Source organism: Collinsella aerofaciens (assembly GCF_040926185.1).
Taxonomy (GTDB): Bacteria; Actinomycetota; Coriobacteriia; order Coriobacteriales; family Coriobacteriaceae; genus Collinsella; species Collinsella aerofaciens_BC.
The window spans coordinates 1-115343 of record NZ_JBCOIQ010000004.1; the positions used below are offsets into that span (position 1 = coordinate 1).

General features: G+C 62.0%; 102 protein-coding genes and 2 tRNA genes (1 of these 104 running past the window's edge). 87 read left to right on the forward strand and 17 right to left on the reverse strand.

Translation table 11 applies throughout. The features are described 5' to 3' along the window. Positions 1–121 precede the first annotated feature (121 nt). A complete protein-coding gene (locus AB5750_RS02745) occupies positions 122–787 on the forward strand; it encodes a DUF4956 domain-containing protein (protein WP_368145370.1) in 666 nt (221 codons plus the stop codon). A gap of 208 nt (positions 788–995) precedes the next feature. After that, the gene (locus tag AB5750_RS02750) at positions 996–2000 is read left to right on the forward strand and encodes a PLP-dependent transferase (protein WP_368145369.1); all 1005 of its coding nucleotides are present in this window, start codon (positions 996–998) and stop codon (positions 1998–2000) included. Here the strand turns inward: AB5750_RS02750 and AB5750_RS02755 are convergent. Then, positions 1990–2334: a winged helix-turn-helix domain-containing protein gene (locus AB5750_RS02755; RefSeq protein WP_368145368.1), complete on the reverse strand. Its 345-nt coding sequence runs from the start codon at positions 2332–2334 to the stop codon at positions 1990–1992. The genes AB5750_RS02750 and AB5750_RS02755 overlap by 11 nt on opposite strands. A 193-nt stretch (positions 2335–2527) precedes the next feature. Between AB5750_RS02755 and AB5750_RS02760 the strand changes: the two genes are divergently transcribed. From AB5750_RS02760 to ffh, 26 genes are all read left to right on the forward strand, one after another. Then, complete coding sequence (locus tag AB5750_RS02760) at positions 2528–4039, forward strand: IMP dehydrogenase (RefSeq protein WP_368145367.1); 1512 nt, start codon at positions 2528–2530, stop codon at positions 4037–4039. 258 nt (positions 4040–4297) lie between these two features. Then, the gene (gene leuS, locus AB5750_RS02765; RefSeq protein WP_368145366.1) at positions 4298–6874 is read left to right on the forward strand and encodes a leucine--tRNA ligase; all 2577 of its coding nucleotides are present in this window, start codon (positions 4298–4300) and stop codon (positions 6872–6874) included. 259 nt (positions 6875–7133) lie between these two features. Further along, positions 7134–7628: a ribosome maturation factor RimP gene (gene rimP, locus AB5750_RS02770; RefSeq protein ID WP_368145365.1), complete on the forward strand. Its 495-nt coding sequence runs from the start codon at positions 7134–7136 to the stop codon at positions 7626–7628. A 1-nt stretch (position 7629) separates the two neighbouring features. After that, on the forward strand, positions 7630–8877 hold the full coding sequence (gene nusA / locus AB5750_RS02775) for a transcription termination factor NusA (protein WP_368145364.1): 1248 nt from the start codon (positions 7630–7632) through the stop codon (positions 8875–8877). A 91-nt stretch (positions 8878–8968) separates the two neighbouring features. Continuing rightward, positions 8969–11683 carry a translation initiation factor IF-2 gene (infB, locus tag AB5750_RS02780; RefSeq protein WP_368145363.1) on the forward strand — a complete coding sequence of 905 codons (2715 nt, stop codon included), beginning with the start codon at positions 8969–8971 and terminating at the stop codon, positions 11681–11683. 11 nt (positions 11684–11694) lie between these two features. Further along, a complete protein-coding gene (gene rbfA / locus AB5750_RS02785) occupies positions 11695–12105 on the forward strand; it encodes a 30S ribosome-binding factor RbfA (protein ID WP_368145362.1) in 411 nt (136 codons plus the stop codon). Further along, positions 12098–13141, forward strand: a complete 1044-nt coding sequence (locus AB5750_RS02790; protein WP_117746005.1) for a DHH family phosphoesterase — start codon at positions 12098–12100, stop codon at positions 13139–13141. Before rbfA ends, AB5750_RS02790 begins: the two co-directional genes overlap by 8 nt. A gap of 15 nt (positions 13142–13156) precedes the next feature. Then, positions 13157–14089: a tRNA pseudouridine(55) synthase TruB gene (gene truB / locus AB5750_RS02795; RefSeq protein WP_368145361.1), complete on the forward strand. Its 933-nt coding sequence runs from the start codon at positions 13157–13159 to the stop codon at positions 14087–14089. After that, positions 14086–15093: a riboflavin biosynthesis protein RibF gene (ribF, locus tag AB5750_RS02800; protein WP_368145360.1), complete on the forward strand. Its 1008-nt coding sequence runs from the start codon at positions 14086–14088 to the stop codon at positions 15091–15093. The genes truB and ribF overlap by 4 nt, the downstream gene beginning before the upstream one ends. Further along, complete coding sequence (dnaG, locus tag AB5750_RS02805; RefSeq protein ID WP_368145359.1) at positions 15086–17194, forward strand: DNA primase; 2109 nt, start codon at positions 15086–15088, stop codon at positions 17192–17194. Before ribF ends, dnaG begins: the two co-directional genes overlap by 8 nt. Positions 17195–17304: 110 nt before the next feature. Continuing rightward, positions 17305–18654 carry an RNA polymerase sigma factor RpoD gene (gene rpoD, locus AB5750_RS02810; protein WP_368145358.1) on the forward strand — a complete coding sequence of 450 codons (1350 nt, stop codon included), beginning with the start codon at positions 17305–17307 and terminating at the stop codon, positions 18652–18654. Between the two features lie 188 nt (positions 18655–18842). Beyond that, positions 18843–18917: transfer RNA gene (locus tag AB5750_RS02815), tRNA-Asn, on the forward strand. A 161-nt stretch (positions 18918–19078) separates the two neighbouring features. After that, positions 19079–19468 (forward strand): Asp23/Gls24 family envelope stress response protein, encoded by a 390-nt coding sequence (locus AB5750_RS02820; protein WP_187361832.1) that lies wholly within the window; start codon positions 19079–19081, stop codon positions 19466–19468. A gap of 27 nt (positions 19469–19495) precedes the next feature. Then, complete coding sequence (locus AB5750_RS02825; protein WP_368145357.1) at positions 19496–21157, forward strand: DAK2 domain-containing protein; 1662 nt, start codon at positions 19496–19498, stop codon at positions 21155–21157. A gap of 10 nt (positions 21158–21167) precedes the next feature. Next, the gene (gene recG / locus AB5750_RS02830) at positions 21168–23345 is read left to right on the forward strand and encodes an ATP-dependent DNA helicase RecG (RefSeq protein ID WP_368145356.1); all 2178 of its coding nucleotides are present in this window, start codon (positions 21168–21170) and stop codon (positions 23343–23345) included. Further along, the gene (gene rsmD / locus AB5750_RS02835; RefSeq protein ID WP_368145355.1) at positions 23342–23998 is read left to right on the forward strand and encodes a 16S rRNA (guanine(966)-N(2))-methyltransferase RsmD; all 657 of its coding nucleotides are present in this window, start codon (positions 23342–23344) and stop codon (positions 23996–23998) included. Before recG ends, rsmD begins: the two co-directional genes overlap by 4 nt. Continuing rightward, positions 23991–24488, forward strand: a complete 498-nt coding sequence (coaD, locus tag AB5750_RS02840; protein WP_195503188.1) for a pantetheine-phosphate adenylyltransferase — start codon at positions 23991–23993, stop codon at positions 24486–24488. Before rsmD ends, coaD begins: the two co-directional genes overlap by 8 nt. A gap of 68 nt (positions 24489–24556) precedes the next feature. Beyond that, the gene (locus tag AB5750_RS02845; protein WP_040358176.1) at positions 24557–25054 is read left to right on the forward strand and encodes an ATP synthase subunit B family protein; all 498 of its coding nucleotides are present in this window, start codon (positions 24557–24559) and stop codon (positions 25052–25054) included. Beyond that, positions 25054–25608, forward strand: coding sequence for a YceD family protein (locus tag AB5750_RS02850; protein ID WP_117837204.1), 555 nt, complete (start codon positions 25054–25056; stop codon positions 25606–25608). The genes AB5750_RS02845 and AB5750_RS02850 overlap by 1 nt, the downstream gene beginning before the upstream one ends. Before the next feature lie 64 nt (positions 25609–25672). After that, entirely contained in the window at positions 25673–25852 is a 180-nt protein-coding gene (gene rpmF, locus AB5750_RS02855; RefSeq protein WP_022094017.1) for a 50S ribosomal protein L32, read from the forward strand. Positions 25853–25939: 87 nt separating this feature from the next. Beyond that, positions 25940–26959: a phosphate acyltransferase PlsX gene (plsX, locus tag AB5750_RS02860; protein WP_055309520.1), complete on the forward strand. Its 1020-nt coding sequence runs from the start codon at positions 25940–25942 to the stop codon at positions 26957–26959. 114 nt (positions 26960–27073) lie between these two features. Then, complete coding sequence (locus tag AB5750_RS02865) at positions 27074–27316, forward strand: acyl carrier protein (RefSeq protein WP_055309519.1); 243 nt, start codon at positions 27074–27076, stop codon at positions 27314–27316. A gap of 3 nt (positions 27317–27319) precedes the next feature. After that, a complete protein-coding gene (gene rnc, locus AB5750_RS02870) occupies positions 27320–28045 on the forward strand; it encodes a ribonuclease III (protein WP_117716046.1) in 726 nt (241 codons plus the stop codon). A gap of 10 nt (positions 28046–28055) precedes the next feature. After that, on the forward strand, positions 28056–31592 hold the full coding sequence (smc, locus tag AB5750_RS02875; RefSeq protein ID WP_368145354.1) for a chromosome segregation protein SMC: 3537 nt from the start codon (positions 28056–28058) through the stop codon (positions 31590–31592). Next, positions 31592–32509, forward strand: a complete 918-nt coding sequence (gene ftsY, locus AB5750_RS02880) for a signal recognition particle-docking protein FtsY (protein WP_271747162.1) — start codon at positions 31592–31594, stop codon at positions 32507–32509. Before smc ends, ftsY begins: the two co-directional genes overlap by 1 nt. A gap of 10 nt (positions 32510–32519) precedes the next feature. After that, positions 32520–33995 carry a signal recognition particle protein gene (gene ffh, locus AB5750_RS02885; RefSeq protein WP_368145353.1) on the forward strand — a complete coding sequence of 492 codons (1476 nt, stop codon included), beginning with the start codon at positions 32520–32522 and terminating at the stop codon, positions 33993–33995. 171 nt (positions 33996–34166) lie between these two features. On the opposite strand, the gene AB5750_RS02890 is transcribed toward ffh, so the two are convergent. Then, complete coding sequence (locus AB5750_RS02890; RefSeq protein WP_368145352.1) at positions 34167–34931, reverse strand: DUF134 domain-containing protein; 765 nt, start codon at positions 34929–34931, stop codon at positions 34167–34169. A 166-nt stretch (positions 34932–35097) separates the two neighbouring features. Between AB5750_RS02890 and thyA the strand changes: the two genes are divergently transcribed. From thyA to AB5750_RS02910, 4 genes are all read left to right on the forward strand, one after another. Further along, on the forward strand, positions 35098–35946 hold the full coding sequence (gene thyA, locus AB5750_RS02895; RefSeq protein WP_346963569.1) for a thymidylate synthase: 849 nt from the start codon (positions 35098–35100) through the stop codon (positions 35944–35946). Between the two features lie 9 nt (positions 35947–35955). Next, positions 35956–36474 carry a dihydrofolate reductase gene (locus AB5750_RS02900; RefSeq protein WP_368145351.1) on the forward strand — a complete coding sequence of 173 codons (519 nt, stop codon included), beginning with the start codon at positions 35956–35958 and terminating at the stop codon, positions 36472–36474. A 109-nt stretch (positions 36475–36583) separates the two neighbouring features. Next, the gene (locus AB5750_RS02905) at positions 36584–37498 is read left to right on the forward strand and encodes a TrmH family RNA methyltransferase (protein WP_368145350.1); all 915 of its coding nucleotides are present in this window, start codon (positions 36584–36586) and stop codon (positions 37496–37498) included. Positions 37499–37623: 125 nt separating this feature from the next. Next, a complete protein-coding gene (locus tag AB5750_RS02910; protein ID WP_368145349.1) occupies positions 37624–38973 on the forward strand; it encodes an MATE family efflux transporter in 1350 nt (449 codons plus the stop codon). Positions 38974–39102: 129 nt separating this feature from the next. On the opposite strand, the gene AB5750_RS02915 is transcribed toward AB5750_RS02910, so the two are convergent. Both AB5750_RS02915 and AB5750_RS02920 read right to left on the reverse strand, forming a co-directional pair. After that, entirely contained in the window at positions 39103–39222 is a 120-nt protein-coding gene (locus AB5750_RS02915; RefSeq protein WP_253279132.1) for a cob(I)yrinic acid a,c-diamide adenosyltransferase, read from the reverse strand. 29 nt (positions 39223–39251) lie between these two features. After that, a complete protein-coding gene (locus tag AB5750_RS02920) occupies positions 39252–39350 on the reverse strand; it encodes a cob(I)yrinic acid a,c-diamide adenosyltransferase (protein ID WP_230308470.1) in 99 nt (32 codons plus the stop codon). 92 nt (positions 39351–39442) lie between these two features. Here AB5750_RS02920 and ftsH point away from each other — a divergent pair, with 92 nt between their 5' ends. Then, a complete protein-coding gene (ftsH, locus tag AB5750_RS02925) occupies positions 39443–41335 on the forward strand; it encodes an ATP-dependent zinc metalloprotease FtsH (protein ID WP_368145348.1) in 1893 nt (630 codons plus the stop codon). An 81-nt stretch (positions 41336–41416) separates the two neighbouring features. Further along, positions 41417–41872: a 2-thiouracil desulfurase family protein gene (locus AB5750_RS02930; protein ID WP_368145347.1), complete on the forward strand. Its 456-nt coding sequence runs from the start codon at positions 41417–41419 to the stop codon at positions 41870–41872. 48 nt (positions 41873–41920) lie between these two features. Here the strand turns inward: AB5750_RS02930 and AB5750_RS02935 are convergent, their stop codons facing one another. Beyond that, positions 41921–43003 (reverse strand): iron-containing alcohol dehydrogenase family protein, encoded by a 1083-nt coding sequence (locus AB5750_RS02935; protein ID WP_368145346.1) that lies wholly within the window; start codon positions 43001–43003, stop codon positions 41921–41923. Between the two features lie 486 nt (positions 43004–43489). On the opposite strand from AB5750_RS02935, the gene ileS reads away from it, so the two are divergent. The 25 genes from ileS to AB5750_RS03060 all read left to right on the forward strand — a co-directional run bounded on the left by ileS (position 43490) and on the right by AB5750_RS03060 (position 69478). After that, positions 43490–46291, forward strand: a complete 2802-nt coding sequence (gene ileS, locus AB5750_RS02940) for an isoleucine--tRNA ligase (protein WP_438266010.1) — start codon at positions 43490–43492, stop codon at positions 46289–46291. A gap of 468 nt (positions 46292–46759) precedes the next feature. Continuing rightward, positions 46760–47287, forward strand: coding sequence for a signal peptidase II (lspA, locus tag AB5750_RS02945; RefSeq protein WP_343007273.1), 528 nt, complete (start codon positions 46760–46762; stop codon positions 47285–47287). Continuing rightward, complete coding sequence (locus tag AB5750_RS02950) at positions 47287–48300, forward strand: RluA family pseudouridine synthase (RefSeq protein WP_368145345.1); 1014 nt, start codon at positions 47287–47289, stop codon at positions 48298–48300. Before lspA ends, AB5750_RS02950 begins: the two co-directional genes overlap by 1 nt. A gap of 82 nt (positions 48301–48382) precedes the next feature. Further along, on the forward strand, positions 48383–49678 hold the full coding sequence (locus tag AB5750_RS02955) for a glycosyltransferase family 2 protein (protein ID WP_368145344.1): 1296 nt from the start codon (positions 48383–48385) through the stop codon (positions 49676–49678). Between the two features lie 81 nt (positions 49679–49759). After that, positions 49760–50182 (forward strand): prepilin peptidase, encoded by a 423-nt coding sequence (locus AB5750_RS02960; protein ID WP_195362132.1) that lies wholly within the window; start codon positions 49760–49762, stop codon positions 50180–50182. 31 nt (positions 50183–50213) lie between these two features. Next, positions 50214–51461 carry a deoxyguanosinetriphosphate triphosphohydrolase family protein gene (locus AB5750_RS02965; protein ID WP_368145343.1) on the forward strand — a complete coding sequence of 416 codons (1248 nt, stop codon included), beginning with the start codon at positions 50214–50216 and terminating at the stop codon, positions 51459–51461. Positions 51462–51521: 60 nt separating this feature from the next. After that, entirely contained in the window at positions 51522–52871 is a 1350-nt protein-coding gene (locus AB5750_RS02970; RefSeq protein WP_368145342.1) for a replication-associated recombination protein A, read from the forward strand. Positions 52872–52971: 100 nt separating this feature from the next. Next, positions 52972–53559, forward strand: a complete 588-nt coding sequence (locus AB5750_RS02975) for a hypothetical protein (protein ID WP_138374846.1) — start codon at positions 52972–52974, stop codon at positions 53557–53559. Continuing rightward, positions 53552–53929, forward strand: coding sequence for an ATP-binding protein (locus AB5750_RS02980; protein WP_006233993.1), 378 nt, complete (start codon positions 53552–53554; stop codon positions 53927–53929). Before AB5750_RS02975 ends, AB5750_RS02980 begins: the two co-directional genes overlap by 8 nt. 1 nt (position 53930) lies before the next feature. Continuing rightward, positions 53931–54722, forward strand: a complete 792-nt coding sequence (locus AB5750_RS02985; RefSeq protein ID WP_022094589.1) for an RNA polymerase sigma factor SigF — start codon at positions 53931–53933, stop codon at positions 54720–54722. Beyond that, the gene (locus tag AB5750_RS02990; RefSeq protein WP_368145341.1) at positions 54719–56128 is read left to right on the forward strand and encodes an AI-2E family transporter; all 1410 of its coding nucleotides are present in this window, start codon (positions 54719–54721) and stop codon (positions 56126–56128) included. Before AB5750_RS02985 ends, AB5750_RS02990 begins: the two co-directional genes overlap by 4 nt. Before the next feature lie 152 nt (positions 56129–56280). Beyond that, complete coding sequence (gene alaS / locus AB5750_RS02995) at positions 56281–58938, forward strand: alanine--tRNA ligase (protein WP_368145340.1); 2658 nt, start codon at positions 56281–56283, stop codon at positions 58936–58938. Between the two features lie 17 nt (positions 58939–58955). Continuing rightward, on the forward strand, positions 58956–59384 hold the full coding sequence (ruvX, locus tag AB5750_RS03000; protein ID WP_035138185.1) for a Holliday junction resolvase RuvX: 429 nt from the start codon (positions 58956–58958) through the stop codon (positions 59382–59384). Next, positions 59377–60810, forward strand: coding sequence for an endolytic transglycosylase MltG (mltG, locus tag AB5750_RS03005; protein WP_368145339.1), 1434 nt, complete (start codon positions 59377–59379; stop codon positions 60808–60810). The genes ruvX and mltG overlap by 8 nt, the downstream gene beginning before the upstream one ends. A gap of 1 nt (position 60811) precedes the next feature. After that, positions 60812–61309 (forward strand): YqeG family HAD IIIA-type phosphatase, encoded by a 498-nt coding sequence (locus AB5750_RS03010; protein ID WP_161194197.1) that lies wholly within the window; start codon positions 60812–60814, stop codon positions 61307–61309. Positions 61310–61317: 8 nt separating this feature from the next. Next, entirely contained in the window at positions 61318–61851 is a 534-nt protein-coding gene (locus AB5750_RS03015; protein ID WP_250787099.1) for a shikimate kinase, read from the forward strand. Next, positions 61848–62957, forward strand: coding sequence for a hypothetical protein (locus AB5750_RS03020; protein ID WP_368145338.1), 1110 nt, complete (start codon positions 61848–61850; stop codon positions 62955–62957). The genes AB5750_RS03015 and AB5750_RS03020 overlap by 4 nt, the downstream gene beginning before the upstream one ends. Before the next feature lie 132 nt (positions 62958–63089). After that, entirely contained in the window at positions 63090–64220 is a 1131-nt protein-coding gene (locus AB5750_RS03025) for a M24 family metallopeptidase (RefSeq protein WP_368145337.1), read from the forward strand. Positions 64221–64380: 160 nt separating this feature from the next. Continuing rightward, the gene (gene efp, locus AB5750_RS03030; protein WP_006233983.1) at positions 64381–64944 is read left to right on the forward strand and encodes an elongation factor P; all 564 of its coding nucleotides are present in this window, start codon (positions 64381–64383) and stop codon (positions 64942–64944) included. Between the two features lie 24 nt (positions 64945–64968). Next, complete coding sequence (locus AB5750_RS03035; RefSeq protein ID WP_006233982.1) at positions 64969–65331, forward strand: Asp23/Gls24 family envelope stress response protein; 363 nt, start codon at positions 64969–64971, stop codon at positions 65329–65331. Positions 65332–65334: 3 nt separating this feature from the next. After that, positions 65335–65922 (forward strand): transcription antitermination factor NusB, encoded by a 588-nt coding sequence (gene nusB, locus AB5750_RS03040; RefSeq protein ID WP_195503162.1) that lies wholly within the window; start codon positions 65335–65337, stop codon positions 65920–65922. 2 nt (positions 65923–65924) lie between these two features. Continuing rightward, complete coding sequence (locus tag AB5750_RS03045; RefSeq protein WP_006233978.1) at positions 65925–66164, forward strand: exodeoxyribonuclease VII small subunit; 240 nt, start codon at positions 65925–65927, stop codon at positions 66162–66164. A gap of 35 nt (positions 66165–66199) precedes the next feature. Next, positions 66200–67003 (forward strand): TlyA family RNA methyltransferase, encoded by an 804-nt coding sequence (locus tag AB5750_RS03050; protein ID WP_368145372.1) that lies wholly within the window; start codon positions 66200–66202, stop codon positions 67001–67003. Beyond that, a complete protein-coding gene (locus tag AB5750_RS03055) occupies positions 67000–67860 on the forward strand; it encodes an NAD(+)/NADH kinase (protein ID WP_035138200.1) in 861 nt (286 codons plus the stop codon). Before AB5750_RS03050 ends, AB5750_RS03055 begins: the two co-directional genes overlap by 4 nt. Next, a complete protein-coding gene (locus AB5750_RS03060; RefSeq protein ID WP_368145336.1) occupies positions 67850–69478 on the forward strand; it encodes a DNA repair protein RecN in 1629 nt (542 codons plus the stop codon). Before AB5750_RS03055 ends, AB5750_RS03060 begins: the two co-directional genes overlap by 11 nt. A gap of 59 nt (positions 69479–69537) precedes the next feature. On the opposite strand, the gene AB5750_RS03065 is transcribed toward AB5750_RS03060, so the two are convergent. Further along, entirely contained in the window at positions 69538–70395 is an 858-nt protein-coding gene (locus tag AB5750_RS03065) for a MurR/RpiR family transcriptional regulator (RefSeq protein WP_240128741.1), read from the reverse strand. 272 nt (positions 70396–70667) lie between these two features. Here AB5750_RS03065 and AB5750_RS03070 point away from each other — a divergent pair, with 272 nt between their 5' ends. The 9 genes from AB5750_RS03070 to AB5750_RS03110 all read left to right on the forward strand — a co-directional run bounded on the left by AB5750_RS03070 (position 70668) and on the right by AB5750_RS03110 (position 81372). Further along, positions 70668–72671 carry a fructose-specific PTS transporter subunit EIIC gene (locus tag AB5750_RS03070; RefSeq protein WP_368145335.1) on the forward strand — a complete coding sequence of 668 codons (2004 nt, stop codon included), beginning with the start codon at positions 70668–70670 and terminating at the stop codon, positions 72669–72671. Positions 72672–73199: 528 nt separating this feature from the next. Beyond that, a complete protein-coding gene (locus AB5750_RS03075) occupies positions 73200–73463 on the forward strand; it encodes an HPr family phosphocarrier protein (RefSeq protein WP_022094575.1) in 264 nt (87 codons plus the stop codon). 133 nt (positions 73464–73596) lie between these two features. Continuing rightward, complete coding sequence (gene ptsP / locus AB5750_RS03080; protein ID WP_035138206.1) at positions 73597–75300, forward strand: phosphoenolpyruvate--protein phosphotransferase; 1704 nt, start codon at positions 73597–73599, stop codon at positions 75298–75300. 74 nt (positions 75301–75374) lie between these two features. Further along, entirely contained in the window at positions 75375–76307 is a 933-nt protein-coding gene (locus AB5750_RS03085; RefSeq protein ID WP_006233969.1) for a 1-phosphofructokinase family hexose kinase, read from the forward strand. A gap of 183 nt (positions 76308–76490) precedes the next feature. Next, entirely contained in the window at positions 76491–77423 is a 933-nt protein-coding gene (locus AB5750_RS03090) for a 1-phosphofructokinase family hexose kinase (protein ID WP_148331354.1), read from the forward strand. 164 nt (positions 77424–77587) lie between these two features. Further along, positions 77588–78982 carry a CCA tRNA nucleotidyltransferase gene (locus AB5750_RS03095; RefSeq protein WP_368145334.1) on the forward strand — a complete coding sequence of 465 codons (1395 nt, stop codon included), beginning with the start codon at positions 77588–77590 and terminating at the stop codon, positions 78980–78982. Positions 78983–79109: 127 nt separating this feature from the next. Beyond that, positions 79110–79186, forward strand: a tRNA-Glu gene (locus AB5750_RS03100). 150 nt (positions 79187–79336) lie between these two features. Beyond that, a complete protein-coding gene (locus AB5750_RS03105) occupies positions 79337–80644 on the forward strand; it encodes a lysylphosphatidylglycerol synthase transmembrane domain-containing protein (RefSeq protein WP_368145333.1) in 1308 nt (435 codons plus the stop codon). A 116-nt stretch (positions 80645–80760) separates the two neighbouring features. Then, positions 80761–81372, forward strand: coding sequence for a TetR/AcrR family transcriptional regulator (locus tag AB5750_RS03110; protein WP_368145332.1), 612 nt, complete (start codon positions 80761–80763; stop codon positions 81370–81372). A 112-nt stretch (positions 81373–81484) separates the two neighbouring features. Here AB5750_RS03110 and AB5750_RS03115 read toward each other — a convergent pair whose 3' ends face one another. The 5 genes from AB5750_RS03115 to AB5750_RS03135 form a co-directional block, all read right to left on the reverse strand. Next, positions 81485–82693, reverse strand: coding sequence for an ABC transporter ATP-binding protein (locus AB5750_RS03115; protein ID WP_368145331.1), 1209 nt, complete (start codon positions 82691–82693; stop codon positions 81485–81487). Positions 82694–82705: 12 nt separating this feature from the next. After that, entirely contained in the window at positions 82706–83728 is a 1023-nt protein-coding gene (locus AB5750_RS03120) for a FecCD family ABC transporter permease (protein ID WP_117837193.1), read from the reverse strand. 22 nt (positions 83729–83750) lie between these two features. Continuing rightward, positions 83751–85322 (reverse strand): ABC transporter substrate-binding protein, encoded by a 1572-nt coding sequence (locus AB5750_RS03125; protein ID WP_368145330.1) that lies wholly within the window; start codon positions 85320–85322, stop codon positions 83751–83753. A 4-nt stretch (positions 85323–85326) separates the two neighbouring features. Next, positions 85327–85860 (reverse strand): hypothetical protein, encoded by a 534-nt coding sequence (locus AB5750_RS03130; RefSeq protein ID WP_035138217.1) that lies wholly within the window; start codon positions 85858–85860, stop codon positions 85327–85329. Positions 85861–86005: 145 nt separating this feature from the next. Continuing rightward, positions 86006–86932, reverse strand: coding sequence for a sirohydrochlorin cobaltochelatase (locus tag AB5750_RS03135; protein WP_035138221.1), 927 nt, complete (start codon positions 86930–86932; stop codon positions 86006–86008). Positions 86933–87390: 458 nt separating this feature from the next. Between AB5750_RS03135 and cobM the strand changes: the two genes are divergently transcribed. Genes cobM through cobK form a run of 17 tightly spaced genes read left to right on the forward strand, consistent with a single transcriptional unit; the run spans position 87391 to position 103239 of the window. Beyond that, entirely contained in the window at positions 87391–88182 is a 792-nt protein-coding gene (gene cobM, locus AB5750_RS03140; protein WP_368145329.1) for a precorrin-4 C(11)-methyltransferase, read from the forward strand. Position 88183: 1 nt separating this feature from the next. Beyond that, complete coding sequence (cbiD, locus tag AB5750_RS03145) at positions 88184–89368, forward strand: cobalt-precorrin-5B (C(1))-methyltransferase CbiD (protein ID WP_271740310.1); 1185 nt, start codon at positions 88184–88186, stop codon at positions 89366–89368. Continuing rightward, positions 89361–89594, forward strand: a complete 234-nt coding sequence (locus AB5750_RS03150; protein ID WP_187359579.1) for an SAM-dependent methyltransferase — start codon at positions 89361–89363, stop codon at positions 89592–89594. The genes cbiD and AB5750_RS03150 overlap by 8 nt, the downstream gene beginning before the upstream one ends. Before the next feature lie 48 nt (positions 89595–89642). Then, entirely contained in the window at positions 89643–90728 is a 1086-nt protein-coding gene (locus AB5750_RS03155) for a cobalt-precorrin 5A hydrolase (protein ID WP_368145371.1), read from the forward strand. Continuing rightward, positions 90728–91471, forward strand: a complete 744-nt coding sequence (gene cobJ / locus AB5750_RS03160) for a precorrin-3B C(17)-methyltransferase (protein ID WP_138374713.1) — start codon at positions 90728–90730, stop codon at positions 91469–91471. Before AB5750_RS03155 ends, cobJ begins: the two co-directional genes overlap by 1 nt. Beyond that, positions 91459–92808, forward strand: coding sequence for a precorrin-6y C5,15-methyltransferase (decarboxylating) subunit CbiE (gene cbiE / locus AB5750_RS03165; protein WP_368145328.1), 1350 nt, complete (start codon positions 91459–91461; stop codon positions 92806–92808). Before cobJ ends, cbiE begins: the two co-directional genes overlap by 13 nt. Further along, positions 92805–94187, forward strand: coding sequence for a cobyrinic acid a,c-diamide synthase CobB (locus AB5750_RS03170; RefSeq protein WP_368145327.1), 1383 nt, complete (start codon positions 92805–92807; stop codon positions 94185–94187). Before cbiE ends, AB5750_RS03170 begins: the two co-directional genes overlap by 4 nt. Then, positions 94180–95322 (forward strand): nicotinate-nucleotide--dimethylbenzimidazole phosphoribosyltransferase, encoded by a 1143-nt coding sequence (locus AB5750_RS03175; RefSeq protein ID WP_368145326.1) that lies wholly within the window; start codon positions 94180–94182, stop codon positions 95320–95322. The genes AB5750_RS03170 and AB5750_RS03175 overlap by 8 nt, the downstream gene beginning before the upstream one ends. After that, positions 95319–95867 (forward strand): bifunctional adenosylcobinamide kinase/adenosylcobinamide-phosphate guanylyltransferase, encoded by a 549-nt coding sequence (locus AB5750_RS03180; RefSeq protein WP_368145324.1) that lies wholly within the window; start codon positions 95319–95321, stop codon positions 95865–95867. Before AB5750_RS03175 ends, AB5750_RS03180 begins: the two co-directional genes overlap by 4 nt. Continuing rightward, positions 95864–96631, forward strand: a complete 768-nt coding sequence (gene cobS / locus AB5750_RS03185; protein ID WP_368145322.1) for an adenosylcobinamide-GDP ribazoletransferase — start codon at positions 95864–95866, stop codon at positions 96629–96631. Before AB5750_RS03180 ends, cobS begins: the two co-directional genes overlap by 4 nt. 41 nt (positions 96632–96672) lie before the next feature. Then, positions 96673–97629: a histidine phosphatase family protein gene (locus AB5750_RS03190; protein WP_368145321.1), complete on the forward strand. Its 957-nt coding sequence runs from the start codon at positions 96673–96675 to the stop codon at positions 97627–97629. Then, a complete protein-coding gene (gene cbiB / locus AB5750_RS03195) occupies positions 97629–98603 on the forward strand; it encodes an adenosylcobinamide-phosphate synthase CbiB (RefSeq protein ID WP_195233317.1) in 975 nt (324 codons plus the stop codon). Before AB5750_RS03190 ends, cbiB begins: the two co-directional genes overlap by 1 nt. Further along, on the forward strand, positions 98600–99823 hold the full coding sequence (locus AB5750_RS03200; protein WP_158554590.1) for a pyridoxal phosphate-dependent aminotransferase: 1224 nt from the start codon (positions 98600–98602) through the stop codon (positions 99821–99823). The genes cbiB and AB5750_RS03200 overlap by 4 nt, the downstream gene beginning before the upstream one ends. Continuing rightward, entirely contained in the window at positions 99816–101315 is a 1500-nt protein-coding gene (locus AB5750_RS03205) for a cobyric acid synthase (RefSeq protein WP_368145319.1), read from the forward strand. Before AB5750_RS03200 ends, AB5750_RS03205 begins: the two co-directional genes overlap by 8 nt. Further along, on the forward strand, positions 101312–101827 hold the full coding sequence (locus AB5750_RS03210) for a cob(I)yrinic acid a,c-diamide adenosyltransferase (RefSeq protein ID WP_368145317.1): 516 nt from the start codon (positions 101312–101314) through the stop codon (positions 101825–101827). Before AB5750_RS03205 ends, AB5750_RS03210 begins: the two co-directional genes overlap by 4 nt. Then, entirely contained in the window at positions 101828–102469 is a 642-nt protein-coding gene (locus tag AB5750_RS03215; RefSeq protein ID WP_195233206.1) for a precorrin-8X methylmutase, read from the forward strand. Next, positions 102466–103239, forward strand: coding sequence for a precorrin-6A reductase (gene cobK, locus AB5750_RS03220; RefSeq protein WP_055286487.1), 774 nt, complete (start codon positions 102466–102468; stop codon positions 103237–103239). Before AB5750_RS03215 ends, cobK begins: the two co-directional genes overlap by 4 nt. 211 nt (positions 103240–103450) lie before the next feature. Here the strand turns inward: cobK and AB5750_RS03225 are convergent, their stop codons facing one another. The 6 genes from AB5750_RS03225 to metK all read right to left on the reverse strand — a co-directional run bounded on the left by AB5750_RS03225 (position 103451) and on the right by metK (position 112085). Next, positions 103451–104665, reverse strand: a complete 1215-nt coding sequence (locus AB5750_RS03225) for an ABC transporter permease (protein ID WP_368145315.1) — start codon at positions 104663–104665, stop codon at positions 103451–103453. Further along, entirely contained in the window at positions 104662–105435 is a 774-nt protein-coding gene (locus AB5750_RS03230; RefSeq protein ID WP_161115673.1) for an ABC transporter ATP-binding protein, read from the reverse strand. Before AB5750_RS03230 ends, AB5750_RS03225 begins: the two co-directional genes overlap by 4 nt. Then, complete coding sequence (locus AB5750_RS03235) at positions 105435–106868, reverse strand: efflux RND transporter periplasmic adaptor subunit (RefSeq protein ID WP_368145313.1); 1434 nt, start codon at positions 106866–106868, stop codon at positions 105435–105437. The genes AB5750_RS03230 and AB5750_RS03235 overlap by 1 nt, the downstream gene beginning before the upstream one ends. Positions 106869–107000: 132 nt before the next feature. Further along, the gene (locus AB5750_RS03240; protein WP_368154907.1) at positions 107001–108743 is read right to left on the reverse strand and encodes a L,D-transpeptidase; all 1743 of its coding nucleotides are present in this window, start codon (positions 108741–108743) and stop codon (positions 107001–107003) included. A 140-nt stretch (positions 108744–108883) separates the two neighbouring features. Continuing rightward, positions 108884–110491 (reverse strand): L-serine ammonia-lyase, iron-sulfur-dependent, subunit alpha, encoded by a 1608-nt coding sequence (sdaAA, locus tag AB5750_RS03245; protein ID WP_343000813.1) that lies wholly within the window; start codon positions 110489–110491, stop codon positions 108884–108886. 313 nt (positions 110492–110804) lie between these two features. Continuing rightward, entirely contained in the window at positions 110805–112085 is a 1281-nt protein-coding gene (gene metK, locus AB5750_RS03250) for a methionine adenosyltransferase (RefSeq protein ID WP_368145310.1), read from the reverse strand. A 282-nt stretch (positions 112086–112367) separates the two neighbouring features. Here metK and gltX point away from each other — a divergent pair, with 282 nt between their 5' ends. Further along, positions 112368–113843, forward strand: a complete 1476-nt coding sequence (gltX, locus tag AB5750_RS03255; RefSeq protein ID WP_368145308.1) for a glutamate--tRNA ligase — start codon at positions 112368–112370, stop codon at positions 113841–113843. Positions 113844–113931: 88 nt separating this feature from the next. Beyond that, on the forward strand, positions 113932–115343 hold the 5' portion of the coding sequence (priA, locus tag AB5750_RS03260) for a replication restart helicase PriA (RefSeq protein ID WP_368145306.1). The gene runs 1042 nt beyond the window's last position; the window shows 1412 of its 2454 coding nt (coding positions 1–1412); it begins with the start codon at positions 113932–113934; the stop codon falls past the right edge of the window.

Below are 115343 nucleotides of genomic sequence, written 5' to 3' on the forward strand. Positions count from 1 at the left end.
ATTACGAGCTCCTGTGCGAATTGAAGGGAGCGCTCCCGCAAACTGCCTATTGACAACTTATAGGAGCGTCGGTTTTAACTACTGGGAATCGGATTTTGAGAACCGAGGGGATATTTAGACCATGAGCACTAGGGACTTTTTTAAGAACTCCGTCTTGGAGGCGTTTGGCAAGGTCGACCCTGCCAAGATCGGTCTTTCGCTGCTCGTGGCGCTTGCCATGGGCATCCTGATCTATTACGTGTACAAGCGCTTTTTTACCGGCGTGGTGTATTCGCGCAGTTTTGCCGTGACGCTCGTGGGCATGTGCGTGCTCACCTGCATGGTCACGCTCGCGATCTCGACGAACGTGGTCATCTCGCTCGGTATGGTCGGTGCTCTGTCCATCGTTCGTTACCGTACGGCGGTCAAGGACCCGCTCGACCTGCTGTATCTGTTTTGGGCCATTACGACGGGCATTACGGCCGGCGCCGGCATGTATGCGCTCGTGGGGCTCACGGCCGTGGTGATCGTGGTGATGATCGCTGGCTTTGCGAGCCACCAGGACAAGGCGCGCGTGTACATGATGGTCATTCACTACACGGGTCAGGCCACCGGCGATGATATCGTGCGTGCATTTGGGCGCACTAAGTTTTCCGTCAAGTCCAAGACGATGCGCGGCGACAAGGTGGAGATGGCCGTCGAGGTGTTCTCGGACGGTGTGGATATGCCCTATGCCGATGCCATCCGCGCACTCGATGGCGTGGATGACCTGACGCTCATCCAATACAACGGCGAGTATCACGGGTGATTTTGTTCCGGCGTTCTAACGAACGCCGGACCGCTTGACGCTGCGCGGGCAGCTGCCGTGGCGATCTGCCGCTTAAACCGTCGCTCGCGTACATAAAGTACGCGTCGCTCCTCTTTCGCGGCACCTCGCTACGGCAGCTGCCCGCTCGCTAGTTATCCTCAACCTGGAAAGCTTATTTGGTTCGGTTTTAATTAAGGGATGGTGCCGCGTGGACGTGCAACAGCTAGAAGAGGCCTGGGCTATAAGGGCTGGTGCGCGTGAGGCGCGTCTTGTTGCGGCCTCGCATGTGCCGGCAGCGCTGTCGCAGCTGGGGATTGTGCGTCCCGGTGACCGCCTGGTTGCGTTTGCCGATGACTTTGCCGATGCGTTTGTGCACGGCTTTGATTGCTGCGATGTCGCGCTGGTGGGTTCGCCGTCCGTCGAGGCGTTTGCCGCCGCGTCCGAGGGTTTTGATGCTTCGTTTGATGTCGAGGGACCGCACCTGTGGTGGTTCGTCAACTCTATCGGCGGGTTTGGTCTGCGCGTCCCCGATCTTCGCGCTCTGGGTCGCGTGGCTCGCGAAGCCCGCGCGCTACTTGTGGTAGATAACACCGTGGCGTCGGCTTTTGGCTGCGATCCGCTGCGGCTGGGTGCTGCGCTGTCGCTCGAGGCGCTCGATCGCGTGTGCGCCGGTATGGCTCCGCGCAATCTCGTTGCCGCTTCGGTCGCGCGCTCGCAGCTCAAGCGCCATCGTGTGGATGCCGCTGCCGAGTGCGCGCACGCCCTGCTTGAGGGCTGTGGCTTGGCCAAGCTTGATTTGACTGCTGATGAGGCTGCTGTGCTAGAGCGGGGGCTGGACTCGCTCATTTTTCGCATGCAGGCTCACTTCGATCGCGCCCGTGCGCTGGCCGAGTATCTGGCCGTCAACGAGATGGTGCGCAACGTGCGCTACCCCGGACTGGGCTCGCATCTCGACCATGCGCTTGCAACGGGAATCCTCGAGCACGGCTTTGGTCCGGCAGTTGAGTTTGACCTTATTGAGCGTAGTGCGGGCGAGCTGTTCGATACTTTGCCGGGGGAGTTTCGCGCATCGCCCGCCGGCGGCGTAACGACGCGCCTTTCGGCCCCACGCGGCAAGCAGGGGAGCGCCGTCCGCCTCTTCGCCGGCACCGACGACCCCCTGGTCGTAGCGTCCGCCCTAGACAACGCCCTTCGTAAATTAGCTACCCTTTGATGCTGGCGATGAGGGCGTTGGCTTTGGTGGCGATGACGTTGTTGATGTCGGCCTGCAGCTCCTCGTAGACCGCTATGGCTCGCTCTCCTGCGGGCGTGAGCGTGGACCCGCGGGCGCCGTCGCGCTCGATGAGCTTGCAGCCCAGCTGTCCTTCCGCCTCGTTCACAATGCGCCAGGCCTTGGAATACGCCATGCCCATGCTCTTGGCGGCGCGGTTGAGCGAGTGCTCGCGGGCAATACCCTGCAGCAGCAAGACGCAGCCGTGGCCGAACACGCCCGGCAAATCCTTGTCGCACGCTTGAATGACCAACTTTGCCGTCGTCTTGTACTTCATACGCTCCACGTCTTCCCGCTAAAGTGTTTGCTGGGCAAACGCAAAGCCTGCGTCAAACCCTCGTGTGCTCTTCTTAAATCATGCATTGTAGCAGTCAAAGTGCGTTAAGATACTTCCCCAGTATTGGGCGCCCAAGGTTGGGCTGGGTCCTACGAGGCCTGCAGCCGACCGGTCGCATGGAAAAAGGAGAAACATGGCTACGTTCTTTCCCGGTGAGTCCCACACGTTTTCGGAGTATCTGCTGGTCCCTGGTTACTCGTCCTCGCAGTGCATCCCCAACAACGTCTCTCTTAAGACGCCGCTAACCCGCTTTAAGCGCGGTGAGAAGCCGGCAATCACCCTGAACATCCCCATGGTTTCCGCCATCATGCAGTCCGTCTCGGGCGTCGACATGGGTGTCGCGCTCGCTACCGAGGGTGGCCTGTCCTTCATTTACGGTTCCCAGAGCGCCGAGTCCGAGGCCGCTATGGTCAAGGCCGTCAAGGATCACAAGGCCGGTTTCGTTCAGTCCGATTCCACGCTGACCCCCGACATGACCATGGAGCAGGTCATCGAGCTCAAGGAGAAGACCGGTCACTCCACCATGCCGGTTACCGACGACGGCACCCCCAAGGGTAAGCTCCTGGGCATCGTCACCAGCCGTGACTATCGCCCCAGCCGCGATGACCACCAGACGAAGGTCTCCGAATTCATGACCCCGCGTGAGCAGCTCATCGTGGGCGACAAGAACATCAGCCTCAAGGTTGCCAACGACGTCATCTGGGACAACAAGCTCAACGCCCTGCCGATCGTCGACGACAACGATCACCTTATGGGCATCGTCTTCCGCAAGGACTACGACAGCCACAAGACCAACCCCAACGAGCTGCTCGATGGCGACAAGCGCTACATGGTCGGCGCCGGTATCAACACCCGCGACTATGCCGAGCGCGTGCCGCTGCTCATCGAGGCCGGTGCCGACGTTCTGTGCATCGACTCCTCCGAGGGCTTCAGCGAGTGGCAGAAGCGCACCATCGAGTGGATTCGCGCCAACTACGGCGAGGCCGTCAAGGTCGGTGCCGGTAACGTCGTCGACGCCGAGGGCTTCCGCTTCCTGGCCGACTGCGGTGCCGACTTCATTAAGGTCGGTATCGGCGGCGGTTCCATCTGCATTACCCGTGAGACCAAGGGTATCGGCCGTGGCCAGGCCACCGCGCTGATCGACGTCTGCCGCGCTCGCGACGAGTACTACGAGGAGACCGGTGTCTACGTGCCCGTGTGCTCCGACGGCGGCATCGTCTACGACTACCACATGACGCTCGCCCTTGCCATGGGTGCCGACTTCATGATGCTGGGCCGCTACTTCGCCCGCTTCGACGAGAGCCCGACCGAGCGCGTCAACGTGAACGGCCAGTACATGAAGGAGTACTGGGGCGAGGGTTCTGCGCGTGCCCGCAACTGGCAGCGTTACGACCTGGGCGGCGCCGCGAAGCTCAGCTTCGTCGAGGGCGTCGACTCCTACGTTCCCTACGCAGGTTCCCTCAAGGACGGCGTGGGCGGCACGCTCTACAAGGTCAAGTCCACGATGTGCAACTGCGGTGCCCTCTCGATCCCCGAGCTCCAGGAAAAGGCGCGCCTGACCCTGGTAAGCTCGACCTCGATCGTCGAAGGCGGCGCCCATGACGTAGTCGTGAAGGATTCTCAGCAGTCCGTATCTTATCGATAAGGTAAGAGCCTCACATAAAGGTTGAGTTTCAACCACGTTATTTAGATAAAGCGAGATGCCCGCAAGTCGCAGGCATCTCGCTTGTCGTATTTGCTAGAATCATCCAAGTTAACCCTAGGGTCGGGCGGCTAGGCTTTGCTCGCTGCAAGTTCCGCACGAGCCGAAGGCCACTTAATGTGGCCTTCGTGCGAGCAGGACTGTCCGCAGCAGTGAGCAAAGCCTAGCCGACCGGCCCCAGCTAAGATTAAAGGAGCTGATATGTGCGATTGCACAGATCATAAGGACGAGATCCCTGCCTACGACGCGCAGGCCATTGAGTCCCGGTGGATGAAGGCCTGGGAGGACTCCAACCTCTTTGCCGTCGACACCGACGACAGCAAGCCCAAGAAGTATGTGCTCGAGATGTTCCCGTATCCGTCGGGCGACCTGCACATGGGCCACGCGCGCAACTATACCATTGGCGATGCCATGGCCCGTCAGGCCCGCATGCGTGGCTTTGACGTGCTGCACCCCATCGGCTTTGACGCCTTTGGCCTGCCTGCCGAGAACGCCGCCATCAAACACAACACGCAGGCTGCCGCCTGGACGTATAAGAACATGGATCAGGCGCTCGCCACGATGAAGCGCATGGGTTTCTCCTACGATCTGGATCGCATGGTCAAGACCTGCAGCCCCGACTATTACCGCTGGGGCCAGTGGATTTTTGAAAAGATGTGGGAGCGCGGCCTGGTCTACCGTAAGAAGAACCCGGTCAACTGGTGCCCCACTTGCAAGACCGTTTTGGCCAACGAGCAGGTCACCGAGGGCAAGTGTTGGCGCTGCGGCACCGAACCCGAGAAGCGCGACCTGGAGCAGTGGTACTTCAAGATTACCGAGTACTCCCAGGAGCTGCTCGACGACCTGGAGAAGCTCCCCGGTTGGCCCGAGCGCGTCAAGCAGATGCAGGCCAACTGGATCGGCCGCTCCGAGGGCGCCGAGGTCGACTTTACCCTGTGCGACCAGGATGGCGATCCCATCGAGGGCGATGAGGGCAAGATCACCGTCTTCACCACGCGTGCCGATACGCTCTTCGGTGTTTCCTTCTTTGTCCTGGCTCCCGAGTACGCCGGCCTGCATGAGCTCGTCGAGGGCACGGAGTACGAGGAGGCCGTCACCAAGATCGTCGAGGACTCCAAGCATATCTCTGCCGTCGAGCGTGCCCAGGGCACCCTCGAGAAGCACGGTGCCTTTACCGGCCGCTACGTCGTGAACCCCGTCAACGGCGAGAAGGTCCCCGTGTGGGTTGCCGACTACGTCGTGGCCGACTACGGCACCGGCGCCGTCATGGCCGTTCCCTGTGGCGACCAGCGCGACTTTGAGTTTGCCCGCAAGTACGACCTGCCGATCGTGCCGATTATCCTGGACGATGACGATCGCGCTGCCGTCGAGGTCAGCGGCGAGACCATCGATACCTTCCATGCCGAGACCGTCGACTGGGATTGTGCCCACGCTGCCGAGGGCACGCTGGTCCAGTCCGGCAAGTACACCGGCATGCGCGGCGGTAAGCACTCCGAGGGCGAGGCTGCGATCGTGGCCGACCTCGAGGCCATGGGCTGCGGTCGTCGCAAGGTCGATTTCCGTCTGCGCGACTGGCTCATCAGCCGCCAGCGCTATTGGGGCAACCCCATCCCGGCCATCCACTGCGAGCACTGCGGCATCGTGCCCGTGCCCGAGGATCAGCTGCCGGTGACGCTACCCGAGAACCTGGACCTGGGTGCAGGCGAGACCCTCGCCGAGTGCAAGGAGTTCTACGAGACCACCTGCCCGGTCTGCGGCCGCCCGGCCAAGCGCGAGACCGATACCATGGACACCTTCACCTGCTCCAGCTGGTATTACCTGCGCTATACCGATCCGCACAACACCAAGCTGCCCTTCTCTCGAGAGGCCGCCGATCGTTGGATGCCCGTCGATAACTACATCGGCGGCATCGAGCACGCCATTCTGCACCTGCTCTACAGCCGCTTCTTTACCAAGGCACTGCGCGACCTGGGCCTGCTGAGTGTGGACGAGCCCTTCACCAACCTGCTGTGCCAGGGCATGGTCAAGGACGAGAACGGCGACACCATGTCCAAGTCCAAGGGCAACGTCGTGCCTCCGAGCTCGGTCATCGAGCCCTACGGCGCCGACACTATGCGTTTGGCGATCCTGTTTATCGCTCCGCCCGAGAAGGACTTCGACTGGGATCCCAAGGCCGTTGAGGGCGCCAACCGCTTCATCAAGCGCGCCTGGCGTATCGTTTGGCAGCTCGTCCAGTCCGGCGACGCCAACGTGGCCTTCGACAAGTCCGCGCTCGACGAGGTTGCGATGAAGCTCTATCGCGAGCGTCACCGCACCATCGCCAAGTGCACCGAGGACTTCGATCGCGGCCAGTTCAACACCGCGATCTCGGCCGTCATGGAGCTCGTCAACGCGGCGAGCGCCTACCTCAACGCCACCGAGGATACCGCCCGCGACAAGGCGCTGTGCTACGGCGTGGCTAAGGATATCGTGAGCGTCCTTGCTCCCATCTGCCCGTTCTGGGCCGACGAGCTGTGGCACGAGGCGCTCGGCTGCGAGGGCAACGCCTACACCGCCGCCTGGCCCGAGTTCGACCTGGCCGAGTCCGTTGAGGACACGGTGCAGATCGTGGTCCAGGTGCTCGGCAAGGTCCGCGGCCGCGTCGACGTGGCCCGCGATGCCTCCAACGAGGAAATGCAGGCTGCCGCCGAGGCCGCCGTCGCCAAGTGGCTCGAGGGCAAGACGGTCGTCAAGGCCATCTGCGTGCCCGGAAAGCTGGTCAACCTGGTGGTCAAGTAAACGCCACGCGCATAGTTGACGTGTTAAAGATGAGGGGCGATTCCGCTGGGGTAGTCCCTCGTTTTTCATGTACCTGTCCTGATGCCTGCGGTCAATTGTCTTCTTCTTGTGGAGAAGCTGTGCGCACGCTGTCCTGCAGATTCGTACTGTGCTTGCACGTTTCCGCAGCTATTGGTATAGTTTGCTTGCAAATGAAGTTGTAATTGAAAGAAGTGGGGTTTCGGCCCCGCTTCTTTTTTGTATGGATGGAGGTGCCGCAATGGTCAAGACCAAGACCGAGCAGGCGATCATCGACGCGCTCGAGGCCGTCGCTCCCCAGCACGATGTCGACATCGTCGACGTCGAGCTCGTGGGTGCCACCAAGGCCCCCTGCGTGCGCGTGCGTATCGAGGGTGCCGAGGGTCAGAGCCTGTCGCTCAACGACGTCACGGCCAACACCAAGTGGGTCGGCGATGTGATTGAGGAGCTCGACCCCATCTCTTCGAGCTATACGCTTGAGGTGTCGACCCCGGGTATGGCGCGCCCGCTGCGCCGCCCGCGTGACTTTGCCCGCTTTGTGGGCGTGAACTGCGAGCTCACCTCCACCGCCACCGAGGGCCGTCGCAAGTACGCCGGTAAGATTGCCGCCGCCACCGAGACGAACGTGACTCTCGAGCTCGAGGACGGCGAGTCTGTCACCCTCGATTTCTCTGATGTTAAAAAGAGCAAGTTGAAGCCCACCTACGACTTCAAGCCCGCGAAGGAAGGAAAGTAAGATGGCAGCATCCGACATGATGTCCGCCCTGATGGAGCTTTGCCAGGAGAAGCACATCGACCAGCTCTACCTGATCGACCGCCTGGAGCAGTCGCTCGCCAAGAGCTATGCCGAGATCCTGCATCTTGAGTGGGGCGCCAAGGTGACCATCGACCGTACCACCGGCAAGATCTACGTCTACCGCCTGGAGCCGATCGACGATTCCATGGACGAGGAGGGCAACTTCACCGAGTTCGAGGAGATCGACGTCACCCCCAAGAACACGAGCCGCATCGCCGCCCAGCACGCCAAGGCCGAGATCAACGCCATCGTGCGTAACTCCGCCCGCGAGCAGATCTACGAGGAGTTCTCCGGCCGCATCGGTGACCTCATCAGCGGTACCGTGCTTCAGTCCACGCCCGACTTCACGATCGTCAAGATCCGCGAGGGCGTCGAGGCCGAGCTTCCGCACTTCGATCAGCGTCGTTACGAGAACGAGCGCAACGAGCGTCCGATGGGCGAGCGCTACCTGCACAATCAGCACATCAAGGCCGTGATCATCGACGTTCGCGACCCCAACTCCAACCTGCAGCCGGTTCGTGGCGAGCACAGCCGTCCGCCGATTGTCATCTCCCGTACCCACCCCGAGCTCATGCGTCGTCTGTTTGAGCAGGAGGTGCCCGAGATCTATGAAGGCACCGTCCAGATCAAGTCGATCGCGCGCGAGCCCGGCCAGCGCTCCAAGGTCGCCGTCCACTCGCTCGACGACCGTTTGGATCCCGTGGGCGCCTGCGTCGGCCCCAAGGGCAGCCGTGTTCGCGCTGTCGTTGGCGAGCTCCGCGGCGAGCGCGTCGACGTCATCCTGTGGGATGCCGATCCTTCCGTCTACGTCGCCAACGCCCTGTCGCCCGCTAAGGTCACCCGCGTCCTCATTGACGAGGAGAAGGCCTACGCCGGCGTCATCGTGCCCGACGACCAGCTGTCCCTCGCCATCGGCAAGGAGGGCCAGAACGCCCGCCTCGCCGCGCGCCTGACCGGTTGGCACATTGACATCAAGTCCGAGACGCTTGCCGCCGACATCCTCAAGAACGTTCCCGTTCACGAGGAGCCCGCCGCCGACCTGATCGGTGACGAGGAGGACGAGGACGTCCGCCGCTGCGAGTACGTGTCCGAGGACGGCATCCAGTGCCGCAACCAGGCTCGTCCCGGCTCCCGTTTCTGCGGTGTCCATGACACCGACGCCTTCGATGATGCGGAGGACCTGATCTAGCGCGCGGTCGCGCCGGGCGGGTCCCGGCGCGTCTCCCACGCTCGTTCAGTCTCTAGGCACCCAAGGTGCCAGAAAGGGTAGGTGAAGTCATATGGCAAAAGTCCGTGTGTCCACCCTGGCCAAAGAGTTCGGCATGACCTCCAAGGAACTGATGGGTCATCTCGCCGATATGAAGATTCCCGCTAAGTCCGCTTCCTCCACCTTGGAGGACGCCTATGTCGCCATGGTCCGCAAGCAGCTCGCCTCGGTGATCGAGGCCCGCGCTCAGGAAGTCGAGGCCGCCAAGCAGGCCGAGGAGCAGGCAGCTGCCGCCGAGGAGGCCGCTCGCGCCGCTGAGGCCGAGCGCGAGCGCATCGCCGCCGAGAAGGCCCGCGAGGAGGAGCGCCGCCAGTTTGCCGCAGCCCAGGCTGCCGAGGAGGCCGCCCGCGCCGAGGCCGAGGCCAAGAAGAAGGCCGAGCGGGAGCGCCTTGCTCGCGAGAAGGAGGAGGCTGCCCGCGAGGCCCAGCGCCGCGCCGTTCCCGCTTCCGATTCCGGTTCGCGCTTCCGTTCGCTGCTCGACCAGATCGCCGCACAGGAGACCGTGCTCAAGGAGAAGAAGGACGCCGAGGACAAGGCCAAGGCCGAGCGCGCCGCCGAGCGCGGTAACCGTCGTGGCGGCAACAACGACCGCCGTGGTGGCCGTCGTAACGATCGCAACGCTTCCGACAACAACTCCGAGCGCAACGCCTCCGAGAGCCGTCCGCACAGCCATCGCACCAACGCCAGCAACAACGTCGCTGCCGGCATGGACTTCCCCAACCCCGATAAGCAGGGCAAGGGCAAGAAGCGCAAGGGCGGTCACAACAACGAAGAGGACCACTACAGCCGCATGGCTCGCGAGGCCGAGGAGTATAGCCGCGAGAAGGTGCTCGAGGAGGCTCGTGCTGCCGTCGAGGAGGCCTCTCGTGAGTCCACCGGTCGCCGCAAGAAGCGCAAGGAGAAGCGCGAGCGCGAGGCTGCCAAGGCTCAGGAGGAGCGCAAGATAGAGGAGGCGCTGGCCCAGGGCGTGAACCCCGAGGAGCTCGACGCCATCAAGGTTTCCCAGGGCGTTACCGTCCAGGAGCTTGCCGAGGCACTCGACGTTCCGGCCAACGACATCATCAAGCGCCTGTTCCTGCTGGGCACACCGCTCACCATGACACAGTCCATGTCTGACGACCTCGTCGAGCTCGTTGCCGACGACCTGGGCCGTCAGATCAAGATCATCACCCCCGAGGAGGAGAACACCTTCTCGTTCTACGACGATCCCGCCGACCTTAAGCCGCGCGCACCGGTCGTCACCGTCATGGGCCACGTCGACCACGGCAAGACGTCGCTGCTCGACGCCATCCGTCACACCGGCGTTGCTGCCGGCGAGGCGGGCGGCATTACGCAGGCCATCGGCGCTTCGCAGGTCATGATCAACGACCGCAAGATCACCTTTATCGATACCCCGGGTCACGCCACCTTTACGGCTATGCGTGCCCGTGGCGCCAAGGTGACCGACATCGTCATCCTGATCGTCGCCGCTGACGACGGCGTCATGCCCCAGACGGTCGAGTCGATCAACCACGCCAAGGCCGCCGGCGTACCCATCGTCGTCGCCGTCAACAAGATCGATAAGCCGGGCGCCAACCCCGACCGTGTGCGTCAGGAGCTCACCGAGTACGGAGTCATCCCCGAGGAGTGGGGCGGACAGAACATGTTCGTCAACATCTCGGCCAAGCAGAAGATCGGTATCGACGAACTTCTGGAGACCGTGCTGCTCCAGGCCGACGTACTCGAGCTCAAGGCCAACCCGGACACCTTTGCCTCGGGCAACGTCCTCGAGGCCAAGCTCGACAAGGGCCGCGGATCGGTCGCTACCGTGCTCGTGACCCGCGGTACCCTGCACGTGGGCGATACGCTGGTCGCCGGCCTTACCTACGGCCGCGTCCGCGCCATGCTCGACCCCAAGGGCCGCGCCGTCACCGAGGCCGGTCCCTCCGACGCTGTCGAGATTTTGGGCCTGCAGTCCGTGCCCAACGCCGGTGACGAGTTCCGCGTGTTCGAGGACGAGCGCGAGGCACGCGCCCTGGCCGATGAACGTTCGCTCAAGGCCCGTATCGAGGAGCAGAGCCGCGTCAAGCACGTCACGCTCGAGAACCTCTTCGAGACCATCGCCGACGCCGAGGTCAAGGAGCTCAACCTGATCATCAAGGCCGACGTCCAGGGTTCCATCGAGGCTCTTCAGGACTCGCTCGACAAGATGGATCAGTCCGAGGTCCGCATCAACACGATCCACTCCGCTGTCGGTGCCATCAACGAGACTGACGTCGTCTTGGCCGACGCCTCCAACGCCATCATCATCGGCTTTGGCGTCCGTCCCGACGGTAAGGCCCGCTCCGCCGCCGAGCGCGAGGGCGTCGAGATCCGTTGCTACGACGTCATCTACAAGTGCCTCGAGGAGCTCGACGCCGCCCGTATCGGCATGCTCAAGCCCACCGAGGTCGAGGTCGCCACGGGTACCGCGACTGTCCTGGACACCTTCAAGGTGCCCAAAGTCGGTATCGCCGCCGGTGTCCGCGTCGAAGAGGGCGAGATCGCCGCGACCGATTCCGTGCGTCTGGTGCGCGACGGCATCGTGGTCTTCAACGGCAAGATCGCCTCGATGCGCCACTACAAGGACGAGGCCAAGAGCCTCAAGAGCGGTTCCGAAGGCGGCATTGGTCTGGAGAACTTCCAGGACATCAAGCCCGGCGACCAGATCGAGGGTTACCGCATCGACCAGGTTGCCCGTACCGAGTAGGGGGTAGCGCTATGAAGCAAACGCAGGCAACCCGCCGTCTGGGCGAGCAGCTTCGCGAGAAGCTCGGTTATCTCCTGCTCTTTGAGGTTTCCGATCCGCGTCTCGACCTGGTTACTTTGACTGCGGTCGAGGTCGCGGTGGACCGTTCGTTCGCGCGTGTGTACGTGTCGTGCGATGCGAGCCGCTACGACGAGGTCATGGAGGCGCTCGCTAGCGCCAAGGGCCGTATTCGCAGCCTGTTGGCTCGCTCGCTCGATTGGCGTGTCACGCCCGAGCTCGATTTTCGCATCGATCGCTCGACCGATGAGGCCGAGCGCATCACGCGTGCGCTGGAAAACGTTCCCGCCACGCTTGCGATCGAAAAGGACGAGGACGGCTATCCGATAGCGGATGCCGCCCAGGAGGCAGCTTTAGATGACTAATTCCGCCGACCTCGCCTCGTGCGAGTCTGCAGATATTCAGCGACGCATCCTCGAGCTCATCGAGGGTGCGTCCTCCATTGCGATTTCGGGACATACTTCTCCCGATGGCGATGCCTTGGGCTCCGTATTGGGTCTGGGCCTTTCGCTCATGAAGTTTTTCCCCAACAAGGACATTGCGCTGCTGCTGGCAGACGATGACCCGGTTCCTCGCATTTACCGCTTTATGGAAGGCTCCGATCGCCTGGTGCCGGCATCTGCGTACGCCGGCAATCCTGACCTGTTCATCTCGGTGGACGTACCGGTCGTCGAGCGCCTCAATAATTCCGCCGAGGTGCTTCGTCGCTCCAAGCATGTGGTGTGCTTCGATCATCATCCGGCGCGCGAGGAGTTTGCCGAGCTGAGCCTGAGGCGCGTCGATGCCGCGGCCTGCGCCATGATCATCGACCGCTTTTTGGACAATTGCGGCATTGTCGCACGTGATGGCGTTGCGACCTGCCTGCTGTGTGGCTTGGTTACCGATACCGGCCGTTTTCAGTACCAAAACGCCGATGCCGCCGCGTTCCATGCGGCCTCGCGCCTGGTGGCGCACGGTGCCGATCCGGCGCGCGTTGCGCTCGAGGTCTACCAGAGCATGCGCGTTGAGTTTTTGCACCTCAAGTCCATTGTCATGGGTCGCATTAAGACGGTCGCGCATGGGCGCGTGGCGTATAGCTATGCCTACCAGAGCGACCTTGAGGCCTGCGGTGTCACCTCGGACGAGTGCGACGGCCTGGTCGATGTGGTGCGTTCGGTGATGGGCGTCGAGGTCTGCATGTTCTTAAAGGGCATTGAGGGCGATACCAAGGTGCGTGGCAACCTGCGCTCCAAGGGCGACCTCGATGTGTCCGAGATTGCTGCCAACTTTGGCGGTGGCGGGCATCATGCCGCCGCCGGCTTTTCCAACAACGGAACAATTCGCGAGACGCTCGCCGTGGCACTTCCCATGCTGGCCGAGCTGGTGGGGGAGGATCCCGCTTCGGTGACCGTCGAGCTCTAACTTATTGGATGGTACATGGCTCGTCGAACGCCTTCTCAATTGAATATGCTGCTCGCCGTCGATAAGCCGGTGGGCTGCACGTCCCATGACGTGGTCTCGCAATGCCGACGCGCCCTCCATGAGCGGCGCGTCGGCCATGCCGGTACGCTCGACCCCATGGCATCGGGTGTCATGGTTGTGGGCGTGGGTCAGGCCACCCGTCTGCTGGGCATGCTCACGCTCGATACCAAAAGCTACGTCGCCGATATTTCGTTTGGCGCCGAGACGAATACCGATGATGCGGAGGGCGAGGCGGTCCGTACGGTGGCTGTTGCCAACGAGCTCCGCGATCCTGCCTATGCGCGTGAGCAATTGGCCTCCATGCTGGGTCCGCAGATGCAGGTGCCGCCGGCGTTTTCGGCTATCTCGGTCAATGGCGTTCGTGCCTACAAGTCTGCTCGCGAGGGCAATGCGGTGGACCTACCTCCGCGTCCCGTCGAGGTCTATGCCGCCGACCTGATCGCCGTGGGCGGCGAAGGTGATACGTGCGTGTGGACCGTGGCGTTCTCGGTGAGCAAGGGAACCTATATCCGAGCGCTCGCTCGCGACCTGGGCCGCGCCTGCGAGAGCGCCGCGCACATTTCCGCGCTGCGCCGCACGGCCTCCGGTATTGTTTCCGTTGGCGCCTGTCATGCGGTTGAGGAGCTTTCTCCCGAGTCCGCGGCGGGGTTTGCACTGGATCCCATTGCGGCCCTGGGCGCCACACGTGTTGACTTGCCGGGCAATCTTGCCGACGACCTTCTCTGCGGCCGACGCATTCCCGTTGAGCGTGCGCTTGCCGATTTCGATGCCTCGAAGGCGCCGTTTGCGCTGGTGCTCGATGGGGGACTCAAGGCGCTCGCCCGCATTGAGGGTGGCCGCTTTGTCATGGAGCACGTGTTTCCGCAGGCAATCGGCGGTGTTCGATGATGTTGTCCGCTCGCGAGCTCGCGCGTATCTTTTTCGCGGGCGAGTCGGACGAGGCTCGCATCGTTACTGCCGATGTGTTTGATAAGTGTGAGCACCTGGGTGCCGCATCGATTGCCATCGGCGTGTTCGATGGCGTGCACCGTGGACACCAGGAGCTCATTGCGGCGCTTGTCCGTGATGCCCGTGCCCATGGCTGCAAGGCGGTCGTAGTTACCTTCGATCCCGACCCGGACGTCGTGGTGAGCCCTTCGCCCGCTCAAAAATTGATGACGACGGCCGACCGTCTGCATGCCCTGGCTCAAACTGGGGTCGATGCGGTGGTGGCCGTTCCCTTTACGCCTGAGGTTGCGGCGCTTGACCATGTTGCTTTTCTCTCGCTGGTGTCGCGTCTGGTCGACATTCGATCGATTCGCGTTGGCAGCGACTTTAGGCTGGGTCGTGGCGGTGCTTCTGGTGTTGCCGAGATGCGCGCCTGGGGTGCCGAGCACGGCGTTGACGTGTACGGTCACGACCTGCTTTGCGAGGGCGGTGAGGCCATTTGCGCCACCCGTATCCGTCATGAGCTCGGACAGGGCCATGTGGAGCTTGCTGCTGAGTTACTCGGCCGCCCGTATATGGTGCGTGGCGGTGTTATTCGCGGCCGTCACGAGGGTTCTGGCATGGGCTTTCCCACGGCAAACCTGCAGGTTCCCGACGGCATTCAGGTGCCTGCCGATGGCGTGTATGAGGGTCTGGTGCTGGTCGATGACACCGTGTGGCCCGCTGCCGTTAACGTCGGACTGCCGCCGACGTATGCCGACGATGCGGCATCTGCACATCTTGAGGCTAACTTAATTGGTTATACGGGCGACCTGTACGGCGCTTCCGTTTCGCTTGCGTTTACGCGCTGGCTGCGTCCCTCGCGTGTGTTCGATTCGCTGGATGAGTTGATCGCGACCGTCGAGGGTAATATCGAGGACATTCGTCATAACTTGGGTGAGCAGGGGGTGAGCATCCGTGATTAGTGATGAGGAAAAAGACCAGGTACGCGCTGCGTCCGACCTCGTTGCCATCGTGCAGGAAACGGTTGAGCTCAAGCCCCGCGGCCATGAGTTTTGGGGCTGCTGCCCCTTCCATGGCGAAAAGACGCCGTCCTTCCACATTATTCCCGCCACGCAGGTGTGGCATTGCTTTGGCTGCGGCGAGGGTGGCGACGTCTTCACCTATATCATGAAGCGCGAGAACCTGAGCTTTCCCGAGTCAATCCGTTATTTGGCCGATCGCGCAGGTATTGAGCTGCACGACACCGGAGATCGCCGCGAGCGCGGTACTAAGCGTGCCCGCATCTACGATCTGTGCGCCGAGACCGCCCAGTTCTACCACACCATGCTTATGCGCGGTAAGGACGGTCGTCCGCGCGAGTACTTTGCCAGCCGCGGCATGGGTGGCGACGTCTGCCGCCGCTACTGCCTGGGCTTTGCACCAGGCCGTAACGCGCTGGTGTCGCACCTGTCCCAGGCGGGTTTTACCCCGCAGGAGATGATCGACGCCAATGTTGCCGTGAGCCGCGGGCGCGGGCAGCTTGCCGACCGCTTCTACGACCGTGTGATGTTCCCCATCTTTGACGAGCAGGGTCACAACATTGCCTTTGGCGGTCGCATTATGGGCGACGGCCAGCCTAAGTACCTCAACACCGCCGAGACGAGCGTGTTTCATAAAAAGCGAAACCTCTACGGTTTTAATTGGGCCAAGGAGTTTATCGTCGCGCAGGATACCGCCATCGTGGTGGAGGGCTATACCGATTGCATCGCCTGCTGGGAGGCGGGGATTAAAAACGTTGTCGCCACGCTGGGCACCGCGCTCACGGAGCATCATGTAAAGACGCTCACCCGCTTTGCCAAGCGCATCGTGTATATGTTCGATGGCGATGCCGCGGGCCAGAAGGCCGCCCGCCGCGCGATTCAGTTTATCGAGCAGGATTCGATGGACCTGCGCTGCGTGGTACTGCCCGACGGCAACGACCCTATGGAGTTTATTACGGCGCACGGCGGCCAGGAGCTGCAGGCGCGCATCGACGCGGCCGAGCCGCTCATGGACTTTGTCTACCGTTCGCTGCAGGAGTCGAGCGACATCACCACGCCGGGCGGTCGCGCCAAGGCGCTCGAGGATGCGCTGACGCTCATCTATCCGCTGCGCGATAGCTATATGATCGACACGTACTTTATCCAGATTGCCGACCTGCTGGGTTTGGATCTGGAGACCGTGCGCGCGAGCTCGGGCCGTGTGTTTCGCGATGTCGCCAAGCGCGAGGATGCGGAACGACGTCGTGAGCAGAACTATGAGCGCCAGCGGGCAAAGGCTGAGCGGTCCGGTAGCGCGGGCGGTCGGGCGTCGGGTTCTCGCGATGCCGGTCGCGGTGCTTGGGCATCGGGCGCGACGCCGCCGGTGTCCGCGCCGGTCGAAGAAGAGCCGTACGACTACGTCCCGCTCGATGCCTACGATGCCGCGCCCGTGGAGGTTGTCGACGACCTGCCGCCGATCGATGTGCCTGATGGTATGGGCTCTGTTCCTGTGCCTGATGGTTCGGACGCACCGGCTACGGCGGCGCCGATGGTTCTTACCGATCTTGAACGCAAGTCCTTGGCGGGGGAGCGTGAACTGCTGACCATGCTCACGAGCTACCCCGACCTGTTCCGCACGTATGCCGATCGCATCTGCTCCATCGAGTGGGTTGACCCACGTCACGAGTCCATCGCATGGGCCGTTCTGGCAACGCCACCGGGAACCGATCCTGCAGCCTGCATGGATGCGGCGCGCTCGGTGTGTCCCGAGGCGGCAACGCTTGTGAGTGCCGGGCGCATCTCGGCGACGAGCAAGCACCCCACCGAGACGAACATCGTGTTTATGCTCGATACGCTTGAGCTCTACACCATCAAACGCCGCATGCGTGCCGCACAGGCCAAGCTGCGCCAGGACCGTTCGCTCGATGATGAGGCCCGTCGCGCGCTAACCATGCAGGCCGCGCAGGATTCGCAGCGTCAGCGCGAACTGCAAAAGTCAATCGGCGGCGTGGCGGACCCGTTCCGTTTGATTGGCCTGGAGGCCGCAGGCACCGAACAAGCCTAGATGTTGTGGTCAACCAGCGTATTCTCGCCTATATCCAGCCCTCTTTTTGGGTATAGACGTCAATGTGTGTGCTAAAGTATTGAGTCCTGTGGACTATGAAGGGAGAATCTGTGCCAAAAAAGACTGAGAGCACGGGTACTGGGCTGGAATCCTACGTTGCAAAGCTTATGGGCAACGGCTCAAACAGGACTTCGGTAACCGAGGACGAGATTCAGGTCGCCCTGAAGGATATCGATGTTTCTGACGAGCAGCTCACCGCGGTGTATTCCGCGCTGCGCAACAGCGGCATCCAGATTATCTCCGCGAGCGGTAACGACGACGCCCCCATGGACGTCGACGATGACGATACCGATTCTGATGCCGACGATTTCGATGACGACGACGAGCACGATTCCGGCTCGCTCGACGATCACGAGCTCAAGATGGCCCGTCAGGCCGACGCCGAGATGGGTTCTTCCAAGAGCAAGAAGAAGCGCACCGTGCGCACGTCCCGTTCACGCTCCCGCGTGCGCGGCATCGATGCCTCCACGGTGATGCTGACCGGCGACCCGGTCCGTATGTACCTCAAGGAGATCGGCAAGGTCGACCTGCTGACCGCCTCCGAAGAGGTCGATCTGGCCATGAAGATTGAGGCCGGTCTTGAGGCCACCGAGAAGCTCGAGGCTGCCGAGGCAGGCGAGCTCGAGCTCACGCGTACCGAAATGCGTCGTCTTACGCGCATTGAGAACGTGGGTCTCGAAGCCAAGCAGGCACTCATCAGCGCAAACCTGCGTCTGGTCGTCTCCATCGCCAAGCGCTATGTCGGTCGCGGCATGCTGTTCCTGGACCTTATTCAGGAGGGCAACCTCGGTCTGATCCGCGCCGTCGAGAAGTTCGACTACCAGAAGGGCTTTAAGTTCTCCACGTACGCCACGTGGTGGATCCGTCAGGCCATTACGCGCGCTATCGCCGACCAGGCCCGTACCATCCGTATTCCCGTGCACATGGTCGAGACCATCAACAAGCTCGTCCGTGTGCAGCGCCAGCTCCTTCAGGACCTGGGTCGCGACCCGACCCCCGAGGAGATCGGTGCCGAGATGGACATGAGCGCCGACCGCGTTCGCGAGATCCAGAAGATCTCGCAGGAGCCCGTGTCGCTCGAGACCCCCATCGGCGAGGAAGAGGATTCCCAGCTGGGCGATTTCATCGAGGACTCCCAGGCTATCGTTCCGCCCGATGCGGCCAGCTTCTCCATGCTGCAGGAGCAGCTCACCCAGGTGCTCGATTCGCTTGCCGATCGTGAGCGCAAGGTTATCGAGCTGCGCTTTGGCCTTGTCGACGGACATCCCCGTACGCTCGAGGAGGTCGGCCGCGAGTTTGGCGTCACGCGCGAGCGCATCCGCCAGATCGAGTCCAAGACTCTGGCCAAGCTTCGCCACCCGAGCCGCTCGAGCAAGCTCAAGGACTATATCGAAAGCTAGTCAAGCAAGAGGCGCCCTCAAGCACATCCGCTTGAGGGCGCTTTCATGTAGTCGTTGGGGACGTTCTTGAATGACTGGTCGTTTAAGAACGTCCCCAATGACTAGGTCGGAAAATTTCTTAAAAAAGTTCTTGCCCTGAGCTGATTCGTCCGTATAATAAACTTCGTTGCTTGAGAGCACGCACCTATTCCTCGGTAGCTCAATGGTAGAGCACGCGGCTGTTAACCGCGCTGTTGTAGGTTCGAGTCCTACCCGGGGAGCCAGGTTGTAAAACCCGTCGCTTATGCGGCGGGTTTTTTCATGCCGCGATCGCTGTTCGCGAACGTTACCGTATCAACATTTCGTGTCGAGGATGTAATCCCGAGGCCCGCCACCTCAACATGGCGCGGTCGTTGTAGAATATTCCAATGATTGCTCCCACGAGATGGTGCCGCGAGCACCAGATAAGGAGATTCTTGTGTCTGAGACCATTAACGGCAGCCTGAGCGTCTCGAACGACGTTATTGCCGATATTGCCGGTTATGCCGCGATGACGTGCTATGGCGTCGTCGGTATGGCCGAACAGCTCCAGGGCGCCGAGAGCGTGCGCCTGCTTGCCGGTCAGCGCCTCCGCAAGGGCGTGCTTGTCTCCGCCGACGAGAACGGCCTTACGGTCGATCTTCACGTCGTGCTCGAGAACGGCGTCAACATGAAGTCCGTCTGCCACAATCTTTCGAGCTCCGTTGCCTTTACCCTGCAGGAGATCGCCCAGATCGATCCCGCCAGCCTTAAGATCGGCATCCATATCGACGCGCTCAAGAGCCGTCTGAACTAGCATCCGAAAACGGAGATTCAAATACCCATGATTGCAAAGACCATTCGCACCTGTTTTCCGATCGCTGCGGCTGCCGTTTCCGACAAGGCCGAGGAGATCAACAAGCTCAACGTCTTCCCCGTACCCGACGGCGACACCGGCACCAACATGTCGCTCACGCTCGCCTCGGTGACCAAGGAGCTTTCCGCCCTTCCCGCCGATGCCGATATGGAGGCCATCGCCGGCGCCATCACCCACGGCTCCCTGATGGGTGCCCGCGGTAACTCCGGAGTCATCACCTCGCAGATTCTGCGCGGCGTGGCCGAGGGTCTTGTCTCTGCCGACGAGCCTATTACGTCCGCCAACATTGCCTTCGCCTTCCGTCGTGCCGTCAAGGTTGCCTTCCAGGCTGTCCGCAAGCCCATCGAGGGCACGATCCTCACGGTCCTGCGCGATGTCTCGACCAAGGCCGATGAGTGCGAGAAGAAGAAGTTCTCGGCCGAGGATGCGCTCGATGCTATCGTCGTCGAGGCGTACCAGTCCGTCGCCCGCACGCCCGACCTGCTGCCCGTTCTGAAGGAGAACGGCGTGGTCGACTCCGGCGCCTTTGGCTTCGCCATCTTCCTTGAGAACTTTGTGGCTGCAGCACTTGGCCGCAGCACCGTTGTCGAGGATTTCTCCGCCACGTTTGATTCCGCTGTCTCTGCCCGCGACGCGGCCCTTGGTCGCGTTGAGATCGAGGCCAACGACGATTGGGAGGGCTCGGAGTTCCGCTACTGCAACGAGTTCCTGTTTAAGGCCGACGCCCCGTTTGACGAGGACGAGTGCCTTAAGTTCCTGGGTTCCATGGGCGACTGCGAGCTTCTCGTGGGCGCCTATCCCGACTACAAGATCCATGTGCACTCCAACACCCCCAACCTGGTGCTCGAGCACATGCTGCAGCTCGGTCAGATCTATGAGGTCTTTATCCACAACATGGAGATGGAGGCCCACGACCGTACCGCCAAGATCCACGAGGATCAGGAAAAGGCCGCCGAGCCCGCGAAGGCCCTGGGCTTTGTCGCCGTTGCCGCCGGTTCTGGCGAGGCCGACATCCTTAAGTCCCTCGGCGTCGACGTGATCGTGTCGGGTGGCCAGACCATGAACCCCTCGACTGCAGACCTGCTGGGCGCCGTTGATCAGGTTAACGCGACCTCAGTCATCATTCTGCCCAACAACGGCAACATCCGCATGGCTGCTGAGGCTGCCGCTTCTGCCTGCACGGACAAGAAGGTTGCCGTCGTTCCCTCCAAGACCGTTCCGCAGGCGTTCTCCGCGCTGTTCGCGGTCCTGCCCGATTCCGAGCTCGAGGACGCCGTCGCCGCCATGGTCGACGCCATCAGCGAGGTTCGCGATGGCGAGGTCACCCGCGCCGTGCGCGACTCCAGCGCATCTGATGGCTCGCCGATTCACTCTGGTGACGTCATGGGTATCATCGCCGGCTCCATCGACGTGGTCGGCTCCGACGTGAAGCAGGTCACGCTCGACTGCATCAACCGCATGCAGGAGGAAGAGGAGGGCGACGCGCTGACGATTCTGGCCGGCGAGGAGCTGTCTGATGAGGCCTTCCAGGAGATCGTCGACGCTATCGAGGAGGCTCAGCCCGACTTGGAGATTGACGCCCATCGTGGCGAGCAGCCGCTCTATCCCGTGATTTTCTCGATCGAGTAGGCATCTCGTCATGTCCGAGCTGTGCTCCGTGCCGCGCGTCTCGGAGCGCTTTGCCCAGAGCAATGCGCTCGACGAAGATATCGCGCGACTCAAATATGTTTCGGGTAAACGTGAGGAGGCCCTTCGCCGTCTGGGAATTAGGACGGTGGGGGACCTCCTTCTCCATATCCCTCATCGATACCTCGACTTTACCCGTTCGTGGTCCATCGAGATGGCGCCCATCGGTACCGTGTGCACCATCATCGCCACGGTCGATCGTATCGTCCAAAAGCAGCCGCGTCCGCGCATGCAGGTTACCGAGGTCTCACTCGTTGACGAGACAGGCGTGCTGCAGGTCGCCTTTTTCCGCCAGCCCTGGATTGCCCAGCAGCTTAAGCAGGGCGACCGCCTGGCCGTGATGGGCAAGGTTGAGTTTGCCTACGGTTTTAAGCAGATGGCCTCGCCGCACTTTGAAAAGCTCGAGGAAGGGCGTGCCGCGGGCACTATCCTGCCGGTCCATTACGTGAGTGATGGCGTGAGCCAGGCGTGGATGCGCCGCATCGTAAGTGGCGCGCTCGAGGTCGTCGGCAATCCGTTCGATCCGATTCCCGCGCCGCTGCGCGCAAAGCGGAAGCTCATGAGCAATGCCCGCGCGTTGCGTTCGATCCACTTTCCATCGAGTATGGCAGAGCGCGATATCGCGCGCGCACGGCTTGCCTACGAGGAGTGCCTCTACCTGCAGCTGGCGCTGCGCCTGCGCAACGTCGGCGGCCTGGTCGATGTGGTTCCCTATGCCCACACCGCGGGCGAGCACCTGGCCGCGCTTAAGCAAGCCCTGCCGTTTTCGCTGAGCGACGAGCAGGAGACCGCGTTCCAAGATATCCTGCGCGATATGTGCGATGGTGGGCGCGTGATGAACCGCCTGCTGCTGGGCGATGTCGGTACCGGTAAGACCGCCGTTGCCGCCTGCGCTCTGGCTGTGGCTGCCGATAGCGGTACGCAGGCCTGCGTTATGGCGCCCACGGGCGTGTTGGCGCGCCAATATGCCGATAAGACCGGCCCTCTGCTCTCGCAGGCGGGCATGTCCTGGGCGCTTCTGACGGGTGCCACGCCGGCCTCAGAGCGCGAGCAGATCCATGCCCAGCTTGAATCGGGCGAGCTCGACGTCCTCTTTGGAACCCACGCGGTGCTTTCGGATAACGTTGCGTTCAATCATCTGTCGCTTGTCGTCATCGACGAGCAGCACCGGTTTGGCGTTGGCCAACGCAACGCCCTTCGCGCGAAGGGCCCCGGTGCGGACCTGCTCGTTATGACGGCGACACCGATCCCGCGTACGCTGGCGCTTTCGGTCTACGGCGATCTGGACACGAGTATCATCCGCCATCGGCCCGTCCCTGGCGCTGGCGTGACGACACGCGTGCTCACCGAGTCGAGCCGCGACCTCGCCTATGGCGCCATCCGCGAGGCGCATGAAAAGGGTCAGCAGGCCTACGTGATTTGCCCGCTCGTGGAGCCGAGTGACTCGGCCGATGAGCTGGAAGACGTGCCCGGTATTGCTCGCGACGACGAGGGCCGCGTAACCGTCCCCGTGCCACTGCACGATACGGCAACCGAGCTCGACCGCCTGCGTCTGGCGTTGCCGGGTCTTGCCATCGAGCGCCTTCACGGCCGCATGCCGGCGGGGGAGAAGGACCAGGTTCTCGATGCCTTCAAGCGTGGCGAGATTGACGTGCTCGTCTCGACTACGGTGGTCGAGGTGGGCGTCGACGTGCCTAACGCCACCGTCATGGTCATCGAGAACGGCGAGCGCTTTGGATTGGCTGCCCTGCACCAGCTGCGCGGCCGCGTGGGCCGTGGCAGTGTGTCGGGCACGTGCCTGGTCATGACGCACTCCAAGGGCAACGGCGGTGCATCGGCGGCGCAAGACCGTCTCCAGTCGCTCGAAAAAACCTCGAATGGCTTTACGCTCGCCCAAATGGACCTGCGTCTGCGCCACGAGGGCGAAATCCTGGGGTATCGCCAGCACGGCGGCGTGACCCTGCGCTTTGTGGACCTGGATGCCGATGAGGACCTTATCGAATGGGCCCATTTGGACGCGGTCGAGCTCTTGCGGTATGCTTGCAACCTTGACTCTGTGGCGACGCGTCCCTTGCGCGACGCGGTCGCCATGCGTTATCGACATATCTTTAAGGAGGTCAGCGGAGGATGAGAATCATCGGCGGCGAATGGCGCGGTCGTAAGATCGAGGAGCCCCGTGGTCGCGATGTCACCCGCCCCACGACTGATCGCGTGCGCGAGGCGTGCGCATCTATGGTCATGTCGGCATTCGATTTCGATTTGGACGAGGTTCGTGTGCTGGACGCCTTTGGCGGCTCCGGTGCCTTAGGGTTAGAGATGCTCTCTCGTGGGGCCCGCTCGCTCACGACGTTTGAGATCGATCGCAACGCCGCGCGGCTCATTACCAAGAATATCGAGTCGCTCTGCCGTGACCGTGCGCGTTGGCGTGTGGTCACGGGCGACATGCTGGCAAGTGCCTCGCGCGGTCGTGTGCCGGGCGGCCCCTTTGATCTGGTCCTGCTCGACCCGCCCTATGCTTTTGGTGCCGAGCCGGTCGAGGAACTGCTGCAGAACCTGGCTCAGCAGGGTCTGCTTGCACCTGGCGCTTATGCCCTGTTTGAGCATGCCGTCGCCGATGCGGGCGCGCATCCGGCAGACTTTGAGACTGTACGTGAGAAGCGCTACGGCATTACCTCGGTCGACCTGCTTCGTTGGGTCGGCGATGACGATGGTGAGGGCGATAGCGCCGGCACCGATGCTGACAACAACGATGCTACGACGTTTCAGGAGGATGCTCATGAGTGACACTATCAATCGCGTGATCGTCCCGGGCACCTTCGATCCCATCACGTTTGGTCATATCGACGTCATCCGCCGCGCCCGCCGCATCTTTCCCAGCGTGATCGTGGCTGTTGCCGAGTCGCAGGGTAAAAACGGCGTGGGCACCACGTTTATGCTCGATGAGCGCGTGGCGCTGGCCCGCGAGGCGCTCGGTGATATCGACGGCGTCGAGGTCCTGCCCTTTACCGGCCTCTTGGTCGACTTCGCTCGCGAGCAGGGGGCGGGGGCCGTGGTCAAGGGCCTGCGCGCCATGACCGACTTTGAATATGAGCTGCAGCAGGCCGACCTTAACTATCGTCTGGATAGCGAGCTGGAGTCCATCTTTGTCATGAGTGCGCCGCAGTACGGCTATATCTCGAGCTCGGTTGTTCGCCAGATCGCCTCGCTCGGCAGCGATGTATCGACGTTTGTCCCGTCCAACGTGGTCGAAGCGCTCAAACATCGCTTTTCGTGACGTTTCTTATTGCCTGGTGGCATGTGGTAAACTAGCACGATGATATGTTACCTATGAAAGGAGACCGGATGCCGGGCGAGAATTTTCCTGGCGATAGGATCGTCAGCTTGGTCGATGAGCTCGAAGGGCTGATCGAGGAAGCCAAGCCGCCTTTCGGCAAGAACGCTCAGTTCAAGGTCATCGACGCCGACGTGTTCTTCAACATCCTCGACGAGATCCGCATGAGCTATCCCGAGGAGTGGCAGAAGTCCCGCCGTATCCTTAAGGAGCGCGAGGAGCTTATGGCTTCCGCCGCCGCTCAGGCCGATTCCATCATCGCCGACGCTCAGCAGCAGGCCCTCACCATTGCCGGTGAGCAGGAGATCGTCCGACTTGCGCAGCAGCAGGCCGACGACATCCGCGATCGTGCCCAGCAGTACGAGCGCGAGACGCGTTATGCTGCCGAGGACTACGCAGAGCAGGTCTTTACGCACCTGGAGGAGAACCTCAAGAGCCTGACCGGCACCGTTACCCGTTGCCGTCAGCAACTCAACGAGGGTGCCGCCCAACAGAATGGTCAGTGGTAATGGCTGAGTTCCCGAGCGTTACCGTCGATCTTTCCGAGCAGCTCGAGTTTCCTGGAGATTCGTATCCGCTGACCGGTAAGGTCGATGTCGCCACCTACACGGTGGGCGAGAAGGAGTACCAGCTACAGGACGGCATCGACTACGACGTTGTCTTTACCAATGCCGGTACCGGTGTCTTGCTCACGGGCATGGTCCGCGCGCACGCCACCGGCGAGTGCGACCGTTGCCTGGAACCCGCCTCGTTTGATATCGCCGGCGAGATCGAGGAGTTCTACCTCTTTGAGGAGCCCGAGGATCCCGAGGCCTACGAGGACGGCTACGAGCTCCTGGGTGAGGACCGTCTCGTCGATCTGGGCGAGCCCATCAATGACGCGGTCGTTATGGACACGCCGTTTGTGGTGCTCTGCAAGCCCGATTGCCGTGGTCTGTGCCCCACCTGCGGTTGCAATCTCAACGTCGAGCAATGCGATTGCGCCGCCCAGGCAGAGGCAGAATGGGCCGCTGCCACGGAAAATCCATTTGCAGCATTGAAGAATCTCAAGCTCGATGAGTAAAACTGTGGTAGTATCGCTACTTGCGCGTAATCGCCACACTGGATAGTTCATAAGGAAGGTCACTATGCCCGTACCTAAACAAAAGCAGGGTCGTATCCGCACTCACACCCGTCGTTCCGCCAACATGAAGATCTCGGCTGCGGCTCAGTCCACGTGCCCCCGTTGCGGCGCTGTCAAGCTTCCGCACCACGTGTGCCCCAGCTGCGGTTTCTACAAGGACCGCGAGGTTATCGTTACCGAGTAACGGTATACTCTGGATGCGATGCCGTTCCAAATGGAACCACAATGGCCGGCTCAATGAGTCGGCCATTTTTGTATAAGGAGCATGTATATGAGTAACGTTCGCGTTTGTGTAGACGTTGTGGGCGGAGACGAGAAACCTCAGGTTGTTCTCGATGGTATCGAAGCTGCGCTTGCCGCCGATCCCGATATCGAGGTCTTGGCAGCTGGTCCCGCCGAAATCGTCAATCCCTTTGCAGCTTCCCATGCACGTGTTGAGGCCCTTGAGGCGCCTGACGTTATCGCCATGGATGACGATCCCATTCGCGCCGTGATGACCAAGCGTAAGTCGTCGATCGTGCTTTCTTGCCGCGCCATTAAGAAGGGCAACGCGGATGCGTTCTTCTCCGCCGGCTCCACCGGTGCCATGACCGCCGCCGCCACCGCCTATGTGACGCCGTTTAGGTATCAGGCCGAAGGCAAGAAGCAGCCGGTGCGCCCCTGTCTGACCAATGCGCTGCCCAATCGCGCCGGCGGTCTGACGGTGCTGTGCGACATGGGTGCCAACCCCGATGTGGAGGTCGATGACATGGTGCGTTTTGCTCAGATGGGTAGCGCCTATGCTCGCGTCGTCCTGGGCATCGAGCATCCCCGCGTGGGCCTGCTTGCTAACGGCACCGAGGACGAGAAGGGCTCCAACTTTACCAAGGCCTGCTTCCCGGCCATGAAAGCCGCCGTTCCCGGCTTTGTTGGTAACTGCGAGGGAACGGACATCACCTCCGGTAACTTCGATGTCGTCGTTGCCGATGGCATGTCGGGCAATATTGCGCTCAAGGCCACCGAGGGCGCTGCCAAGTTTTTGCTGCAGGAACTCAAGGGTGCCTTTATGTCTTCGCTCGGCACCAAGATCGCCGCGCTGCTCATCAAAAAGCAGATGCGCGAGATTAAGGCCAAGCTCTCTGGTGATGCCAAGGGCGGCGCGATTCTTTTGGGCTTGCGCGGCGTGGTCCTGATCGGCCATGGCGCCACCTCGGTCGAGGCTGTTAAAAACGGTACGCTCGCGGCGGCCGAAGCCGTGCGCGCCGGGCTGGTCGAGAACGTCGCCAACTCTATGGACGGTATCGTTTTATAACAGCGGCGTTATGCGTCTCGGGGCGTGCGTCGTGGGGTAGAATCAGAACCGTGTCTTGGTACCGCCCGGGCGGTACCATTCTTTTGGTATTCATGCACTATGAGAGGAAGCGCTATGGACCGCTCCGAAATCTTCGACAAGATCGCCGAGGTCGCTGCTGACGTTCTGGGCGTCGATGTTGCCGAAATTAGCGATGAGACCACCTTTGACGACCTCGATGCCAACTCGCTCGAGCGCCTGCAGCTGGTTACGGCTATCGAGGACGAGTTCAACCTCGAGATTGATGACGAGACCCTGCTCTCGCTCAACTCTGTCGCCGACGCCGTCGACGCCATCGAAAACGCCAGGGAGGCCTAGGTCTTGGCTTTGTCTGAACGACTTACGCGCGCCCAGGAAATCCTGGGCCACGAGTTCAATAATAAGGTGCTGCTGCGCGCGGCCCTTACACATCCCTCGGCAGTCGAGGGCCAGCCGGTTTCTGCCAGCTATGAGCGCCTTGAGTTCTTGGGCGATTCCATTTTGGGCGCTGTGGTCGCACGCTCCCTGTTTGAGTCCTATCCGGAGTTTGACGAGGGCAAGCTCACGCGCCTGAAGGTGTCGCTTGTCTCGGGCGCTACGCTGTCCGAGGTTTCTCACGAGCTGGGCATCGACGACATCATCATCTTTGGTGCCTCCGAGACCGGTACCGGTGCGCGCGGCCTGCATTCGGCCCTCGAGAACGTCTATGAGTCGCTCGTGGGCGCGCTGTACCTGGATGCCGGCTGGGATGCCGCGGCAGAGTTCATTCACCGTACGCTTAAGCCGCATTTGGCTTCCGAGCGTGCCGAGCATCCTGCGAACCCCAAGTCGTTTTTGCAGGAGTGCGTGCAAGCCGACGGTCACGAACCCCCGGCGTACAAGCTCGTTGGCTCCGAGGGCCCGGCGCATGCGCCCACCTTTACCGCCGTGGTTTTGATCGATGGTATTCGCCAGGGTCGCGGCTCCGGCTCCTCAAAGAAGGAAGCCGAGGGAGCCGCCGCGCTCGAAGCGCTCGACCGCATGGGTTACACCACCAACGGCGTGATTCTGAACAAGAAGCACGTGTAAGCGAGGAACCGTGTATCTCAAGTCCCTCACGCTCAAAGGGTTCAAGTCGTTTGCCGACCGCGCCCATATGACGTTTGAGCCGGGCCTGACCGTCATCGTCGGTCCCAACGGCTCGGGAAAATCGAACATCTCCGACTCGATTCTGTGGGTCCTGGGCGAGCAGAGCGCCAAGCAGCTGCGCGGTCAGGCCATGGAGGATGTCATCTTCTCGGGCTCGTCAGCGCGCAAGCCGGTGGGTGTCGCCGAGGTCACGTTGGTGCTCGATAACTCGGACCATATGCTGCCCGTCGATTTTGACGAGGTCGCCATCACCCGTCGCATGTATCGCTCGGGCGAAAGCGAGTACCTCATCAACTCGAGTCCGTGCCGCCTGATGGACATTCAGGACATCCTGCACGATTCCGGCCTGGGCAAGGATACGCATTCCATCATCAGCCAGGGCAAGCTCGACGCCATTTTGCAGAGCCGCCCCGAGGAACGCCGCGCCCTCATCGAGGAGGCCGCCGGCATTTCCAAGCACAAGCGCCGCAAGGAGCGTGCGCTCAAAAAAATTAAGTCGATGGACGAGCACCTCACGCGTGCCCGCGACATCAATAAGGAGATCGCCCGTCAGCTGCGACCGTTGGAGCGTCAGGTCGATCGCGCGCGCAAGTACAAAGAGTTGTCCTCGCGCGCGAACGAGCTTACGCAGATGCTGGCCGTCGATGAGCTGCGTTCGCTGCAGTCGCAGTGGAACGACCTGGAGAGCCGCTCCAAGGAGGGCGCGGCCGAGCTTGAGCTTGCGCAGTACCGCTTGGGCGAAAAGGAGCGCGAGCTCGAGAAGCTCCAGGTCATGCTCGAGGAAAAGGGCCTGTTTGTGGGCGACCTGGGCGAGCAACGCCGCCATATGCAAGATGTGGTCGGCCGCATTAACTCCGACATGCGCCTGCTCGAAGAAAAGGGCCACAACATGGTGTCGCGCCTGTCTGACATGCGCGGTCAGATTTCGAGCTCCGAGCATCAGCGTCGTCGCGTGGTCGAGGAGCTTGAGGACGCGCGTGCGCAGCTTGAGGAAGTGACCGGTGCGCATATGCAGGCCCAGGAGGACGTTGACGCCGCTGGTCCTGCCGCCGCCGAGCTCCACGAGCGGCGCGTGGCGCTCGACAATCAGATTTCGAAGCTTACGCGCGAACAACGCGATGTGCAGCGCGTAGCCGATAACGCCGCGCTCGAGCTCGCCAAGGTGAAGGATTCCTTGAGCAATGCCGAGGTCGAGGACAACATGTATGCCTCGCGCCTGGAGCAGATCGATGAACAGCTCGAGGAGGTCACGGCCTCGCTCGAGAGCCGTCGCGACCGCGCCGAGGAGCTTGAGGGCGCTCTTGAGGAAGCGCGCCAGGCCCAGGCCGATGCGCGTGAGGCCACCGAGGTCGCCCGTGCAGCCCTGAAGGACTTGCGTAATCGTGAGAGTGAGGCGCGCAACAAGCTGTCCGAGGTGCGCTCGGAGCTTGCCAGCCAAAAGAAACTCGATGCCCGCATGGCCGACAGCTCGCCGCTCGTGAGCCGTCTGGTGGGTGCGCTGGGCGATGATGTTTCGGGCCGCCTGGGTGACGTGCTCGAAGCCCCGCGCGAGCTTGAGGGCCTGGTTGAGCAATTGCTCGCCGGCGATATCGATGCGCTGCTGTTTGATGACGCCGCCACGCTTGAGCGTGCCGGTCGTGCGGCTCTGGACCAAAAGAAGGCCTCGGGCGAGGCACTGCTGGTGGCGCGCGGCGTGAGCGGCTCTACCGCCGCTGAGGGCGCTGCCGGTACCCGCCTGGTTGATCGTCTGTCCGTGCGCGCAGGCTACGGACCCGTCGTCGAGGCGCTGCTCGGCGGCTATTACGTAGTGGACGATCTTTCTGCCGCGCTTTCGGCGCCGGTCGTTGACGGCGTGACTTACGTGACCCCCGATGGCGCCCGCGTCGCCTGCGGCGGCCTGGTGCGTGTGGGCCTCGATGCCGGCGAGGCGTCGGGTGCTCTGGAGCGTAAGCGTCGCATTCGCGAGCTGGAGGGGCTTGAGCCCGATTTGGCCGCTGTGTTTGAGCATGTGTCGGATCAGGTCGTCGAGGCCAATGCGGCCGTTGAGGAAGCGCGTGCCGCTGAGGGCGATGCCGCCGGTGAGATTGCCCGCCTTGAGGGCGAGCGCCGCTCCCTGTTGTCCGAGATCGGCCGTCTGGAGCAAAGCGCCAACAATGCCGAGGTCGAGCGCGTGCGTATCTCCAAGCGCCGTGAGCAGGCTGCCGAGGCCGTTCGCGCCGCGCGCCCGCGCGTGGACGAGCTCACCCGTTCGCGTGACGAGGCCCGTGCGCAGGCAAGCGATCTGGGCTTGCAGATTGCCGAGGCCAACGACGAACTCGACCGCGTTCGCCGTGACGATTCCGAGGCTGCCGGCAAGCTCGCCGACGCCAAGGTTCGCCTAGCCCAGACGAGTGAACGCCTGCGTTCGCTGAAGGGCCGCGTGCCCGACCTGGAGCATCGTCTTGAGGGCATCGACCGTCGTATCCGCGGAACACGCCAGGCCTCGCGCTCGCTCGAGCTGCTGCGCCTGCGCGTCGATCCCATGCACGAACGCTATTCTGCCCTGTTGGAACGCGCGTCGGATTGGGCAGCGCGCCTGCGTGACCAGGCCTCTCTGGAGGAGGCGGACTCCGCTTCGCTCAAGAAGACCATCGAGGATGCCAAGGCAGAGGTTGCCCGCGCTAAGGAGCGAGTCGATACCGCCTCTGCCACGCAAAACGAGTTCAAGGTCGCACGCGGCAAGCTCGAGGTGCAGGTGGAGGCGGCCATCAAGGCCATCACCGCCGATGGCACCACGGTACTCGAGGAAGCGCTCATGCTTCCCGCGCCCACCGACCGCGACGCCGCCGAGCGCGAGCTCAACCAGCTTGTGCGCCAGATCAACAACCTTGGTCCCGTTAACCAAGTTGCCATGGAGGAGTACGAGCAGCTCAAGCGCCGCGCCGACTACATCGAGGAGCAGCTGGCCGATCTGGAGAGCGCGCGCAAGGCGCTCACCAAGATCACGGTGGCCATTGATCGCAAGATGCGGAAGGCCTTCCTGGTGACGTTTGAGAAGGTCGACGCGAACTTCCGCGAGATCTTCGCCATGCTGTTCCCGGGTGGACAGGCGCATCTGGGGATGACCGACCCCGAGCACCCGGCTGATACGGGTATCGAGGTCGTGGCGCAGCCGCGCGGCAAGCGCATCACCAAGATGATGCTCATGTCGGGTGGCGAGAAGAGCCTGACGGCGCTCGCCCTGCTCTTTGCCGTGTACCGCACGCGTACGGTGCCGTTCTATGTGCTGGACGAGGTCGAGGCGGCGCTCGACGACGCCAACTTGTCCAAGCTCATCGGCGCCCTTGATGTACTGCGTTCCGATACGCAGCTCTTGGTCATTTCGCATCAGCGCCGTACTATGGAGGACGCTGACGTCCTCTATGGCGTCTCGATGCAAGCCGACGGCGTCAGTCGCGTCGTCTCGCAAAAACTCGATCGCGAAACCGGAAAGGTCGTGAATGCATAATGGGATTCTTTGACGCTCTCTCGCGCGGACTTGAGCGCAGTCGCGAGGCCCTCAACGAGGTCTTTTACTTTGGCGGCGAGGTCGACGAGGATTTTTGGGAGGACTTGGAGGACACCCTCGTTATGGGTGACATGGGTGCCGAGGTCGCCATTCAGGTCTCCGATGACCTACGCGATGCCGCGGCCAAGAAGAACCTCAAGACCGCTCCTCAGCTTCGCCGTGCCCTGGCCGAGCAGCTCGAGCAGCACTTTGTGCCCATCGAGCGCGATCCGTTTTCCGATACGCCGAGCTGCGTGCTGTTTGTGGGCATTAACGGTGCCGGCAAGACCACGACGGTCGGTAAGATCGCGAGCGCCATGGCCGCCCGCGGCAAGAACGTCGTGATCGGTTCGGCCGATACCTTCCGTGCTGCCGCTATCGAGCAGCTCGATGTGTGGGGCCAGCGCGCTGGCGTCCCCGTCATCAAGCGCGACCGCGGCTCCGACCCGGCAAGTGTTTGCTACGACGTGCTCGACGAGGCCGACAAGCGCGGCAGCGACCTGGTGCTTATCGATACCGCCGGCCGTCTGCACACGAGCCCTGAGCTCATGCGCGAGCTTGCCAAGGTGGTCAATGTGACCCGTAAGCGCGCCGCAAATATGGCCGCCGGTCCCATGCCGGTTTCGGTCGTGCTTGTGATCGACGCCGCGACGGGCCAAAACGGTCTGAACCAGGCGCTCGAGTTTAACGAGGCGCTGGGCCTGGACGGTATTATCATGACTAAGCTCGACGGCACGGCTAAGGGCGGTATCGCCATGGCCGTGGCCGAGAAACTCAAGCTCCCGATCCTGCGCGTGGGCGTGGGCGAGCAGGTCGATGATCTGCAGGAGTTCAATGCCAAAGATTTCTGCCGCGCCCTAGTGGGCGAGTCCAATTAAGGAGTGACTAGTGTTTGATTCCCTGAGCGATCGCCTCAACGACACATTTGACCGCCTGCGCGGCAAGGGCAAGCTGACCGAGGCCGATATCACCTCGGCCATGCGCGATATTCGCATGGCGCTGCTCGAGGCCGACGTCAACTTTAAGGTCGTCAAGGAGTTCGTCGCCAAGACCAAGGAGCGCTGCATGACCGCCGAGGTTATGGAGTCGCTGTCGCCGGCGCAAAACGTCGTCAAGATTGTGCTCGACGAGCTCACCGAGATGCTTGGCTCAACCGAGAGCAAGCTCGTCTTTAGCAACCGCATTCCCAATGTCATCATGCTTGTGGGTCTGCAGGGCTCCGGTAAGACCACGGCTGCCGTAAAGCTGGCCTACCTGCTCAAGAAGCAGGGCCGCTCGCCGTTGCTCGCCGCGTGCGACGTCTACCGTCCCGCTGCTGCCGACCAGCTGGCCACGCTCGGTGGCGAGATCGGCGTACCGGTCTTCCGCGGCGACGGTGCGCACCCGGTCGATATCGCCAAGGGCGCCATCCAGGAGGCCGTCGACCACCTGCGCGACGTGGTCATCGTCGATACCGCCGGTCGTCTTCAGATCGACGAGCAGATGATGCAGGAGGCCGTCGACATCAAGAAGGCCGTCAAGCCCGACCAGGTGCTGATGGTCGTCGACGCCATGACCGGCCAGGACATCGTCAACGTCGTCTCGACCTTCGCCGATCGCACCGACTTTGACGGTGTGATCATCTCCAAGCTCGACGGCGATGCCCGTGGCGGCGGCGCACTTTCGGTGCGTCAGGTGACCGGTAAGCCCATCAAGTTTGTGAGCATGGGCGAGAAACCCGATTCGCTTGAGCCGTTCTATCCCGATCGCATGGCCAAGCGCATTCTGGGCATGGGCGATGTTGTCGGCATTATCGAGAAGGCCCAGGAGGCAGCCGATGCCGAGCAGCTCGAGGCTGCCGAGCGTATGCTGCGCGAGGGCTTCACCATGAACGACATGCTCGACCAGATGAAAGCCGTCAAGAAGATGGGCGGCATGAAGGGGATCCTGGGCATGCTCCCCGGTGGCCAGCGCGCCCTCAACCAGATGGGCGGCAACCTGGACGAGGGTATCTTCGATAAGAACGAGGCCATCATCATGTCGATGACCAAGGAGGAGCGCCTGCGTCCCTCCATCATCAACGGCCAGCGCCGCGCGCGTATCGCCAAGGGCGCCGGCGTAACCCCCACCGAGGTCAACAGCCTTATGAAGCAGTGGGGCGAGATGAATAAGATGATGGGCCGCATGCGCACGATGGCCAATCAGGCACAGGCCGGCGGCAAGAAGGGCAAAAAGGGTAAGAAGGGCAAGAGGATGCGCATGCCCAATATCCCTGGCCTGGACGCTATGGGTCTGGGCGGCATGGGCGGCTTGGGTACGGGCGGTCCCAAGTCCGATATGGAGCTGCTGCGCCAGATGGAAGCGCAGATGCGCAACAAGAAGTAACGACTGGTTGAGTCGTGTATGGCGAAGGCCGCCTGGATGGTATTCCAGGCGGCCTTCGCCGTTTGTTCGCCGTTTGTTCGCCGTTTGTTCGCCGTTTGTTCGCCGTTTGTTCGCCGTTTGTTCGCTGGTTGTCGCACGCGTGGAAGCGCGTTCTCGACGAGGTGCTTGCCGCTAGTGGCAGCCGCAGCCTTCGTGCCCGTCATGGTCGTGGTGACCGTGGCAGCCGCAGGACTCGCCATGCTCGTGGATGTGCTCGTGATCATGTCCATGGCAGTCGCAGGTGGCCTCGCCGTTCTGTGCGAGTGTGCCGGCAATGAGGGCCTCGACGCAGGCATCGCAGCAGCCCTGGGCGCCCGCATAGACCGTGATGCCGGCTTGGGCAAGCGCGTTGATAGCGCCGCCGCCGATACCGCCGCAAATGAGCGTGTCAACGCCACCGTTGGCAAGCAGGCCCGCCAAGGCGCCGTGGCCGGTGCCACCGGTGCCTACGACCTGCTCGTTGAGCACCTTGCCATCCTTGATGTCGTAGATCTTGAACTGCTCGCTGCGGCCAAAGTGCATAAAGATGTTGCCGTTGTCGTACGTCGTTGCCACCCTCATGGTGTCGACCTCCTTTGCTGGCCATGCGGCCGTTGTCGTGGTGATGGGGGAGTATGCGATATTGCCGCCCTCGATAACGAGCGCCCGTCCGTTGACCAGCGCATCGGCCACCTTGCGATGCGCGCGGCTGCAAATGGCCGCCACCGTTGCGCGGGCGATGCCCATCTGCTGGGCGACCGCCTCTTGGTTGAGACCCTCCAGGTCGCACAGGCGCAGCACCTCAAGCTCGTCGACGGTCATGTCGATGGCATCACCGCTGGCCAGGCCATCGGGGGTAAAGCCGCGGTATTCGGGGATGATCCCGACGCGGCGCAGTTTTTCGCGTCTTCCTGCCATGCACACTCCAAATCTGACATATGTCAACAATAGAATAGCGAACGTGCGGATTTGCGCAAGGAATTTCTGGCATATGTCAGAAAATGAGGGCTTATGTTTGGGCTGTGGGGCCGCGTGCGCCTGGGCTACAATGAATCTCGCTTGTAGGCGACTGACAGGAGGGTCAATGAGCAAAGCTGATCAACAGTTTGTAACCATGTGCCGCGATATCTTGGACCATGGCACCACCACCGAGGGCCAAAAGGTCCGCCCGGTGTGGGAGGACGGCACCCCTGCCTATACCATTAAAAACTTTGGTGTCACGGCGCGCTATGATCTGCGCGGGGAGTTCCCCGCGCTCACCCTGCGCCGTACGGCGCTTAAGTCTGCCATGGACGAGATTCTGTGGATCTATCAAAAGAAGTCCAATAACGTGCATGACCTCAACAGCCATATCTGGGATGAGTGGGCCGATGAGACCGGTTCCATCGGTAAAGCCTACGGCTATCAGATTGGTCAGAAGAGCCATTACGCCGAGGGCGACTTCGACCAGATGGACCGTGTACTGTACGACCTTAAGCACACGCCGTATAGTCGCCGCATTATGACCAATACGTACGTGTTTAGCGATCTGTCCGAGATGCACCTTTATCCATGCGCCTACAGCGTGACCTATAACGTGACGCAGCGTCCTCAGGACGACAAGCCGACGCTCAACATGATTCTCAACCAGCGCAGCCAGGACATTTTGGCCGCGAACAACTGGAACGTGTGCCAGTACGCCATTTTGCTGATGATGGTCGCGCAGTCGGTCGATATGATTCCCGGTGAGCTGCTGCACGTGATCGCCGACGCCCATATCTATGATCGTCATGTCGATATCGTCCGCGAGCTTATCGAGCGTCCGCAGTTTGCGGCACCCAAGGTAACGCTCAACCCCGATGTGCATGACTTCTATGCGTTTACGACCGATGACCTGATCGTCGAGGGCTATGAGCACGGCCCTCAGGTCAAGAACATCCCCATTGCGGTGTAGGTGACGCGCATGACGTGTAAGCTTTCTGCCATCGTCGCCGTGTGTGACGACTGGGGTATTGGCTGCGAGGGCGATATGGTGGTGTCCAATCGCGCCGATATGCGCCATTTTGTGGCCTGCACCAAGGGCTGCCCGGTTATCATGGGACGCAAGACGCTGCTGAGTTTTCCCGGCGGGCGTCCTCTCAAGAACCGCCGCAATATCGTGCTTACGCGCGATATAGGCTTTACCCGCGAGGGCGTCGACGTGGTGCATAGCGTTGACGAAGCGCTCGCTGCGGTTGCCGATGAGCCCGTTGCCTGGGTGATCGGTGGCGGCGATGTCTATCGGCAGTTTTTGCCGTACTGCGTGGAGGCCGAGGTCACTCATGACCACTGCGTGCATGTCGTGGACACGTACTTTCCCGACTTGGACGCCGATCCCGCGTGGGAGATTGCGCAGCGTAGCGGGGTCGCGACGATTGCCGCCGGTGAGGGTGACGAGGGCGTCGATTATGAGTTCGTGACGTATCATCGCGTTGAGGCGTAAATCGTCTGGCGTGAACGGTATCATCGGGTTGATTGAATGCATGGGGCGGCGCTTAGCGTCGCCTCGTTTGGTATAGATGTGCTGTAAAGAAGGGTGCGGGCTGGCTGCTATGACTGATGCCGTTGAGGTTCTGCGAATTGATTCGCTCGAGGACGAGCGGCTCGATGCCTATGTGCGACTGACCGAGCGTGAGCTTCGCTGCGTGCTGGAGCCGCAGAAGGGCATTTTTATCGCTGAGAGTGCCAAGGTCATCGAGCGTGCGGTTCGCGCCGGATATGAGCCGGTGAGCTTTCTTTTGGGCGAGCGCTGGCTCGACCAGATGATGCCGCTGTTTGACCAGCTTGTCGTGCGCGAGGGAGCGGGTCCGGTTCCCGTGTTCGTGGCCTCCATGGAGCTCATGGAGCAGCTGACGGGCTTTAACGTGACGCGCGGTGCGCTCGCGGCGTTCCGTCGCCCGCGTCAGATTCCGGTAGCCGAGTTCTTAGGCGGCGTCGTCGAGGCGGCGGGGGAGCGCCCGGTGCGCGTGTGCGTGCTCGAGGGCATTGTCGACCACACCAACGTCGGCGCGATTTTCCGCTCGGCGGCTGCGCTGAACGTCGATGGCATTTTGGTGAGTCCTACGTGCTGCGACCCGCTGTACCGTCGCTCGGCCCGCGTGAGCATGGGCACCGTGTTTCAGGTGCCGTGGACGCGCATTGGCAGCGAGGCTCGTGTGTGGCCGCATGATGGTCTGAGCGCGTTGCACGATGCCGGTTTTTCGTGTGCCGCTATGGCGTTGACGGACGATTCCGTATCGCTGGACGATCACGTGCTGCAGGAGATTGACCGCTTGGCAATCTTTATGGGTACCGAGGGTGCCGGCTTGGGCGCCAAGACCATTGCCGGCTGTGACCACGCGGTGCGCATTCCGATGGCGCACGGGGTCGATTCGCTTAACGTGGCCGCGGCGAGCGCCGTCGCCTTTTGGCAGCTGTGCCCGCACGTGAGCAATGAGTATAACTACCAGCCGGGTTTGTATCACTAGGCAGATATTTCGCACCTGGCTCTGATTCGGGGTGTTTCGGTCGACGCCAGTCGGTGCTAAGCTGATATTGGCTTTGGTCTTAAATTGCCGTTTTGTTGTTTAACATACGTTGGCGGGGAGGGCGTGTGGCTAAGAAATCTACGGCTATCGATGTAACGCAGGGTGTCATTTGGCAACAGCTGCTGTCGCTGTGCGTCCCCATCTTCTTTAGTTCGTTTTTTCAACAGGCTTACACGCTTATCGGTACGTATATCGTTGGCCAGTTTGGCGGCAAGCTCGCGCTGGGCGGCATTCAGGCCACGATGGTTCTCACCGAGCTCTGCATTGGCTTTTGCGTTGGTGTTGGCGCCGGCTGCGCGGTCATTACCGGTCAGTATTTTGGCCAGCACGATGATGAGCGACTGAGTCGTTCGGTCCATACAGCCATGACGCTCGCGCTGGTGGGCGGTATCGCTTTCTCGATTCTTGGCATAGTGTTCGTTGAGCCCATGCTGGTGCTTATGAACACGCCGCATGAACTATTGGCCGAGGGTGTGGCCTATGCTCGCTGTTATTTTGCCGCGATGGTTGCGGCACTGCTGCTGAATATGGGAACCGCACTGCTGCGTGCCGTGGGCGACACGCGCGGGCCCGCCGTGATCATTGCCTCTGGCTGCCTTGTTAACGTGGTGCTGGATATCATCTTTGTCGCTGTGTTGCATATGGAGGCGCTGGGCTGCGGCATCGCAGTGGCGCTGACCATTTGCTCCAATGCAACGATGATCGTGTTGCGCATGATGCGCGCTCCGGGTGCATGGCGTCTTTCGCTGTCTAAGCTCGGTATCGATCGCGGTATTTGCAAGAGTATGATCTCGTGTGGTCTGCCACTCGGTTTTCAATCGGCTGCCTATTCGATCTCGAACGTGCTGATCCAGGTGTCGGTTAATTCGTTTGGCGCCGATGTCACGACTGCTTGGGGTCTATCTGGGCGCCTGGATGGCATTATCTGGATGGTGACCGAGGCGCTCGGCGTATCGATCACTACGTTCTCGGCGCAGAACTTTGGCGCGCGCAATTACGAGCGAATGCGCAAGGGATATCACACGTCGCTCGTGCTGTCGTTTATGCTCATTGGTGGTCTGTCTGCCGTGCTGCTGGTGTTCTCGGGTCCGTTGTCGCGTCTGTTTGTCGACGATGCTTCGATATCGTCGTACACCACGACGATTCTTCATTTCATCGCGCCGTTCTACGCGATCTTCTCGATTATCGAAAACGCGTCGGGCTCCATTCGCGGTGCCGGTGTTAGCTTACAGCCCATGCTGCTCACGATTTTTGGCACCGTCGTGCTCAGGGTGATCTGGGTGTTTGCGATCATGCCCTTCGATCCGTCGCTCGAGCATCTTCTGCTGGTCTACCCCGTAACCTGGCTCATTACGGCCACGATGTTCACCATCTACCACCACAGCGGCAACTGGCTAGGTCGCGCCACCGCCTAGCTCATCCGTCAGATACCCCTGATAAGTTGCGGTGAAATAGTTCCTGAAAAGCCCTTGCGGACCGTCAAACAAGTACTATTCCACCGCAACTTCCTTATGAGCTGTAGGTGTTGGCGGAAAACGAATCAATTAGTATTCGATGCCTTGGCGGGCTAGGAGGCCTTCGTCGAAGTAGTGTTTGACGGGTCGCATTTCGGTGACCAGGTCCGCGAGGTCTGCGAGGGGCAGCAGGCCGCGGCCGGTTAGCACGAGCTCCGTGGTGGCGGGCTTTATCGCAATCAGTTCCTCGACATCCTCTCGCGCCCCAAAGCAGCCTTCGTCTTGCCCTTGCCGTCGCCCGTATAGATCTGAACCTTGCCGACTTCCAGTGATGCCATATCTGTCCTTTCGTGCCCGGCGTCGGTTTATCGTCGCTCGGGTTGGGTATTCTAGAAACCATTATCAACCCCAGTAGATGGAGTTCAAGCAGATGGAGATGGATGACAACAAGCGTAGACGGAATATGATCCTCTACGTGCTCATCGCCTTCGTCGTCTACCTCGTGCTCTCGACCGTTCTGTTCCCCAACATCGGTCACACGCAGCAGATTACGAAGACCGATTACTCGACGTTTGTCAAAGCACTCGATAAGAAGAGTGTCGACAAGGTCGAGTACAACACGGACGATTACTCGATTTATTACACCAAGAAGGGCGAGGACGAGAATATCGCCTATAAGACGACCGGTGTGCCGAACGATGCGGGCTTTACCGATCGCGTGCTTGAGTCTGGCGCTTCGCTGGAGTCGGTCGTTCCCGATAAAAACTCGGGTTTGATGACCTACTACCTGCTCACACTCATTCTTCCCATGGCGATTTTCTTCCTCATCGGTTGGTGGCTCAACCGCCGCATGAAGAAGGCTATGGGCGATGACGGCCCGTCGATGAACTTTGGCGGCGGCGGTTTTGGCGGCGGCGGGCTGGGTAAGTCCGGCGCGCGCGTGATCGCCTCCAAGGACGTGGGCGTGACCTTTAAGGACGTCGCTGGCCAGGAAGAGGCCAAGGAATCCCTCAAGGAGGTCGTCGATTTTCTGGAGAAGCCGCAGCGCTACGAGGAGATTGGCGCCAAGCTGCCGCGCGGTGCTCTCCTTGTTGGCCCTCCGGGTACCGGTAAGACCCTGCTTGCCAAGGCTGTTGCCGGCGAGGCCGGTGTTCCGTTCTTTAGCATTTCGGGCTCTGAGTTCGTTGAGATGTTTGTTGGTCGCGGCGCTGCTAAGGTTCGTGACCTGTTTAAGCAGGCCAAGGAAAAGGCCCCGTGCATCGTCTTTATCGACGAGATCGATACCATTGGTAAGAAGCGCGATGGCGGCGGCTTTAGCGGCAACGACGAGCGCGAGCAGACGCTCAATCAGTTGCTGACCGAGATGGATGGCTTCGATAACCACAAGGGTATCGTTGTCCTCGCTGCCACCAACCGTCCCGACAGCCTCGATCCGGCCCTGCTACGCCCCGGTCGTTTTGACCGCCGCATCCCCGTCGAGTTGCCCGATCTGACCGGCCGTAAGAACATTCTTGAGTTGCATGCCAAGAGCGTGAAGACGCAGCCGCCGATCGATTTGACCGCGATTGCCCGCGCCACGCCTGGTGCCTCGGGCGCCGATTTGGCCAATATCATCAACGAGGGCGCCCTGCGCGCCGTTCGCGAAGGTCGCAAGCGTGCAACCCAGGACGACTTCGAGGAGTCGGTGGAGGTCGTCATTGCCGGCCAACAGCGTAAGTCCACGGTGCTTTCCGACCACGATAAGCAGGTCGTTTCCTACCATGAGATCGGCCATGCCATTGTTGCCGCTCGCCAGAAGGGCTCTGCGCCGGTCACGAAGATCACCATCGTGCCACGCACGAGCGGTGCTCTGGGCTACACCATGCAGGTCGAGGAGGATGAACGCTTCCTGACCACACGCCAGGAGGTCCTGGACAAGCTCGCCGTCTACTGCGGTGGCCGTGCGGCCGAGGAGCTCATCTTTGGTGAGATGACGACTGGCGCCGCCAACGATATCGAGCAGGCCACCAAGCTCGCCCGAAACATGGTGACGCGCTTTGGTATGTCCGACGAGTTTGGCATGATGGCGCTCGGTACCGTCCAGAATGCGTACCTCAACCAGGATACGTCGCTCACCTGCGCCCCCGGTACGGCCGAGCGTGTGGACGCAATTGTCGCCAAGTTGATTGAGGATGCGCACGACCGCGCCCTGCAGATCCTCAAGGAAAACAAGTTCAAGCTCCACGAGCTGGCTCGTTATCTGTACAAGAAGGAGACGATCACGGGCGAGGAGTTCATGAATCTCCTCACGCGCGAGAACCCGCTGATGCCCAAGCAGCAGTAACGCCGCGGCCGAGCCAGTAAACGCCGACGCCCCATTTGAGCAGCTTTCTCAAATGGGGCGTTTTGCTTGAGGGGGATGGAAATGAAGATCGTGGTGAGTGCCTGCTTGATGGGCGAGAGCTGCAAGTATAACGGGCTCGACAACTATCATCGCGAGTTGGTCGAGGCCTGCGAGCGTACGGGGACCGAGGTCCTCTTGGTGTGCCCTGAGGTCTTTGGCGGCCTGCCCACGCCGCGCAGGCCGTCCGAGATTGTGAACGGCGAGGTCCGTACCTGCGAGGGTGCCTCGGTCGATCGCGAGTTTCGCCTGGGCGCTCAACGTGCGCTCGATATGTGCGAGCAGGCGGGCGGCCCGTCCGAGATTGCTGCGTGCGTCTTGCAGGACCGCAGTCCCTCGTGCGGCGCGGGTCGCATCTACGACGGTACCTTTAGCGATACGCTCACCGCGGGCAACGGCGTCTTCGTTGATCTGTTGCTGCGTCACGGCTATCGCGTTATACCAGCTAGCGAGTTCGACCCCAGCATGCTGGAGCAATAAAAAACCACCACAAAGGTACTGCTCCCTTGTGGTGGTTTTGGGTTAGAGCTAGAGGGTGTGGCCGTAGGCGTTGGCGGCCTTGATGGCGGCGGCGAACTTCTCGTCGGTGAAGGGCTCCGGGTTGCCCTGCTTCCACTCGTTGGTGGCATGCGCGAACTCGCATAGGGCCGGGATATCCGCCTCGGTAAGGCCGACCTGCTCCAACGTCACAGGCAGGCCCATCTGCTTGTTAAATGCGGCGTAGCGTTCAAGGTTCTCGGTATCGCCCGTATAGGCAAACAGCACGAGCACACCCAGGCTCACGACCTCACCATGCAGATACGTTCCCTCGCGCGGGATGCTGCAGGTGGCGTTGTAGAACGCGTGCGCCACGCTCGAGTTGTAGTAGTAATCGTTCTGGTTCGTGAGGTTCGAGACATAGCCCGTGTTGACCACGATGTCGAGCGCGATTTGCTTGACAGCCTCGCTCGACAGGTCCTGGCGCACGTCCTCAAGACCCTGGACGCCATAGGTAAACAGCGGCTCGGAGCAGGTGTGGGCGAGCGCCAGGCCAAGGCCGGCCGTGTGCTCCAGGTTGCCGGCGCTCGTGGCGTATTCGACCTCGGGCTGCTTGGACAGGGCATCGCCCACACCGGCCCAGAAGTACTCAGCCGGAGCCTCGGCGATGATCTTGGGGTTGATGAAGATGTGCGCCGGGCGGTTGGGATACGAATAGCCCTCGAGCGAGCCATCGTCGTTGTACACGACGGCAATGGCTGTCGCGGCGGAGCAGTTGGAGCAGATCGTCGGCACAGTAAAGACGATCTTCTTGAGCTCGATGGCCGCGGTCTTGACGGTGTCGAGCGCCTTGCCGCCGCCGCAGGCGATGAGCACGTCAGCCTCCTGGCAGGCAGGGGAGTTCACGACCTTGACAATGTTGGCGCGGGTGCTGTTGGTGCCGTAGACGCGCGTCTCCAGAACCTTGACGTCCGTATCCGCAAGGGCGGCCTCAATGCCAGGCAGCGCCGCTGCCAGTGCGCGCTTGCCGCCAATGATGGCGACCTTGGTCGCTCCGTACTCGGCCAGCGCGGCGGGCAACTCGTCAAAGCAGTCCTCGCCGACGGTGTAATCGCTCATTCCAATGGTGCGCATGGCAACCTTCTTTCGTTCGATAAAGTGCTTTCAGGTATTTTGCTCCAAGAGAAGGTCTGTGTCCGCGAGAAATTTCTAAAGTATGAAACCAATGTTGAGGGTTTTTCGCCGGCGGCGACCGTGCTACCATACAGCGCATAAGCGTTGATGGGGACGAGTAGTCGGCCATCCGCATGCCACAGAGAGCGGGGAGTGCTGAGAACCCGCGCATGCGACCGATGAAAATCACCCCGGAGTTGCGGTCCCAACGGACGTGCTGCACAGGTTCGTCTTAGTAGACATCGCCGAGATGGTCGTCGATACAGGCCAGCCGAGTAACGGATGCGAGCGCGCGGCGACGCGGGTGAGGGCATCTAAGCTGGGTGGTTAAGCGAAGAGCTTTGTTCGGGCTGTCTGCCCGTTTTGTGGCGCTTCGTCCCAGCTTGCAGGGACGGGCGCTTTTTGGTGCCCAGAGGGCGTGCGCGCCCACGACAAGAAAGGGGTACCGTGGCAAACGAGTACAAGCAGACGATGAATCTGCCCAAAACCGGATTTCCCATGCGTGCCGGTCTTTCCAAGTCCGAGCCCAAGCGACTCAAGGACTGGCAGGACAACAAGGTCTACGAGCAAGTTCTGAAGAAGAACGAGGGTCACAAGAAGTTCGTGCTGCACGATGGCCCTCCGTACGCTAACGGCCCGATTCACATCGGCCACGCCATGAACAAGATCTCCAAGGACATGATCAACCGTTACTGGATGATGCAGGGCTGCGAAGTTCCCTATGTCCCCGGTTGGGACTGCCACGGTCAGCCGATTGAGCACAAGGTCGAGGAGAAGCTCGGCACCGAGAAGTTCAACCAGACCTCCACGGCTAAGATCCGTGAGCTTTGCAATAAGTTCGCTGTCGAGAACATCGAGCTGCAGAAGGCCGGCTTCCGTCGCCTGGGCGTGCTCGGCGATTGGGACAACCCCTATCTGACGCTCTATCACCAGCATGACGCCGCCGACATCGAGGTTTTCAAGGCCATGTTCGACAAGGGCATGATCTATCGCGGTCACAAGCCCGTTCACTGGTGCAAGCACTGCCATACCGCACTTGCTGAGGCCGAGATTGAGTACTCCGACGAGACGAGCCCGTCCATCTTCGTGCGCTTTGAGATGACCTCCAAGCCCGCCGGCCTCGAGAACTTCGACGGCCCGGTTGACTTCATCATCTGGACGACCACCCCGTGGACCATCCCCTCCGACCAGGCCGTTTCCCTCAAGCCCGGCGCCGCCTACGTCGCCGTTGAGCACGACGGCCGCGCCGAGGTCATGCTCGAGGACCTGGCTTCCAAGTGCTGCGAGGAGTTTGGCTGGGAGTACACCCCGGTTATGGTCGACGGCAAGCCCTATGTGGTTCCCGCCGAGACCTTCCACCACATCCACTACAAGCAGCCGATCTTCGACGGTGTCGAGGGCGTGGCGCTGCTGGCCGATTACGTCGGTGTCGACGACGGTACCGGTATTGTCCACAACTCGCCCGGCCACGGTGTTGACGACTACTTTGCCTGCCTCAAGGAGGGCATCACCGACATCTGCATGCCGGTCGATGACGACGGCAAGTTCTACACCGGTGAGGAGTTTGGCACCGGTGGCCCCTTCAGCGGTATGGACACCGATGAGGCCAACCCACACATCATCGAGTTCCTGCGCGAGCGCGGCACCCTGGTCCTCGAGAAGAAGATCACGCACAGCTATCCGCACTGCTGGCGCTGCAAGCACCCGGTGCTCTTCCGTGCTACCGACCAGTGGTTTGTCTCGATGGACAAGACCGGTTTGCGCGAGCAGGCTGGCAAGGAGGTCCGCGAGAACGTCAAGTGGTATCCGGCCCACGCGGCCAACCGCATCGGTGCCATGGTCGAGCAGCGTCCCGACTGGTGTATCAGCCGTCAGCGCAACTGGGGCGTGCCTATCCCCAGCTTCACCTGCACCGACTGCGGCGAGAAGGTTATGAACGACGCCACGCTCGACGCTGTCATCAAGCTCTTCCACGAGAAGGGCTCTGACGCCTGGTTCACCGACGCTCCCGAGAGCTACCTGGGCGAGGCCTGCGTCTGCCCCAAGTGCGGTGGCCATCACCTCAAGGCCGATAAGGACATCCTCGACGTGTGGTGGGATTCCGGCGTTTCCTGGAAGGCCGTCTGCGAGTACCGTCCCGAGCTGGAGTATCCGGCGGATGTGTACCTCGAAGGCTCCGACCAGCACCGCGGTTGGTTCCAGAGCTCGCTGCTCACCTCGGTGGGCGCCAACGGCCACGCTCCGTACAAGGCGGTTGTCTCGCAGGGCTTCACGCTCGACGGCCAGGGCCGCAAGATGTCCAAGTCGCTCGGCAACGTCATTGACCCCAACAAGGTCTGCGACGAGATGGGCGCCGACATCATCCGTCTGTGGGTTGCATCCGTCGATACCAGCTCCGACGTGTCAATCGACCACGAGATCCTTGCTCGTACGTCCGATGCCTACCGTCGTTTCCGCAACACGCTGCGCTTCCTGCTCTCCGAGCTCGAGGGTCAGTTTGAGCCTGAGACCGACGGCGTCGCCTTTGCCGACCTGCTGCCGCTCGACAAGCTCATGGTTGCCCGCCTGACTCAGGTCCAGGCCGAGGTCGACGACGCCTACGCCAGCTACGAGTTCCCGCGCGCCTACCGTGCGCTCTACGACTTCGTGGTTACCGAGCTCTCCAATGTGTACCTCGACGCCTTGAAGGACCGTTTGTACTGCGAGAAGCCCGGCTCGCTCGGGCGCCGCAGCGCCCAGACCGTGCTTGCCGAGCTCTTCTCGATGCTCATGCGCGACCTGCAGCCGATCCTGTCCTACACGGTCGACGAGGCCATGGCCTATGCGCCCGCCGGCTGCGTCGATCACCAGAAGTACGCCGCGCTGCTCGATTGGTACAAGTCGCCCATTACTGTCGACGAGGCCAATGAGTTTGAGGGCGTGCTCGAGGCTTCGCTCGAGCTCCGTAGCGCCGTGACCAAGGCCCTTGAGGATGCCCGTTCTGCCGGCACCTTCACCAAGAGCCAGCAGGTCCGCGTCAAGGCGGTCGTTCCCGCCGAGATGTATGCGCTGTTGACCGGCGACAAGGCCGTCGACCTGGCCGAGTTCTACATCGTCTCCGATGTTGAGCTGACCCAGGGCGAGGAACTCTCCGTTGCCATTGAAGCTGCCGAGGGCGAGTGCTGCGACCGTTGCTGGAACTACCGCACCACCGTTGGCGAGTACAACGGCCATGCGCATATCTGTAAGCGCTGCGCCGACGCTTTGTAGGTTTCGGCGTTCGTAGAACGCCGAAACCTACCGACGCTGCAAACGCCCCTAAGCGGCAATCTGACGTTCAATCGTCGGTCGCGTACCAAAGTACGCTTCCCTCCTCTTTCACGTCACCTTGCTCGCTTAGAGACGTTTTCGCTGTTGGTGACGGTAATGCGGCGTTTCTATTGTTTAGTTGTTGGGGACGTTCTTAAACGACTAGTCAAACAAGAACGTCCCTAATGACTACCTGTGTCACATTCAAGCGGCATTCTGTTTTTCGGAATGCCGCTTTCGTTTTTAGCTGGTTATTTCGCTAGCGTTGGTGAATATGCTGCGCGTTTGGCGTTTGTCACTATAAGATGATTACTTGCATTAAACGGAATTCGATGTTCTTGAGGGTAGGGGATTGATTTGGGTCGTACTGGGGATATGACGCCGCCTTTGCGTTGGCGGTTGGGTGTTGCTGGTGGGGTGGCGCTCGTTGTGCTGCTTGTTGACCAGCTGACCAAGCTTGCGGTTCGTGCCGTGGGCGACGCATTGCATGTGACCGTCATCCCCGGTGTCATCGACTTTATGTTTGTCCGCAATATCGGTGCTGCCTTTAGCATGGGTGAGGGACATGGCATCGCGTTTGCCGTGCTGGCGTTGGCGGTCATTATCGCTATTGCCGTGTACCTCGTTCGTGCACCCCAGCTCGCCCATCTTGAGGTTGTGGGCATGGCGATGGTTGCGGGCGGTGCTATCGGCAACGCTATCGATCGTTTGGCCTTTGGCTTCGTGACCGATTTTATTGCCACCACCTTCATTGACTTCCCTGTCTTCAATGTGGCCGATATCGGCATTACCTTGGGCGTCGTGCTCGCCCTCTTTGGCTACATGTTCTTGAGCCCCGCTGCCCGTGAGGTCGATGCGACCGCTGAGCTCAACGCCCGTGACGAGGCCCGCGCTAAGCGCAAAGCCCAGCAGCGTGGGGAGCGTGCCCGCAAGATTCGCGAAAGGAATGAACGCTAATGGCCGACATCCATATCCTTGTTGCGGATGATGCCGCTGGTCAGCGTCTTGACGCCTACCTGGGCGCCAATGACGGCTGCCCCACGCGTTCTGCCTGCGCGCATCTGATTGAGGGCGGTGCCGTTTGTGTCAATGGCGAGACCTGCCTGTCTAAAAAGTACGCCGTGCGAGCCGGCGACCGTATTTCGGTCGATTTGCCCGAGCCGCACGATCCCACCGATGTGATTCCCGAGGCCATCCCGCTCGACATTCGCCATGAGGACGACTATCTCATTGTGCTCTCCAAGCAGCGCGGGCTGGTGTGCCATCCCGCCCACGGCCACGAGAGCGGCACGCTTGCGAACGCCTTGGTCTACCACTGCGGTATCGATCATCTTGGTACCGTGCAGGGTGAGGACCGCCCCGGCATCGTGCATCGCCTGGATCGCGATACCTCGGGCCTCATGCTTGCGGCAAAGGACGACGACACGCAACGCGCGCTTCAAAATCTCATTCGCACGCGTACGCTCGACCGCCGCTATATCACGCTTGTCCACGGGCACATCGCCATGGACGAGGGCACCATCAATACCGGTATTGCCCGATCGACGCGCGACCGTGTCAAGATGGCGGTTTCTGACGATCCTTTCGCCCGCCAGGCCATTACGACCTTTAAGGTCCTCGAGCGCTTCGATTCCATGCGTTTTGACGACGGCTATACGCTCGTTGAGTGCCATCTGTTTACCGGTCGCACGCACCAGATTCGCGTGCATATGCGTCATATCAACCACGCCTGCGTGGGCGATCCACTCTACGGCAAGTGCGATGCGCGCGCCGACCAGGGCCTGACCAGGCAGTTCCTTCATTCCTGGCGCGTGGCGTTCGACCATCCCGTGACGGGGGAGCGCATTGAGTGCCGCGACGAGTTGCCGTGGGATCTCGCTGCGGTTCTCGACGATCTGGCTCCGCGCTCGCTCGGTCGCACGGCCGTTGGAGATGAAATCGTTCCGCAGCTCGGTCTTCTCGAAGCCTAGCCAGTATTAGGTGGTTTCTTGAACTCGGTAAGCCTGCGGTAAGATATACGATTGTTTACGTTACGCGTTGCTGGGAGCCTGCATGCTCGCCTTTTTACAAACCAACACACCCATCGTGATCTTCAACCAGATTGTCGTTACGCTGCTCACGGTCTGCTTTCTGTACCAGGTGGTCTTCTTTGTCATTGGCGCTCTTCGTGGCGAGGTCGCGCCTCCCAAGGCCAAAAAACTCCATCGCTATGCCTTTTTTATCGCGGCGCATAATGAGGAGGCCGTGATCGCCAACCTCGTTCGCTCCATCAAGGACCAGGATTATCCGTCCGAGCTCATCGAGGTTTTCGTGGTCGCCGATGCCTGCACCGACAACACGGCGCAGCTCGCGCGCGAGGCCGGTGCTATTGTTTACGAGCGCAATGACCTGGCCCGCAAGGGCAAGAGCTGGGTCATGGACTTTGGCTTCGACCGCATTCTCAACGAGTATCCCGACACGTTTGAGGGCTACTTTATCTTCGATGCCGATAACGTTATCTCCCGCGATTACGTTTCCAAGATGAATGATGCCTTTGACCAGGGCTTCCATGTGGTCACGAGCTATCGCAATTCCAAGAACTTCGGCAGCTCGTGGATCTCGGCTGCTAATGCCACGTGGTATCTACGCGAGGCGCGCTTCCTCAACAACGCGCGTAATATCTGCAAGACGTCCTGCGCTGTTTCGGGTTCGGGCTACCTCATCTCCGCCAGCGTTATCGAGGGCATGCACGGTTGGCAGTTCCACACGCTGACCGAGGACATTCAGTTCACCACGTTCTGCGCCATTCACGGCATTCGCATTGGCTATGCGCCGGCGGAGTTCTTTGACGAACAACCCGTGACGTTTAAGGCGTCCTGGAAACAGCGCATGCGTTGGACCAAGGGCTTCTACCAGGTGTTCTTTACTTACGGTAAGCACCTGGTCAAGTCGATCTTCCGCTACCATCGCTTTGCCGCCTACGACATGTTCATGACGATCGCCCCGGGTATGCTGCTGTCGCTCATCTCGATGCTCGCCAATGCGACGTTCCTGATCGTGGGTGGACTCTCGCACGGCTTTTTGGCTACCGAAGTCGAGATGCAGGCCTGTGCCGCTTCGCTCATTATGACCTTCGCCATGATGTATCTGACTTTCTTTATCCTGGCGCTGCTCACGACTATCTTTGAGTACAAGCACATTCACTGCGCGCAAAAGTGGCGTCTGGTGACTAACCTGTTTACCTTCCCGATCTTTATGTTCAGCTATATCCCCATCACGGTGGCCGCGCTGTTCCTGAAGGTCGACTGGGTGCCGACGCAGCACGCCGTCAACGTTACCCTTGACGAGGTCATGCAAGGCGCCAAATAACCACCACCAAAACCACCGCAAAGGGGACAGGCACCTTTGTGGTGGTTTTTGCTTTTGCGATGCAGCTCGAGGAGGAGTCCGATGGTCTATATCCCGTTTTGGATTTGCATCTTTGCCGGCGTGGCAATTGATGCCCGAGAGCGACGGTTTCCCAATGGGCTTGCCGGCGCATGTGCCGTGGCGGCGTTGGCGGGCGTTTGGCTCGACAGGGGCGTTAACACTGCACTTGATCATGCCGGTCTTGCGGTCATCGTCTACCTTGCCCTTGTGCTTACTGAGTCGCTCTGGCGGCGCCTTCGTCAAGCCCCGGGGATTGGCATGGGGGACGCCAAAGCACTCTTCGCGCTTTGCACGCTCGACCCTATGGGCGGCATCGTGGCATTTGCCGTTTCGCTCCTGGTCCTGGCCCTCTCCTGCCTCTTCACAAAATCACGCTCCCTGCCATTGCTCCCGTTTTTGGTGCCGATTTTTGCCATAATCGAGGTCGTGGGCTGCACTTTGTAACCGATTGCGCATCCTTCTTAAGGAGCATGCCATGGCAACTAATCAAGAAACGGCCGTCATTAAGGCGCGCATGGACCGTATTCCTTCGGCGTTGTCGCCCGAACTGGTCGAGCGCATTGTCGCCGATCGTGCTTCGGGCTATGTCAACCCGTATCGTTGCAACGACGATCAGGTCATTCGTCGTATTGATCGCACTACCGACAAAGGCACGCTTATGCGTCCGGCGTTTATGCGCGATACCGAAAAGATACTTCATCTTCCGGCGTACACCCGTTATGCAGGTAAAACGCAGGTCTTTAGCTTCCGTAGCAATGACGATCTGTCACGCCGCGGTTTGCACGTGCAGCTTGTGTCTCGCATTGCGCGCGATATCGGTCGCGCCCTGGGGCTCAATTGCGATCTGATCGAGGCGATTGGCCTGGGCCACGACTTGGGACACACGCCTTTCGGCCATGTCGGCGAGCGCTTCCTCAACGATATCTATCATGAGCGTACGGGGCGTTATTTTTTCCATAACGTGCAGTCGGTCCGCGTGCTCGACACGCTGTACGGCCGCAACGTGTCGCTCCAGACGCTCGACGGCGTGCTATGCCATAACGGCGAGTACGAGCAGCGTGTGTTTGAGCTCTCGGACATGAGCTCCTTTGACCAGTTTGACCAGACGGTTGAGGATTGCATTGCCACGGGCTATAGCGCAATTGAGCATCTGCGTCCCATGACGCTCGAGGGCTGCGTCGTTCGCATCTCGGATATTCTTGCCTACGTCGGTCGTGACCGTCAGGATGCGATCGCGGCGGGCCTGCTTTCGCCCGACGCTTTTGATGATGGCCGGGGCGGTGCCTACAACAGTTGGATCCTCACGCACGCCTCCATCGATATCGTTGAGCACAGCTATGGCAAGCCGCGTATCGAGATGAGCGAGGACCTGTTTGAGGAAATCCGTCGAGCCAAGCGCGAGAACTACGAGAAGATCTATAGTAAAGGCGGTATCGAAGGCGACTCCGAAGCGGAGCTGCGCGAGGCGTTCGAAAAGCTCTACGACCGTTGCCTGCGGGATCTAAACAGTGGCGACGAGTCCTCTTACATCTTTAAGCACCATATTTCGCGCATTGAGCAGCAGCTTTCCTACTACGATCGCACCTATGCCTGGCAGGTCGACAAGGATCAAGCTGTGGTGGATTATATCGCGAGCATGACGGACGGCTATTTCTGCGAGCTGACGAGTAAGCTGTTCCCGGGTCTAAAGTTTCCGCACCGTACCTATATTAACGAACGGTAGTTCGTATCTTTTCGGTATACTGTTGACGAACAAAGCTTTTGATTGATGCATGGGATGGCTATGGACGACCTTTTTTCTGTCTCGACGCGCGAGCGTTCCTTTAAAAATGCGCCGCTCGCGGTGCGCATGCGTCCCAGTTCGCTCGACGAGTACGTGGGTCAGCAAAAGGCCGTCGGTAAGGGCTCGTGGCTGCGTGCCGCGATCGAGCACGACGTGCTTTCGAGCGTGATTCTGTACGGGCCTGCCGGTACGGGCAAGACGACGCTGGCCCACATTATCGCCAACCATACCAAGAGCGAGTTTGTCGAGGTCAGCGCCGTCACGGGTACCGTGAAGGACCTGCGTCGCGTGATTGATGAGGCCAAGACGCGCCTGAATACGTACGACCGTCGCACCATTCTATTCATCGATGAGATTCACCGCTTCTCTAAGTCGCAGCAGGATGCCCTGCTGCATGCAGTTGAGAACCGTACCGTCATTATGATTGGCGCTACGACGGAGAATCCGTACTTCGAGGTAAACTCGGCGCTGCTCTCACGTGGTCGCGTCGTGGAGCTTGAGCATCTGAAGGATGAGGATATCGCCACGCTTATTGAGCGTGCGCTTGAGGCACCGCAGGGCTTGAACGGTAAGTTCTCGGCCGATGAGGATACGGTCAAGACCATCTGCACGCTGGCAGCGGGTGACGCTCGCTCGGCGCTCACGACGCTCGAGCTTGCGAGCGAGATTGCCGTCACGCGTCCCGACACCGAGGGAACGCCAGCGCCCGCGGCGGGGGAGCGCTATCCCATCACCGTGGATGACGTGAAGATCGCCAACCCGCGTCGCGGCTTTACGTATGACAAAAACGGCGACATGCACTACGACATCATCAGTGCGTTCATCAAGTCCATGCGCGGTAGCGACCCCGATGCCACGATCTATTGGCTCGCGCGCATGATCGATGCTGGGGAGGATCCTAAGTTTATCGCTCGCCGCATTATGATTCACGCTTCTGAGGATGTTGGCAACGCCGACCCGCAGGCGCTTTTGGTGGCGCATGCCGCGTTTAAGTCTGCCGAGGTCATTGGCTATCCCGAGTGCCGCATTAACCTGGCTCAGGCTGCACTATATGTGTGCTTGGCGCCAAAATCCAACGCGTGTGAGGCTTCGATCGATGCGGCGCTGGCCGATATCCACAGCAGCGGGCTTCGCGAGGTGCCGAGTTATCTGCGCGATCGCCATCGCCCGGGCAGCGATGAATACGGTGTATACAAGTATCCACATGATTATCCCGAAGGCTGGGTCGATCAGCGCTATTTGCCCGAGGGGCTGGAGCGTGGCGCGTTCTGGCAGCCTGCGGGTCGCGGCTGGGAAGAGTGGCGCGTAGAGCAAAGCGAACGCGACCGTAGCGGGAATGCACCGAAGTAGCTGCTGATAATTTTGTCCCACGTTGCTGCTCTTGGCATGTTCGGTCCCCTTTGGGGTACCATGAAAATCGTCTGTATTTCGATTCCTCCGGGAGGCTTGTATGAGTCCCATTCAAATCGCCCTGCTGCTGCTCGCCGTTGCCGGCGTGTGGGCCATCGCTGAGCTCGCGCTTACCCTGCGCAAGACCCGCAATGTTGTCGACTCGCTCGATAAGACCGTGAACGACCTCAACAACACCATCGCCGAGGCTCAGCCTGTGGTGGCAAAGCTCGATGGCGCTGTCGATGAGCTTACGCCGGCACTTGCCCAGATGGAGCCGCTGCTTAAGTCGAGCAAGACGGCAGTTGATGCCCTTACCTCCAATCTCGTAGAGGTCGAAGCCGTGGTTCGCGACATTTCTGAGGTCACCGGTAGCATGGCCGAGGCCAGCAATGCTGTGTCGAGCGTGACCGACTCTGCCGCCGGTGCTGTGCAGAAGCTCTTCAATAAGGTGAAGGCTCCTGCAGCCGACGCCGATCGCAAGCTCGCCGCTGCCGCTGCGGAGGCCGAGCAGCCTACCGAGCGCGTCCTAATTGGCGAGGACGAGGCCGCCGCGGGCGACGATGATGGTCAGAAGTCTGTATCCAAGCCGGCTCAGTATTACACCTATACGCCCGCCGAGACCTCTGAGGAGTCCTGCGATGAGTAGCGAAGCAACCTGCCCTATCACGCTGACCGTTGCCGGTGACCCGCGTCTCGCTCGCCTTGTGCGCATGACGGCAGCCAACGTTGGTGCCCTGTGCTCTATGTCTGTCGATCGCATCGAGGACATCCGCATGGCTGCTGAGGAGGCTTTCATCTTTGGTTGCACCGCGGTCGACTGCGATGACATCACCATCAAATTCGATGTCGATGAGACCCACGTTGGCATGACTATTACCTTTGGCGACCAGGCTACGGTCGATGAAGACGACCAGGCTGCGGTGTATGCCGAGCTCATCCTCGCGAGCGTGTGCGACTCCTACGAAAAGACTACGGCGCCCCTGACGCTTTCCCTCGACCTCAAGGCGGATATCTAATATGACCGAACGTTCCCGGAGCGGCAAGACCGCTTGGGACAAGGAGAAAACCCGCGAGCTGTTTCGTCGTTACAAGGAGACCGGTGATCCGGACGCCCGTGAGCAGCTCGTCATGTCCCATATGAACCTGGTAAGGTTTCTTGCCAACAAATTTAAGAATCGCGGCGAGCCGCTCGACGACCTCATGCAGGTCGGCTATCTGGGCTTGCTCAAGGCTATCGACCGTTTTGATCCCGAGCGCGGACTCGAGTTCACGACGTTTGCGACACCCACTATCCTGGGCGAGATCAAACGCCATTTTCGCGACAAGGGCTGGAGTGTGCGCGTACCGCGTCGTCTGCAGGAGCTCTCGGCCAAGGTCAACCAGGCTACTGACAAACTTACCAACGAGCTGCAGCGTTCGCCCAAGGTTGAGGAGATCGCTGAGTATCTAGATGTGACTGTCGATGAGGTGCTGGAGGCCATGGAATCGTCTTCGGCCTATACCTCGGTGCCCATTGAGGCTCCTGGTGCGTCCGATTCCGACGATGCCCCCTCGATTCTCGACCGTTACGCCGACGACGACAACGAGCTCGACTTTACCGATGACCGCCTAGTGATCGAGGAAGCCATCCGTGATTTCTCGCCGCGCGAGCGCGAGGTGATCGAGCTGCGCTTTGTGAAGGGCATGACCCAGATCGAGATCGCCAAGAAGCTGGGTATTTCTCAGGTGCAGGTTTCGCGTCTGCTGCGCCGCACGCTTAAGAAGATTCAGGACAAGATCGACCCCGACGGAGTGATGATTCGTTCATGAGTGAGCACCCCCAACAAACCGATCGCGTGCTGCGCGACACCCGCATTCTGACGCTGCGCATTTGGGCTGTTGTCGGCTGCATTGTTATTGCTGCTGTCATCTTTAACCTTATGGGCATCCTGGCACCGGTTATCGAGTTTCTTGCCGTCGGCTCCATCATTGCTTTTGTGATGTCCCCGATCACCAACTGGCTCGAGCACCATGGTGTGAATCGCGGCGTCGGTTCGCTTATCGCGCTTATTGTTGTTGTTGCCGTGCTCGTCGGTGTCGTTTGCATCTTGTCGCCGATTCTCTTTGGTCAGATCATGGAAGTCCTGAGCCGCCTGCCCGAGCAGCTTCGTGTTGCGGGTGGCGATCTCAATGAGATGATCTCGCATGCCAAGACGCTCAATAACACGCCGCTCAAGGAGTATTTGGACGATAATCTTTCGTCGCTGGTTACCGTGGCATCGAAGTATGTGTCTCAGATCGCTGCCGAGCTTGGCCGCGGTGTGTTCCCGCTCATCACCAATACGGCCTCGCAGTTGTTCGTGATCTTCCTTGGTCTGGTGCTTGCCTACTGGATGGCCTGCGACTACCCTCGCATGCACCACGAGATTTGCACCATCATCGGTCAGGAGAAGGAGACCTCGTACCGCTTTATGGTCGCCATCCTTTCTCGCTCTGTCGGCGGCTACATGCGCGGTATGGTCGTGACGTCCATCTGTGGTGGTTTCCTCGCCTTTATCGGCTTCCTGATCATCGGCCATCCGTATGCGGCGCTCATGGCTATCTTCACTGGCATCATGCATTTGGTTCCGGTCGTCGGTCCTTGGGTGAGCGCAGCAATCGCCACGGTGCTCGGTTTCATGTTCAGCCCCATGTTGGCGTTATGGACGCTCATCGTGACGATGGTGGCCCAAAACGTCACCGATAACGTGATTTCGCCTAAGGTCATGCAGAGCTCGGTGCAGGTGCATCCCATCATGAGCCTCACGGCGCTCGTTATTGGCTCGGCACTCATGGGTCCCATCGGCATGATTATTGCCATCCCGCTGTGTGCGGCCCTCAAGGGTATCTTCGTGTACTATTTTGAGAATGAGACCGGCCGCCAGCTTGTGGCCTATGACGGCGCCGTGTTTAAGGGCACACCGTACCGCGATGCCGATGGCAATCCGGTCGCCGCCTACGACGCGCTCGGCGACGACACTTTCATCTACGAGTCCGAGCTCATCGGCAACGAGACTGCGCCCGAGGCCAAGGCCATGCCCAAGCCCGAGCTCGATAATCCCTGGATCAAGCTCTCGGGTTTGCAACCCGATGCCACGGGCTTCTTCAAGAACCCCTTTGCCAAGGACGATGACTCCAACTCGGACGACGATACCAAAACCGGCATCGACGGCTCCATGGACGATGATGACAACTAGCGGGGTAATTCGGATTAATATTCATACGCGCTAACATGCAATTTCGCTGAAGGGCCGGCATTGTGCCGGCCCTCTTTTTTGCACTTGCGCGGTGGGATGGTAATATCGTTACGTTTGAACTGTTTCGATGTGAAACCGAGGAGATTCCCTCTATGAGTGCTGACTACCCGTCAATGACTACGGCCGAGATCCGCTCCAAGTTCCTCAACTTCTTTGAGGAGCGCGGTCTTAAGCTCTATCCTTCTTCGTCCCTCGTCCCCGACGATCCTTCGCTGCTGCTTGCCAACGCCGGCATGAACCAGTTTAAGGAGTACTACCAGGGCAAGAAGACCATGAAGGAGATCGGCGCTATCTCCTGCCAGAAGTGCGTCCGCACCAACGACATCGATTGCATCGGCGAGGACGGCCGTCACCTGTCCTTCTTCGAGATGCTCGGTGACTTCTCCTTTGGCGGCGTCTCCAAGCAGCAGGCCTGCGCTTGGGCCTTTGAGCTCATTACCAAGGAGTTCAAGCTGCCGCTCGACCGCCTGTACTTCACCGTCTTTACCGAGGACGACGAGACCCACGATGTGTGGCGCTCCCTGGGCGTTGCCGAGGATCACATTTCTCGCCTGGGCGAGGACGACAACTTCTGGGCCGCTGGCCCCACCGGCCCCTGCGGTCCGTGCTCCGAGATCTACTTTGACATGGGCGAGGAGGTCGGCTGCGGCAGCCCCGACTGCAAGCCTGGCTGCGACTGCGACCGCTTCCTTGAGTTCTGGAACCTCGTGTTTACCCAGTACGACCGTCAGGAGGACGGCTCCATGCCGGAGCTGCCGCACCGCAACCTCGATACGGGCATGGGCCTGGAGCGCATGGCTGCTATCATGCAGCACAAGACTGCTAACTACGACGGCGATCTGATGCAGCACCTCATCAAGCTGGGCGAGGAGATCAGCGGCAAGACCTATGACGCCGACGATTACTCCGGCGCCAGCCGTTCTCTTCGCATCATCGCCGACCACTCCCGTGCCGTCGACTTCATGATCTCTGACGGCATCCTGCCCGGTAACGAGGCTCGCGAGTACGTCCTTCGCCGCCTGCTCCGCCGCGCCGTGTTCCACGGTCGCCTGCTGGGCATCGAGGGCGCCTTCCTGACCAAGTTTATCGACGAGGTCAACGCTCAGATGGGCGAGGCCTATCCTGAGCTGCTCAAGAACGTCGCGCTCGTCAAGAGTATCGTCGCCTCCGAGGAGGAGCGCTTCTCCACGACGCTCGACAACGGTCGCGTCTACCTGGATGAGGCCCTGGCAGCGCTTGCCGAGGGTGCTGTGCTTCCGGGCGATGTTGCCTTTAAGCTGCACGACACCTTTGGTTTCCCCATCGACCTGACCGTCGAGATCGCCGGCACCGCTGGCCACGATGTCGATATGGACGGCTTCACTGCCTGCATGGAGGACCAGAAGGCCCGCGCCCGCGCCAATGCCAAAGGCGACGTCTGGGGCAGCTTCAACGACGTTTGGGTCGAGCTTTCCGACAAGGTCGCCGCGACTGAGTTCGACGGCTATGACAACGATGTGATCGAGGGCGCCAAGGTTGTTGGCATCGTGCGCAACGGCGAGTCCGTCGAGTCCGCTGCCGCCGGCGAGGACGTCGAGGTTGTGCTCGACCGCACTCCGTTCTATGCCGAGATGGGTGGCCAGCAGGGCGATGCCGGCGAGCTTTCCGCCGAGGGCGTTTCGCTGACCGTTTCCGATACCAAGAACCACAACGGCCTGTATGCTCACGTCGCCCACGTTGCCGAGGGCACGCTGGCCGTCGGTGCTACCGTGACCGCCGCGCTCGGCGTCGAGCGCCGTGGCTTCCTGCGCCGCAACCACACCGCCACGCACCTGCTCGACGCCGCCCTTAAGCAGGTCCTGGGCGAGCACGTCTCCCAGGCCGGCTCGCTGGTGACGCCCGAGCACCTGCGCTTTGACTTTACGCACTTCGAGGCCCTGTCCTCCGAGCAGCTTAAGGCTGTCGAGGACCTGGTCAACCAGCAGATCTTCGCTTCCAAGCCGGTCGTGACCCGTGTCATGGGCATCGACGAGGCTAAGGCTGCCGGCGCTGTCGCCCTGTTTGGCGAGAAGTATGGCGACGTCGTCCGCGTTGTCTCCGTGGGCGCTGAGGACCAGCCGTTCTCCCGCGAACTCTGCGGTGGCACACACGCTGCCAACACCGCCGAGATCGGCCTGTTCAAGATCATTTCCGAGTCCTCCACGGGCTCCAATGTCCGCCGTATCGAGGCCGTGACCTCTAAGGGTGCCCTCGATTATATGGCCGACCGCCTGGCACTCGTTGACGCCGCTGCTACTGCGCTCAAGTGCCGCGTGGATGAGGTTCCCGCTCGCGTGGAGAACCTGCAGGCCGAGCTGCGCGAGACGTCCAATAAGCTCAAGAAGGCTCTGACCGGTGGCTCCTCCGACGCCATCTCCAGCGCCATCGAGGGCGCCGTCGAGCTCGACGGCTATAAGCTCGTTGTCGCTGAGCTCCAGGGCCTTGAGGCTGCCGACCTGCGCAACGTATGGGACACCGTGCATCAGAAGGTCGCCGGCCCTGTTGCTTGTGTCGTCGCCAGCGTGACTGAGAAGGGCACTCCGGCCCTGCTCGCTGCCGGCTCCGATGACGCCGTCAAGGCCGGTTTCCACGCCGGTAACGTGATCAAGCAGATCGCGGGTCTGGTCGACGGTCGCGGTGGCGGTCGTCCCAACATGGCCCAGGCCGGTGGCAAGAATGCTGCCGGCATCGCCGATGCCCTCGCGGCCGCTAAGACCGCGCTCGGCGCCTAAGAATCTAAGAGGTCGCTGTGGTTGCGCTCGCGCTGGACATAGGGGAGACCAGGATTGGCATCGCCGTCTCGAGCCGTGATGGCAAGATGGCGATGCCTGTCAAGGTGCTCCCGGCCGCCGAGGTCACCGGTATGGCCAAGACGTTCCGCTACCTGGTTGAGGACTATGAGCCCGACATCCTGGTAAGCGGACGTCCCCTGACCATGGCCGGTGAGCCCGGCCCTCAGGCCGAGCGCGTTGCCGCTGTGGCGCAAAAGATTGCCGACGAGCTCGATCTTCCGTTGGAGTTTGAGGACGAGCGTCTGTCCTCGCAAGAGGCCAAGCGTATCCTGCGCGAGCAGGGACTCAACGAAAAGCAGATGAGGGGCAAGATCGACATGATTGCCGCCAGCCTGTTTTTGCAGACGTGGCTCGATCGTAAAAACGAGGAGGTTTCGCATGCCTAGTGCTTCCGATCCGCGCCAGCCGAATCGTACACAGCAGCCGGCGTCGCGCCGTGCCCAGCCTGGCCAGCGTCCGGCACAGCCGACGCAGCGCGCAGCTCAGCCTGCCGCGCGCCCGGCGCAGTCCTTCTCTCGTTCGGCCCAACCTGTTCAACGGACGGGTCAGCAGCCTTCTGCTCGTTCGGTTCAGCATTCGGCTTCTCACGCGGCTCAGCAGCCCACTGCTCGTACGGCCCAGCCTGCAGGCGGCACCCGCTTTAAGCAGCAGGCACCTACCCAGCGAACGCAGGCCCCCCAATCGCATTCGCATCACGCTCGTGGTTCGCATGGCGTTGCTCCGGCGACCCGCTCGAGCTACAACACGCATGCTCGTCGCGGTGCTCAAAAGAAAAGCTCCCCGGTGCCTATGATTATCGGTGGCGTTGTTGCCGTGCTTGCGCTTGTCGCGATCGTTTTCTTTGTCGTGCCAGCCGTCAAGGGCTTCTTTGGCGGTGAGGGTGCGAAAGTCGTTGCAGGCCAGCAGGTTACTATCACGATTCCCGATGGTGCCTCGGGTGACAGCATCGCTTCGATTCTCTCCGAGAACCATATCGTAGAAAATCCCAAGGATTACTATGCGGCGGTGAAAAAGCTCAACGCCGATATGTCGCTCAAGCCTGGTGATTATTCGTTCACCACACTCATGGATGCGACCAAGGTTGTTCAGCAGCTCATGGAAGGCCCCAACGCGGGCTCCAATACGCTGACTATCCCTGAGGGCCTGACGGTCGATCAAGTCGCCGACCGTGTGGCTCAGGCCTACGACAGCATCTCTAAGGAAGACTTCCTCAACCAGGCCAAGGCCTCCAACTACGTGGACGACTATAGCTTCCTTAAGGGCGCCGCCAACGACTCGCTCGAGGGTTTCTTGTTCCCCAAGACCTATTCGTTGGGTGATTCGCCGACGGCCGATGGCGTGATTCGCGCTATGCTCGATCAGTTTAAGACCGAGTACAAGTCGCTTGACTTTGCGAGCTGCGAAGCCAAGATCAAGGAACGCTACGGTGTGGAGATGTCCGACTACGACATCGTCAACTTGGCCTCTATCGTTGAGCGCGAGGGCCTCAACGCCGATCAACGTGCGCACGTGGCCTCGGTCTTCTACAACCGTCTTGCCGGCAAGCTCGACGGTCTGCGCTATCTCAACAGCGATGCGACCATGATGTATGTCACCGGTGGCGAGGTTACCGCCGACGACCTGCAGAGCGATAGTCCGTATAACACCTATAAACACGAGGGTCTGCCGCCCACGCCCATCTGCTCTCCGTCGCTCGAGGCACTCAAGGCCACGCTTGAGCCGACCGACTCCGAGGACCTGTATTTCTACATTACGCAGGACGAGGAGTACTTCTCGCAAACCTACGAAGAGCATCAACAGTCTTGGAATTAACATGAGGATTTTTAGCCCCAAACGATACGTTGCCTCGGTCGATCGCATCGACCTTGATACCCTGTGGGCCGACGGTAAACGCGCCATTCTGCTCGATCGCGATAACACCCTCGTGCCGCGCGACACCGAGCAGGTTCCCACCGCGGTTTCCGCTTGGCTCGACGCCGCCCGCGCCAAAGGTTTTAAGCTGTGCATGGTGTCCAACAACTGGCATCGCGACCAGGTCATGAGCTCTGCACGCGAGCTGGGACTCGAGGCCATCAGCCACGCTATGAAGCCGGCGCCGTTTGCCCTCAAGGCGGGTCTTAAGCGCCTCGGCGCCACGGCCGACGAGGCGGTACTGATCGGTGATCAGCTCTACACGGACGTGTGGAGCGGCAACTTCGCCGGCGTCGATACCATCTTGGTTAAGCCGCAGGCGACGCAGGACCTGTGGTATACGCAGATCTTCCGTATCTTTGAGCGCCGGGCCCTGCGCGACCTTCCCTGCGAGGAATAGGTCTCGCTATGTCCCAGCACACCAAACACGGCTGCGACCATATCTTCTTTATCGGCTTTTTGGGCGCGGGCAAATCGACGCTCGCGCGAAACGTCGGAACCATGTTCAAGCGGCGTTTTATCGATACCGACCGCCTGGTCGTGCGCCGTTGCGGCAAGTCGGTAACCGAGATTTTTGAGACTGAGGGTGAGGGTCGTTTTCGCGAGCTCGAGACCTCGGCGCTCCGTTCGCTCCAAAGCGAGCGCAGCCTGTTGGTTTCGTGCGGGGGCGGTATCGTCGAAACGCCGGTGAATATTGAGCTGATGCACGAAATGGGTACGTGCGTGTACCTCGAGGGCGACTTTGAGGATTCGATTCGCCAGATTCGTCGGTCCGACACGCGCCCCGATTTTCGCTCTCCCGAGCATGCCGCGCGCCTGTTTGAGCATCGCCGTCCGCTGTATCGCCAGGCCGCCGACCTTACCCTTGATATTCGCAACAAGTCCTTCGAGGACGTTTCCTACCTTTGTGCCGAGATGCTTTTGGAGCGTGGGCTGCTATGATTCGCCGTCAACTGATCAATTTCCAAAACCGCAGTGTCGATGTCCGCGTCGGATTGGGCGCGTTCGATGAGCTGTCGCGCATGTTTTCCTCGGCTGTGGGCAAGCCTAAGCGCGCGATGGTCGTTTGGAACGACGACACGTCAGAGCGTTTTGGTGAGGTCGTCGAGCATGCGCTGGTCGACGCCGGCTTTGCCGTGTCGCTGCTCGTCCTCGATGTTTCGCCTGCCGGTGCCACGCTCGCCGATGCCGATACCGTCTTTGGCGCCCTGTCTGCCAACGGCGTTACCTGCGACGATCTGGTTGTCGCCGTTGGCGATGCCGCAACCTGCTCGGTTGTTAGCTGGTGCGCCAACCAGTGGTGCGGCCGAACCGAGTGCGCGCTGTTGCCGACGACCTTCGACGCCATGCTCACGGTCGCGACGACCATGAAGCCGCTCGTCGCCTCGTCGGCGAATGCGCTTCCCGCCATCGCGTTCCGTCCCGAACCGGGCTTGGTCGTGTGTGACCTCGACCTTGTTCGCGAGACGGACCCCGAGGACCTCAAGCTCGGCTATGTGGTACTTGTTGGCACCATGCTTTCGAGCAGTAAGTCCCGCTGGAATCAGTTTACTGAGACCGTCCCCGAGATTCTCGCGGGCGAAGAGGTCGCACTCGTCAATGCCGTTCAATGGTCTCAGACTGCCCGTAAAGACGTGCTGACGGCAACGAACCCGAGCGCCCGCCATGCTCTCGATTTTGGCAAAACGGGGGAGCGTACCCTGCGCGCCTGCTTGGGCGATGCCGCTTCGCAGGTCCCTGCCTACCAGCTGTTGTCCGAGGGCATGCGCTTTGAGGCGCGCCTTGCCCACGACGCCTGCGACTTCGATATCGATTACGTTTTTGAGATCGATGACTGCCTGGAGGACTTTGGTATCGAGGAGCTTGCCTTCGATCTGGAGCCTGCCGCATATATCGAGGAGTTCCGCAGACAGCAGTTTGTCCGCTCGAACCGCAGCATGTTGCCGCTGCCCGCGGCGCTAGGCGCCATTCGTCTAACGAGCGTTGAGGACGAGGTTCTTGAGCGCCATGCTCATGCCTACTTGGCTTCTCGCAAAGAACTTCTCTAAGATTTATTGACATCCATCGTCTTTCGTATCATGTTGAGGGGCGGGTTTTCAATCGGTTGCGGATCGCATGCGATTCTGTCGTTCGGTTGAGACCCGTTCCGTCTATATAGAGACAACAAGAAAGGAATCTGCATGTCTGAGTTTGCTGCCGGTCCTGCCGGTCGTATCGAGCGTGTCCGTGCCCTTATGGCCGAGCGTGGCTACGACGCCATCGTGGTGCGCGACGAGGCCAACCTTCGTTGGCTTACGGGCGTGAAGGGCGTCTTCGACTACACCTTCGAGTTCCCGCACGCTGCGTTTATTACGGCTGACCAGTGCCTGTTCCACACCGACTCGCGCTACCTCAACAGCTTTGAGGAGAACACGCCCGCCGGCAGCCCCTGGGTCTACGACATGGATGAGGGCACCATCCCCGGGTGGGTCGCCGGCAAGATCGCGGCCAACAACTGCCGCGTCTGCGCTGTCGAGGACGATATGCAGATTAATTTCTATCAGGGCATTCAGCGCGGCCTGGAGGACCGCTCCGTCGCCTGCATGCTGCCGTTGATGCACGACGACATCCACAAGATGCGCGCCATCAAGGACGCCGAGGAGATCGAGCTCATGCGCCATGCGCAGTCGATCACCGATGCCGCCTTCCAGCACATGCTCGGCTTTATTAAGCCCGGTATGACCGAGAAGCTGGTTCGCAACGAGCTCGAGAACTTTATGTTCGCCAACGGCGCCGACAGCCTCGCCTTCGGCTCCATCGTGGCGAGCGGTCCCAACACCGCCAACCCGCATGCCGTGCCGAGCGACCGCGTGATCGAGAAGGGCGATTTCGTTCTTATGGATTACGGCGCGGGCTACTGCGATTACCGCTCCGACATGACGCGCACCGTCGTGATGGGCGAGCCCACGCAGGAGCAGCGGGACCTGTACGCACTCGTGCGCCGCACGCACGAGGAGTGCGTCGCCGCCATCCATCCGGGCGTCGAGGGCAACGACATTTTCAAGCTTTCCAAGAAGATCATCGGCGATGCCGGTTATGGTGATTACTACAACCATGGCCTGGGCCACGGCGTGGGCATCGACATTCACGAGCTGCCCAACTTCAACCGCAGCAAGAACACCATCGAGATCGGCTCGGTTGTCACCATGGAGCCCGGCGTCTACCTGCCCGGCGTGGGCGGCGTGCGCCTTGAGGACTACGGCGTGGTCACCGAGAACGGCTACGAGCCCTTCACCAAGACCCCGCACGACCTGCACGTTATCGACTGCTAGTCTACTTCGGTAGATAGTTTGGGGCGGGGCGTCCGGATCGATTCGGACGCCCCGCGTTCTCTTTTTATGCGCTCGCTGCAGGTGCCGTCTGCAAGTGTATAATTTCTGTCGTATGTAATTTGGACGCCTGTGCGTCCTGCCCATAACAAGAAAGGTCGCTATGCCTACCATTTCTACCGCCGACTTCAAGAACGGCCTCGGTCTCCGCATTAAGGACAAGGTCTACACCATCGTCGAGTTCCAGCATGTCAAGCCGGGCAAGGGCGGCGCGTTTGTGCGCTACAAGACCCGCGACATCAAGAGCGGCCGCGTCGTCGAGAACACCTGCAACGCCGGCACCAAGTTCGAGAGCGTCATGCTCACCACCCGTGAGTTCCAGTACCTCTACAACGATGGTACCGACTACATCTTCATGGACAACGAGTCCTATGAGCAGGTTCCCGTTCCCGAGGACATGGTGGGAGAGAACTCCAAGTGGCTGCGCGAGAACGACATCTGCCAGCTGCTCTTCGCCGACGATGAGCTCATGGGCGTGACCCCGCCGATGTTCATCGAGACCACCATCGTCCAGACCGACCCGGGCTTTAAGGGCGACACCGTCCAGGGTTCCACCAAGCCGGCCACGATCGACACCGGCGCTGTCATCCAGGTCCCCATGTACCTCAACGAGGGCGAGGTCATCAAGGTTGACACCCGCGACGGCAAGTTCGTCTCCCGCGTCTAGCAACCAACTCTTCTAGGAGGACTCATGCCCCAGGAAATCAAGATTGACGGCATCGGCATTTCGCCCGATGTTCTGACCGCCATCGTCTCGCGCGCCGTGTCGGATGTCGAGGGCATCGCCTCCGTTGGCGTCAAGGACCTTGCCACCAACCTTGTCTCCATGATGCTCTCGTCCAAGGCCCCGGCTTCTGAGCCGGCGGTCGAGGCCGAGGTCGTCGGCGACAAGCTCGCACTCACCGTGCGCGTCGTGGTGTTCTTTGGCTATCCGTTCAAGAAACTCGCCGAGGCCGTTCGCGCCGCCGTGGTCGCCGCCATCGATGCCCAAGTGGGCGTTGAGGTTGAGCGTGTTGACGTTTGCATCGACGGCCTCGTTTTCCCCAAGGAGTAACCTTTGAGTCTTAAGGTTTATCGCGGGCGTACGCTTGCCCGCAGTCAGGCGCTGCAGCTGCTGTTCCAGGCCGAGGCCACGGACAGTCCGCTCGAGCGCGTCCTCGAGGGCGATTTCCTGATCTCGAAGGGTCCCCTCGACCCCTATGCGCTGGAGCTTTGCCGCGGTGCCTACGAGCATATCGACCGCATCGACTGCGCTCTGCGCTCCGTTGCCAAGAACTGGGATCTTATGCGCATGCCCGGCGCCGACCGCAATCTGCTGCGTATCGCCGTTTACGAGATGCGTTTCCTCACCGACGAGGAGGTCTCGGACGCCATCGTGATCAACGAGGCCGTCGAGCTTGCCAAGGCCTATGGCACCGACCAGTCCGCGTCGTTCGTCAACGGCGTGCTGGGCAAGATCGCTCGCAGCGAGGAGCTGCCGGGCGAGGACCTATACCAGGAGCTGCTGGCCGAGGATCGCGCTCGCGAGGAGGCACAGGCTGCCGAGGCTGCCGCTAAGGTTGCGGTTGCCCAGGCTGAGGCTGGTGTGTTGGCCGAGGATGCGGACGCTGCTGAGGCCGTCGAGGCCGACTCCGTCGAGGAGTAGCCATGCCAGAGGGTTCTGTCCGTAACTTTGATGAGATTTCGGACCGTCTGGATCAGATCATCGCTACCGTTCGCTCCAAGGATACCTCCTTGGAGCGTTCGCTCGATTTGTTTGACGAAGCGATTGAGCTGGGCTCCCGCGCGGTCGATATGGTCGACAAGTTTGAGTTGACGCCGCGTGAGGCCGACAAGCTCGAGCAGGAATACGATGAGGATGCGGCAAACGAATCCCAGGATAGCTAGGCCGCATCTCCGGATACGAATGGTTGATGGCATTCATGAAACGCGTGCGTCTTGATGACGAACTGATTTCACAGGGCATCTGCGCCGATCGCGCGGATGCCCTTCGCACTCTTATGGCCGGCTTGGTCTCGAGTGGCGGTGAGCGCTTGACTTCGCCGGGCCTTAAGGTGATCCCGGGGCTGCCGCTGCATGTGAAGGGGCGCATTCCCTATGTTGGCCGCGGCGGTCTTAAGCTCGAAGGCGCGCTTGATGCGTTTGGCATCAATCCGACGGGCCTTGCCTGTCTGGATGTGGGCTGCTCTACCGGCGGCTTTACCGATTGTCTGCTCAAGCGCGGAGCTGCGACCGTTGTCTCGGTGGACGTGGGTCGCGCCCAGTTCGATTGGTCGTTGCGCCAGGACGATCGCGTGACGCTGCGTGAGCGCACAAACGTGACGCAGCTGCCTGAGCTTGGCTATGCCGGCACTATCGACCTGGCTGTGTGTGATGTCTCGTTTACCAGCATCGCGAACATTATCGATGCGGTACTGGCGTGCCTGGCGCCTACGGGTGCATTCTGCACGCTCGTAAAGCCGCAGTTTGAGGCTCCGGCGGCGCTGGTGGGCGAGGGCGGCATTGTGACCGATCCCGCCGTGCGCCGCGATACACTCGTGGCGGCGGTTGAACTCTTTGCTGCCAAGGGCCTGTTCCCGGTCGATGTGTGCGTGTCGCCCATTCATGGTGCCAAGGGCAACGTTGAGTTTTTCCTGTACGGCACGAGATTTGACCCCGGCGATCGCTCGCAAGACGAGCTGCAATCCCAGGTATCGGTTATGAGCGAGAAAGCTGCAACGCTATGAAGGTCTTTCTGGTTCCCAATTACTACAAGCAAGAGGCGGTCGAGAGCGGCCTGATGCTCGAGCTTTGGCTGACTCGCCAGGGCTATGAGGTCGCATGGGCTGCCGACCAGCGATCCAAGATTCAGAGCACGCCTGATATTGACGGCTCCGATCTGGTCATTACGCTCGGCGGCGACGGTACGTTGCTGCGCGCTGCCCGCATCCTCAACCATCGTGAGATTCCTATCCTCGGTCTTTCCTATGGTCACCTGGGCTTTCTAACTGCTGCGAGCCCCGAGGAGCGCGACATCCTGCAGGTCGTGAGCGACGCCCTGTCCGGTGAGCTGCACGTGAGCCGTCGCGCCACCATCGCCGCGGATATCGTGTCCGTGCGCGAAGACGGTACGAAGGATGTCGTGCGCACCTTCGCCCTCAACGACATGGCGCTTACCCGCGGTCCGCTGTCCGATATGGTCGAGTTCGACATCACCGTTTCGGGCCACCATATCGATCGCTTGCGCGGCGATGGTGTGGTCGTGTCCACGGCAACCGGCTCTACGGGCTATGCCCTCAGTGCCGGCGGTCCTATCGTGAGTCCGGATTACACGGGCATGGTCTGCGTACCCATTGCGCCGCACACCATTCAGGCTCGTGCCTTTTTGACCTCGCCGAGTGATGTCGTCGAAATCTTTATGTCCGATGATCGCCCGAGCGTTCCGGCGATCGCTATCGATGGACAGTTTATTACCTGCGATGGCACCGTTGAGAGCGTGGCGGTGCGCCGCGGGCCCGGAGATGTGTTGCTGCTGGATTACGGCCCCGAGAGCTTCTATAACTCGGTGAGCCGCGTATTCTACGGAGTCCGTCATGATCGATGAGCTGCAGGTTTATAACATTGCACTCATTCGCGAGGCGACGCTGGTGCCGAGTGCCGGCCTGACTGTCCTGACTGGCGAGACTGGCGCCGGCAAGACCGCGCTGCTCTCGGCCCTCAAGCTAATTTTGGGCGAGCGTGCGGATTCGTCGACGGTGCGCGAGGGCGAGGCACTGGCGAGCGTCGAGGCGCGACTCTTCGACGGGCCGCACGACACGGAGGGGTTCACCGTACAGCGCAGCCTTTCTGCCGAGGGCCGCAGCCGCGTGAAGATTGACGGTCGCATTGCCAGTGTGCGCGAGCTTTCGGAGCGCGTCGGCGTGATGATGGATCTGTGCGGCCAGCACGAGCACCAGCGCTTGCTCGATCCGGCGCATCACGTTGCGATGGTCGATGCCTGGGCGGGACGCTCTGCGCTCGAGGCGCTCGAGCACTACCGTGCTTGCTTTAAAGCCTCGCGCGCGGCTGCCAAGGAGGTCCGTCGCGTCGAGGAGGCCTCACGTGCGCGGGGGAGTCGCGTCGAGGAAGCGCGCTTTGCGCTCGAGCGCATCGGCGAGGTCGACCCCAAACCGGGCGAGTATGAGGAACTCGAGGAACTGCTGCCGCGCTCCGAACATGCCGAGGTACTGGTTGCCACAGCTAACGATGCCCATGCATCGCTTGCCTCCGAAGGGGGAGCGCTCGACGCCGTGAACAGCGCCGTGGCAGAACTTTCCCGAATGGCTACCGTCGATCGCAAACTGGGCGACATTGCCGATGCGCTTTCGGATGCCTGTATCTCACTTGAGGATTGCGCGAACGAGCTTCGTGCCTATCGCGATGGCGTCGCCTTCGACCCGCGCGAGCTCGCTCGCATGCGTGATCGGTATTCCGACCTCAAGGGCCTGTTGCGTCAGTGGGGTCCCACCATGGACGATGTTTTTGCCATGCGCGATCGCTCGCAAGAGCTGCTGTCCTTGGTCGATGATGGTGATGAACAGATCAAAAAGGCGCGTGAGGCACTCGGGAGCGCTGAGCGCGAGTTGTTTGCCGCTGCCAAGGCACTTAAGCGCGCCCGCAATACGGCGGCCCCGCGCTTCTGTCACGAGGTTGGCCGCCAGATGGCTCGCCTGGAGATGGGCGGCGCCGAGCTCGTCTGGGAGTCGCGCGATCTTCCCCGTGCTGAGTGGACGCCCGTTGGTCCTTCGAGCTACGAGCTGCTATACCGCAGCGGTGCCGGTTTGACTCCACGTCCCCTGCGCCGCATTGCGTCGGGCGGCGAGCTCAGCCGCGTCATGTTGGCAAGTAAGGTTGTCCTCGGTAACGCGGACGGTGTCGATACGCTGGTGTTTGACGAGGTCGATGCTGGCGTCGGTGGCTCCACGGCGCGTGCGCTCGCGGGCGTGCTGGCAGATCTCGCCGCTACGCATCAGGTGATTGTCGTAACCCACTTGGCGCAGGTCGCCGTCATGGCTGACAAGCATTATGTCGTCAGCAAGGAACCGGGCGATGTTCCCCAGACGCATTTGGACGAGGTAACCGGTGAAGCGCGTACCGCCGAGATCGCCCGCATGTTGAGCGGCGATCAGTCCGAGGCAAGCTTGGCCCACGCGAAGCAGATGCTCGAAGAAACTCGAGGTTAGGTCGTATCAGCGGTGTTGGTGGGACAAAATGGACTGAAATTTTTGTCCCACTACGCGTTTTACTCAACGACCTTATCCGGCTGGATGAGCTCCTCGTAGTAGCTGATATGCTCGCGAGCGTCTTCAATCTCGGGCAGCAGGAAGTTGTAGATGACTTCGATGATCATCGTGGCGCTGATCTTAGAGAACGCAAAGTCGCCCGTTGTCAGCAGCGCTTCGTGGTTGACGGTGTTAAAAGTGTAGTCTGCCAGGCGCGCGAGCGGGGATTTACTGTCGCTGCTGATGACGACTACGGTTGCGCCGCAGTTGTGAGCCGCTTTTGCCATGCGATTCAGTCGGCGCGATTTGCCAGAGTTTGAGATTAGCACGATGACGTCACCCGGGCGTAACGTGAGCGCAAAGCCGATTGATGTCTCGCTAATGGTGCTCGCCATGCAGCGCAGGCCCAGCTGCGAAAACTTAAACGTCGCATCGAGCGCGACCGCGTTCGTATTGCCCACGGCGGCGAACTCAATAACGCCGGCATTCTTAAGCGCGTGTACAACTGCGGCCAACGTGTCGTGATCTATGCCGTCGATGGTCGCATTAAGCTCACTCACCTTGGCGGCGAGGATATTTTTTAGGCTCTGCTCCATATTGTCGAGCGAGACCTCGTCAGTCAGGCCCTCGTTACGCTGGCTTTCCAAATCCCTCGCCAACGAAAACTGAAAGCTGCGGAAGCTACCAAAGCCAAGCTTGCGGCAGAAGCGCGAAACGGTCGCCTCGGACGTGGCGGCGGCGCGCGAGAGCTGAGCGGCCGTGAGGCGTGGCGCCTCGGACTGGTGCTCCAATATATAGTCGACAATGCGCTGCTCGGACTCGCTGTATCCCTGATGGGTGCTAATGAGGGAAAGTGCGCTCTTGCTACTATCGGTCATGGATGGCTCCTGGTTGGCATGAAAATCTAATTTACTACGCCATGCCATAGTATACGGGCATTTTCAATTACAAGATACACCTTGCCGTTTCAAGTGTTGATGGTAAACTTTCACTTACCGTTTACGGTTATGAAAGAACCTTTCACCGGAGATTTGCACCTTAGCTCTTCTCACGCGGACGGTAGGTTGGTATCTTTCAGTTGTGGAAAAACGCGCATCGAAGTGCGTGTAGGGGAGCGCCCGCGGGCGCTGTACTCAAGAAGGAGGGACACATGGCTAAGTTTGACATCATCGCCGCGACCGGTTGCCCGACCGGCATTGCGCACACCTTCATGGCGAAGGAGGCGCTGGAGAAGGCTGCTGCCGAGCGTGGTCTGACCATTAAGGTCGAGACACATGGCCAGGTCGGTGTCGAGAACGAGCTCACCAAGAGTGAGATCGCTGGTGCCAAGGCCGTCGTCGTCGCAGCCGATAAGGATGTCCAGGCTGAGCGTTTCGCCTGCAAGCCCATGGTTTCCGTCGGTGTTTCCAAGGCCCTGTCCGTCGAGGCCGCCGGAAAGCTGATCGACCGCGCGCTCGCCGCCAAGGGCGACGACACGGTTGCCGCTGCCGCCGATGTCGAGGACGAGGTCGAGGAGAAGGAGTCCATCGGTCACGTCATCTACAAGCACCTCATGAACGGCGTCAGCCACATGCTGGTCTTCGTCGTTGCCGGTGGTGTTCTGACCGCCATTTCGTTCCTGTGGGGCATCACGTCCTTTGATTCGACGGCTGCCGACTACAACAGCTTTGCCGCGATGCTCAAGATTATCGGCGGTATCGCCATGAACCTCATGGTTCCGGTGCTCTCCGCTTACATCGCCGAGTCCATCGGCAAGCGCCCGGCGCTCGTCCCCGGCTTTGTTGCCGGTATGATTGCCATCCAGGGTCTTCCCATCAACGCCGATACCGGCATGATCGACGCTGGAGGCTCGGGTGTGGGCTTCGGCTTCCTGGGCGGCATCGTCGGCGGCTTCCTCGCTGGCTATGTCATCCTGCTGCTCGAGAAGGCTTTCTCTAAAATTCCCGCGAGCCTTAATGGCCTGAAGGCAATCTTCCTGTATCCGCTGTGCTCTACCGCCATCGTCGGCCTGGTCATGCTCGGTATTTCCGGCCCCATGGCTGCCATTAACCAGGGCATGATGGATTTCCTGCAGAGCCTCGGTAACTCCGGTCCGGTGATCCTTGGCCTGGCCATCGGCTGCATGTGCGCCTTTGATATGGGCGGCCCGGTCAACAAGGCTGCTTACGCTACTGGCACCTTCCTGCTCGGTACCGCTCTCGAAGCTGGCGTCGGCACCGAGACCTACAACTTCGGCACCAACTTCATGGCTGCCGTCTCCGCCGCTTGCATCGTTCCGCCGCTGATCACCACCTTCGCCGTCGTTGTCGGCAAGAAGTACTTCAGCCAGGAGGATCATGACGCCGGTATCGTCAACCTCATCCTTGGTTGCACCCACATCACCGAGGGCGCCATTCCGTTCATGACCAAGAACATCTGGCCCGTCATGCCCATCATGATGCTCGGTTCTTCCATCGCTTCCATCTTGACCATCTTCTTCAACGTTCACGATCCGGCGCCTCACGGCGGCTTCCTGGTCCTGCCTGTTGTCGAGAACGGTCCGCTGTGGGTCCTCGCGATCCTCATCGGCGCTGTGGTCGGTGGCATCCTGTTCGTGGCCTTCAAGAAGTACGACTTCGAGAAGAATCAGAAGGCCGCTCCTGTAGCCAAGCCCGTTGAGGCCCCCAAGGCCGCTGCCGTCGAGGCCCCCAAGGCCGAGGCTGCCGACTTCGTGAAGGTTGAGAACGTCTTTGTCGCCGAGGACTTCGCTTCTCGTGACGAGGCTCTGAGCTTTGTCTCCAACCAGGCCGTCAAGGCCGGTATCGCCGGCGACGCCGACGCCGTGATGAACGCCTTCCTGGCCCGCGAGGCCGAGGGCACCACGGGCATGATGGAGGGCTTCGCCATTCCGCATGCCAAGTCCGACGCCATCACCGAGGCCGCTGTCATCGTCGTCAAGGACGACTCTGGCGTGACCGGTTGGGACACCATGGACGGCGCTCCCGTCAACGTTGCCATCGCCCTGCTCATCCCGGGCGCTCAGGCTGGAACCACGCACCTCAAGATCCTGTCCAAGGTCGCTGAGGCGCTTATGGACGAGGACTTCCGTGCCACCGTCAAGGGTTCCACCGACGCCGCCGAGATCGCCAAGACGATCAACGCCCGTCTGGTCTAACCCCACGGCTAGCGATTAACATCGCCCCCTGTACAAAAGGCGAGGACTCCACCAGGAGCCCCCGCCTTTTTTCTTGCCCCTCCCATAAGTTGCGGTGAAATAGGGACTGTTTAACCGTTTCAACCCCAAATTCAATCCCTATTTCACCGCAACTTACAGAGATGGGCATAGAAGGTCCTATCTGCTGAGTCTTTAGCGCGGACAGATCGTCAGCTAGAATTCCTTTCGGCCGATATTACTCTGGACCGACTGAGTTTCCGCAGCTTGCTCGCCGTGCGGGGCGATTAAGTTTGTCGCGAGTTCCGCACGCAAAGGACAGCACTTAATGTGCTGTCCGTCTTGCGCAGGACTGTAGAGCAGCAAACTTAATCGCCCCGCACGGCGAGCAAGCGGCGAGCCCAGACATCTGTCCAATAATTCGTCCGAAACATAATGAAAAACCGTTTGATGTGAGTTAATATAAACAACGTCGTGAATCTGACTCCTGCCACATGCATGACAGGGGTTAAACACAAAAAGGAGTCAACTATGGTTTCTGAGAAGGCTACCCTCGTTAATCCTCAGGGTCTGCACATGCGTCCGGCTGGTCTGTTCGCCTCCACCATGGGCAAGTATGCCTGTGACGTGACGGTCGTCACCCCCGAGAAGGAGGTCAACGGCAAGTCCCCGATGGCCCTCATGGCTGCTGGTATCCCCTGCGGTACCGAGGTCGAGGTCAAGTGCGACGGCGCTGACGAGGCCGAGGCTCTGGCTGCTGCCATCGAGCTCATCAAGAGCGGTCTTGGCGAGTAGAACTCAAACGGGTCGCATGTTGAACAACTAAGTTCATATTTGGGGGCGCAGTGACCTGTTGTAAGGTAGCTGCGCTCTTTTGTCATGGATATGGCAAAACGCTTTATCACATGACACGGAGAGAGGAATGGGAATGTATCAGGGAGTCAACGCTTCCGAGGGCATCGGTATCGGCACCGTCATGGTCGCCGTCGATCCCGACTTGACGTTTGAGCCGCACGAGGTTGCTGATTCGGCAGCAGAGAAGGAGCGCTATCAGTCCGCTCTTTCGGTCTTCTGCGAGAAGACCCAGGCTCAGGCCGACCACATGAAGGAGACGGTGGGTGAGGCCGAGGCCGAGATCATGAGCGGACACATTGTCCTGGCTCAGGACCCGGGCATGACCGACGCCATTAACGCCGCCATTGACGGCGGCACCTGCGCCGAGCAGGCGCTCATGGACACCTCGACCATGTTCGAGAACATGTTCCTGTCCATGGACGACGAGATGTTCCGTCTGCGCGCGGCCGACATCGCCGACATCCGCACCGGTATTCTGGCCGAGCTGCTGGGCAAGGAGGTCGTCGACCTCTCCGTCCTGCCCGAGAACACTGTCGTTGTCGTGCACGACCTCACGCCGTCCATGACCGCCACGATCGATAAGGCCCACGTTGCCGGTATCGTTACCGAGACCGGTGGCCGCACGTCGCACTCCGCGATTATTGCGCGCGCCCTCGAGATCCCGGCTGTCCTTTCGGTTTCCAATAGCTGCACCGCGCTGCGCAACGGTATGACCGTTGTCGTCGACGGTGGCAAGGGTATCGTTGAGGCCGATCCCGACGAGGAGACGCTCGCCGCATACACCGCCAAGGCCGAGGCCTTCGCTGCCGAGAAGGCAGCCCTCGAGGCCTTCCGCGGCAAGCCGTCCGTGACTGCCGATGGCATCAAGAAGATCATCGCCTGCAACATCGGTAACCCCGATGACGTGCCCAACGCGCTCGATCACGACGCCGAGGCCATCGGTCTGTTCCGCTCCGAGTTCCTGTTCATGGACTCTGCTGAGCTTCCTTCCGAGGAGGAGCAGTTCAACGCCTACCGTAAGGTCGCCAGCGCGCTCAAGGGTGCTCCGGTCATCATCCGCACGCTCGATGTTGGCGGCGACAAGGAGATTCCGTATCTGCACATGGTCAAGGAAGATAACCCCTTCATGGGCTTCCGCGCCGTGCGTTACTGCCTGGCCAATCCCGACCAGTACAAGGTCCAGCTCCGCGCTCTGCTGCGCGCTAGCGCCTTCGGTGACGTCAAGATCATGATCCCGCTCGTCACCTGCGTCGAGGAGGTCTTGGCTGTCAAGGAGCTCGTCGAGCAGTGCAAGGCCGAGCTGACCGAAGAGGGTCGCAAGTTCAACGAGAACATCGAGGTCGGCATCATGGTCGAGACGCCCGCCGCTTCGCTGCTCGCAGACCGTCTTGCCGAGGTCGCCGACTTCTTCTCCATCGGCACCAACGACCTGATCGGTTACACCATGTGCGCCGACCGTGGTAACGACACCATCTCCAACCTGTACCAGGTTTACTATCCCGCCGTGCTCCGCTCGCTCAAGAACATCATCGAGAGCGGCGTGAAGGCCGGCATCATGGTCGGTATGTGCGGCGAAGCCGCTGCCGATCCGCTGCTCGAGCCGCTGCTGATCAGCTGGGGCCTGGAGGAGTTCTCGATGAGCGCTCCTTCTATCCTGCGCGCCCGCAAGACCATCAGCCAGTGGACCAAGGCCGAGTGCGACGAGCTCGCCGAGAAGGCGCTCGCCTGCAACACCGCAGCCGAGGTCAAGGCACTGCTCGAGTCCGCAGCTCGCTAATTTGGTATCAGAGGTAACCGCGTGGTTGGAATGGGCCGGCCACGCGGCCCTCACATATACAGGGGGTACTGTAAATGTTCTACACGCTAACCGCTAACCCGGCTGTCGACATGACGGTTTCGAGCTCTCCGCTCGAGCCCGATGAGAACGTCCGCACCGGCTCGGCCAGCTACACGGCTAACGGCAAGGGCCTTGACGTGTCCTTCGCCTTTAAGAAGATGGGCGTTGACACCGTCGCACTCGGCTTCTTTGCTGGCTTCACGGGCAAGTTCATCGTTGAGGAGGTCATGAACCTGGGTTGCCTCTGCCGCCCGGTCTGGACCGACGGTATCACGCGCATTAACACCTACGTCAACGATGGCCAGCACGAGTACGGCATCCTGAACCCGGGTGCTCCGATCACGCCGCAGCACCAGGAGGAGCTCTACAACATCCTGGACACCGCGGGCGATCTTGAGTGCCTGATCGTCTCCGGCTCCGTGCCTCCCAAAGCTACGCCCGACTTCCTGGCTCAGGTCATGGAGCACGCTCAGGCTCGTGGCGCCGACGTCGTCCTGGACTTGTCCTCCGACAAGCTCAAGGAGCTCGCTCACAAGAAGCCGCTGCTCATCAAGCCGAACCATCACGAGATGAAGGCCATCTTCGGCGTGCCGGTCGACACCGACGACGAGGTTCGCGTTGCCATGAAGATGGCTCACGACGCTGGCGTTCAGAACGTGCTGCTCACCCGTGGTAGCCGCGGCGACGCTTACTTCTCCAACGGCGAGGACATCTGGTACGCCAAGCGTGAGTTCAACATCAAGCTGGTTTCTTCCGTCTGCGCCGGCGATTGCACCCTCGCTGCGTTCCTGCACAAGTGGTACAGGGATCGCGACAACGTCGAGGAGGCCATGAAGCTCGCTATGGCCACCGGCGCTAACGTTGCCGAGTCCGTCGGCATTGGCGACTTTGGTCACGTCGACGAGTACAGCAAGCGCGTTGCTGTCCGCAAGCTCGATCGTCAGTAATCGAAACGCGACATATTCGTGCACATGCGGCGCCCCGGTTTCGGCCGGGGCGCCTTTTTGTTCCGCCAGGGGGGTGTCCTGCCGTACTTCATCGCTTCCACACCGTTCACCGAGTTGTCCTAGCCTTTTGTCGATGCGTGGAATATACTTTCATTAACACGTTGCTTCGTGAAAGGAACATTCATGATTTACACGCTCACTGCAAATCCCGCCATTGACTACAACATCGCCTGCGACGGTCTTGACGCCAACACCGTCACGCGTACCCGCAACGCCGTCTACACGCCCAACGGCAAGGGCCTCAACGTCTCGTTTACGCTTGACCACTACGGTGTCGACACCACGATCCTGGGTTTCTTCGCCGGCTTCTCGGGTGAGTTTATCGTTAAGGGCGCCGAGGCCCTGGGCGTGCCCGTCAAGCCCGTGTGGACCGACGGTATTACGCGCGTCAATGTGTTCCTCAACGCCGGTCCCGACACCGAGTACAACATGGTCAATGCCGGTGCCGCCATCAATGAGGCCAACGAGCAGGAGATGTTTGAACTTATCGATTCGCTCGATGACATGACCTGCCTGGTCATCAGCGGCTCGCTGCCTCCCAACACTTCCGAGGGCTTCTTGGCCGAGGTCCTGCGCCGTGTCAAGGCCAAGGGGGCCGAGTTCGTCCTCGACATCTCGAGCCATCAGCTGGCAGACCTCATTGCTCTGGAGCCACTGCTGATCAAGCCCAATGACGACGAGCTGCTTGACATCTTTGGCATCAAGGTGAGCGGTGGCGACGACGAGTCCGTCAAGGGCGCTATGGCCGAGCTGCACGCCAAGGGCGCCAAGAACGTGCTGCTGACCCTTGGTGGCGCCGGTGCGTACTTCTCCAACGGCGAGCATATCTGGTTTGCCAACCGCACCTTCGACGTCAAGCTGCTGTCGACGGTGTGCGCCGGCGATTCCTCGCTCGCTGCCTTCCTGTCCGTGTGGCACGATGCCCCCGAGCGCGTCGAGGACGCCCTGCGCCTTTCGATGGCCACTGGCGCCAACGTGGTCGAGTGCCCCGGTCTGGGTGATTTTGCCAAGGTGGACGAATATAAGAAGCACATCGAGGTTCGCCAGGTCTGCTAGTTCCGGCACCTTGTCTGAATAGTTTGATTATTTCGCATCCGTCTTAGACTAGGACGGATGCGTTTTTGTTTATCGGACTTGCGTGTGCAGTGGAGGCTGTTTCTTGCTAGACTTCTTGCAGACGCAATCGATAGCCAATTTGATAGTCGCAGGAGGCCATAGGCATGTGCAATGTTTCGCTCAACGGTACTCAACCGTCCGATGCGTCCCTGCGCGTCCTGCGCGCGCTTGAGGCGGCTGGTCTTGAGGCTTGGTACGTGGGCGGTTGGGTGCGCGACGCCCTGATGGGGTACCCCAGCCACGATGTTGATATGTGCTGTAGCGGCCTGTGGCAGGAGTCCAAAGCGGCGCTCGAGGCCGCCGGCATCGCGGTTGTGGAGTCGGGCATTAAATTTGGCGGAATCACGGCTATTTCCGATGGCGAGCGTATCGAGGTCACCACGTACCGTCTGGATGGCTTTTACACCGATGGTCGCCATCCCCAGAGTGTGGAGCGTGCCGCCTCGCTCGAGGACGATCTGGCGCGCCGCGACTTTACCGTCAATGCCATGGCCTGGCATCCCGAGCGCGGGCTTGTCGACCGCTACGACGGCCAGGGTGACTTGGAGCGCAAGCTGATTCGCGCTGTCGGCGATCCCAAGCGTCGCTTTAACGAGGACGCCCTGCGCATGCTGCGTGCGGTGCGCTTTGCCTGCCGTCTGGACTTTATGATTGAGCCCGAGACCAAGCGTGCGCTTGCCGAGTGCGCGCCGCTGCTCGATGCCGTGGCGCGTGAGCGTGTGGGTATTGAGCTCGAGGGCATTCTTTCGACCGGTCATGGGGGAGACGCGATGCTCCGCTATCCCGAGCTCATCTGCGCCGCCGTGCCCGAGTTGGCAGCGGGTCGCGGGTTTGATCAGCGCAGTGTCTATCATGCGTTTAACGTCTACGTGCATATCGCCCGTGTGCTGACGGTGGTGGGGGAGCTCGCGCTGTGTGACGGCGTCGCGCCCTCGTCGAGCCTTATGTGGGCGGCGTTTTTGCACGATGTGTCCAAGCCCGAGTGCTTCACGGTCGATCACGCCGGCAGCGGACACTTCTACGGTCATCCCGAGCTCGGCGCCAAGAAGGCGCGCGTCATTATGGATCGCCTGGCTCTCTCGCACGACCTGGTGCGCGACGTGTGCCTGCTCATCAAATATCACGACAAACCGCTGCGTCCCGAGCGATCCTGCCTGCTCAATATGATGTGTGCGCTTTCTGGCGAGGGCGTCGACACGCCGCGTTTGATGGACGAGCTCATGGATCTTAAGCGTGCCGACACGCTCGGCAAGGCCCCGTCGTGCTTCTATTACGTTGAGACGATTGAGGAGATGCGCGCGATGGCGCACGAGCTGCTGAAGGCGGGGGAGCCCTATACGCTCAAGATGCTCGCCATCAACGGCGGCGACCTGATCCGTGCCGGAGTCAAGCCCGGGCCGGAACTGGGGCAGCTACTCAACTCCGCCCTCGACGCCGTGATCGAAGACAATATTCCCAACGAGCGCGAAGCTCTTTTGGTGCATCTCAACTTGAATTAGCTACCCAGTTTACCTTCGTGTTCCATAACCTGCCGACAAAATTTGGGCAATTTGGAATTTCTTCTTGCGCTGACGTTTTTTGTCCCGTAATATATATCCTCGCAGCACGGCAGTGCAGATGTCATGTGGCCCGTTCGTCTAGCGGTTTAGGACGCCGCCCTCTCAAGGCGGAGATCACCAGTTCGAATCTGGTACGGGCTACCATACATCTGATACCCTGCCTTCCCATGGAAGGTCGGGTTTTTTATTTTCAAACAACCGTCTGCAATTCCCGTTTGAACCAGAGCTTTGCGTTCTGCCTATGGCCCTTACGGGTACAATATCCAAGATATTTTGACTGTTAGAAGGAGTCTCATGACGGAGTCCTCTCAGCATACGTCTAAGCCCCAGGTCGAGGTTGAGGCCTCGGGCGGAGATGACAATAAGAGCGCACGCCGCGGCGCCATCTTTATCGGCGTTGTGCTGGTGGGTTATATCGTCTATCTGGTGGTAACCGGGCAGATGGGGCAGTTCTGGGCCGCTATGTCGAGCGTCCAGGCGCCATGGCTCGTTGTCGCGTGTCTTTGCATGTTCATGTATCTGTTCTTTGGCATTGTGGCCTATGCGATCGCCGTCTGGCTCGACCCATATTCGCCCGTCGGCATCCGCGACCTGATCTCGGTCGAGGCGAGTGGCATCTTCTTTGGTAACCTGACGCCCATGATGATGGGCTCGACTCCCGCCCAGATCTACCGCCTGACCAAAGCGGGCCAAAATGTCGGCGAGGCCGGAGCAACGCAGTTCACGCGCTTTATCGTGTACCAGTTTGGCCTCGTTGCCTGGGGCGCTATCCTACTGCTTGCTCGCATGCCGTTTTTTGCCGAGCGCTATGGCGACATGACGTTGCTGTGCGTCTTTAGCTTTGGTGGACACTGCTGCATCTTGCTTGGTATCTTCGCCGTCGCGCTCATGCCTAAGACCGTCACGCGCGTCGCCCATTGCATCATCAATTGGCTCGAGCGCATTGGTGTCTCGGCCACTAAGATCGAGGGATGGCGCACGTTTGTCGATGGCGAGATCTACTCCTTCTCCGAGAAGTTCAAGCTTTCAGCCGGACATTTTTCTTCCATGCTGCTCACGGTGGTCATCACCATGCTGCAACTCGCGTTTTTCTATCTGGTGCCGTATTTCCTGATGCTTGCCTTTGGCCACCACGAGGTCGACTTTTTCTCGGTCATGGCCGCGAGCGCCTTTGTCCAGCTGCTGAGCTCTGCGGTCCCCCTGCCCGGTGGAACTGGTGGCGCTGAGGGCGGCTTTGCATTGTTCTTGGGTCATTTCTTTGGGTCGGCTTCGACCGCCGGCTATCTGCTGTGGCGCCTCATTACGTTTATTGCGCCGACCATTTTGGCTGCGCCCCTGCTGGGACTTAAGAGCGCCCACAACGAGAGCATCCATGCGCGCTGGGATCGTGTGATGCGCAAGCTCGGCCGCACGCCTCAGACGCCCTCTGCGCCCACTATGCCGCACCCCACGAATGCTGTTACCGTTGATCCCAAGAAGCGCGCTCAGAAGGCTTCTGGGACCGCTAAGCCGGCTCATAAAGCCTATGTGCGCCAGACAGGCGATGGTATTCGCGTATCTCCGTCGGCACTCAATAAGAAGAAGCACCCTAAGTCGCAGTAGGGCAGTCGTGCGTTCTTCATGATGCGGGGCATATTTGTGCTGTATGGGGGATAATCCTCTTACGTAGATTATCTCTCATCTGTTGATGAATGCTTGCATATCGAAGGGACACGCCCATGGCAACCAGCAAACCGCGTCTTGATCGTCGCATCATTCGCAGCCGTAATGCCATCCTTTCGGCTTTCGAGCGCCTGCTCATGGAAAAGCCGCTGGCAGACATTACGGTGAGTGCCATCGCGCGCGAGGCCAATGTCGACCGCAAGACCTTTTACGTTCACTTTGGTACGGTTGACGGCCTGCTCGATGCCATTGCCGTCGATGTGGTGGAGATGATTGTCGACTCGGTCGAGAAAACGCTTGCTTCTATGGACGGTGACACCAGCGAGCGCGCTCTTGGCGCGGCGGCGACCTTCTTTAAAACCGTTAACGAGGCACTGTGCAACAACTTGGTGCTCAATCGTCAGCTGATCGAGAACATTCCGCTCGATGATTTTATGGCTCGTCTTCGTGCGCCGCTCGAGCACGAGATTGCCGAGCGCGATCTGCTGCCCCAAGGTCTCAAGGACGAGATGTTCGACTACTATCTGGCGTTTTTGCTGTCGGGTATTATCGGTATCTATCGCACGTGGGCGCTGTCTGACGGTTCGGTTCCTATCGAGCGCGTCTCTGGGGTCGCCAACGATCTGACTCTCAATGGTCTGTCGAGTCTGGAATCTCGCTTGGATTAGGCCTAGTTGGGCTCGTCGGCGTGGAAATTCCTGTTCCTGAGGTTCTCCGGCGCCTTGGAGACCTTGCCGGCGTAGGAGCTGTAGCCTGAGGATCCTTAAAAGAAAGTCCAGTTTATCCTTCCCACTCCAATTGGGAATCCTCCGATGCGCCTTCGCACGCTCGCATGACCTCGATACCATGCGAGCGTGCGAACTCGACGAGCTCTGCGTTGCGGGCGTTTATGGTGCCGAAGGCGGCGGGGCACACGATAAGGCGCGTGCAGTGGACGAGGAGCTCTTTGGCGCGGGCTATAGTTTTATCCCCGATCGGCTCGAAGGCGCGCTCGGCCACGCATTCCGCCGCCAGGTCGCGCGCGAGCTCGCAGTCGATGTCCCCTTCGTGCAGAACTCCCGCGTAGAACGCCTTGCCCTGCCGGATGAGCTGGCGAAACATAGCCGACCCCGTACCTGCGCCGGCGATGACGAACGTGTGCGCATCGCCGTGCGGGCGCCCAATTTCCACGCTGCCGAAGCGCTCGTTGAAGGTGCCATGTTGAAGGCCGTAGAGCTCGCCAATCGTCTCGCGCGTGAATATGTCCTCGGGTGCGCCGGCGCGGAAGACCCGGCCGTCCTTCACGCAAATCACCTTGTCGGCGCTTTTCTGCGCGAGCTCGAGTTCGTGGATGGACATGATGACAGCAACATTCCGCGATTTCGCAAGGTGGCGAAGTATTCGCAGCAGGTCGATCTGGTAGCGGATATCGAGATACGACGTGGGCTCGTCGAGCACGAGCACACGCGGATCCTGCGCGATGGCGCGTGCGAGCATGACGCGCTGGCGTTGCCCGTCGCTTATCTGCATGAAGTCGCGCTCGGCGAGCTCTTCCACATGTGCGGTTTTCATGGCCTCGTCGACTCGACTATGGTCGTCGGGCGAGAGTGTACCCATTCGCCCGGTGTAGGGATGCCTTCCCGCCTCTACGATATCGCGGCAGGTGAGGAGCTCGGTCCGGGGGCGATCTGTCAGCATAACGGCAAGGTTCCTTGCGAACTCCGCCGTCTTCCATCGGGAAATCTCCCGCCCGTCGAGCTCGACCGCGCCGGCAAGCGGTGCCAGATGGCGTGTGATGGTTTTCAAGATGGTCGACTTGCCCGAGCCGTTCGGCCCGATGAGCGCCACGACGTCGCCCGCGCGAACCTCCAGATCGACGCCTTCGACTACGACCTTCTTGTCGTAGCCCGCCGACAGGTCACTTATGCGGAAAAGCGGCGCTCCGTCAGCCTGCGTTTCGACCGGGGTTTCGAGGTTCGACTCCGCTCGGAGCGTTTTGGGCCGCGGCACGAATTCCCCCATCTACCTCACCCGCTTCTTCAACATGAGTGCGATAACCACCGGCGCGCCGAAGATGGCGGTGACAGCGCTGATGGAAAGCTCGACGGGGGAGAACAGCGTGCGCGCGATCAAATCACAGCCCGCGCAGAAGATGGCGCCTCCCAAGAAGCACGCAGGAATCACGCGGATGGGCTTCGACGACTTCAGCGCCGACTTAACGAGATGCGGAACCGCGATGCCTACGAACGACACCGGACCAGCGAACGCGGTCACGCAGGCGGAGAGCATGCTCGCTAGAAGGACGAGCACCACGCGGAAGCGTGCGACGTTCACGCCGACGCTTTTTGCGTAGGCTTCTCCCAGCTGGAAGGCGGAAAGGGGCTTCGATATCGCGAATACGCATGCGCTCACGGTGATCACCACGACCGCGATGACCGCGACGTCGTCCCAGCTCGAACCCGAGAAGCTACCCAAAGACCAGTTGTGCAGGTTCACGATGGACTGGTCGTCGGCGAAGGCGATGAGGAAGTTCGTCGCCGCCGAGCAGATGTATCCCACCATGACGCCCGCCACGATGAGCATGGCCATGGAACTTATGCGCCGTGCGATGAGGAGCACGAAGCCGATGGTGATAAGCGAGCCCAGAAACGCTGCGACCACCATGGCCGGCGAGGACATGGCCTGGTTCGCGCCCAGAAGTACGATCATCGTAAGCGCGACGACGAACTTTGCGCCCGAGGAGACGCCCAAGATGAACGGGTCGGCGATGGGGTTGTTGAAAAACGTCTGCAGCAGGAACCCGGAGAGGGAAAGCGCCCCGCCGAGAAGCACGGCTGAAAGCACACGCGGCAGGCGAATCTCCCAGATGACTTGGCTTTCCATGGAATTGGCCGCGCCGCCCGAAAGGATGCCGGGGATGTGGTCTGCGGGCACGAGCACGCTCCCGATGCACAGGTTGGCCCCGACGAGCACGATGAGGGCAACAGCGAGCAGCGCCGTCACGACGCGACACCGCGCGGCGCGCCCCGATTCGTCGTATGTCATGGAAAGCCGGCTTCTCATGGCGCTAGCCGAGCTTCCTCAGATAATGGAAGTTGCTCGCGTCATCGCCGGTGAACGCCCCGTGCAGCTCGTCGATAATGTCGGCGGTGGAAGTCATCTGCTGGTACATGTCGGCGCTTGTGACCCAGACGTTGCCGTTCTTCACGGCTTTGAACTGCGACAATAGCGCGTTTTTGCCTACGAAGTCGTTCAAGGTGGCAACCGATTCGTCGATGGTGCCGTTGTAGACGATAATGTCGGCATCCTTCGCCGTCGCGTAGAAGCGCTCCATTTCGAGCGTTACTGACGAACCTGACGTCGACGCCGTCTGCGCGTTATCGAGCGCGTAGTTGCCGCCTGCAAGCTCGATCATCTGCGCCACGTAGTCGCCCGCCCGCCGCGTGACGGCGGCCCCGTTCGAGTTAATGTAGAAATACGCCACGGTTTTACCTGACGACGCGAGCCTCGACGTTTGCTCGACGCGGGCCTTCTGCTCGTTGAACAGGTGCGCGGCCTCGTCTTCCTTGTCGAACAGGACGCCGAAAAGCTTAATCCACTCGACGCGCCCGAGTGCTTCGGGCTCGCTCGACGACTGTTCGGTGAGCACGACGAGCCCGAGCTTCTGCAGCTTTTCCTTCACATCGGGCGTGTGGTTGATCATGGTGTTCTCGATGGCGAGCGTGCAGCCCGAGGCCGATATTCGCTCGTAGTCGGGCGCGCTGTACTTGCCGCCGTAGGCGATCGCCCCACTTTCGAGTGCGCTTTTGAAGCCCGCGACCGAGCAATCGTCGGCCTTCGTGCCCGACATGAGGATGTTGTCGTTCGCATCGAGCGCGTCGACCAGGCACATCGTCGCCGACGACACGAGGTACACCTTGTTGGCGGGACGCCTTATGACCGCGATGTCGGAGCTCAACCCATCAGGTACCTTTGCATCTTGCGGTACCACGAGGAAGCGCTCCCCGTTCGAAATGCAGATAAGCCGCAGGCCGCCTTCGTACTCGTCGACAGTGAAGTGCTCGGCGTATTCAAGCTGAAGCGCCCCCGTCGGCTCCCAGCCGCAGCCCAAATCGGCGTTGTGGAAGTCGGCCGCGGCGCTTGAAGCCGTTCCCGCAGGGGAGCCGCCGCTTGCATCGTCGCCCGATTTCTCCTTCATGGTGGATGAGTCGAAGTGGAGCGTGTAGTCGATGGTGTGCGGCGTCGACATGGCGACGGTCTCGGCCGACACGGCGATGTCCTCGTCGAGCGTGACGGGTATCTCGAACGTGGAGTTGCCGCCGTCGTTTACGGGCGCGTAGTCCACGCCGTTGACGGTCATTTTGTCGTAGTTCGAACTCGACCAGGTGATGGTCGCGGTGTAGGTGTCGCCATCCTTCACAATTGTGGTGGGTGAGGCGATGCTTGCGCGCCCTGACCCGCCGGAGAGCGAGACGCTCACAGTGTATTCCTGAGAGCCTGCCGTGCCACCGGTCGCGTTCGGGCTCGCACTGCACCCCGCGAAGGGAAGCGCGAACAGGGCGACGAGAACGCAGGCGATCGCGCGCACCGCGATGCTGCGACGCTTCCTGCTTTCCCCCTTGGGAAGAATCGACCGCATGGCGTTACTTCAGTGCGTCGGCGCGCAGATCGACGCCGGCGGATTCGAACACGAGCGTGCGGTCGTACCACTGCTCTTTTCTAATACTCCACGCGGCGCAGGCGGTGTCCTCGTCGAGCGCTTCAACGGGCACGTCGTAGGTGTACTTGCCTTCCGCGTTTTCCACATAGGGGATGAAGTCGGCCTCGCTCGCGGCGGCAGCCTCGTCGCCCGTGCCCATGAAGAGCTTGCCGTAGCCCGTGCCGGAAAGCGTCATCACGCAGTGCATGGAGCCGTTTTCCACGATGAGCTGGGCGTCCACAATCCTGAACATGTTCGAGCTGGAATCTACGGTGATCGGATAGGTGCCGTCGGCCACCTTGTCGGCGGTGATGGGGGCAGCGCTTGCGCCCTCGGGCGCATCGGCCGCCTGTTCGGTCTTTTCCTGGGAATCGGCATCGCTTGCCTTTGCGCTGTCGATTGAATTTCCGCCGCAGCCGGCGAGCGAGAACGCGAAAAGCGCCGCTGACAGGGCGAAGGCGAGGGTTTTCTTCAACATGGAGGGAGGTTCCTTTCAATCGCTTCGACCGCCCGCTCGTGCGGTGGGCGGGCGGGACGCGAATGCAACGGGCATGCGCCGTCGGTCGGGGAAGGCGCATGCCCGTTGCACGGGGACGCGACCGGCGCCCCCGTGCGCGGCGAGTTTACAGCTTGGCGATGGCGTCGTCCACGTGTGAGACGTAGATGTCGTCGACCGCGGCGTTCTGTCCCAGACCCTGGAGCAGGCACGTCACTTCGAAGCCGGCGGCCACGAACTTCGCAGCCCAGCTGTCGGGGTCGGTCTCGTCTGCCATGTCGTTGTTCGCGTGGTCGCCCGCGACCACCATGAACGGCGCGAGCACGGCCTTCTTGTACCCTGCGGCGCTCGCGGCGGCGATAACATCCTCGCAGGTCGGTTCAGCCTCGACGGTGCCGACGAAGAACTGCGTCAAGCCCTCGTTCTTGAACACTTCCTGCATCTTGGCATAGTCGGCGTTGGAATCGGCTTCGGTGCCGTGCCCCATGAGGCACAGCGCCGTCTTGCCGTCGTCGAAGGACGCCATGTTCTCCTTAATGGCGGCGGCCACCTTCTTGTAGTCGTCGTCGGAGGTGAGCAGCGGGTCGCCGAGCGAGATCTTGTCGAACTTGTCGGCGTACTTGTCGAGCTCGTCTTTCACGTCGGCGTATTCCAGGCCAGCCATGAGATGCGTCGGCTGCACGACGATTTCCTTCACGCCGTCTTCCACGCAGCGGTCGAGCGCCTCGGTCATGTTGTCGATCGTGATGCCGTCGCGCTTCTTCAGCTTGTCGATGATGATCTGCGCGGTGAAGGCGCGGCGGATGTCGTAGTCCTGCCAGTACTTCTCGCGGATAGCGTCTTCGATGGCGCCGATGGTGATGTGGCGCGAGTCGTTGTAGCTCGTGCCGAAGCTCGTGACGAGGATGACCGGCTTCACGGCCTTCTCCTTTTCGCTCGATTTCTCGGAACTCGCGGAGGTGCTGGAGCAGCCCGCGAGCGCGACTCCGGCGAGCGCGAAGGCTCCGGTTGCTGCGGCGCCCATGAAGCCGCGGCGTGACATCTGGTCGGACATGGTTTTTCCTTTCCTCGGTTTGCCGGTCCCCCGGCGACAGTTGCTTGTCGGCACAAGCGAAAGAAAAGCGCACCCCTCGGGGTTCACAAGGAGCTAACGCCACGGCGATGCCGTGAGGAAAAGGCGAAGCAGTCTGGCTTGGGGCGCGAGGCGGTTCGCCCGTGCGTCCTATACAGTAATGTCCCTTGCCCAGGATTCCCACCTGGTTCCCTCCGCAAGCCAGCGCGGGCTGTGCGGGCGCCGCGCCGGTCATTTCCTTTTATCCGATTGTCATATGCTCGTTGCCGAATCTTTTACTATGATAGTGGGCACTTTTGAACGTGTCAAAGCCAGGGCGGGCGGCATTGCGCCTCCTGCCTGCGTATTTGCGCCGATTGCCGCTGCGGGCGCCGTGTTTTGGCCGCTGCGCGAATGGCAGCGTAAACGGTTGCGATGAGAAACGGGAAGGGAAGGCTCGGATGATTCATATCGTTGGCGCTGGCTCGGGCGCCGCCGACCTTATCACGCTGCGCGGGGCGCGCCTTTTGCGCGCGGCCGACGTGGTCGTTTGGGCGGGGAGCCTTGTGAACCCCGAGCTGCTCGCCGAGTGCAAGGAATCCTGCATCGTCTACGACAGCGCGCACATGACCTTGGAGGAAGTGCTCGACGTGATGTGCACGGCAGATGCGCGGGGCGAGGAAGTGGTGCGCCTGCACACGGGCGACCCGTGCCTGTACGGCGCCATCCAGGAGCAGATGGACGCACTCGACGCGCGCGACGTGGACTACGAGGTGGTGCCCGGCGTGTCGAGCTTTTGCGGTGCCGCGGCGGCGCTTCGCCAGGAATACACGCTGCCGGGAATCAGCCAGTCGGTCGTGATCACGCGGCTTTCCGGGCGCACCCCCATGCCCGCGGGCGAGAGCATGCGCACCATGGCGGAAAGCGGCTCGACTATGGTCATCTTCCTGAGCTCGGGTATGCTCGCCGAGCTTTCCGCCGAGCTTTTGGCCGCGGGCCGCAGCTCCGACGAGCCGGCGGCGCTCGTGTACAAGGCGACCTGGCCTGAGGAGCGCGTGGTGCGCTGTACAGTGGGCACGCTCGCCGATGCGGGCGCGCGAGAGGGCATCGACCGCACGGCGCTCGTGGTGGTGGGCCGCGTGCTCGGAGCTCGCGGCGGACTTGCGCACGACGGCGCGCAAGCGGAGTCGTACGAGCGCAGCAAGCTTTACGACCCTTCGTTTGCCACGGGGTATCGGAAGGCGAGCAGCTAGCGTGGCCTTCGAGCACTACATATATACCGGGACGACCCGCCTGCGCTGCGGCTACACCACGGGGAGCTGCGCCGCGCTCGCGGCGAAGGCGGCCTGCGAGATGCTCTTGTCACGAAAGCCCGTCGGCCTCGTGTCGATCGTCACCCCCGGCGGGCTGCCCGTCGAAGCGAACGTGGTCGACGCATGCATCGGCGAGGGGTGCGCCCAGTGCGCCGTGCGAAAGGACGCAGGCGACGATGCCGATGTGACCGACGGCGTGCTCGTGTACGCGCGCGTGGAACATGCGGGGTCGGGCACGGGTGCTGCGGGCAGCAAGGGCGTGCCCGCGCGCGAATCGGAAGTTTCCGTCGATGGCGGCGTGGGCGTGGGGCGCGTGACTTTGCCCGGGCTCGAGCAGCCGGTGGGGGCGGCCGCCATCAACGCGACGCCGCGCGCGATGATCACTTCGGCGGTGCGCGAGGTGTGCGCCGCGCACGGCTTTTCTGGAAATATTGCTGTGACGATTTCGGTACCCGAGGGTGTTGCCCTTGCCGAAAAGACCTTCAACCCGCACCTGGGGATAAAGGACGGCATCTCCATCCTGGGCACGACGGGAATCGTCGAGCCGCGCAGCCTCGCTGCTTTGCGCGACAGCATCGAGCTCGAGATTCGGCAGCATGCGGCTATGGGGCGGCGCGGAGTCGTGCTCACGCCCGGCAACTACGGCGGGCAGTTCATCTCGGGGCATTTCCACCTAAACGGTGCGCCGGTGGTCTTTATCTCCAACTTTGTGGGCGATGCGATTGATTGCTGCGTTCGCGAGGGATTTACTAATGTCCTTCTTGTGGGACACATCGGCAAGTTGGTGAAGGTCGCGGGCGGCATCATGGACACCCATTCGCGTACCGCCGACTGCCGCGCGGAGATTCTGGCCGCCCACGCGGCCTTGGCCGGCGCGGGCGCGAAGACCGTGCGTGAGATCCTGTCGTCGGTCACGACCACGGCGGCGCTCGAGGTAATCGAGGCCGCCGGCGTGGGGGACGCTGCGCGCGCCTCGCTCGCTGCGGCAATCGAGGACAGGTTGCGCCGCCGCGCGGCGGGCGCATGCGACATCGCCGCGGTCGTGTTCGACGCCGAGCGCCGCGAGCTTTTCCGCACGTCGGGCGCCGATGCAGTTATCGGGAAATTGGGGGCGACGTATGAGTAAAGGCGTTCTGTACGGGGTGCGCCGTGCAATCGGCTGGCCGGGGACGAAGGTGGTCATGAAGGCGCGCCGCTCGCTTGCGGACACGAAGCGCTTCCTTTGCGAGGAGGGTGCCTTCGACGGTGCCGAGCTTGTAGAGGACTGTGGGCTTCCGGGCGAGCGCGTGTACCGCTCGCTCGACGATGTGCCCGATCGGGGCAGCTACTTCTCGACGATGGTGGTGCGCTAGATGAGGGTTTCCTGCATAGCGTTCACTGAGAGGGGGTATGCGTTGGCGGTGCGCACCGCACACGCGCTTTCCGATTGCGCACAGACAGGTGAAGACGACCCTGGCTGGGACGTTTCCGTTTTGCGCGGGTTCGGCGAGGGGAAGGCCGACCTGCGCGCATGGACGGCGCTCGCGTGGGAAGCGTCGGACGCGCTTCTGTTCGTGGGCGCGGCGGGCATCGCCGTGCGGGCGATCGCGCCGCATGTCGCTTCGAAGGCAACCGATTCCGCGGTTGTGGTGATTGACGAGGCGGGACGCTTTGCCGTCCCGCTTTTGTCGGGGCATTTGGGCGGTGCGAACGAGCTTGCGCAAACTGTGGCCCGCGCGGTAGGGGCCATCCCCGTCATCACCACGGCGACCGACGTCCGCGGCGTGTGGGCGGTGGATACGTGGGCGCGCTGTGCGGGGCTCGCCGTTTTGAATCCCGAGGCCATCAAGCGAGTGTCGGCGCGGCTGCTTTCGGGCGGGCGCGTGGCACTCTATTCCGACATGCCGATTTCGGGACAGCCGCCTGAGGGGGTAGACATTGCGTCCGACCGCGCTCGGGCCGATATCGTCGTGTCGCCGTTCGCTGGCGCGAATGCAGGCGCGTTCGTTCGCGCGGCGGAGACAACGGACGAGGTCGTGCCCGCCGGTGAGACGGGGATGCCGGCGGGCATGCGGGTGCAGGCGCCTGCGCCCGAGCCGCTTCGCCTTGTCGTGCCCTGTATCGTTGCGGGCATAGGGTGCCGTCGCGGTGCGTGCGCCGAAGCGATCGGGGAGGCGTTTCTTCTCGCGTGCGGGCAGGCGGGCATCTCGCCTTTGGCCGTGCGCGAGGCGGCGACGATCGACGTGAAGGCGCACGAGGAGGGTCTGCTCGCCTTCTGCCGCGCGCGCAATATCCCGCTTGCGACGTATTCCGCAGAGGAGTTGTCGCAGGTCGAAGGCAGCGTTTCGCCATCTGATTTCGTGCGCGCGACGGTGGGGGTCGACAATGTGTGCGAGCGCGCGGCGCTCGCGGGCGGGGGCAAACTTATCTTCCCGAAGCTCGCTCACGGCGGCGTGACCGTCGCGTTTTCCAAAGTATCTATCGAACTTTCGTTTAAGGAGCGGTGATGGGAAAGCTCTTCGTGGTGGGGATCGGCCCGGGCGGCCCCGACGGCATGACGATTGCGGCTCGGCGCGCGCTCGAGGCGGCCGACATCGTTGTTGGGTACACGAAATACGTGGAGCTCGCGCTTGCCGCCGTGCCCGACGCGGCGCATCTCGCGACGCCGATGATGCACGAGGTCGAACGGTGCCGTCTGGCGCTTTCGCGCGCGCAGAGCGGAGAAGCCGTGGCGCTCGTGTGCAGCGGTGACGCGGGCGTTTACGGCATGGCGAGCCCCGTGCTGGAGCTTGCGGAGGACTACCCCGATGTAGACGTGGAAGTTATCTCCGGGGCCACCGCGGCTCAGAGCGGGTCGGCGGTGCTCGGCGCCCCGCTTGCCCACGACTTCGCGGTCGTGTCGCTCTCCGACCTGCTCACGCCGTGGGAGGTCATCGAGCGCAGGCTCGCCGCCGTGGCGAGCGCCGACTTCTGCATCTGTTTGTACAACCCGCGCAGCAGAAAGCGCGCCGACAGGCTCTCGCGCGCGGCGAAGATTATGCTCGAATGGAAGGCCCCCGACACGCTCTGCGGCTGGGTACGCAACATCGGGCGCGAGGGGCAGCAGTCGGGCATGTGCAGGCTCTCCGAGCTGGGGGAGCTCGACGCCGACATGTTCACCACCGTGTTCGTCGGCAACGCGGACACGAAGCGCGTAGGCGGCCGTATGGTCACGCCGCGCGGGTATCGGGAGATTCCATGCGAAAGGTAACGATAATCGGGGCGGGGCCCGGAAACCCCGACTTGCTCTCGCGCGCGGCGCTCGACGCGATCGACATCGCCGATGTGGTCATCGGCGCTCATCGCGCGCTTGCCGGCATCGACGTGCCGCCCGACGTGGTGAGATGCGAGCTCGTGAAGACGGCGGACATCGTCGCCGCGCTCACCGATGCGGCGTCGTGGCAGCGCGCCGTGGTCGTGATGACGGGCGATGTGGGGCTGTTCAGTGGCGCGCGCCGCCTGGTGGAGGCGCTCTCCGGCGACGCGCAGGTGGACGTGCGCGTCATTCCCGGCATAAGCTCAGCGTCGTATCTCGCCGCGCGCCTCGCGCGTCCATGGCAGGATTGGCGCTTCGCGAGCGCTCACGGCGTGGCGTGCGACATCGTGGCCGAGGCCGAGCGCGCAGGTGAACTCTTCCTCGTCACGTCGGGCGGGGAAGACCCCTCGCGGCTTTCGGGCGAGCTTGGCCATGCGGGCTTCGGGGACGCGCGCGTGACGGTGGCCGAGCGCCTGTCGTACCCCGACGAGCGCATCACCTGTGCGACCGCAAGTGAAATCGCAGGTCAGACTTTCGACGACTTGAACGTGATGCTTATCGATTTCGCAGGTGGCGCCGGGTCGTCTGCGGGCTCTAGCGCAGCCTCCGAGGCGCCGGCCGGCGCGTCTGCGCGCGCGGCGGCTTCTTCCGCGGCGGACTCTGCGGGCGCATCTCGCGCCGCGAGCTCTCGCTGGCCGTACGCTTCCTCGGGCATTCCCGACGAGCTCTTCATCCGCGGCGACGTTCCCATGACCAAGCAGGAGGTGCGCGCCGTCGCGCTCGCGAAGCTGCGCCTTACCGCTACCGACACCGTGTGGGACGTCGGAGCCGGCACGGGGAGCGTGTCGATTGAGGCGGCGCTCGTCGCGCGAGCGGGGTCGGTATGGGCGGTCGAGCGCAACGCGGCCGGCGTGCGGCTCATCCGAGAGAACGCGGATGCATTCGGGTGCGGCAACGTACATGCGGTCCCCGGTGTCGCCCCCGAAGCGCTCGCGAAACTGCCCGTCCCCGACGCCGTGTTCGTCGGCGGGAGCGCGGGCGAGCTTCCCTCTATCGTGGAGGCGGCGCTCGAGAAGAACTCGCAGGTTCGCCTGTGCGTGCCATGCGTCACCGTTGAGACGCTCACCGAGGCGTGCGCGCTTCTCTCGGGTTCGCGCTTTAAGGGGTTCGAGGCGTGCCAGGTGTCGGCCGCCCGCGCCGAGGCTGTAGGCTCGCACCATCTTATGAAGGCGCAAAACCCCGTGTTCCTCGTCAGCGCGCGTGGTGCGGGTGGGGAAGGCGGCGCCCGGTGAGCACGACCATCCCGCGTTTCATGGTCGCTGCGCCCTCGAGCGGGAGCGGCAAGACGGTCGTTACGTGCGCGCTCCTGCGCGCGCTTGCGCGCCGCGGCCTCGCATGCGCGGCCTTCAAATGCGGCCCCGACTACATTGACCCGCTCTTTCATCGCCGCGTCGTGGGTGCGTGCTCGGGCAACTTAGACGGTTTCTTCACCGACGCCCCGACGCTGCGCGCCCTACTCGCACGCGGCGCCGCGGGCGCGGATGTCGCGGTGCTCGAGGGGGTCATGGGCTTCTACGACGGCATGGCGCCCGGCGTGGCCGACGCGAGCAGCTACCAGGTTGCGCGTGACACGGAAACGCCGGTCGCTTTAGTGGTGAACGGGCGCGGGGCGTCTTTATCGCTCGCCGCCGTAATCCGCGGCATCGCCGAGTTCCTGCCCTGTGCGAACGTGCGCGGCGTCGTGCTGAACAAGACGAGCGCCGCTGCCTGCGCCTACGCGGCGCCTGCGATCGAGAAGCACACGGGCGTCGCGGTTTTGGGTAATATCCCCGCCGACGAGGCGTTCTCGCTCGAAAGCCGGCATCTGGGGCTTGTGACCGCCGACGAAGTCAAGCAGCTCTCCGCGCGCATCGACAAGATGGCCGAGCTGGTGGAAAAGAGCGTCGACGTCGACCGCTTGCTCGAAATAGCGGCGACGGCACCCGATATCCGCGAGGAACCTTACCGGTTGGAGCCGATCGCGGGAGCGCGGCCCATCGTCGCCGTCGCGCGTGACGAGGCGTTCTCGTTCTACTACGAGGAGAACCTGCGCGCGCTCGAGGACCTTGGTTGCGAGCTGGCCTTTTTCAGCCCCCTGTGTGATAGCGAGTTGCCCCGGGGGACAAGCGCCCTCTATCTGGGAGGCGGCTACCCGGAGCTCCATGCGCGACAGCTCTCCGAGAACGCGCCGATGCGCGAGGCGGTGCGGCGCGCGGTGGAATCCGGCATGCCGACGGTCGCCGAATGCGGTGGGTTTCTGTACCTGCAGCGCGAAATCGCCGATAGCGAGGGGCGGCGCTGGCCTGTTGCGGGCGCCCTTGAGGGCGCAAGCGAGAACGGGGGAAGGCTGTCCCATTTCGGGTACGTGGAGCTCACTTCTCAACGCGACGGGCTCTACGGGCCGCGCGGCACACGCATCCGCGCGCACGAGTTCCACTACTGGCAGTCCACCTGCCCGGGCGGCGACTTTTGGGCGCAAAAGCCCCGGCGCGACAAGGGCTGGCCGTGCATGACGACCACCCCGTCCCTGGTTGCGGGCTTCCCGCATGTGTACTATCCTGCGAACCCCGACGTTGCGCGCGCGTTCGCGTCTGCCGCGGCGTCGTTCTCAGAGAGGAGACGGCATGGCTGAAGCAACCGAAACCGCGCTTGCCTGCATCCGCGAGGAAGTCGAGCGCGCGTTCTCGTCGGCGCCGGGCGCCGTGCTCGAAGCCGCGCTCTCCCGCATCGCGCCCGCAGACGAGTGTGCCCGCGCCGCCGCGTACGCCGCGTGGGACTCCATCGCGCACCCTTTGGGGGGATTGGGCGACTTTGAAGACGCCGTCGCGTGTATCGCCGCAGCTCAGGGGAGCGCCGAGGTGGCCGAGTTTCCCCGTGCGCTCGCGGTATTCTTCTCCGACAACGGGGTCGTTGCCGAAGGCGTGTCGCAAAGCGGGCAAGACGTGACGCGAGCCGTCGCGCGCAACATGTGCGAGGGGGCCACGAGCGCCTGCCGCATGGCGGCGTTCGCGGGTGCCGAGGTCGTGCCCGTCGACGTGGGTATGGCCCGGGGCATAGAAGACGCGCGCATGGTGCGCGCGAACGTGCGGCGGGGGAGCGGCAACATCGCGCACGGCTCCGCCATGTCTCGCGATGGGGCCATGCGCGCGATCGAGGTCGGAATCGCCGTCGCGTGCGGGCTTGCCCGCGCCGGCGTGCGCCTTCTCGCTGCGGGCGAGATGGGCATCGGCAACACGACCACCTCGGCGGCGGTGGCCGCAGTGCTCATCCGGGCGGACGCGCGGAGCCTCGTCGGGCGCGGCGCGGGGCTCTCGGACGCCTCGCTCGCGCGCAAGCGCGACGTGGTCGAGCGCGCTATCGACGCGAACTCGCCCGATCCCGCCGACCCGATCGACGTGCTCTCGAAGGTGGGCGGCTTCGACATCGCGGCGATGTGCGGCTTCTACCTGGGGGCCGCGGCCTCGAAGGTGCCGGCGCTCCTCGACGGGGTCATATCCTGCACGGCGGCCCTGTGCGCGGTGCGCCTGTGCCCCAACGCCTTGGGCTACCTCGTGGGCACCCACGCATCTAGCGAACCCGCAAGCCAGGAGCTCCTTCGCGAGCTCGGCATAAAGGCACCCCTCGTCGCAGGCATGCACTTGGGCGAGGGCGCGGGCGCCATGGCGTATCTGCCCCTTCTGGATTCGGCGCTGCGCGTGTACCGGGATGGGAAGACGTTCACGGCGACTGGCATGGCTGCTTACGAGCATTTCGAGGCCGGGAAATGACGGTGACGCTCGTCATCGGCGCCGCCGCGAGCGGCAAGAGCGCCTACGCCGAATCCCTGTGTCTCGGGCACGACGGCCCCCGCGTGTACCTGGCAACGATGGAGCCCTTCGGGGAAGAGGGCACCCGCCGCATCGCGCGCCATCGGGCGATGCGCGAGGGCGAGGGGTTTTCCACCCTCGAGCGCACGCGTGACGTGGGCGCCGCAGTGCCCGGGCTTCCGTGCGGCTGCACGCTTCTTTTGGAGGACGTGGGCAACCTGGTTGCGAACGAGCTCTTCGCGGAAGGCGGCTTGTCCCCACGTGACCCCGACGCTGCGGCGCGCGAGGTGCTCGGAGGCATCGAACGGCTCGCTCAGGCCGCTGCGTATACGGTGGTTGTCACCGTCGACGTGTTCGCCGATGGGATGCGCTACGATGAGGGGACCGAGGCATGGAGGCGCGCGCTCGCGCGCGTGAATGCGGGCGTGGCGGCGCTGGCCGACCGCGCAGTCGAAGTGGTATGCGGGATTCCCGTGTGGATGAAAGGCGAAGGACCTACAAGGTGAAGATAGCAGAGGCAATCGGCGCGGCGTTCGGAACGTTCTCGCGCATCCCCGTCCCGAAATCGGCCTGGACCGATTTCGGGTCAACCCATGCGCTTGCCGCGTTTCCCCTGGTGGGCCTTGCGGAAGGCTTCCTCATGACGGCGTGGGGACACATTGCGAACCTGCTCGGCGTGCCCGCGACCATCGTCGCGGCCGTGCTCGTGGCGCTGCCTGTGGCGGTGACGGGAGGCATCCACCTAGACGGGCTCTGCGACACCTCCGATGCGCTTGCAAGTTGGGCCCCACGCGAGCGAAAGCTCGAGATCATGCACGACCCGCGGGCGGGCGCCTTCGGGGTCATTGGTGTTGTCGTGTACCTTATTCTGCAGTTTTCCCTGTTCACCGCGCTGCCACTTACGGCGGGGGCGTTCCTCGCGCTTCTGTGCTCGCTCGTGTTCTCCCGCGCGCTTTCGGGGCTCGCCGTAGAATGCTGGCCTGCCGCGCGGGCGGACGGCATGGCCGCGGGGCTCTCGCCTGCGAAGAAGCGCGCGGAGATCGTCGTGCCGCTTTGCGCTTTCGCTGCTGCTTCGGCTGCAGGGATGGTCGCGTGCGCTCAGGCCGTCGGCGCCCTTATAGCGGTGGCGGGGCTTTTGGTGCTCGCGTGGTACCGCCATGTTGCCCTGTCCCGCTTCGGCGGGGTGACGGGTGATTTGGCCGGATGGTTTCTGCAATGGGCCGAGCTCGCGATGCTTGCCATGCTGGTGGCGGGGGGCATGCTCCTATGATTCTCGTGGTAGGTGGCGCGCATTCGGGGAAGAGGACCTTCGTGCGCGAAAAGCTCGGGTTCGCGGCGGACGATTTCGTCGACGCGGCGCAGCTTGCGGAGGGCGGAGTGCCCGCGGCTTTTGCCGGCCGTGTCGCGTACCGTGCTGAGGAACTCGTACGCGCGCTCGACGCTGACCGGGCGCTCGAGCGGCTGATGGGCTTCGACGCAGTGATTCTGCCCTTGGTCGGTTCGGGGGTCGTCCCCATGCGTGCGGAAGACGCCCAATGGCGCGAGCGCGCGGGGCGCCTGGGATGCGCGCTCGCTGCGCGCGCCGACGTCGTCGTGCGCATGGCGTGCGGGATTCCCCAGGTCATCAAAGGAAACCTTGCCGATGCGCCTCGAGGTACGCAGGGCGCGGGCGCGCCTTTGGAGGTCGTCTTCGTGCGCCATGGTGCCACGGCGGGCACGGAAGACCATCGCTACAGCGGGGCGGGCACCGACGAGCCCCTGTCGAGCGCGGGCGAGCGCGCTTTGCGCGATCTCGCGTGCGATGGTGACGTGTTCCGTGTTATCACGAGCGGCATGGCCCGCACCGACCAGACGGCGCGCATCCTCTTCCCGAACGCGGAGCTTATGGCGTGCCCCGGTCTGCGCGAGATGGATTTCGGCGACTTCGAGGGGCGAAACGCCGCCGAGCTTAAAGAGGATGCGCGCTACCGCGCCTGGGTAGACTCCTGGTGCGAGACGCGCTGCCCGCATGGCGAGGGCAAGAGCGATTTCACCCGCCGCGTCGTCGCGGCGTTTCGGGAGGCGTGCGAATCGGAGCGCGCTCAGGGGAGTGGGCGCGCCGTCTTCGTCGTTCACGCGGGTACCGTGAAAGCGCTGCTCTCCGAGCTAGCTGTCCCAAAAATGGGATACTTCGACGTGCATACCGAGCCAGGCGGCGCATGGGCCGCCACCTGGGATGGACGCTGCCTTCGCGACGTTCGCCCCGCTTCGGGGGGCGATGCCCAGTGATGACGATTCTTGCCGTCGCCGCCGGGTTCGCGGCCGACCTTGTCTTCGGCGACCCGCGCTGGCTTCCCCATCCCGTCGTCGCCATGGGGCGCGCGATCACGTGGGCCGAAGGCCGCCTGCGGCGCGTATTCCCGCAAACGCCCGCGGGCACGCGCGCCGCAGGGCTTGTGCTCGCCGTGGCGCTTCCGCTTGCGTGTGGGCTTTTGACCTGGGGAATCCTGCATCTTTGCGGTATGGTTCACTCCGGCTTGCGCTTCGTGGCCGAGGCATGGGCGAGCTATCAGATTCTCGCGGCATGCGAGCTGCGCCGCCAGAGCCTGGCCGTGGCCCGCGCGTTCTCGAAGGGCGGCCTTGTCGCGGCGCGCGAAACAGTCGGGCTCATCGTGGGACGCGACACGTCTGTTCTCGACGAGCAGGGCGTCGCGCGCGCCGCTGTGGAAACGGTGGCGGAGAACGCGAGCGACGGCGTCATCGCGCCGCTTTTCTACCTTATGATCGGGGGTGCGCCCTTGGGTATGGCGTACAAGGCGGTGAACACGCTCGACAGCATGGTGGGCTACAAAAACGAGCGCTACATCGACTTCGGCTGCGCCTCGGCGCGCCTCGACGATGCGGTGAACTGGATTCCCTCGCGCTTATCGGCCCTGCTCATGATCGCCGTGTGCCCGATCGTCGGGCTCGACGCGCGCGGGGCGGCGCGCATCTGGCGCCGCGACAGGCGTCGCCATGCGAGCCCGAACGCGGCGCAGACCGAGTCGGCGTGCGCGGGCGCGCTCGGGCTGCGCCTGGCAGGACCCGCGGTGTATTTTGGCAAGCTCGTTGATAAACCGACGATAGGCGACGCGTCCCGTGAAATCGAGTGGGACGACATCGCCCGGGCGACGAGGCTCATGCTCGCCGCGTCCGTATGCGCGCTCGTCGTCTTCGGCGCCGCGCGCGCGGCGGTCGTGCTCGCCGTGGGGGCGATGGCATGAGGGAAGACCACGCCGCGCCCCGGGCTGCCGGGGGAATCCTGCGCGCCCGTACGCATGGGGGCAGCTCGCAATCGCTCGGCATCGCTTGCGAAGGGGGCGTCTCCGACCTCATTGACTTCTCGGTGAACGTGAATCCGGCAGGCCCCTCGCCGCGCGCCGTCGCCGCAGCTTGCAAGGCGCTTTCTCGAATCGACGCCTACCCCGATAGGGAAAGCCTCGCCCTCGTTCGCGCCCTAGCGCGCGCCCAGGGCATTCCCGAAGATACTATTGTTTGCGGCGCGGGCGCGTCCGACATCATCTGGCGGCTCGCCGCGGCGGTGCGCCCGAAACGCATCGTCGTGTGCGCGCCGACGTTCTCTGAATATGCGGAGGCGGCATCGTACTACGGCGCATGCGTGCAGGAGTTCCCGCTCTCCGAAGCGGATGACTTCGACGTACCCGCCTCCTTCGCCCGCGCGATCGAGGGGCCGGGAGACGTGGCGTACCTCTGCAATCCGAACAACCCGACGGGGCGCCTCGTCGACCCCCGCGTGATCGACGAGGCGGCTTGCCGCTGCGAGCAGGTGGGCGCGCTGCTCGTCGTGGACGAGTGCTTCCTCGGATTTGCGCCCGACGCCCGCGAAAGGAGCGTGGCCGCACGCGCCGCGTGTTCGCACCATGTGGCCGTGCTCTCCGCGTTCACCAAGCTCTACGGAATGGCAGGGTTGCGGTTGGGGTATCTGATCAGCGGAAACGCCCAACTCATCGAGGGGATTTGCCGGGCGGGGCAGGCGTGGCCCGTCTCCTCGGTCGCCGAGGCCGCGGGCATCGCCGCCCTGGAAGACGTCGAATACGTCTCGCGCACGCGCGATGTATTGGCGGGCGAGCGATCGTGGCTTTCCCACGAGCTCTCCTCGCTCGGGCTTTCCGTCGTGCCGTCGGATGCGAACTTCCTTTTAGTCCGCACGCCGGCGAAAGACATCCCCGAGCGCCTGTATAAACAGGGGGTTTTGGTCCGCACGTGCGACTCGTTTTCGGTACTGTCCCGTTTCTGGTGCCGCGTCGCGGTGCGCACGCGCAAGGAGAACGCCCGGCTTGCGATGGCGTTCAGCCGCGCGCTTCGGGCGGAAGGCGCATCGGGCGAAGGCGAACCCGACGAACGGGGCGGCGCTTCTTGCAGCGACGCTATGGCGGGCGCGGATGGCCGAGGCTCGGCGAAGGAGGTCGATACCCGTGGGTAGGGCGAAGCCCATCATGATCCAGGGCACCATGTCGAACGCGGGGAAGAGCCTGCTTGCGGCGGGGCTGTGCCGTGTGCTTTCGCAGGACGGCCTGCGCGTGGCTCCCTTCAAGAGCCAGAACATGGCGCTCAACAGCGGTGTCACGGCCGATGGGCTCGAGATGGGGCGCGCCCAGATCATGCAGGCCGAGGCGTGCGGCATCGCGCCCGACGTGCGCATGAACCCCATCCTGCTCAAGCCCGAAAGCGACCACCGAAGCCAGCTCATCGTGGCCGGCAAGGCGCAGGGAGCCTTCGCTGCGAGGGACTACTTCGCGCGAAAGAAGGCGCTCATGCCGCAGATTTTGGAGGCGTTCGATTCGCTCGCGGAGGAAAACGACGTCATCGTCATCGAGGGCGCCGGCAGCCCCGTCGAAATCAACCTTGCCGAAAACGACATCGTCAACATGGGGCTCGCGCGCGCCGTGTCCTCCCCCGTGCTGCTCGTGGGCGACATCGACCCAGGTGGGGTGTTTGCCCAGCTCTACGGCACGGTCGCGCTCCTTGCGCCCGAGGACCGCACGCTTTTGCGGGGGCTTGTGGTGAACAAGTTCCGCGGCGATGTGGAAATCCTGCGCCCGGGTTTGGCCCCGCTCGAGAAGATGTGCGGGGTTCCCGTCGTGGGGGTCGTGCCGTATCTTACGCTCGACCTGGACGACGAGGACTCGCTCGCGCCGCGCCTATCTGCCCGCGAGGCGCGCGGCGTCATCGACGTCGCCGTCGTGCGCCTTCCGCATCTGTCGAACTTCACCGACTTCGACCCGCTTTCGCGCGTGCCCGGCGTGGGCGTGCGCTACGTTTCCTCGACGACCGATCTGGGCCGGCCCGACCTGGTGGTGCTCCCCGGCTCGAAGACCACGCTCGACGACGCGCGCTGGCTTGCGGCTAGCGGCATCGGAGCCTGTGTACGCGCGCTTTCGGGCGCGGGCACGCCGGTGCTCGGCATATGTGGAGGCTACCAGCTTTTGGGAGACGAGCTTTCCGACCCGCACGGCAGGGAAGGCGCTGGCACCGCGCGCGGGCTCGGGCTCATCCCTGCAAGTACGGTGTTCAAGGAGGAAAAGCGCCTCGCCCAGTCGGAGCTGCGCATCACGGGCGCCCAAGGCGCGTTCTCGGTGTGGAACGGCATGACGGCGCGCGGGTACGAGATTCACGACGGCGAAACGACCGTCTCTTGCGCCCCTGCGGGCACGATTGGCGGCAAACCAGAAGGCGCGGCCTGCGGAAACGTGTTCGGAACCTATCTCCACGGCCTGTTCGACGAACCGGGGGTGGCGCTCGTCCTCGCACGCTCGCTCGCGCGCATGCGCGGCCTGCCCGAGAGCGTCGTGGGTGCTGCGGGCGCGGCGTCCGCGGCCGATCACCGTGCGCGCGAGTTTGACCGCCTGGCCGACGTCGTGCGCGAGGCGCTCGACATGGAGTATGTCTACCGCATTATCGAGGAGGGCGTATGATCCACGTGTATCATGGCGACGGCAAAGGCAAGACCACGGCGGCGATGGGCCTCGCCCTTCGCATGCTCGCCGCAGGCCGCCGCGTCGTCGTCGTGCAGTTCCTGAAAGACGGCGAAAGCGGGGAGGCGCGACTGCTCGCCGAGCATTTCGGCGTGCCGGTGTTCGCGGGGAAGGTGTCGGAAAAGTTTACCTGGTCCATGACGCTGGAAGAACTTGCCGCGACGTGCGAGCTGCACGATGGGAACCTTGCGTCCGCGCTCGCCGAGTTCGAGGGCGCGCAGGAGGGGCTGCTCGTGCTCGACGAGGCGCTCGACGCGCTTTCGAAGGGTCTTGTCGACGAGGCGCTCGTGGACCGCGCTCTCGATATGTCCGCGCGCGGCGTCGAAGTAGCGCTCACCGGGCGCGCGCCTTCCCGCAAGATCGTGGAGAAGGCCGACTACATAACCGAGATGCGGTGCGAGAAACACCCCTACGAGCAGGGGATATGTGCAAGGGAAGGAGTGGAGTACTAGATGGATTCCAAGGAGATGGCGCCCGGCGACATCGAGCGGCGCAGCTTTGAGATCATCACCGAAGAGCTCGGCGGCCGCACTTTCCCGCCGCTCGAAGAGCCCGTCGTGAAGCGCGTCATCCACACCACTGCCGACTTCTCGTACGCCGATTCCCTCGTGTTCACCCATGACGCCGCGCACTGTGCGCTCGACGCACTGCGCGCAGGGGCCACGGTGCTCACCGACACGAACATGGCGCTCGCAGGCATAAGCAAGCCCGCGCTCGCGAAGATCGGCTGCCAGGCCGTGTGCTATATGGCCGACCCGGATGTCGCCGCAACGGCGCGCGCCGCGGGCACGACTCGCGCCGTTGCGAGCATGGACAAAGCTTGCGGCATCGAGGGTCCGCTCATCGTGGCCGTCGGCAACGCTCCCACAGCACTTCTGCGCCTCGCCGAGCTCATGGACGCGGGGAAGATCGCGCCCGCGCTCGTCGTTGGGGTGCCGGTTGGGTTTGTGAACGTGGTCGAGGCGAAAGAGGAGCTACTCGCGCGACGCGTGCCGGCCATCGTCGCGAGGGGTCGCAAGGGCGGCTCGACCGTGGCGGCCGCCATTATGAACGCGCTGCTCTACCAGATCACGCGCCCAGGCGGCCCGAAGTGACGGCGCCCGCATCCGCGCCGGCGCTGCGCATCTTCGCCGGCACCACCGAGGGCCGCCTCCTGTGCGAATGGGCGAGCGGGGCGGGAATCCCCGCCCGTGCCTACGCGGCAACCGAGTACGGAGGCGAGCTTTTGGGCGAGCTTCCGGGCATCGAGGTGCATGCGGGTAGGCTCGACGAGGCCGACATGGAGCGTGAGCTTTCCGGCGCGCGCATCGTCGTCGACGCCACGCACCCCTTCGCTACGCTCGCAAGCGGCAACATCCGGGCCGCTTCGCTCGCCGTGGGTGCACGATGCCTGCGCCTTACGCGCCCGGTCGAGGCGCTGCCCAAAGGCGTCGTGTCGGTCGCGTCGATCGCCTGCGCGGCGCGCTTTCTCTCCGAGAACCCGGGTCGCGCGCTTCTCACGACGGGGAGCAAGGAGCTTGCTCCCTACACGCGCGTCGCCGATTTCGCGGAGCGCTTCTTCGTGCGTGTGCTCCCTCTGCCCGGTGCTATAACGAAGTGCATCGACGCGGGGTTTTCGCCGTCGCACGTCATCGGCATGCAGGGGCCCTTCACCCGCGAGCTCAACGAGGCGATGCTTCGGCAGGTGGGCGCCCAGTGGCTTGTGACCAAGGACTCGGGAACCGTAGGAGGCACGGCCGAGAAGATCGCCTCCGCGCGCGACGTGGGAGCGCGCTGTATCGTGGTCGCCCGTCCCGCCGAGGGAGGCGGGGCCCTTTCGCTTAGGGAAGTGGAAGACGCGCTCTTACGGGAGTTCGCGCGCTAGGCGCTCGCCGCGCATGCGTGCCCTCCCGCCTGCGAGGAGGAGCGCCCCGAGCAAGCTCGACCCGTACAAGCCTGTCATCCGCCAATCGCTCGAGGACGACGCACGGAACTGGCGCAAGCAGCCCTTCAATAAGTTGCGGTGAAATAGCGTCTGTTTTTGCTGCTAAATAGCATATTCAGTCCCTAATTCACCGCAACTTGTTGGTGGTGGCTTACTGGTAGCGTAGGCATTCCACCGGGTCGAGCTTTGCTGCACGGCGAGCGGGGTAGAAGCCAAAGATTACGCCGATGCCGACCGATACGGCAAACGCGATCAACACTGTTGTAATGGAGAAGCTTGGCGTGATCGTCCCGGTAGCTCCAAACTCGCTCATGATGCCCGAGCTTGCGGCAAAGAACGTGAGTCCCCATGCCAGCAGATAGCCAATCAGGACACCCAACAGTCCGCCGGTGACGCACAGCGCCGAGGACTCGGCCAAAAACTGCGCGGTGATATCGCGACGACTTGCGCCCAGGGCACGGCGAATGCCGATCTCACGGATGCGCTCAGTCACGTTGGTGAGCATCATATTCATAATGCCGATACCGCCGACAAGCAGCGAGATGCTGGCGACAGCGCCCATGATGAGCGAGAACGCGCCCATAAAGGAGTTGAGTGCATCGATGGCGCTTTTCATGGAGGTCGCCGATACACTGTCGTACTCATCATCCTCCGCGATGCCCTTCATTGCGCGCACCTTGGACTCGATGGTCTTACAAAGCTCGTCCATGTCTGTGCCCTCGGCGGCAAGAGCCGTCACGCTGGGGAATGAAGGATTCTCGTCGCCAAACAGCCCGGAGATGGTTTCGCGTGGCATATACAGCGTGAGCGAGCCCATGGAGTCGCTGCCGCCATCAATCACGCCTACAATCTGCACCTCGCCGTTGGACACCTTGATGGTTTTCCCCAGCGCATCCTGTTCGTTGCCGTAAAGCTGATCGGCGCCGCCGCGGCTGATGAGCGCCACGTGCGAGCCTGATTGGGACTCGGCCTGGGAATAGGTGCGCCCCGCAACGAGCTTGCTGGCCCCCACGGCGTCGAGCATGTCGCTATCGACACCCTGTGCCATAACGGTATAGCTTTTATCGCCGGTCTTATACTCGGTATACGCGCTGTCGACAATGCCGATCTGCTCAATCTGCGGCACCAGTTTTTGAAGCTTCTCGATGTCCGACTCGGTGAGTTCTTGCGACGAATAGATTTGCACCATGCGTGCCGCATTGAGGCCCAGACTGTTGACCAGGCTGTTTTGGATACCGCCGATGAGCGAAGTCATGGCGATAACCGAGGCGATGCCGATGACAATGCCCAGGATGGTGAGCAGGCTGCGCCCCTTGTTGGCTTCGAGCGAGTGAAGGGCTTCCTGGATGAGATCGCGGGCGCTCATGCCACCACTCCTTTCGGCGGGTTGGTGGAGGCGGAAATCATGGGCAGGCTATCTACGGCGCTGCGCAGGGTCCGCGGTGCATGTGGAATATACGCGCCGTCGTGAATGCGACCGTCGCGGATGGTCATGGCACGGTCGGCCTCGGCGGCGATGCTGGGGTCGTGTGTGATAAGCACGATGGTTTTGCCGCGCTTCTGGAGCTTATGGAAGGTCTCCATCACAAGCGCTCCAGTGGCGGAGTCCAGGTTTCCCGTCGGCTCGTCGGCCAGAATGATGGGCGGGTCATTGACGAGGGCGCGCGCGATTGCGACGCGCTGCATCTGGCCGCCCGAGAGCTCGGATATGCGGTGGTCCCAGTGGTCGACGGGCAGCGTGACAGCCTGCAGCGCGTGCACGGCGCGCATTTCGCGCTGGCTACGGGGCACATTGGTGTAGGCCAGCGGCAGCATGACGTTTTCGATAACCGACAGGCGCGGCAGCAGGTTGAAACTCTGAAAGACAAAGCCAATACTCAGGGCGCGAACTTCGGTGAGCTCGTCATCGTCAAGCTCGGCCACGTTGAGCCCTTGCAGGTAATAGTCGCCCGCCGTCGGTTTGTCCAGACAGCCCAGGATGTTCATGAGCGTTGACTTGCCCGAGCCCGAAGGGCCGGTAATGGCGACGAACTCGCCGGGATCTACCGCCAGGCTCACGTTGTGCAGGATGTGGGCGCACCCCGCCTCGCTCTCAAAGATGCGGTGCACGTTGCGGATGTCGATAACGGGACGCATTACATGTCCTCATCGGCAGGCATACTGCCCGAATCCGCGCTGTAGCCGCCGTCAGCCGTTGCGTCCGCTCCGGTGTCCATGACGAGCGTGTCGCCATCGCGCAGCTTGGTAACCGGCACGTTGGGGTTGATCTCGTTGCCCTGGTCGTCGCGCTTGACCTGTGTCTTGCCGACTACGGCTTCGTTGTCGTTTTGCGTCACGACGGCCACCTTCACGCGATGGGTTTGCTTGCCCTCGTCATCGGTTGCCACGTTGACGTAATAGTGTTCGCCGTCTTCGGTCATGAGCGCCATCGTCGGCACCATCACCACGTCGTCGAGCTGCTCGGTCACCACCGAGACCTCGGCCGTCATGCCCGGCTTCAGGCGCGCGTCGGGCGCCTCGATGAGGATGTCGACGTTAAAGGTCACGCTGCCGCCGCCGTTGGCGGCGTCGGAGTTTGCCACCGACGCGATAGCCGTGACGGTTCCCTGGCTCACGATATCGGGAAACGCGGGATACGTGACGTTGGCGCTCTGCCCAACGGCGATCTTGGCGATGTCCTTTTCGCCCACCTGCACGGTCACCTTCATCTTGGATAGGTCGGCGATCTGCATGCACTGCTTGCCGCCGCTCGTATCGCTTTCGCCCATGATCATGCCGCCTGTTACCGTGGCGCCCACCTTGGCGTTAAGCTCCACGATGCTACCCGAGCTCGGGGCCGTGACCGTGCGACTGGCGGCCTTGGCGTTCGCCTGGTCTAGGTTTGCCTGGGCCGAAGCGAGGCTGCGCTGCGCGGCCGATACGGCGTTCGTGTCCGCTGATGCGTCAGAGACGCCAGCCGCTGCGGAAGCTCCATCGACGTCCGTCGTTGGGGTGGCCTGCGCGACAGCGGCGGCTTTCTGCGCGTTGGTGAGGTCTTCCTGGGCGGCTGCAACTGCACGCTGCGCCTCGGCAACGTTGCGATCGAGCTCGTCGTTTTTAATGGTCATAAGTACGTCGCCCTCGCTGACGGATTGGCCTGCCTGCACGTTGATCGAATCGACCGTGCCGTCGACAGAAGGGGAGACCACTGAGGACGAAATGGGTTTGAGCTGGCCTTTCGCCTCGACCGTTGTGGTAAACGTGCCCTCGGTCACCATGTCGGTCACAGGCCCGCTAGCTCCCTGTGGCTGCGCATTGAGAACCAGGGTAGCGACAATGGCAATGAGCGCGATGGCACCTACGACGCCGGCGGCAATACCGCGTCGAATCAGCTTTTTGCGTCGACGTTCGGCGCGTTTTGCCTTGAGCTTGGCATATGCCTCTTCATCGGAAATCTCGACCGTATCGTTCGTGCGTCCGCTCTGCTTGTCGGTGTGCGCGTTTGTAATCAGAGGAATCGTTTCGGTGGCATCTTCGGGCGTGCGCTCGGTATCATCCGCGCCCGGGGTGATGGTGGGGACATTCGGCATAGCGTCTCCTTTATAGAAAGAACCTCGATAATTATATGCGCCCACCGGTTGGGGCGGGCGCATAGGACGGTTTCTTTCGGAACTGTTAGATTGGTCGCAGCGGTTCCACGTTGTAGGAATGCGCGCGTTGCACTACGAGTGGACAACCACGCACAGGCCGACTTTGATGCAGTCGTGAAGTGCCTTGGCGTCTGCCAGGCGCAGGTTGATGCAACCGTGGCTGCCGCACCACTTGTACGACTCGGCATTATCGAAGCTCTTGTCGTTTTGCCAGGTGGCATCGTGGAAGCCGATCATATTGCCCTCGAACGGCATCCAGTAGCTCACCGGGCTTTCGTATTTGGGCTTACCGGTCTCGGGGTCCTTGGCTCCGATCAGGGTGCTGCCGCCGTCGTTGCTGTTGATTTGCCACACGCCCTCGGGGGTGGCGTCTTCGCCCGGTTTGCCGGAAATAAAGTTGGCCTCCCAAACGATATTACCGTTCTCGTCATAGTAGCGCGCGTGCTGCTCGGACAGATCGACGTCGATATACGCCTTCCAGTCGGGCTCTCCCTTTGCAGTAAAGGTGTCGGCCTTCTGGGAGTACTTGATCTCGATCTCGCCGGTCTGCTTGTTGTTAATGGCGTCCTCGACCTGCTTGGCGAGCGAGCTGCTGTCGATGGACCAACCAAAGTCGCCGCCTTCGACGGCGCACTGCTTGCCATCGGCGCGCGTCCACCAGCGAGTGGAGCCCACGGTATTAAAGCCGTTGGCGAGCTCGGCTGCCCAGCTACTGATCTGCGACGTATCGAGCGTGGGGTTGGCCGGATCGGCAAAGCTGATCCACTGCAACACGGAGCTGCCATCAACCTTGCCGGCATCCTCGCCGTTGAGCTTGAGGGTCACGTTGACGCCCAGGAAGTTGTTGGCAGCATCGCATACGGCCTGAATCTGATCATCGGTCAGCGTTCCATTGAGTGGCTCATAGGCATCGTTGCCGAGCTTGGAAAGATCTACGGTCTCGGCCAGCGAGGCGAGCTCGAGCTCGGCATATTTAATGACATGCTCGCGGTTGAGTTTTTCGTTGGAGCGCGCCTTCTCGACGGTAAACTTGCCCGCTTGCTCGTCATAGGAGCTATTGGCCTCGAACGTGCCCGAACGTCCTTCGTTAAACTCGTCGATGGCGGCGCCCAGATCCTTCTCAAACTTCTTTTGGTCAAAGGTGTCGGAAAGCATGGACAGGTCGACGTCTTGATCAAGATCGACTTCGTTGGAGGTAGCAGTTGTTTTGGTCTTGCCGCTTAAGGATTCCACAAGGCGGACCGGCCAAATAAAGGCTTCGTTGTGGTTGATGATTTCTTTTGCAGCAGCTTCACCGTCGACGATGGGTTCATCGGACTCGGGCTGATAGGTCCAGCTAAAGTCATCGCCTGTCACGGTGAGCTTATAGTGCTTCCAAGCCGAGTTGACCTTGGTGGCGGCAGACGAAGCGTTGGAGAACGAGACATCGACGCCGGCGATGGTGGTGTTGGGGTAGGCTACCTGCGAAAATGCTACGACGCCTACGATATAGACAATGACGATTAGACCCAGGACGACAAAGAGCGTCGTCTTTTTGCCCGACTTATTGTTCTCGGCGGGTTTGCGCGCGGGGCCACGATCGCCTCGAGCGTGCGTGGGGGGCTGCTTGGGCGCATTGCCGTTTGCCTGGCGCTGCTGACGTTGTTGACGCTGCTGTCGCTGTTGGTTCGGGCGTTGGGAAGCGTTTGCCGCACCACGCTGCTGACCGTGGCTCGGCGCGATAGGACGCGGCGACTGAACGCCGCCGGTGTGCCTGCTCGGCTGCTGCGGATCGGGAATCAGTTGAGTTCGATCGTTTTGCGACATCGTATGCATATCCTTCGATTTTCGCCTTGCGGTTCATCGTGTTTTTACTGGGCTTGCATTATAGCGATTGCCCTGCTGTTTGTGGTACGGAAACGGTGGCATTCAAAAGAGGTGGGACATTTGTCCCACCTTTGAGTCGTTCTTTGTCGCTATCCGCACACACCGCATTTTGCACAGGCCGAAAGTGCGGCCGGAGCCTGCGCGATGCCGCCCTTTGCCGTCTCGCGCAGCGTGGCCGGCAACGCGTGACCCACCGAGAGCATGACATGTGCCATCTGGTCAAACGGCACCAAGCTCTTAATGCCTGCGAGGGCGAGTTGTGCAGAGCTAAAGGCCGCTGCCACGCCGATGGCGTTGCGGTTTTGGCAGGGCACCTCCACGAGGCCACCGACGGGGTCACAAACGAGGCCCAGCAGGTTACTCAGCGCGATGGAGCTGGCGTCGAGCGCCTGTTCGGGCGTGCCGCCGAGCATCTGCACCAGCGCGGCGGCTGCCATGGCGGCGGCGCTTCCCACCTCGGCCTGGCATCCGCCCTCGGCGCCGGCGACGCAGGCACTCGTGGTGAGGTTGAGGCCGATGGCGGCTGCGCAGTAGAGCGCGTCCATGACTTGCTCGTCGTCGAGCTGCAGGCGATCGGCGAGCGCCAACACGCAGCCGGGCACGACACCCGCGGAGCCTGCCGTGGGGGCGGCGACGATCACTCCCATCGTGGCGGAGCGCTCAAGCACGGCCATCGCGCGGGCCACGGCGTCGGTCTGAACGGGGCCCATCAGGCTTGCACTCAAATCGTTGCGGCCGGTGGCTTCGACAAGCTTGGCCTCGCCGCCGATAAGCCCGCCGAGCGAACGCTGCGGATTGGCGATGGGGGCCGTGGTCTCCTCGCGCATGACGTCGAGCACGCGGCGCATAGCAGCGACGGCGTGGGCCTCGCCGGTCAGACGCGCCTCGCGAACGGCCATGACGGCGCCAATGCTGAGCCCCAGTTCCTCGCACGCATCGAGCAGCTGCTCGCCGTCGTCGAAGATTTCCTTGGCCGAGACGCCGGGAGAGAGCGACGAGGCAGAACCGGGGAGCTCGATAAAGGTCGCGTAATCGACATTGTCGAGCTTGCGCAGCATGGGGACGACGGTGTCGTCGGGCGCGCCGTCGGTCTCAAAGACGGAGTAGGCCTGGCCGCCCACTTCGGTGCGGTAGGTGCGGCAGAAAGCGATGTTTACGTGGGCGTAGGCGAGCAGGTTGGTGAGCGCGGCGAGTACACCGGGGACGTCCTTGTGTGCCACGAAGAGCGTGGAATACATGCCCGAGATGTCGACGCCGACGCCGTTAATGCGGCTGATGCGCATCTTGCCGCCGCCAAGGCTTTCACCGCGGACCTGTGCCGTGGCGCCCGTGTCATCGACCATGTCGATGTCGACGGTATTGGGGTGGATGGAGGCGTCGTCGCCCTTGATGTCAAAGTGATATTCGAGGCCCTGCTCGCGTGCGAGGTCGAAGGCCTGCTTGATGTTCTCGTCATCGGTGTCGAGGCCCAGGATGCCTGCGACGAGCGCGCGGTCGGTGCCGTGGCCGCGGTAGGTGTGGGCGAAGGAGTTCCACAGGCCAAAGGTGACTTTGGTGATGCGGCCTTCCAAAAGGCTGGCGGCAACTTGGGCGCAGCGCAGGGCACCGGCGGTGTGCGATGAGCTGGGGCCGACCATGACGGGGCCCAAGATCTCGAATGCCGAGGTCGTAGCTAGTGTTTGCGGCTTGCCTGCCATGGTTGCTCCTTTGCCTTGTCTCGTTGTCCCGAGGGGCGGGGCATAAGGTCGCCTGCTCGGACAGTCCTGCTCGCACGGAGAGCACATTAAGTGCTCTCCGGCTCGTGCGGAACTCGCGATCGACCTTATGCCCCGCCCCTCGGGACTAAGGATACATGGTAGAGGCGCGTGTGCTCCAAAATTCATTAGCTGGTGACGCAGCGTAGGCTCATATCGAAACATCTTCATCACCGGATTAATAAAAAAGAAGTACCGGTTCGGACCGGTACTTCTTTTGAAAGCGTGTGCGTGTTGTGACCTTGGCGGTTCTTAATTACAGGCCGCAGGCTGCTTTGAGTTCTTCGACTCGGTCGGTGTTTTCCCAGGTGAAGTCGGCGTCTTCGCGGCCGAAGTGGCCGTAGGCTGCTGTCTTTTCGTAGATGGGGCGACGCAGGTCTAGGTCGCGGATGATTGCGCCCGGGCGCAGATCGAAGGTCTTCTCTACGGCCTCGACGATCTTGTCCTCGGCAACATGCGCGGTACCGAAGGTGTCGACCATGATTGAGAGGGGCTTGGACACGCCAATGGCGTAGGCCAGCTCGACTTCGCAGCGGTCGGCAAGGCCGGCGGCGACCACGTTCTTGGCGACCCAGCGAGCGGCGTACGCGGCGGAGCGGTCGACCTTGGTGCAGTCCTTGCCGCTAAAGGCACCGCCGCCGTGACGGCCGTAGCCGCCATAGGTGTCGACGATGATCTTGCGGCCGGTCAGACCCGTGTCGCCCATGGGGCCGCCCACGACAAAGCGACCGGTGGGGTTCACGTAGATGTCCGCGTTGTCCCACGGCATGTTCTCGGCGGCCATGACCGGGGTGATGACGTGCTCGATGAGGTCGGCCTTGATCTTGCCCATGTCCTCGATCTCGGCGGCGTGCTGCGTGGAGATGACGATGGTCGTGACCTCGACGGGCTTGCCGTCTTCGTAGCGCACGGTGACCTGGGTCTTGCCGTCGGGACGCAGATAGGCGAGGGTACCGTCGTGACGCACGGCGGCCAGGCGCTCGGCCAGGCGGCTTGCCAGGTAGTGTGGCATGGGCATGAGGGTCTTGGTCTCGTTGGAGGCATAACCGAACATCATGCCCTGGTCGCCGGCGCCGATCAGGTCGATCGGGTCGGTGGTAGCGCCGGTCTGGGTCTCGAAGGACTCGTCAACGCCCTGGGCGATATCGGGCGACTGCTCGTGGATGAGGCTCATAACGCCGCAGGTGTCGCAGTCAAAACCGAACTTGGCACGGTTGTAGCCAATGCGGCGGATAACACCGCGGGCGATTTCCTGTACGTCGACGTAGGCCTGGGTCCGAATCTCGCCGGCGACAATGACGGTGCCGGTGGTCACGAGGGTCTCGCAGGCGCAGCGGACGTTCTCCACGTTGGCGGGCGCACCGTTGGGGGCGATGTAGCCCTGCTCCTGGAGCTCTATTTCTTTGGAGAGGATTGCGTCGAGGACGGCGTCGCTGATCTGGTCAGCGATCTTATCGGGATGACCTTCGGTCACCGACTCCGACGTAAAAACAAAGGACCCGTGTTGGGGCGGGATGGAACGAAGTTCTTCTGACATGATTGTCCTTTCAAAAACGTGTCCCGGCGACCGTTACCATTCCGCCGGGCTCTCTATGCAAGGGCACATCATAGCGCGTAAATCAAACATTCACACCCTTTCCGCACCTATTCATTGGGGACAGACTTAAATGACCAGCCTTCCTAAGTGCCGACAGGTTGCCCAATGACTGGTCATTTAAGTCTGTCCCCAATGAGTAGGTCGGTGCCCTTTGTGCGGAGGTTGCTTTGATGCTTTATACTGATGCGGTTAGACATCCATCCTGCAATCGAGGAGATTTCCATGGCATCAGACGTTCGCGTCCGCTTTGCACCCTCACCGACGGGCAAGCTGCACATCGGCGGCGCCCGCACCGCTATCTATAACTGGGCTTTCGCCCGCGCAAACGGCGGCACGTTCATCCTGCGCATCGACGACACCGACCCCACCCGCTCCACCGACGAGAACACGCAGATCATCCTGCGCGCCATGCGTTGGCTGGGCCTGGACTGGGACGAGGGTCCCGAGGTGGGCGGCGACTTTGGCCCCTACGCCCAGACCGAGCGCCTGGACCTGTACAAGCAGGCCGCCCAGAAGCTTTGGGACGAGGGCAAGGCCTATCCCTGCTTCTGCACCAAGGAGCAGCTCGACGCCGACCGCAAGGCCGCGCAGGAGCGCAAGGACCCCTTCCAGGGCTATCAGCGCCGTTGCCGCGATCTCGATCCCGAGGAGTCACGCCGCCGCATAGAGGCCGGCGAGCCCTACGTCCTGCGCATCAAGGTGCCCGAGGACCGCGGCGACGTCGTCATTCACGACGCCGTCCACGGCGAGGTGACCTTCGACGCCAAGGAGCTCGACGACTTTGTCATCTTCCGCTCCGACGGCACGCCTACGTATAACTTCGCGACCGTCGTCGACGACGCCATGATGAAGATCACCCATGTCATCCGCGGCGACGATCACCTGTCCAACACCCCGCGTCAGGTCATGGCCTACGAGGCCCTCGGCGCGCCCGTGCCCACATTCGCCCACATCTCCATGATTCTGGGCGCCGACGGCAAGAAGCTCTCCAAGCGCCACGGCGCCACCTCGGTGGAGGAGTACCGCGACGCCGGTTACCTGTCCGATGCCTTCGTCAACTACCTGGCGCTGCTCGGCTGGTCGCTCGACGGCGAGACCACGATCATCCCGCGCGATGTTCTGGCCAGCAAGTTCTCGCTCGACCGCATCTCCAAGAACCCGGCGACCTTCGACCCCAAGAAGCTCGACTGGGTCAATGCCGAGTACATCAACGGCATGTCCGACGCCCAGTTTGCCGATGAGATCATGGTCCCCGAGCTGCACGAGGCGGGTCTCATCGAGGGTAATGTCGAGTACGGCGAGGATTGGATCGATGCGCTTGCCGCCATCGTCAAGCCGCGCACCAAGATGCCGGCCGACGCCGTGACCGTCGCCGCTCCCATCTTTGCCACGGCCGAGACGCTCGAGTATGACGAGAAGTCTGTCAACAAGGGCCTGGCCAAGGAAGGCATGGGCGCCATTCTGGACGCCGCCAAGGCCGCGCTCGAGGGCGTGGACGAGTGGACAGCCGCGAACATCGACGCCGCGCTTGAGCCGCTGCCCGAGCAGATGGACCTCAAGAAGCGCGTGGTGTTCCAGGCCGTGCGCGTCGCCGTCTGCGGCAACATGGTGAGCCCCCCGCTGGGCGAGACCATGGCGCTCGTCGGCCGCGACGACTGCCTGGCGCGCATCGACCGCGCCCGTACGATGGCGCTGTAGCAGCTGCGTAAACGCTTGTATCCGAGCCCCGTTCACCCGAGCGGGGCTCTTGTTTCTGTAGACGTTTGGGATAGGAGGTGCTGGGGCCTTGGCCGAGCAACTGTCGCTGTTTGGTTCGCCGGAACCTAAGGAAGCTCCGAAGTCCGCGGTCCCTGTCGCCGCCCCGGCGCAGCCCGAGCCCGCACCCGAGCCCGTCGCCGTCTATGCGAGCGTTGTCCTCGACATTCCGACCCGTGCGCTGTCCGAACCGTTTGCCTATGGCATTTCGCAGCCACTCGCCAACGATGTCCAGATCGGCTCCACCGTCCTCGTTCATTTTGGCAATCGTGCCGCCGCGGGCTACATCGTCGACATCGCGCCCGAGCTGGCCAACCTGCAAGGCAACGACGCTCTCGATCCCGCGCGCATCAAGCCTATCGAGGCCATCCTCAGCAAGCCGCTCTTTACCGCCGAGGCTGCCCGCATTGCGCGTTGGATGAGTCGCGAGTACGTCGCAACGCTTTCCGAGTGCCTGCGCCTGTTCTTGCCCCCGGGTGGAAGCCCGCGCGTGGTCAAGGGCGACGATGGCGTGTGGGCCGTTGAGCGCCCCGCCGTCAAACCCATCCAAAACCGCTGGGTCATGCTCACGCCCGAGGGTTTCGACTACACGCCGCCCAAGTCCGCGGTCCGTCAGCGTCAGCTTATCGAGGCGCTCCAGTGCGGCCCGGTCACGACGCGCGACCTCAACCTGCTTTACAACAGCATGTCGGCGACCATCAAGGCACTTGAAAAACGCGGCGTCGTGGTGGTGGAGGAACGTCGTGCCTGGCGTGGCTGCAGCGAGCAGACCACGCTGTCTTCTGCCAGCGGCAAGGCGCCGGTGGCACTCACCGACGGCCAGCAGCAGGCGCTCGCGCAGATCGAGCGCGCCCGCTTGGACGCTCACGGTGATGTGGTGCTGGTCGATGGCGTTACCGGTTCCGGCAAAACCGAGGTCTACCTCTCGGCGATTGAGCGCGTGCTGGCAGCCGGCCGTTCGGCCTGCGTGCTCGTGCCCGAGATCTCGCTGACGGCCCAGACCGTCGGCCGCTTCCGCTCGCGCTTTGGCGAGACGGTCGCGGTCTTCCATTCGCGCCTTTCGGCCGGTGAGCGCCTGGACCAGTGGGATATGGTCGCCAGCGGTGCTGCGCGCGTGGTCGTGGGCGCCCGCTCGGCGCTCTTTTGCCCGCTCAGCGATCTTGGTCTCATCATCATCGACGAGGAGCACGAGACCAGCTATAAGCAGGGTTCCAGCCCGCGCTACCATGCGCGCGAGGTGGCGGCCGAGATGGCGCGGCGCTATCGGTGCCCGCTCGTACTGGGCTCCGCCACGCCCTCGGCCGAGGCCCTCGACCGCTGCCGCCGCGGCACGTACAACGGTGCCACCTGGACGCGTGTCGAGATGCCCGAGCGCCCGGGACACGCCGTCCTACCCACGGTTCGCATCGCCGACTTGCGTCGAGAGTTCTCGCATGGCAGCCG

Excerpts from the sequence above, each read along its gene's own strand:
- AB5750_RS03235 (WP_368145313.1), bottom strand. The coding sequence starts at position 106,868 with ATGCCGAATGTCCCCACCATCACCCCGGGCGCGGATGATACCGAGCGC.
- infB (WP_368145363.1), top strand. The coding sequence starts at position 8,969 with ATGGCAAAAGTCCGTGTGTCCACCCTGGCCAAAGAGTTCGGCATGACC.
- AB5750_RS02905 (WP_368145350.1), top strand. The coding sequence starts at position 36,584 with ATGACTGATGCCGTTGAGGTTCTGCGAATTGATTCGCTCGAGGACGAG.
- efp (WP_006233983.1), top strand. The coding sequence starts at position 64,381 with ATGCCTACCATTTCTACCGCCGACTTCAAGAACGGCCTCGGTCTCCGC.
- cobJ (WP_138374713.1), top strand. The coding sequence starts at position 90,728 with ATGGGAAAGCTCTTCGTGGTGGGGATCGGCCCGGGCGGCCCCGACGGC.
- AB5750_RS03050 (WP_368145372.1), top strand. The coding sequence starts at position 66,200 with ATGAAACGCGTGCGTCTTGATGACGAACTGATTTCACAGGGCATCTGC.
- AB5750_RS02955 (WP_368145344.1), top strand. The coding sequence starts at position 48,383 with ATGCTCGCCTTTTTACAAACCAACACACCCATCGTGATCTTCAACCAG.
- AB5750_RS03125 (WP_368145330.1), bottom strand. The coding sequence starts at position 85,322 with ATGCGGTCGATTCTTCCCAAGGGGGAAAGCAGGAAGCGTCGCAGCATC.
- AB5750_RS03110 (WP_368145332.1), top strand. The coding sequence starts at position 80,761 with ATGGCAACCAGCAAACCGCGTCTTGATCGTCGCATCATTCGCAGCCGT.
- AB5750_RS03090 (WP_148331354.1), top strand. The coding sequence starts at position 76,491 with ATGATTTACACGCTCACTGCAAATCCCGCCATTGACTACAACATCGCC.
- AB5750_RS03035 (WP_006233982.1), top strand. The coding sequence starts at position 64,969 with ATGCCCCAGGAAATCAAGATTGACGGCATCGGCATTTCGCCCGATGTT.
- AB5750_RS03075 (WP_022094575.1), top strand. The coding sequence starts at position 73,200 with ATGGTTTCTGAGAAGGCTACCCTCGTTAATCCTCAGGGTCTGCACATG.
- AB5750_RS03175 (WP_368145326.1), top strand. The coding sequence starts at position 94,180 with ATGGCTGAAGCAACCGAAACCGCGCTTGCCTGCATCCGCGAGGAAGTC.
- ftsY (WP_271747162.1), top strand. The coding sequence starts at position 31,592 with ATGGGATTCTTTGACGCTCTCTCGCGCGGACTTGAGCGCAGTCGCGAG.
- AB5750_RS02900 (WP_368145351.1), top strand. The coding sequence starts at position 35,956 with ATGACGTGTAAGCTTTCTGCCATCGTCGCCGTGTGTGACGACTGGGGT.
- leuS (WP_368145366.1), top strand. The coding sequence starts at position 4,298 with ATGTGCGATTGCACAGATCATAAGGACGAGATCCCTGCCTACGACGCG.
- AB5750_RS03150 (WP_187359579.1), top strand. The coding sequence starts at position 89,361 with ATGAGTAAAGGCGTTCTGTACGGGGTGCGCCGTGCAATCGGCTGGCCG.
- ftsH (WP_368145348.1), top strand. The coding sequence starts at position 39,443 with ATGGAGATGGATGACAACAAGCGTAGACGGAATATGATCCTCTACGTG.
- cbiE (WP_368145328.1), top strand. The coding sequence starts at position 91,459 with ATGCGAAAGGTAACGATAATCGGGGCGGGGCCCGGAAACCCCGACTTG.
- cbiB (WP_195233317.1), top strand. The coding sequence starts at position 97,629 with ATGACGATTCTTGCCGTCGCCGCCGGGTTCGCGGCCGACCTTGTCTTC.
- AB5750_RS02760 (WP_368145367.1), top strand. The coding sequence starts at position 2,528 with ATGGCTACGTTCTTTCCCGGTGAGTCCCACACGTTTTCGGAGTATCTG.
- cobM (WP_368145329.1), top strand. The coding sequence starts at position 87,391 with ATGATTCATATCGTTGGCGCTGGCTCGGGCGCCGCCGACCTTATCACG.
- AB5750_RS02950 (WP_368145345.1), top strand. The coding sequence starts at position 47,287 with ATGGCCGACATCCATATCCTTGTTGCGGATGATGCCGCTGGTCAGCGT.
- AB5750_RS03200 (WP_158554590.1), top strand. The coding sequence starts at position 98,600 with ATGAGGGAAGACCACGCCGCGCCCCGGGCTGCCGGGGGAATCCTGCGC.
- ptsP (WP_035138206.1), top strand. The coding sequence starts at position 73,597 with ATGTATCAGGGAGTCAACGCTTCCGAGGGCATCGGTATCGGCACCGTC.
- alaS (WP_368145340.1), top strand. The coding sequence starts at position 56,281 with ATGAGTGCTGACTACCCGTCAATGACTACGGCCGAGATCCGCTCCAAG.
- gltX (WP_368145308.1), top strand. The coding sequence starts at position 112,368 with ATGGCATCAGACGTTCGCGTCCGCTTTGCACCCTCACCGACGGGCAAG.
- AB5750_RS02755 (WP_368145368.1), bottom strand. The coding sequence starts at position 2,334 with ATGAAGTACAAGACGACGGCAAAGTTGGTCATTCAAGCGTGCGACAAG.
- AB5750_RS03135 (WP_035138221.1), bottom strand. The coding sequence starts at position 86,932 with ATGTCCGACCAGATGTCACGCCGCGGCTTCATGGGCGCCGCAGCAACC.
- AB5750_RS03230 (WP_161115673.1), bottom strand. The coding sequence starts at position 105,435 with ATGCGTCCCGTTATCGACATCCGCAACGTGCACCGCATCTTTGAGAGC.
- AB5750_RS02935 (WP_368145346.1), bottom strand. The coding sequence starts at position 43,003 with ATGCGCACCATTGGAATGAGCGATTACACCGTCGGCGAGGACTGCTTT.
- AB5750_RS02890 (WP_368145352.1), bottom strand. The coding sequence starts at position 34,931 with ATGGCAGGAAGACGCGAAAAACTGCGCCGCGTCGGGATCATCCCCGAA.
- AB5750_RS03120 (WP_117837193.1), bottom strand. The coding sequence starts at position 83,728 with ATGACATACGACGAATCGGGGCGCGCCGCGCGGTGTCGCGTCGTGACG.
- AB5750_RS02845 (WP_040358176.1), top strand. The coding sequence starts at position 24,557 with ATGCCGGGCGAGAATTTTCCTGGCGATAGGATCGTCAGCTTGGTCGAT.
- AB5750_RS03210 (WP_368145317.1), top strand. The coding sequence starts at position 101,312 with ATGATCCACGTGTATCATGGCGACGGCAAAGGCAAGACCACGGCGGCG.
- AB5750_RS02965 (WP_368145343.1), top strand. The coding sequence starts at position 50,214 with ATGGCAACTAATCAAGAAACGGCCGTCATTAAGGCGCGCATGGACCGT.
- metK (WP_368145310.1), bottom strand. The coding sequence starts at position 112,085 with ATGTCAGAAGAACTTCGTTCCATCCCGCCCCAACACGGGTCCTTTGTT.
- AB5750_RS02990 (WP_368145341.1), top strand. The coding sequence starts at position 54,719 with ATGAGTGAGCACCCCCAACAAACCGATCGCGTGCTGCGCGACACCCGC.
- AB5750_RS02850 (WP_117837204.1), top strand. The coding sequence starts at position 25,054 with ATGGCTGAGTTCCCGAGCGTTACCGTCGATCTTTCCGAGCAGCTCGAG.
- thyA (WP_346963569.1), top strand. The coding sequence starts at position 35,098 with ATGAGCAAAGCTGATCAACAGTTTGTAACCATGTGCCGCGATATCTTG.
- AB5750_RS03010 (WP_161194197.1), top strand. The coding sequence starts at position 60,812 with ATGAGGATTTTTAGCCCCAAACGATACGTTGCCTCGGTCGATCGCATC.
- nusA (WP_368145364.1), top strand. The coding sequence starts at position 7,630 with ATGGCAGCATCCGACATGATGTCCGCCCTGATGGAGCTTTGCCAGGAG.
- AB5750_RS03215 (WP_195233206.1), top strand. The coding sequence starts at position 101,828 with ATGGATTCCAAGGAGATGGCGCCCGGCGACATCGAGCGGCGCAGCTTT.
- AB5750_RS02820 (WP_187361832.1), top strand. The coding sequence starts at position 19,079 with ATGGTGCCGCGAGCACCAGATAAGGAGATTCTTGTGTCTGAGACCATT.
- AB5750_RS02865 (WP_055309519.1), top strand. The coding sequence starts at position 27,074 with ATGGACCGCTCCGAAATCTTCGACAAGATCGCCGAGGTCGCTGCTGAC.
- AB5750_RS02980 (WP_006233993.1), top strand. The coding sequence starts at position 53,552 with ATGAGTAGCGAAGCAACCTGCCCTATCACGCTGACCGTTGCCGGTGAC.
- AB5750_RS02970 (WP_368145342.1), top strand. The coding sequence starts at position 51,522 with ATGGACGACCTTTTTTCTGTCTCGACGCGCGAGCGTTCCTTTAAAAAT.
- AB5750_RS03105 (WP_368145333.1), top strand. The coding sequence starts at position 79,337 with ATGACGGAGTCCTCTCAGCATACGTCTAAGCCCCAGGTCGAGGTTGAG.
- AB5750_RS03045 (WP_006233978.1), top strand. The coding sequence starts at position 65,925 with ATGCCAGAGGGTTCTGTCCGTAACTTTGATGAGATTTCGGACCGTCTG.
- AB5750_RS03065 (WP_240128741.1), bottom strand. The coding sequence starts at position 70,395 with ATGACCGATAGTAGCAAGAGCGCACTTTCCCTCATTAGCACCCATCAG.
- rimP (WP_368145365.1), top strand. The coding sequence starts at position 7,134 with ATGGTCAAGACCAAGACCGAGCAGGCGATCATCGACGCGCTCGAGGCC.
- sdaAA (WP_343000813.1), bottom strand. The coding sequence starts at position 110,491 with ATGGCAGGCAAGCCGCAAACACTAGCTACGACCTCGGCATTCGAGATC.
- rpmF (WP_022094017.1), top strand. The coding sequence starts at position 25,673 with ATGCCCGTACCTAAACAAAAGCAGGGTCGTATCCGCACTCACACCCGT.
- truB (WP_368145361.1), top strand. The coding sequence starts at position 13,157 with ATGGCTCGTCGAACGCCTTCTCAATTGAATATGCTGCTCGCCGTCGAT.
- rsmD (WP_368145355.1), top strand. The coding sequence starts at position 23,342 with ATGAGAATCATCGGCGGCGAATGGCGCGGTCGTAAGATCGAGGAGCCC.
- mltG (WP_368145339.1), top strand. The coding sequence starts at position 59,377 with ATGCCTAGTGCTTCCGATCCGCGCCAGCCGAATCGTACACAGCAGCCG.
- AB5750_RS03095 (WP_368145334.1), top strand. The coding sequence starts at position 77,588 with ATGTGCAATGTTTCGCTCAACGGTACTCAACCGTCCGATGCGTCCCTG.
- AB5750_RS02985 (WP_022094589.1), top strand. The coding sequence starts at position 53,931 with ATGACCGAACGTTCCCGGAGCGGCAAGACCGCTTGGGACAAGGAGAAA.
- AB5750_RS03130 (WP_035138217.1), bottom strand. The coding sequence starts at position 85,860 with ATGTTGAAGAAAACCCTCGCCTTCGCCCTGTCAGCGGCGCTTTTCGCG.
- AB5750_RS02920 (WP_230308470.1), bottom strand. The coding sequence starts at position 39,350 with ATGGCATCACTGGAAGTCGGCAAGGTTCAGATCTATACGGGCGACGGC.
- AB5750_RS03240 (WP_368154907.1), bottom strand. The coding sequence starts at position 108,743 with ATGCATACGATGTCGCAAAACGATCGAACTCAACTGATTCCCGATCCG.
- plsX (WP_055309520.1), top strand. The coding sequence starts at position 25,940 with ATGAGTAACGTTCGCGTTTGTGTAGACGTTGTGGGCGGAGACGAGAAA.
- AB5750_RS03025 (WP_368145337.1), top strand. The coding sequence starts at position 63,090 with ATGTCTGAGTTTGCTGCCGGTCCTGCCGGTCGTATCGAGCGTGTCCGT.
- AB5750_RS02790 (WP_117746005.1), top strand. The coding sequence starts at position 12,098 with ATGACTAATTCCGCCGACCTCGCCTCGTGCGAGTCTGCAGATATTCAG.
- AB5750_RS03020 (WP_368145338.1), top strand. The coding sequence starts at position 61,848 with ATGATTCGCCGTCAACTGATCAATTTCCAAAACCGCAGTGTCGATGTC.
- AB5750_RS03070 (WP_368145335.1), top strand. The coding sequence starts at position 70,668 with ATGGCTAAGTTTGACATCATCGCCGCGACCGGTTGCCCGACCGGCATT.
- recG (WP_368145356.1), top strand. The coding sequence starts at position 21,168 with ATGTCCGAGCTGTGCTCCGTGCCGCGCGTCTCGGAGCGCTTTGCCCAG.
- rbfA (WP_368145362.1), top strand. The coding sequence starts at position 11,695 with ATGAAGCAAACGCAGGCAACCCGCCGTCTGGGCGAGCAGCTTCGCGAG.
- ribF (WP_368145360.1), top strand. The coding sequence starts at position 14,086 with ATGATGTTGTCCGCTCGCGAGCTCGCGCGTATCTTTTTCGCGGGCGAG.
- AB5750_RS03055 (WP_035138200.1), top strand. The coding sequence starts at position 67,000 with ATGAAGGTCTTTCTGGTTCCCAATTACTACAAGCAAGAGGCGGTCGAG.
- AB5750_RS02825 (WP_368145357.1), top strand. The coding sequence starts at position 19,496 with ATGATTGCAAAGACCATTCGCACCTGTTTTCCGATCGCTGCGGCTGCC.
- AB5750_RS02960 (WP_195362132.1), top strand. The coding sequence starts at position 49,760 with ATGGTCTATATCCCGTTTTGGATTTGCATCTTTGCCGGCGTGGCAATT.
- AB5750_RS03180 (WP_368145324.1), top strand. The coding sequence starts at position 95,319 with ATGACGGTGACGCTCGTCATCGGCGCCGCCGCGAGCGGCAAGAGCGCC.
- AB5750_RS02745 (WP_368145370.1), top strand. The coding sequence starts at position 122 with ATGAGCACTAGGGACTTTTTTAAGAACTCCGTCTTGGAGGCGTTTGGC.
- coaD (WP_195503188.1), top strand. The coding sequence starts at position 23,991 with ATGAGTGACACTATCAATCGCGTGATCGTCCCGGGCACCTTCGATCCC.
- AB5750_RS03060 (WP_368145336.1), top strand. The coding sequence starts at position 67,850 with ATGATCGATGAGCTGCAGGTTTATAACATTGCACTCATTCGCGAGGCG.
- AB5750_RS03085 (WP_006233969.1), top strand. The coding sequence starts at position 75,375 with ATGTTCTACACGCTAACCGCTAACCCGGCTGTCGACATGACGGTTTCG.
- AB5750_RS02975 (WP_138374846.1), top strand. The coding sequence starts at position 52,972 with ATGAGTCCCATTCAAATCGCCCTGCTGCTGCTCGCCGTTGCCGGCGTG.
- AB5750_RS03015 (WP_250787099.1), top strand. The coding sequence starts at position 61,318 with ATGTCCCAGCACACCAAACACGGCTGCGACCATATCTTCTTTATCGGC.
- AB5750_RS03225 (WP_368145315.1), bottom strand. The coding sequence starts at position 104,665 with ATGAGCGCCCGCGATCTCATCCAGGAAGCCCTTCACTCGCTCGAAGCC.
- AB5750_RS02930 (WP_368145347.1), top strand. The coding sequence starts at position 41,417 with ATGAAGATCGTGGTGAGTGCCTGCTTGATGGGCGAGAGCTGCAAGTAT.